Source organism: Ensifer sp. NM-2 (assembly GCF_003024455.1).
GTDB lineage: Bacteria > Pseudomonadota > Alphaproteobacteria > Rhizobiales > Rhizobiaceae > Ensifer > Ensifer canadensis.
Map to the genome: position 1 here is coordinate 288,155 of NZ_PVZR01000006.1, position 109,188 is coordinate 397,342.

The following is a 109,188-nucleotide window of genomic DNA, read 5'->3' on the forward strand; positions in this document are numbered from 1 at the left end:
AGCTGACGCGTCGTCTTTCGCGGTCCATGGAGTGCGGGCCGACAAGCTCCCGTTGCCTGTATTGGCCCGAAATAGGCTCTCAAAAACAGTGAGCGTCAAACATTTTGTGCGATATTTGACATTTGTTCGTATATCGCACAGATTAATTGCCGGTAGAACGAGGATGAGCCATGAGAGAAACCGATTTCGTCAGCGGTTTTGCCCGCGGGCTGACCGTCATCGAGGCTTTTGGTGAGACACAGCAGAAGCTGACGATCACCGAGGCGGCGAAGATTACCGGTCTGGACCGGGCGACCGTGCGCCGCTCGCTGCTGACGCTCTCGGAGCTCGGCTACGCCGACTATGACGGGAAGTTCTTTTCTCTGACCCCGAAAATCCTGCGGCTCGGCCACGCCTACCTCTCGGCGACACCTCTGCCGACGATCGTCCAGCCCTATCTCGACCAGCTCTCGGAGCGGGCAGGTCAAAGCGCTTCCGCCTCGGTTCTCGACGGCACTGAGATTGTCTATATCGCGCGCGCCTCGCAAAGGCGGGTGATGTCGATCAGCCTGATGCCGGGCTCCAGGCTTCCTGCCTATTGCGCATCAATGGGGCGCGTGTGGCTCGCCGCCTTGCCGGAACAGCAGGCGAGGGACGTGCTCGCCCGCTCGGATCTCAAGGCAAACACACCTCATACGAGAACCGACATGGAAGAGCTGATGGCCGAAATCGGCCGCGTGCGTCACCAAGGCTATGCGATCATCGACCAGGAGCTGGAAATCGGCCTTTGCTCCATCGCCGTTCCACTTCAAAACGATCGCAACCAGATCGTGGCGGCACTCAACATCGGCGCGCCGGCCGCACATGTGCCGGCTGCTGAAATGGTCGAACGTTATCTGCCGCTCCTGAGGGAGACGCAGGCTGCCTTGCGGATCGTGCTGCGCTAGAGACAGCTCCCGTCTCTGATGCTTGACGGAAACCGCGACGGGTCTTCTAATCCGCGCGGACCGGAGGAGCACCCGATGACCGACGAAGAACCCCCAACGGAAACCAAGCTGACGACGACGAAGCGGCGTTGGGCGGCGGCCGGCAAGTTCCTCACCGGGCGCGCAGCCCGGCCTGAGGACGAACGATTGCCGCCGGGCCAGCACCTTGTTCGGGATTGGCCGGTGCTGGACCTCGGGCAGCAGCCCGCGATCGGCGTGGAGCGCTGGCGGCTGGATGTGACCGGCCTCGTCGAACAGCGCCTGTCGCTGGATTGGATAGCGTTCAAGGCATTGCCGCAGAGCGACAGCCTCTCCGACATCCATTGCGTCACCACCTGGTCGCGCTACGACAATCGCTGGCAAGGGGTCTTGACGCACGACCTGCTCGACCTGGTCATGCCGAAGCCTGAAGCGTCTCATGTGATGCTGACGAGCTACGATGGTTATACGACCAATCTGCCGCTCGCCGATTTTGCCTCGGAACACGCGATCCTTGCGACCGATTGGGAGGGCAAGCCGATCAGCCGCACCCATGGCGGGCCGATGCGGCTTGTCGTGCCGCATCTCTATTTCTGGAAGAGCGCAAAGTGGCTGACGCGCATCGATTTTCGAGCCGGCGACGAGGCCGGTTTCTGGGAGCGCAATGGCTACCACATGCGTGGCGACCCTTGGCTTGAGCAGCGTTATTCCGCTGACTGACGGCCGGGCGTGGCTTTGGATATTGCCGGGAAAATGTACTCTGCGTTGCCCGCCGCGATCTGCCGGCGGGCAACGCAGCTGATGCTATTTCATCAGGTCCATATGCTGTTCGGCCCGCGCCTTGATCAAAGGGTCGAGGTCCGACTTGTAAGGCCCGTATTTCGTAAACATTTCGTGGGCTTCGAGCGGCGGAATGCCGGATGCGCGGATGAAATCCTCCAGATCGTACCGGACCTCGCCGTTGGCGACGCCCTCTGTAAACTGAAGTCCCGTCTCGGATGTGGACATTTGAATCTCCGTTATCCCGAGCCCGCAACGACGGTGTTGGTTCCCGTGGCAGCAGGCGTTGATAGGTGGCTTCGGTTGTTCACGAAATGGCGCCAGATGCAGAACGCGGCGCGGTGGTTTTGAACGCGTCATTGTGGCTTTTCAGAACGCGGGGGCATGCTCACAGCACATTTGCGCGGGATTCACGCCGCAGAGGCGCCGAATGCATGTATGGGCTTCAACAGGCTTAAGGGCCAACAACGCCGCCCTCCATGCGCCGGGCAGGTGGCGGACCGCTCCCCTTGGCCATTTAGCTCCGGCCGGTGAAAGATACACTATCAAGCCGCCGGGCCAAACACAGGAATGGTCCTTGCGAGGCCTTGTTGCAAAAAGTGACCTTGGCTCCGGCGCCGGGCGAAGCCGCCATGCGAGCAAACGGATTGCGGCGATCAGGCTTCGGTGGGCGAGCCAGCAGCTTGAAAGCGGGCCTCGAACTCCCGCCGCAGGTTTTTCCGCACCTCCGCCGCGCGCTGGCGTCGCTTTCGGATGCTGGTCACGGGATTGTAAGTCGGAACCGCGGTCGGACGCCCCTCGGCATCGACGGCCACCATAGTGAAATAGCAGGAGTTCGTGTGCCTGCGCTCGCCGGTGCGGATGTTTTCGGCTTCGACGCGGATCCCGACTTCCATCGAGGTCCGCCCGGCCTGATTGATCGAGGCGCGAAAGGTCACGAGTTCGCCGACATGGATCGGCTGCCGGAAGACGACCTGGTCCACTGACAAGGTCACCGCATATTCCTGCGAATAGCGCGAGGCGCAGGAAAACGCGACGCGGTCGAGAAGATTGAGCAGGGCGCCGCCATGGACCTTGCCGCTGAAGTTGGCCATGTCGGGCGTCATCAAGACGACCATTTCAAGCTCGCTGGTGTCATGCCCGGCTTCCACGGCCACTCCTTCTAAGATGATCGCAGCCCTTCTGGACCGACACGCGGCCGACGATGCCAGTATTCCAAGCCATGGTCCAGCGGTCTGAGACCTCCGGCTCGGTGGGCGACCGTGGGACTGGCCAGGGTGCGGGAACGTCGTCGCAGATCGATTGGCACCTCATGACATGATCGACCGTGTGCATACTCGGTAGCGTCCCGTTGAACCGAATCGTCTCGACATATGGCGCATTATTTCTTGAGTAGATCGGAGCGTTACTCTGCTTTGTAATCGATGCCCAGTTCACGGAACAAGGCGGCCGTAGCAGCTCTATCTCCTCGGGACATGTACTCCATTCCGGCCCGGATCGCATAGCGCCAGGCCTCTCCCCTTTCCCAGGCTTCCTTGAGAGCATCCGACAGGTCACCGAGACGGTTGGAAGCATCGAGCGCGTCGAAGAGCAATACCGCTTGCCTCAAGTCCTTGTCGCGCTTTGCAGCCCCAATCGTATCGACTACGCGGCGGGAGGCCACGATCAGCTTGTGAACAGCATAGCGCTCCGGAGCCGGGACAATCACGGAGATTCCGCTTTTGTGTAGCAGGACGGCTCGCACGGGCTCATAGATGAGGAAATCCAAAAACCACAGCGGATCGGCGCTTGCCCCACCCAGGGCGGGCATGTCGGCCGGTTGATCTTGATAGTCATCACTACCCCTATTTCCGATCAAGAATTCCACATTGTAGCCCGCCCGGTTCTTGAATGCCGTTGATCGGGTTGACCCTGAGCGATGCGGGATCGGCCGGAAGGTCGGATCGACGCCTTGTAGGATTTCAAGAATAGGTGGAAGCGAGTGCCCTACTTCGGAGCTGATCGCGTAGTCCTGGGCGAAATCAGCATCACCCGTCGTCATCGAGGCGGCAGGAAGACGGACGCCAAGATGGCCCGCATAGGTCGAGAACGCTACCGTTCCTACCAAGCAGGCCCGCAAGCGGAAAATGCCAGCCTGGGCCAGCGCCTCGACGACATCGCCGGAAAACGGTTCGGGAGCTGGTAATCCAGCCTCGCGAACAAGGGTGGTGACCAGCTTACGGCGGGCCTTGGCGTCATCCTTGATCGCGCGGAAGTCCTTTACCCGCCTGTTGATTTCGGGATCATCGGCCGGTCCAACATACCGGCGTTTCTGTCGGTGGCCCTCGCCTTCGTCGGGCTGGTCGAAATACCAGTATTTGCGGGCTTTGACCGTGACCGGCACGAAGCGGCCTTCGACCGGGAAATCGGCCGAGAAGCTGGCGTCGAGCAGACGTTGACCGAGTTCGGCGGTCATCGTGCGATACATCAGGTCGATCTGCCGCATATCTGCTCCCGTTATACTGAATTGCGAAAATTAGTATAACGGTCGGAAACTCCGATGGGTTGGCGTTATACTGAATTTGTAAATTTAGTATAACGGCACTAACCTTCTTTTCAAGAACAATCGACGACGGCGGCCCAAGGGGTGGGTAAGGTCGGAAGCGTTGACATCAAGATCGGGCTTCGGGTCGCCTGGAGCAAGAGGATCCAGCGGCCTGATCACTGATGTTGAAAATTGCCTGGAAGCGTTGATCCGTGCTTCCGGTTTGCCGATGTCCATTTGTGCCCACAGGCGAGGGCAGAAGTCGCGACACCGAAATTAGCCACGAGTGCACGCGCATTGAGGTATTGAAGCTTGTTCTCGTCCAGTCCGTTCAACGTGGCTGCGGTGGCACGACGTGGCGGCGGTTGATGGTCGCCGGACGGCCCTTGATGGACAGGGCCGTATCGCGCTTCTCGCGTTCAGCCACGACCTTGCCCTTCGCCACGACACAGAGCCGCTCGGCGCGCAGGCGCACCGCCTCGGTGGGGTTGCCCGCATCGAGCACAACGAGGATTGCCGATTTGCCGACGGCTAGGCCGAGATGATCGAGATCCCATGATCTCGGCATTGACCTTGGTGACCATGTCGAAACAGGTGCACATGTCCGCGGGCGAGGACATCTGGGCGACGTGCAATCGCATGAAGGCGACGTCGAGCATGTCGGCTGTGCCGAGGCGCGCCACCCCTGCAGCATGATGTTGATCAGCGGATTGGGGATCGCCGAGACACCGGCTTCCGCAATCAGCGGCAGCAGTTTCGAGACGTAGTAGCTGTCCATCGAATGCATCGAGGTAAGGTGCGAGCCAGCCGCCCGGCCTTGCAGGGCAGCTTTGCTTCTTTCAGAGCGTCCTCAGCACGTCGCCGAGTGCGTCAACCAGCATGTCGGCGTTCTCGCGGGAGAAGACGAGGGGAGGACGGATCTTCAGAACGTTAGCATTGGGACCTGAGGCGCTGATCAGGATGCGCCGCTCGCGCAGGCCGTTGACGATGCGTGTCGACAGGGCCGCGTCAGGACGCTTTGTGGCCGAGTCCACGATGATCTCGACGCCGATGAAGAGCCCAGACCCGCGCACGTCGCCGATCGCCGGATGGGTAGCTGAGAGGCTCTTCACCCTGTCCATAAGGTGGCGACCAACCACCAGCGCATTCTGTTGGAGGCCTTCAATGCGGATCGTGTCCAGCACGGCCTTGCCGGCGGCGGCAGCGACTGGATTACCGCCGAACGTGTTGAAATAGCGCGCCCGAGGACCGAACTCGGCAATGACCTCCGGGCGCAGAACGATGCCGGCCATCGGGTAGCCGTTGCCCATCGGCTTGCCGATCGTCACCATATCGGGCGCGACGCCGTGGCGTTCGAAGCCCCACATGGCCTCGCCGGTGCGGCCGAAGCCGGGCTGTACTTCATCCGCCACGAAGAGACCGCCGGCCTCATGGATGGCGTCGACCGCCGGCTTCAGAAAACCTTTCGGTCCCTCGAAAATACCGTCGCTGGAAAAGATCGTGTCGGTGATCAGCATGGCCGGCTTGATGCCGTGGCGCTTCAAGTCAGCAATCGCCGCACGCACGTCGCGGCCGAACTTTTGCACCATTTCTTCGGCGGAATGACGGTAGCTGTCCGGAGCAGGCACGGTGCGTACATGCGGCCCCAGCGTCACGGCTTCGCCGAGGGATGGCGAGAATTCCGCGACGGCGCTCGTGAGACCGTGATAGGCAAGCTCCGTTGCGATGATGCCTGTGCCGCCGGTGACGAAGCGGGCGATGCGCACCGCAAGGTCATTCGCCTCGCTGCCGGTACAGGTGAACATGACCTGGCTGAGCGCCTCGGGGAAGGTGGCCGTCAGCGCCTCTGCATAGTCGACGATGCCTTCGTGCAGGTAGCGCGTGTGGGTGTTCAGCACGGCGGTTTGCCTGGTGATCGCCTCCACCACGCGCGGGTGGCAATGGCCGAGCGAGGCGACGTTGTTGTAGGCATCGAGATATCGTTCGCCGGCCGCGTCATAGAGAAAGACGCCTTCGCCGCGCACGAGATGCAGCGGTTTTTCATAGAAGAGGCGGTAGGCGGGACCGAGCACCTTTTCCCGGCGCGCGATCAGCGCCCGTTCGGCTTCGTTGAGCCGTTCGAAATCTTCGCGCGAGAAGGCATTTACCATCGACATGATCAGGCCTCGGAAAGGTTGGGCACGAGCCTTTTCAGCCCGGCCGGCGTCAGATCGGATATGTTTTGAAGCCCCCGCCAGGCGGTGGCGTGGTTGCGCAAAATGTAGTCGCGGTTTTCCGGGAAGCGTGCGGAGCGCCATTCGGCGATGATGAGAGACATCGCCAGCCGCGACCGGGTCAACACTGGTAGAAGTTCAATTTCGGCAGGCTCCAACGCACGTGCCGAAAGGAACCCCTCCAGGAAGGAACTGGTGCGCGCCGCCCAGTTTTCCGTCGCCAGATGATAGGAAAGCGCGACGGCAAGATCGTTGATGAGTGGCGCATGGACCATGTCGCCGAAATCGATGATGCCGACGACTGCGGTGGGTGCGGCCGGATCGAGCAAAACATTGTGCGGGTTGAAGTCGTTGTGGATGATCTGCCGCCGCTTGAGACTGGTGATGGCGGGAAGCGCCCGCTCGAACTCCGCCAGCACGGCCTCCGCCTGCGCCCGGCGTTCGGGCGCGACATGGTCGACGACGGCAGTGAGATCGAGAGTGTGCGAAATGTCCCACATCAGCTTTCCCACCGGCGGGCGTCCGTCATAGTCCTCAAGGCCAAGCCCGAGTTCCGCAAGCGCCCGGCCGACGTTGCGGCTCTGCGCCTCGGAGGCGGGTGTGCGGTACTGCAATTCGCCGCGCAGGAAAGTGAGCAGGCGCATGATGCGCGGGCCATCGGCGGTGGAAAGCGTGTGGCTAGGCTCTCCGCTTTTCGTGAGTATGAGCCGCGGCACCGGCACGGCGGGGGCGGCAGCCTCCAGATGCAGGAGCGCACCGTCCTGGAATTCCAGCGCGGCCGGATCCTCGGCGGGATTGGCAATCTTGAGGATGAAGTCCGTTCCGTCCGAGCGGGTGAAAAGAAAGGTCTCGTCCCTTTCGCTGGAAAACCGCCTGATCGTGCCGCCCATGCCATAGACCTGCGTCACCGCGGCCTCGGCATCGGCAAGCGATGTCGCACTCCACGTCGCCGACATGGAATCGGCCTTCTTGGCGGTGGGCGATGGCTCCGTCATGCTTGCTCCGTTGGTGCAGTTGCCCGCATTTCCTTCGATTGTCCCTGCCGTCTGCTGACCACGGTGCCGACTAAATTGCCGCCGCAAGCCGTTTGGCGGAAGATGTCCGCGACATGTCATACTTGAAACACGCCGAAAAAGATGCATCAAGTATCTTGTTATTCGATTTTGCGGACCAGTTCCATGCCTCAATTTACGTCACTGGATCATGAGAACCTCAACAGCGCCGTTTATGGTGCGTTGTGCGATGCCCTGATCCAGGGACGGTTCCAGCCCGGCGACCGGCTGAAGATCCGTGATCTGGCGGAACAATTCGGCACGAGCGTCACACCGATCCGCGACGCCATCCTTCGGCTTGCCAATGACGAGGCGATCACCTTCCGCTCGCCACGCGACATCCGCATCCCGGGTTTGAGCGAAAACCGCTACCGCGAGATCCGCGCAATCCGTGTCCGGCTGGAGGGATTGGCGGCGGAAACCGCCGCCCAGGTGGCGACGAGCACGGATATCGAGGCATTGGAACGCATCTTGCGCGAAAATGAACAGGCAATCGAGGCCGGCGACCGGCTGAAGGGCACGCAACTCAACCAAGCCTTCCACTTCCTGTTGCCGCAGATCGCTGGGCTGCCGGTGCTGAACGGCATCCTGCGGCGGCTCTGGCTGCAGATGGGGCCGCACATTTCCGATGCCTATATAGAGGGTGGACGTGCGATGATCGACCATCACTACCCGGTCGTCGAAGCCCTGAAACGGCACGATTCCGCCGCCGCCTCGATGGCGATCGTCGACGATATCCTGCTCGGCGGCAAGCCGATCCTCGAGCGCATCGAACGGGGAACGGAGCGGGAGGCGCGCCGGGCCTGACATCACTTGGAAGAGGAGGCTTGCAATTCATGGGCGGCCCATTACGATGTATCAAGCATCAACAGAGAACGCTCCCATGACCGAAGAATGCCGCTACATGTTGCTGACGGGTGCGAGCCGCGGGATCGGTCATGCGACGGTCAAGCTCTTCCAGTCGAAGGGCTGGCGCATTCTCACCGTTTCGCGTCAATCCTTTTCCGAGGAATGCGCCTGGCCCTCCGCCCGCGAAAGCCATATCCAGGCCGACCTCGCGGATCTCACGCAGATCGACCGCCTGGCAGCGACGGTGCGCGAGCGCCTGCCGAACGGCCGGCTGCACGCGCTCGTCAATAATGCCGGCATTTCGCCGAAGGGGCCGGGCAAGAGCCGCCTCGGTGTGCTGGATACGGATGCCGATGTCTGGACGCAGGTGCTCAACGTCAATCTTATCTCGACCGCTTTGATCGCCCGCGCACTCATGCCGGAACTGGAAGCAGCGAAGGGCTCGATCGTCAATGTTACGTCGATCGCCGGCTCGCGCGTCCACCCCTTCGCAGGCGTTGCCTATGCGGCGTCCAAGGCGGCGCTTGCCTCGCTGACCCGTGAAATGGCGCACGAATTCGGCCAACGCGGGGTCAGGGCGAATGCCATCGCCCCGGGCGAGATCGAAACGTCGATCCTGTCGCCCGGAACGGATGAACTGGTGGCGGCGGAAGTGCCGATGCGAAGACTGGGCGAACCGCGCGAGGTCGCGGAGACCATCTATTTCCTCTGCACCGAGCCATCGTCCTACATCAACGGCGCGGAAATTCACATCAACGGAGGTCAACACGTCTGACGATGGTCGACTGGGGGAAATCCCCGCTGACCGACAAGGACCGGAGTGCATCATACGGTCGGACAAACGCCCGGGGAGAAAGGGCGCGACGACCGGAAAGGCTGTAATCATCGCAATACGCCAAAGGGACGGGTCAGCAGTCCGCATGAGATCGTCAACGGGGGCCGGAGGCTGACGGCGGTTCCTTCACAAACGAAGAAAAGGGGAGTGCAATGAAGACTATCTTTCAAGCGGGTGTTCTGGCGTCCGCCGTCGTCGTGCTGTCCGCAAGCCTTGCCGCACCGGCATTCGCACGGGACCTGACCGTCGTCTCCTGGGGCGGCAACTATCAGGACGCGCAGCGCAACATCTATTTCAAGCCCTTCGCCGAAAAGACCGGCAAGCCGGTGCTCGACGAAGCCTGGGACGGCGGCATCGGCGTCATCCAGTCGAAGGTCAAGGCCGGCGCGCCGAACTGGGATGCCGTGCAGGTGGAAGCCGAAGAGTTGGCGCTCGGCTGTGCCGACGGGCTCTATGAAAAGATCGACTGGGACAAGATGGGCGGCAAGGACAAGTTCCTCGATTCTGCGGTCGATGACTGTGGTGTCGGCGCCATCGTCTGGTCGACGGCGATCGCCTATGACGGTGATAAGCTGAAGGAAGGCCCGGCCTCATGGGCGGACTTCTGGAATGTCGAAAAATTCCCCGGCAAGCGCTCGCTGCGAAAAGGCCCGAAATATACGCTCGAATTCGCGCTGCTCGCCGATGGCGTCTCTAAGGACGAGCTGTACGACGTGCTTGGGACCGACGAAGGGGTCGAGCGCGCATTTAAGAAGCTCGACGAGTTGAAACCGCACATCGTTTGGTGGGAATCGGGCGCCCAGCCGCTGCAGTTCCTCGCCTCTGGCGAAGTGGCGATGACGTCGGCCTATAACGGTCGCATCACCGGCATCAACCGCACGGAAGGCAAGAACTTCAAGGTCGTCTGGCCGGGCAGCATCTACGCCGTCGATAGCTGGGTGGTGCTGAAGGATGCGGAAAACAAGGACGCCGCGCAGGACTTCATCGCCTTCGCAAGCCTGCCCGAACATCAGGCGAAGCTGCCGGAATTCGTCGCCTACGGCCTGCCGAACAAGGAAGCTGCAGCCAAGGTTCCGGCAGAATTCGCCAAAGACCTGCCGACCGATCCGGCGAACATGACGGAGTCGATCTCGCTGAATGTGGACTTCTGGATCGACAATGCCGAAACGCTGACGCAGCGCTTTAACGCCTGGCTGGCTCAGTAAGAACATCCGCCGCGAAGGGCGCTCCGACGGGCGCCCTTCCTGCCTGGCCGGGTGCGTTCTCACGGGTTTTCCGGATGGCGCATCCTTCGCCTCTAGCGATGGAGCCTTCCGTGGCCGAGTTCATTCGATTTGACCGCATCACCAAATTCTACGGCCCGCTCTGCGTGGTTGAAAACCTGGCTCTCGGCATTGGCAAGGGCGAGTTCGTAAGCCTGCTCGGCCCCTCCGGCTCCGGCAAGACGACGATACTGATGATGTTGGCGGGTTTCGAGCAGCCGACCTCCGGCAATATCCTGTTGGACGGGACCGCGATCAACGACGTGCCGACCCACAAGCGGGACATGGGGGTCGTCTTCCAGAGTTATGCCTTGTTCCCGCATATGTCGGTCGGCGAGAACGTGGCCTTCCCGTTACAGATGCGTGGGCTGGGCAAGGCGGAGATCGCCGAGCGCGTGGCGCGAGCGCTGGACATGGTGCAGCTGTCGGCCTTCACCGACCGCCGGCCTTCGCAACTCTCCGGTGGGCAGCAACAGCGTGTGGCGCTTTCCCGCGCGCTGGTCTTCGAGCCGCGCGTCGTGCTGATGGACGAGCCGCTAGGCGCGCTCGACAAGCAGTTGCGCGAGCAGATGCAGCTCGACATTCGCGACCTGCACCGCCGCCTTGGCGTGACGATTGTCTTCGTCACACATGACCAGTCGGAGGCGCTGACCATGTCGGACCGCGTCGCCGTCTTCAACAAGGGTAAGATTGAGCAGATCGGCACGCCGCGGCAGGTCTATGACGAACCGGCGACGCGCTTCGTCGCGGAATTTATCGGCGAGACCAATCTGGTCGAGGGTGTCGTCGAGGCGGTGCAGGGGCAGGAGGCGACTGTGCGCCTGCGGTCCGGCGCGCATATCGTTTCGGCCGTTTCCGGCAGCGTCGCCTCCGGCCAGCCCGTCTTTCTCTCTATCCGGCCGGAGCGGGTCGATCTCAGCGAAACGCGCGGCGAAGCGCGCAATTGCCTGGAAACGGAGGTGACCGATTCCGTCTATCAGGGCGATCATCTGCGTGTGCAGTTGCAGAACGCAGCACAACCGCTGATCGCCAAGCTCGGTCGCCGGTCACGCGAATTCCCGCCGGGCACCAAGGTCTATGCGGCCTTTTCAGCCGGCGATTGCCGGGTCATCGCGCCATGAGTGCAGTCTCGTCCCGGACCGGGCGGTCGCTCGTTCTTCTTGCGCCGCTGCTTCTCTTCCTCATCGGCTTCTTCGTCTGGCCGCTGTTCAGCATGATGTCGCAGGCGGTGTCGGATCCAGCCGTGCTGCGCCTGCTTCCGCGAAGCGCCGAAGTACTGACGGATTGGGATCGAAAGTCGCCGCCGACCATGCCCATGCAGATGGCGCTGATGGAGGACCTGAAGGCCGTCGATGACGACCAGGCGCTCGGCGATATGGTCCGCCGCCTCAACAGCGCCCGTTCCGGCTTCCGCACGCTCATGTCCAAGACGATCAGCGCGCTCGACGACACGGCGAACCCGCCCGCCGACCTCGTGTCCATCGACAAGCGTTGGGAGAAACCGGAATTCTGGCTGGCCATCGCCGATGCGCTCTCGCCGCTCACCGATCGCAACCTGCTCGCCGCAGTCGATCTCGGCCGCAATGCCGCCGGCGATATCGAGCACCTGCCAGCCGACCGGTCCGTCAACCGCGTTATCCTCGTGCGCACCTTCTGGATCGCCGCACTTGTCACCTTCGCCTGCGCCGGTATCGGCTTCCCCTATGCGATGATCGCGGCTTCGCTGACTGGCTGGAAGCGCGACCTGATGCTGGCTGCCGTGCTGCTGCCGCTCTGGACTTCGCTTCTGGTACGCACCGCCGCCTGGTTCATCCTGTTGCAGGAAAAAGGGTTGATCAACGACCTCCTGCAAACGCTCGGTCTGATCGATGCGCCGCTGCCGTTGATCTTCAATCGCACCGGCGTCATCATCGCCATGACCCATGTGCTGCTGCCTTTCATGGTGCTGCCAATCTATTCGGTGCTTATTACCATCCCGAAGAATCTGATGCCGGCGGCCGCCTCGCTCGGAGCGCCGCCTTGGCGCGCGTTCCTGCGCGTGCTGCTGCCGCTGAGCCTGCGCGGCGTCGCCTCCGGCAGTCTGCTCGTCTTCATTTCTGCAATCGGCTACTACATCACCCCGGCTCTGATTGGCGGGCCGGGCGACCAGATGATCAGCTCGATCATCGCCTTCTACGCCACAGGTTCTGCGAACTGGGGCATGGCCGGGGCGCTTGGCGTCGTGCTGCTTGTCGCGACGCTGCTCCTCTATAGTGTCTATGCGCGGCTCTCCACTGACGAGCCGGGGAGGCGCTAGGTCATGCCGATGAAGCTCACCAAGTTCGCTTTCGCCTCGCTGACGATCCTCTTCCTCGTCGCGCCGCTCATCGCCATCCTGCCGCTCGCCTTCACCTCGAGCGTCATCCTCACCTACCCGATCCCGTCCTGGTCGCTGCGCTGGTTCGAGGAATTGTTCACGGCAGATGCCTGGCGGCGGGCGATCTTTAACAGCCTGATCATCGGGACGGGCACGACGCTGCTCGCCACCGTGCTTGGCACCGCCGCCTCGCTCGGCCTGCGCAACCGCCTCCTCTTCTTCCGCGGGTCAATACGCACGCTCTTTCTACTGCCCATGGTGGTGCCCGCTGTCGTGCTCGGTGTCGGCATGCAGGTGCTGCTCGCGGGTTTCGGCCTGACGAACAGCTATGCCGGCGTGATCATCGCCCACACTGTCGTCGCCGTGCCCTTCGTCGTGGTCAGCGTCATCGGCGCGCTTGCCGGCATCGACGAACGCGTGGAACTCGCCGCACAAAGCCTCGGCGCTTCGCCCGCAACGGTCTTCCGCCGCGTGACCCTGCCGCTCGCCATGCCCGGCGTGCTCTCCGGCGCGGTGCTGGCCTTCGCCACCTCGCTGGACGAGGTTGTGCTGACGCTCTTTGTCGCCGGTCCCAACCAGCGTACGCTGGCCCGGCAGATGTTTTCGAGTATCCGTGAGAACATCAGCCCGGCGATTGCGGCAGCGGCCTTCCTCTTCATCGTCGCGACAATTCTGATCGGCCTCGCGGTTGTGCTGTCTCGATCTGTGCTGGCGAAGCGGCGTTAGACAAATTTGCGCGTCCGGGATGAAAAGATCGTTGAAGGCTTTGGATACGTAAAGGGATAGATAAGCGCGCTGATGCCGGCCCGAGCAGCCAATCGATCGGGTTTTTGAGGCTGCAGGGAATGCTGCGGACATATTCAGGGCTCGAAATGATCAGCCCGTCACTCGCGGAAATTTTCTCGATGAACCGGATGACGCTCTGGGGTATTCGGGCCCTCCCGTTCTGTTCTCGTCCAGTCCGTTCAGCGTGGCTGCGGTGGCACGATGTGGCGGCGGTTGATGGTCGGCGGACGGCCCTTGATGGACAGCGCCGTATCGCGCTTCTCGCGTTCAGCCACGACCTTGCCCTTCGCCACGACACAGAGCCGCTCGGCGCGCAGGCGCACCGCCTCGATGGGGTTACCCGCGTCGAGCACAACGAGGCTTGCCGATTTGCCGACGGCTAGACCGAGATGATCGAGTCCCATGATCTCGGCATTGACCTTGGTGACCATGTCGAAACAGGTGCGCATGTCCGCGGGCGAGGACATCTGGGCGACGTGCAATCCCATGAAGGCGACATCGAGCATGTCGGCTGTGCCGAGGGAGTACCAGGGATCGAGCACGCAATCCTGACCCCAGCCGGTGCGGATGCCGGCCTTCAGCATTTCGGGCACTCGCGTCAGGCCACGCCGCTTGGGATAGGTGTCGTGCCGTCCCTGCAGCATGATGTTGATGAGTGGATTGGGGATCGCCGAGACCCCGGCTTCCGCAATCAGCGGCAGCAGTTTCGAGACGTAGTAGTTGTCCATCGAATGCATCGAGGTAAGGTGCGAGCCGGCCACCCGGCCTTGCAGGCCGAGCCTCTGGGTCTCATAGGCAAGCTGCTCGATATGGCGCGACAGAGGATCGTCGGTCTCGTCGCAATGCAGGTCGACCATCAGGCCGCGCTCGGCCGCGATCTCGCAAAGTTCGGTAACGGAACGCGTGCCGTCGGACATGGTCCGCTCGAAATGCGGGATGCCGCCGACGATATCGACGCCCATGTCGAGGGCGCGGATGGTGTTCTCGCGCGCATTCGCCAAGCGGTAGAGCCCGTCCTGCGGGAAGGCGACGAGCTGGAGATCGATATAGGGCGCGATCTCCTTCTTGACCTCGAGCAGCGCTTCGACCGCAAGAAGGCGGTCGTCGCAGGTATCGACATGGGTGCGGATGGCGAGGAGGCCCATCGAGACCGCCCAGTCGCAATAGGCCAGCGCGCGTTCCTTGACGGCCTCGTGGGTCAGGAGCGGCTTGAGTTCGCCCCACAGCGCGATGCCTTCGAGCAGCGTGCCTGAGGCATTGATACGCGGCAGGCCGTAGGACAGCGTTGCGTCCATATGGAAATGCGGATCCACAAAGGGCTGGCTGACGAGGTTGCCCGAGGCATCGACGACACGACCGGCCCCGGCATCGATACGGGGCTCGATCGCGGCGATCCTGTCGCCCTTGATGCCGATATCGGCGACGGTTCCATCGGGCAGCGTGCCGCCCTTTACGATCAGGTCGAAACTCATCTTTCGCCTTTCTGGTACGGGATCATCAAAGCTTTGGGATAGGTGGCGCGGCGTGCGACCAGGATCAGCGCCAGGATCGACAGCGCATAGGGCATCATCAGGAAAACCTGATAGGGCACGATACCGCCCGATATCTGCTGCAGGCGAACCTGATAGGCATCGAATGCGGCAAACAGGATGGCGCCGATCAGCGCCTTTCCTGGCCGCCAGGAACCGAAGACGACCAGCGCGATGCAAATCCAGCCGCGCCCATTGATCATCTGGAAGAAGAAGGAATTGAAGGCCGAGATGGTGAGAAAGGCGCCGCCGACCGCCATCAGCGCGCTACCGACGGCGACGGCGCCCATGCGTATGCCAGTGACCGAAATGCCTTGCGCCTCGACCGCCGACGGGTTTTCACCCGCAGCGCGAACGGCAAGGCCAATGGGGGTGCGATAGAGGATCCAGGCGACGGCTGCGACCGACACGAATGCGAGATAGGTCAGCGGCGTCTGGGTAAACAGCGCCTCACCAACGACAGGAATGCCGGACAGGCCCGGGATCGGCAAGGGCTGGAACGGCTCGATCTTGGGCGGCGACGTCACCTCGGGCAGCGCAAGACGATAGGTGAAATAGGTAAGGCTTGTAGCAAGCAGCGTAACGCCGATGCCGACGACGTGTTGCGACAGGCCGAGCGGTACCGTGAGCGTGGCGTGCAGCAAGCCGAACATGGCACCGACCAGGGCAGCGACCAGCACGCCGGCCCAAAGATCGCCGCCAGAATAGACGGTGAACCAGCCGGCGAAGGCGCCTGCCGTCATGATCCCCTCGATCCCGAGGTTGAGGACGCCCGCGCGCTCGCAGATCAACTCGCCCATGGTTGCGAAGATCAGCGGCGATGCTATGCGGATGGCGGCGACCCAGAAGGAGGCGGTGAAGAGGATCTCAATCGCGTCCATGTCACCTCCACCTTATCCGGAATCGCGTCAGAAGGATCGCGACAACCATCGTCAGCAGCGAGGTGGCGACCATGACGTCGGCTATGTAACTCGGCACTTTGGCCGCACGGCTCATGGCATCGGCGCCGACGAAAATGCCGGCGACGAAGATGGCCGATGCGATGACGCCGAGCGGGTTGAGCATGGCCAGCATCGCGACGACGATGCCGGAGTAGCCGTAGCCCGGCGACAGGTCGAGCGTCAGGTTGCCCTTGAGCCCCGAGACTTCTGAAAAGCCGGCAAGTGCGGCCAACCCGCCCGAAAGCAGCGCCGTCTTCATGAGCGTGCGGTTGACCAGAATGCCGACAAAGCGTGCGCCCTCGGCATTGAGGCCGACGGCGCGCATTTCGTAGCCGAGAACCGTCTTTTTCATGACGACCCAGACGAGAACGGCCGAAGCAAGGGCAATGACGAAACCATAGTGCAGGCGCTTGCCCTGGATGAGGCGTGGCAATTGCGCTTCGGCGATCACCTTCTGCGATTGCGGCCAGCCGAGCCCCATCGGATCCTTGAGCACACCTTCAAGCAGCATCGACACGAACAACAGGACGATGAAGTTGAGCAGCAGCGTGGTGACCACCTCATCGACGCCGAAGCGGGTCTTCAGCACGGCCGGGCCAAGCAGAAGCATTGCGCCTGCGGCCATGACGGCGGCCATGATCACCGGGATCAGAATGACCGAAGGTAGCGGCAGCGCGCCGGTTCCCAGCACCACGGTGACGACGCCCCCGATGTAGAGTTGCGCTTCTGCGCCGATGTTCCAGAGCTTGGCCCGGAAGGCGACGGCGATCGCCAAGCCCGTGAAGATCAGCGGCGTCGCGCGGGTCAAGGTTTCCATGAGCGCGAACTGCGAGCCGGCCGCACCCTTGGCCACAAGATAGAAGACGGACAGTGGCGAAGCGCCAGCGGCAAGAACCAGCATCGACGTCAGCAGCAGCGTGGTGGCGATGGCTGCCAGCGGAAACAGCAAGGTGACCGTCAATGACGGTGCGGGCTTCGGCTCAAGCCGCATGATCGCTGGGCTCCCCGCTGTGGCCTGCCATCAGCTCCCCCAGTTCCCGAATGCTGCGTTCACCGCGCGAAGACGGCGTCGATAAGCGCCCCTTGGACATGACGATGATGCGGTCGGACAATGCCAGGATTTCCTCAAGGTCCTCCGAAATCAGCAATATCGCCGCGCCCCTTTCCCGCGCTTCAAGCAACATGCGGTGAACATAGGCGACGGCGCCGACATCGAGGCCGCGGGTCGGCTGGCTTGCAAGGATGACCGCCGGGTCGGGATCAAGGGCCCGGCCGAGGATGAGCTTCTGCATATTGCCGCCCGAGAGCAGGCGTATGCGGGCCTCGGGCGAGGGGCATTTGACGTCGTAGTCGGCAATGAGTTTCTCGGCGAAGCGGCCGGCGGCTTTCCAGTTCAGGAAGCCCATGCGGTTGAACCGCGGGCTCCGGTAGCGTTCGGCGATGACGTTCTCCGCCACACTCATGTCGCCGATGCTGCCGATAGCGTGGCGGTCTTCCGGAATGCGGGCCACGCCATGGGCGAGCGCAGCGCGCGGCGACCAGTCAGCGACTTCCTGCCCGGCGATGGAAATGCTGCCGCCGGTTGGACGCCGGATGCCGGCGATGAGGCCGGCAAGGACAGCCTGACCATTGCCGGCAACGCCGGCAAGGCCGGTGATTTCACCAGCTGTCAGCGTGAGCGACACCTTATCGAGGCCGGCTCCGTTATACGGCGCTGTTGAGACGCCCTCGAGCGCCAGCAGCGGTGCGCCCAGTTTCACCGGGCTGACCTCCGCCGGCTTGACCTCCTGGCCAACCATGAGGGAGGCCAGTTCTTTGCGATCGGTCGAGCCTGTCTCGCGCTCGCCGACGAGCTGGCCGGAGCGCAGAACCAGTACACGATCGCTGACAGCCATCACTTCGTGCAACTTGTGGGAGATGAAGATGATCGACAGGCCCTTGGCGACGAGCAGTTTCAGCGTTCGGAACAATGCGTCGGTCTCGGCGGGGGTCAGAACAGCCGTCGGCTCGTCCAGGATGAGAATGCGGGCTTCGCGATAAAGGGCCTTCAGGATCTCGACGCGCTGGCGTTCGCCGACCGAAAGGGTGGAGACGGTGGCCGCGGGATCGACGGCGAGGCCGAAATCGGTAGACAGTTGCGCGATGCGCCGCCGCGCTGCGGCCCGGTCGAGCCGCATGCGCCAGAGGCCTTGCGTGCCAAGCGCGATGTTTTCCTGCACCGTCATGTTGTCGGCGAGAGTGAAGTGCTGGTGGACCATGCCGATGCCGGCATCGAGGGCTGCGCGCGGATCTCCCGGCGGAAGCGGCTTGCCAAAGGCCTCTACGGTTCCTTCGTCTGCGATGTAGTGGCCGAAGAGAATGTTCATCAGCGTCGTCTTGCCGGCGCCGTTCTCCCCGAGAAGCGCGATGACTTCGCCCCGCTTCAGGTCGAAGGAAATGGCCTCGTTGGCTCGGAGCGGGCCGAAACGCTTGCTGATGCGTGAAAGACGAAGGGCGGGATTGCTTGACACATCGGTGACCGGAAGTGGCGTTGCGGGGGAGGCTTCCTTTCCCGTCCAGGGAGGGAATGGTCGCTGCCGGCGAAGGGTAATCCCTCGTCCGGCATTGCCAACCACCTCTCCCATGAACGGAAGGAGAAGAGGGCTAGCTCGATTTTGGCTCGGCGTCGTTGATCTCGACGGCGAACGAGCCATCCTTGATCATCTTTTCCTTCTCCGCGACCTTGGCCTTGATGTCGTCCGGAACCTTGCTGTCGAAGGTGCCGAGAGGCGCGAGCGAACAGCCGCCATTCTTCATGAAGGAATAGACGCCGTAGTCGTCGGCCTTGAAAGTGCCGGCCTTCACTTCGGCGATAGCCTTGTCGAGTGTCGGTTCGAAATGCCACAGCGCGGAGGCGACAACGGTGTCCGGATAGTCCGCCTGGGTATCGATGACATTGCCAATGGCCAGGACTTTCTTCTCCTTGGCGGCGTCGGACACGCCGAAACGCTCGGCATATAGAAGGTCCGCACCGCCATCGATCTGGGCGAATGCGGTCTCCTTGGCCTTGGGCGGATCGAACCACGAGCCGATGAAGGCGACCTGGAACTTGGTGTCCGGGGCCACTTCATTCACGCCAGCCATGAACGCGTTCATCAGCCGGTTGACCTCCGGGATCGGATAGCCTCCCACCATGCCGATGTTCTTGGACTTGGTCATTGCGCCGGCGACCAGGCCGGACAGATAGGATGCGTCCTGGATATAGTTGTCGAAAACCGAAAAGTTCGGCACGGCGGCATCGGGCTTGAAGCTCGAGCCCATCAGGAAGGCGACGTCAGGATAGTCTTTGGCGACGGCGCGGGCGGCATCCTCGACGCCGAAGACCTCGCCCAGGATCAGCTTGTGGCCGGCCTCGCAATATTCGCGCATGACGCGCTCGTAATCGTTGTTCGCGGTGTTTTCAGAATAGACATATTCGATGTCGCCGCGCTCCTTGGCGGCATTCGCTGCCTTGTGGATACGGCTGACCCATTGCTGCTCGACCGGGACGGTATAGATGGCCGCCACTTTTATCGGGTCCGCAGCGAACGGACGGCTCGGCAGACCCGCCGCGGCCACCACGGCGGATGCGCCAGCAACTTTCATCAGGGTTCTTCTGGAAATGGCGGAATTGAAGGAATTGCTATGCATTAAATTCCCCTCTGGTTGATTGCGCGTTTTGGAACGCGTCTTTTTTACCACTTGGTCAATGTAGGTGAAGTTGGAGGTTGCAGCAATTGGGTGCCGCGGAAAGTTCGCCGCAGGCAAGGGAAGCAAAACGCGGGATCACGAAGGCCGCTCGATCGTGAATTCCGCGCGTGAGCCCATCGCGGCGCTGAGCAAGGGCCTGCCGCTGTTCTCCGAAATCGCCGCGCCGACGCCTTTCATGCTGATGAGCTCCAAGGCCCTTCCAGGGGGACGGTGGCGCAGATCTATCGGGCGGCGTGAACCGGTCGCCGAAGGTCCGGTTGCCGGCAATAAGCTAAGGGCGACGTATGTGGCCGACAGTGACCCCACTCTCTTGGTGCCGATCCCATGCTCGGGAGAGAACGACCTGCCGATCGTGACTATGTCCCTGTACAGCACCTCCTCAATGGCTTTCGCCTTTTCGCACGGAATGTCACGGCTGGCGGCGTTGAGCACGATATGGAGATTTCCGTCAGCAAGATGTCCGAACACGTAGGGATCGAACGTGGCATCCAGTCCCTTGAGATCTGCAAGGCAGCGATTAGGACATCGCGCCGCCTACGAGGCCGGTTCGTCCCCCATAGGTGACGAGCGCAACCCCGTTGGCGAGGCAACATTTGACGACGGCGGCAACCTCCTCGGTGGATCTCGGGAGGACGGCGGCGCCTGCTCCGAGATCTTTAGGTGCGACTCCGTGGTCGATCGTGGAAACGGCCTCTCCGTCCTTGAGGTTTCCTTCACCGACAGTTTTACGGACTTCGCCTTTGAATTCGGGATGCAGGCTAGGCATTCGGGTGGATATCGAGAACGATAATGTACTTTCGGCAAAGTCGTTCAGGCCGTGTCCGCTTTAAACGCGCCACTCTTCTTTGCCGTCCAGGTGGCGATGAAGTCCATCAGGCCAGGGTTGAGGCAGTCATAGGGCTCGATACCAAGGTCTCGCAGGCGGGCACGCACGCCATCCATCTTTGCCGGATCGTATCCGCTTTCGATGATCGAAGACACGAAGGCCGCAAACCCCGGCTTCGCCCAGCCCGTTTCCTGGAACCGCTCAGGATGCAAAAAGGAAAGCCCCTTGAACGGATGGTCGCGTTCGACCGGGCCGTACATGTGCACGCCGCAGTCCTTGCAGGCGTGGCGCAGAATAAGAGCGGCCGGGTCCACGACAGCAAGCTTGTCGCCGTTTTCGAGTATCTCGACATTGTCCGTCGGCGCGACGGCGACGACCGAGAAGACAGCACCATCGGGCTTCCAGCACTTGGTGCAGCCGCAGGCATGGTTATGGGCAATGTCGCCCCTGATTCGAATCTTTACAGGGTTGTTCGCGCAGTTGCACACAAGTGTGCCGCCCGAGAAGGCCGCGTCGGTCGCCTTGAAACCGGAATCGAGGGATGGATGTATTGCAACGCTTGGCATGGGCTTCTTCTCCTTCATGGCCGGCGCGGTATGCCCGGCAGATCACTGGCATCGCCGGCGGACGCTTGGCGATGTGATGAACGGATTGCATTCGTGATGCGGTCTTGAACCCACGCTCAGTATACCACGACGCTGCGGGTGCTTTCGCCGGAATGCATTGCCGGTGCAATCGAACGTATAGTTGGCGTCGCCGATCTGGTCGGCCCCGCGCTTCGTCATGTTGACGAGGTAACGCACGATGTCGTTGCCAACCTGCTTGGGGTTGACGAAGTGGGGTCATACCGAAGCGTTCGCTCTGCCATAATCCACGTTCCATCGAACCCGCGCAGGGCGCGCCAGGAAATCCTGAAGGGCGGAGGCATCGGCTTAGGCGGCCTCAACGCGGTCGCTGGCGAGATCGACCTGCATCTGGTCGAGCGTGTCGTAGGTTTTCAGGACCGCGGACGAGGCGCGCTTTTCCACGAAATGGGCATGGGTCGTGCCGACTCTTAGCCGGCTTGAAAAGCGGTTGACAAAGCGCAACTATGTATACTTTATAAATACAAGAAGTATGCAGCAAGAGGAGGCGCGTGCCATGTCATCGACCGGGGAGCCACGAAACCACCCGCTCTGGGCGGAGAAAATAACAGGATTGTCCCAGGCGCTCCTGCGCGGTGAGAAGTTCCTGGCCGGGATTTTCATAACGGTGCTGCTGGCGCTGATTTTGGTGAATGTCGTCACCCGATTCGCCAAGGTGCCAATCTACTGGATCGACGAGGCCTCGATCTTCTCCATGATCTGGCTTGGCTTTATCGGGGCTTCGGTCATGACGCGGCTGCGGATCGATTTCGCCGTCACGCTTCTGTCGGATCAACTGTCACCCAAATGGGTCGCGCGGCTGCGCGCCTTTTCCACCGCAATATCGCTGACTTTTGCGACCGGCTTCGCGGTGGTGTGCTGGATCTGGCTGGATCCGCTGGGCATCGTTTCCCACGGTTTCGACGCTCAGGCTTTTGCCGCCGAAACGTTCAACTTCCTCTACACCGAGCGAACCCAGACGCTGGAATGGCCGACCTGGATCGTCTACCTGATTCTGCCGATCTTCGCTCTCACGCTCATCGTCCACAATGCTGCAAACCTGCTTGAAGACCTCGGCATCGCGCGCAAGCGCGTACAGGTCTCGCTGACGACTGCAGAAGGAGCCGCCTGATGTTTACCTTCGGCGCATTCGTCGCCCTTATGCTAGTCGGCCTGCCGATCTCCATTGTGCTTTGCCTCACGGCCGCCGCGTATATCTGGCAAAGCGACAATACGGTCCTATTCGTCTCCTTTCCCACCCAAATGTTCATGGGTCTTGACAGCTACGGCTTGATCGCCATTCCGCTGTTCATTCTCATCGGCGAGATCATGAACGGCGGCGGCATCACGCGCCGTATCATCGACATGGCAATGGCATTCGTCGGCGCGCTCAAGGGCGGCCTTGCCTATGTGAACCTGCTCGCCAACATGTTCGTGGCGTCCATTCTCGGCTCGGCCGCGGCCCAGGTTGCGCTGATGTCGCAGATGATCGTCCCGGAAATGGAGAAGAAGGGCTATGACAAGACCTTCGCTGCCGGTCTGACCGCCTATGCCGGCATGCTGGGGCCGATCATTCCCCCTTCCATCATGTTCGTCGTCTACAGCGTCATCGCGCAGGTTCCCGTCGGAACCATGCTGGCCGCCGGTATCATTCCCGGCGTCATTCTTACCATCGCCTTTTGTGTGGTGATCGCGCTTATGGGATACGTCTACAACTACCCGCGCGGCACCAGCCTGCCGATGAGCGAGCGTGTGACCATCACGCTGAAGGCCGCGCCGACACTGATCATCCCGCTGATCATCGTGGGATCGATCGTGACCGGGCTTGCTAATCCGACCGAAGCCGCGGCCATGGGCGTGGTTGCCGCAATCCTCGTCGGGCGTTTCGTGACCGGCGATCTCCGCCTGAAGCAGCTTCCCGAGATGTTCGTCAAGGCAGGGGTCCTGTCGGCCGGCATTCTGTTCCTGATCGCTGCGGCTGCCGTCTTTTCCTGGGTTCTCGTCTACGGAATGGTTCCCCAGCACGTGGCGGAATGGATCCAGACGATCGCGAAAGACCCGGTGACGTTTATGCTGCTGGTCAATGTGATCCTGCTCGTCATCGGCACGGTCATCGATGGCGCGCCGGGGCTAATCATGACCGTTCCGATCCTGCTGCCGATCGCGACGGAAGTCTACGGCATCGATCCGGTGCATTTCGGCGTCGTCGCCGTGATCAACCTGGTCCTCGGCTTTCTGTCCCCGCCGGTCGGCTTGAATTTCTTCATTGCCGCCGCAGTAACGGGGGCGAAGCCCGGCAAGATGTTCATCGTAACGCTGCCGTTTTTCCTGATCTGCTGCGTCATCCTCGTGCTGCTTTCGATCTTCCCGGCACTGTCGACCTACTTCTCCTAACCGATAAACTCACAACAGAGGGAACCTGCCATGAACATTACGCGTCGAACTTTGATGAAGAGCGTCTCGCTGGGAGCCGCGGCGGCTGTCTCCGCACCGTCGATCCTGCGTGCACAGACTGCAAAGATCTATCGTCTCGGCATCACCACGCCACCGGGCCACCCCTGGAACCTTGCGGCTGAAGCCGTCGGCAAGCGTCTTTCCGAAGAAACAAACGGGCGCCTCGCGATCCAGGTCTTCCCGTCGAACCAGCTCGGCAACGAAGGCGCCATGCTGCAGCAGATGCAGTCCGGTGCGTTGGATCTCGGCTGGATCATGACCGCGGAACTCGGCTCGCGCATTCCCCAGATCGCGGCCATCAATGCGCCGTGGCTCGTCAAGAGCACGGAGAAGGTCGCTGCACTCGTTCGTCACCCGGCCGCAATCAAGCTGCTGGACGTACTGCCTGCCCAAACCGGCACGATTGGACTTGGTTACGGCATCACCACCCTGCGCGTCGTCTTCACGGGTCAGGAAACCGGCGGCATTGAAGATATCAAGGGTATGAAGCTGCGTATCAACACGACGCCGGCCTACCGTGACTTCTATCAACTGCTCGGCGCAGCGCCGACGCCAATCCCGACGCCGCAGGTGTTTGACGCTATGTCCAACGGGCAGGTGGACGGACTTGAAGCCGATCTGGATCTCTCCTGGAACCAGCGATATGACAAGGTCGCCAAGACCATGCTGCGCATGAACGCCATCTTCATGCCCTGTGTCGCGCTGGCTTCCGGCCGCATATGGAAGGGCGTTCCCGAAGCGGATCGCGAACTTATCGCCCGCCTGACCCGCGAGGAGCTCGACAAACAGATCGACGCAACCGTCGCAAAGGAAGCCACCCTCCTGCAGAACTTCAAGAATACCGGTATCAAGATCGTCGATATAGACCTGCAGAACACCGCCGAGATCATCGCCGCCTATGACGAGATCTGGCTGCCGAAGGCGCCGGTTCTGAAGGAGCTTCGGGAAGTCGGCGCAAGCCTCTGACGGAAGCAGTTTCACGTAACAATACGGCTTTCCCTCGGGGGAAAGCCGTATTGGCAAAGTCTGACATACCGCCGCCCTTGAGCACGGAACGCCGGAGGCTGAAGGCGGGGATCACACCATTTGCCTGAGACCGTCGGCAACTTGCCGCACCGAACTCATCCATCGAGCATCGCGCTATATTCCGGATGCTTTACCGCGAAGGCGGCCATGAACGGGCATTTGGCGATAATGCGAGCTTGTCTTTGGCGGAGCGTCTCGAAGACCCCACGCGCCAGCCGTGTGCCGATGCCTTGCCCGGAAAGTGCCTGTGGAACCTCCGTGTGGGTGAGAACGACCCGGCCGTCTTCGTTGCGGTAATAGGCAACGGCAAGCTCATCGCCGACAGCAAGCTCGAAGCGTGATGCCGCGACATTGTCGGTGATCGTGCCGTTCATTGTCTCACTCCAATCGTTCTCTTCGGCGGACGGTCGCCTGGGGCGGGTCTCGCTCAATTCAGCGTGCGGCCAAGATGGATCGTCAAACACGACAGGGGAAGGGAATTTTTGCCTTTGCGATCGGCAAAAACTGGCTCCTCGTCGGTCAAATCCTCCACACGCAGGCCGGCGATTTCCGATTGTCTACGTCCACCTGCCTGATCGCGCAGATCAATCAGGCGGTTACTGGCGCAGGTCGCCAGCAACAGGACGAGAGTATCACCCGTAACGGCCTTTTTGCTCTTTCGCTGACGTGGGCGATTGCTGGCTCTCACGGCCAATCTGAGTGCACTTTTAAGCGATGGTGCGTCGAAGTACCCGGTGAGGCCATGCCAGTCCTTCCTTGCCGAGCTCGGCATGCAGTGCTGCGACTGTTTCAGCCAAGAAAGCATTCTGCGCGGGCGGCCCGACGACGCTGACGCGAGGCAAGGCTGTTGCGGAACCGGCCGAGGTATCCGCACTTACGCAAAGGACTGTCGGCATCGACTTGATTAGCGTAAGCTAACGTTAGGGGTACAGTGATGCACCGCGTGGTCACCATAGCTGTTGCCGCGCTTGCGGCTATCTACATCTGCCCCGCGCAGGCGGAGGTAGTGATCGGGGTTTCGGCCGCGATGACCGGACGGCTCGCGTGGATCGGCGAGCAGGGTCAGCGTGGGGCAGAGATGGCCGTAGCCGACATCAATGCGGCGGGCGGCGTCCTTGGCCAGCAGGTGCGCGTCATCAACGTCGACGATTTCTGCGATCCCGAGCAGGCCGTGGCGGCAGCCAAGAAACTGGTGGCTGACGGAGTGGTGTTCGTCGTCGGACATTACTGCTCCGGCGCCTCGATCCCGGCATCAAAGGTCTATGAGGAGGCGGCGGTTCTGCAGATTTCACCAGGATCGACCAATCCGCTGTTGACTGAACAGGGCCGTGACAACGTTTTTCGAGTCATAGGTCGCGACGATAAGCAGGGGATCGTGGCCGGCAACTACCTGGCCGATGAATGGGGCGAAAAGAAAATCGCGATCCTTCACGACGGCACGACCTATGGTATGGGTCTCGCCGGTGAGACAAGAAAGCAGTTGAACAAGCGGGGCGTAACCGAAGCTGTCTACGACGCATACACGCCTGCTAAGAACGACTATTCGGCGGAGATCGCTGCGTTACAGGCCGCTGGTATCGCCGTTTTGTATGTCGGCGGGTATCATGCCGAGGTTGCGTTGATTGTACGCGCTGCACGCGACCGCGCCTACGCGCTTCAGGTCATCTCCGGCGACGCCCTGGCTACCGAAGAGTTTGCGCTGATCGCCGGCCCGGGAGCCGAGGGGACCCTCTTTACGTTCTCCGCGGACCCGCGGCGAAACCCCGAAGCTGCCCCGGTGGTGGAGCGGTTCCGTGCCGAAAACTTCGAGCCTGCAGGTTACACACTGCTGAGCTACGCTGCCGTCCAACTCTGGGCGCAAGCGGTCGATAAGGCAGCCTCGCTCGAACTGCCGGCGGTCATCGCGACACTGCGCGGACAGGAGTTCGACACTGTGCTCGGCCCGGTCGATTTCGACGACAAGGGCGACCTCACGAACCAAAGCTGGGTGTGGTACGTCTGGCGGGGTGGAGAGTATGTGCCGGTTGAATAGCAGCCCGCCACACGCCGCCGCGTCACTTCAGATTAAGTGTCGCCGCGATGCTTGAACGCCTAGGCATACGCGGCCGCCTGTTGCTGGCTTTCTTCGGCATCAGCACCTTCGCGGTGCTCGCGACGGCAGCTGCTCTTTATGCTTTCCTCCAGGTAGGCGAGGTTGTCGACAGCATAACCAAGGATCGGGTGCCGTCGGCGCTGGCGTCCCTCCAACTGTCGCGTCAAGCCGAGCGGGTCGCGGCAACTGCTCCGTCTGTACTGAATTCAACGAGCAAGGTACGGCACAACGAGGTCTCGGCTGCGATCGGGGTCGAGATGGCGCGCCTAGAGGAACTGCTTGCCGCGCTCAAGGGGGGCACGCTTGGCACGGCGGCGGTGGCCGAGATCGAGGCGGCGGTGCTTGGTCTGCGGCGAAACCTCGACGCACTCGACGGCCTTGTCGCCGCCAAGCTCACCATAGTCGCGCGCAAGGAGGAGTTGTTACGTCGCCTATCGGCTACGACAATTGCAGGCCAACGCCTTCTGGCGGCTGGCATCCTGGTGATGAATTCCAAGCTTGCGCAATGGAGAACTGTCGCGGCCGACGCGTCGCTCGCCTCAGACCGACGCGCGGCGGCGACTTCCGACCTGGTCGAGGCGATTAAGGGCTACATCCCCCAGCAGAGGGCACACCAGGAGATATCCGCCGTCAACGACGCGCTGGTTAAGTTGGCGAACGCGCCGACGCCAGGCGATCTTGCATTGATGCTCTTTCCGCTGCGCCGGTCGCTCGCCGTCCTCGAAACGGTTTCAGCCGAGATCGACGAGAAGCTACGGTCCCGCTTCCAACAGCGGGTGGGCGAGTTCAAGGCGCTGATCGATGGTGGCAACAGCATACCGAAGGCTAGACAGGACGAGTTTGCCGTCCTGGCTGAGGGCGAAAAACTTCTGGCCGAAAACAATCGGCTGTCCCGCAGTCTCACCGCTGCTGTCGATCGCCTTGTCGCTGCGGCAAACCGTGAGATCTCCTCGTCCGGTCTCGAGGCCGCGGTCGTCCAGCGCTACGGCACCGGCGTTGTCCTTGGCTCGGCCGTTCTCAGCCTGTTGAGTTCGATTCTGATTGTCTGGCTCTATGTCGACCGCAGTCTTCTCGCCCGTCTGGGAAGCGTGAGCCAGGGCATGCTCGCGATCGCCGACGGCAATCTTTGTGCGCCATTGCCTGCCGCGGGCCACGACGAAATCGGCCGCATGGCTGAGGCGCTCAGGCTGTTCCGGGACACGGCTGTCGAGGTCGAGGAAAAGAATCTGCGCGAGGTTGCTGAAGCACGCCAACGGCTCGTAGATGCCATCGAGAGCATCTCGGAGGGGTTCGCTCTCTATGACGTGGAGGACCGGCTCGTTCTCAGCAACAGCCGCTACCGCGAACTGCTCTACAGCGATGTTGCGATCGAATTGACGCCCGGCACCACATTCGAGCACATCATCCGCCGGTCCGCCGAGCGCGGCTACATCAAGGATGCCGAGGGGCGCCTCGAGGAATGGGTCGCCGAGCGGCTCTCCCGGCACCGCAATCCTGGTGAACCGTGGGTGCAGCGGCGAAGTGACGAGCGATGGATAATGATAGGCGAGCGCCGCATCACAGGCGGCGGCACGGTGGCCGTTTACTCGGACATCTCGGAGTTGAAAAAGCGGGAGGAGAACCTCGCGGAGAAATCCGCAGCCCTCGAGGCGCTATCGAGCAAGCTGGCGAAGTATCTGGCACCACAAGTATACAACTCGATATTCACCGGCCGTCAGGACGTCAGGATCGCCAGCCAGCGGAAGAAGCTGACGATATGCTTCTCGGACATTGCCGGCTTTACCGAGACCACCGACAAGATGGAGTCCGAGGATCTCACCCAGCTCCTCAATCACTACCTGACGGAAATGTCGAAAATTGCTTTGGAACACGGCGCCACCATCGACAAGTATGTCGGCGACGCGATCCTGATGTTTTTCGGGGACCCGGAGACCCGCGGCGTCAAGGAGGACGCGCTCGCCTGTGTTGAGATGGCTCTCGCCATGCAGAAACGGATGAGCGAACTTGCAGAAATCTGGCGCGACATCGGCATTGAAACGCCGCTACGATGCCGCATCGGCATTCATACCGACTACTGCACGGTCGGCAACTTCGGCAGTGAAGATCGGATGGACTACACGATAATCGGCGGCGCCGTGAATCTCGCCTCGCGCCTCGAGCAGGAGGCGCCGGCGGGGGCAGTGCTCATTTCCTATGAGACCTTTGCGCAAGTGAAGGACACAATCGCTTGTGTCGAGCTGGGGCATGTCCAGATCAGGGGTATCGCCTATCCCGTCGCCACATATCGTGTCCTCGATCTGAAGACCAATCTGGTCGCCGCACGCAGCGCCGTTCGAACCGCGCTGCCGCATCTCAGACTAGAAGCGGAACCCGAGTTGATGTCTGCTGGCGAGCGAGATGAAGCCGCGACTGCGCTTCGCGACGTGCTCGATCGACTTTGCCACAAGCCTGGGTAGCGTGGTTCGCGCTCGCACCCGGATCGACGACTACTACTGCGGTCACTTCGTCGACCAGCAGTGATGTATCGTCCCCATCGGGAGCTGAACTGCCCGGGTCTGCTACAGCCTGAGGCCCCCAGCATCGGCGGCTCCAATTCGGGCAGGATCTGCCATGGCCTCAGACGAGGCCTCGGGGATGCGCACAATCTGTGCTGTTCTAGCGATCTAATGATCTATTTTCATTCCCGGCCCATCTGAAACCGTGATGGTGGAACTCCCGTCCAGCGTTTGAACGTGAGCGTGAAGTGCGCGGAATCACCTTTGATGTGGGCAGAGATAACGAATCCGACCACCGCCTCACCGGAGACGAAGCCAATCTATCGCGTTTTTGAGGCCGCCGGGAATGCTGCGGACATATTATGATCCGGATCTCGGCCGGCACAGTCCCTACATTCCTATCAATTGAGATCACATTCCGACGTGGGCGAACATACGACGGTGTTCGGGAATTGAGAATTGTGATCACGCAATATGCAATAGTAGCGAATGCTAATACAGACTCTCAAAATAATGCTCCTGATGTGGTAAAATCGGCTTTGGGAGCAGCGCCGGCTCGAGGAGATGCCGGACGGCGTTTCAAGTTGTCGCGTGTCTGTTCGCATGGGCGTCGAGCTCGCATCTCCGCCGTACCGGATAGGGTAGGGCCCCCTACGAAAAAGCGGCCTTTGGATATCAACTCGGAATGGGAGGTGTACGATGGTTCGCAAACTGTTTCTCGTCTTAGCTGCCGCGGCGTCCGCGCTGGCGATCAACGGGGTCGCATGGGCCGATTTCACAGTCCTCGTGCCATCGAGCAGCGAGGGTGACGGCCTTAGGGCTGCTGCCGACGACTACTCGAAGATGAAGGGCACGAAGGTGGAGATCGTGCAGGCGCCTTATGCCAATGTGTTCGAGCAGGGCGCCAATGCGGGGGCAACCAAATCCGGCGTGTTCGACATCATCTTGATGGATGACCCGTGGATTCCGTTTTTCGCCGAGAACGGACATCTCGAGGATTTGACGCCATACTTCAAGAATGCGGGCATGGAAGGTCCGGACAACGACTTCCTGTCGAAGTCGCTGGCGATCTGTCGCAACCCTTACAATACGGGACCTTATGTGTGCCTGCCCTATGTGGGAAACGCCCAGATGTTCTTCTATGACGCCGCCAAGTACAAGGAAGCTGGCGTAGACGCTCCCAAGACCTGGGATGACGTATTGAAGGCGAGCCAGACCCTAACCAAGAACGGCGGAGGTCGCTATTTCGGTTATGTCTTCCGGGGCGGCCAGGGTAACCCGGTCGTGGCCGACTTCATGCCGATCTTCTGGTCCTACGGCGCCAATATGTTTAACGAGGATCGCACGAAGGTGACGATCGATACGCCGGAGGGCGCGGCCGCGATGAAGATGTTCATGGCGCTCCGCGACGTTTCTCCAAAGGGGATCGAGAGCTACAATGCCAACGAAGTGGGTACGGCGCTTGCTGCTGGTGCCGCCGCCTCGTCTATCAACTGGCCGAACTGGGTTGCGACCTTTGAGGATCCGAGCCAGTCGAAGATGGTTGGCAAGATTTCCTACGCCCCAATTCCGGCGGGGACGAAACCGGGCAGCTCCGAAATTGGCCATTGGACCATGGGCATCATGTCGGCCTCCAAGAATAAACAGGAGGCCTTCGACTTCATGGTCTGGGCGACCTCGGCTGAGCAGATCAAGATTTCCGCCACGCGCGGCAATCCGCCTGTCCGAGCCTCGGTCTTTGGCGATCCGGAACTGACCTCGCAGGAACAGTTCCGACACTATCCGGTGTTGATGGAGGCGATCCAGGCCTCGACGCCTCGTCCACGCCACCCGAAGTGGCCGGAGATCGAGAATGCCTTCGGTATAGAGCTTTCCAAGGCCGTCGCAGGCACGATTACGCCAGAGGAGGCGCTGAAGAGCTCACAGGCAGCAGTCGAAGAGATTACGGGCCTTAAATAGGCGGCGATGCGATCTGCGCGGAGCGGGGTTTTTGGGCCCCGCTCCCATGGTGGTGACGGCAATTACCCGTAGCGCTCGCGGGGTTTGAGGTGCGTATGGACAAGCTGTTCACGGGAGGGAGATGTTGACGCCCGATCAAGGCACATTGACCACGCCGCTTCGCATGGGCGGCGGTCTGGAGCGTTGGGCAGAGCGCCATTTGCGGATCCTCATGCTTGCGCCAACGGTCCTCATATTGCTCGGGCTGACGATCTTTCCCAGCCTCTATATGTTCTATGCCGCGGTTCACAAAATCAGCCCGAACCCCGATCTGCCCTGGGAGTTCGTCGGCCCCGACAATTTTGCTCGACTGCTTTCCGACACGCAATTTCACGTCGCACTCTGGAACACGACTGTCTTTACAGTCGTGGCAGTGACGACCGAATTCCTCCTCGGTCTCGGCCTGGCGCTGCTCCTCGATAAATTCATCCGCCGACTAGCCTTTCTCAAAACCGTCCTGATGATCCCCATGATGCTGCCGCCGGTCGCCGTCGCGATCACCTGGAAGATCATCTACGAGCCACAGTTTGGCGTCCTCAACGAAATCATGTTCCGTCTCGGTCTTCCACTGCAAGCCTGGGCGGGCGACGTGAACCTCGCGATGTTTTCGATCATCGTTGCCGATGTTTGGCAGTGGACGCCCTTCATTTTTCTTCTGATGTTGGCGGGGCTGGCAAGCCTGCCGGTCGAACCCTACGAGGCCGCAGCGCTCGACGGCGCCTCGTCATGGCGGCAGTTCTGGGATCTGACGCTGCCCTTCCTGAAGCCGGTCATCGCCATTGCCTTGCTCCTGCGCGTCATGGATGCGCTGCGCCTTTTCGACCTGGTCTTCATCCTGACGGGGGGAGGTCCGGCAGACCGAACGAAGGTCTTGAGTCTATACATCTATCAGGTCGCCTACCGCTTCGCCGATCCCGGCTACGCTGCGGCGATCTCGCTCTTCGTGCTGTTCGTGACGATCGTGCTGAGCACCTGGTTCATGAAGCGCATGCGGCTGGCGGAGTGAGGCGACGATGGCGACGATAAGAACACGCAGCCGGGTCCGGGAGATGCTTCTCAGACTATCCGCCTATCTGGCGATCCTCATCGCGCTGATCTTGACGCTGTTTCCCGTTTATTGGATCGCGGCGAATTCGTTCAAGTTCGACATCGACATCTTCGCAGTGCCGCCCGAATGGCTGCCGCGCAACCCGACATTGAAGCACTACGACGAAGCGTTCATCCAGCGGCCGTTCCTGCGCTACGCATTGAACAGCTTGCTCGTTGCGGCCGGAACCACGATCATTTCCGTAGGCTTTGGCACGATGGCTGGCTATGCCTTGGCGCGCTTCAGCTATCCGTGGCAGTGGCGAAAGCAGATTTCGTTCTGGATCCTCTCGACGCGCATGATGCCTCCTATCGTCAGCATCATTCCGCTGTACCTGTTTTTCAACTACTTCAACATGCTCAACACGAAGTCGGCGCTCATCGTCGCCTATACCGCCTTCAACCTGCCGTTCGCAACGTGGATGATGAAGAGTTATTTCCAGGACCTGCCGGTCGAACTGGAAGAGGCCGCGATCGTCGACGGGGACACGCGCTGGGGCGCATTCCTGCATGTCGCTTTGCCGCTCGCGCGTCCAGGGCTCGCGGCGACGGCCATCTTCTGCCTGATCATCTCGTGGAACGAGTTCCTGCTTTCCCTGATCATCACGCTCACCGAGCAGTCGCAGACGCTTCCGATCGGCATCGCCGGGCGGGTGACGCAGTACAAGACCTATTGGGGGGAAATCAGCGCCGCCGGGTTCATGGCCTGCGTGCCGATCGTCATCTTCGCTTTCATCGTTCAGAAGCATCTTGTCCGGGGGCTGTCTCTCGGGGCCGTCAAGGGGTGAGACCATGGCGTCCGTCACGTTCACCAATGTCTCCAAGAAGTTCGGCGAATTCATCGCGGTCGCCGACTTCAATCTAGAGGTCCGGGACAAGGAGTTTCTCGTCCTGCTCGGCCCCTCCGGTTGCGGCAAGACGACGACGATGCGCATGGTTGCCGGTCTCGAGGAGGCGACATCGGGCGATATCTACATCGATGCGGAACGCATCAATGGCGTCCTGCCAAAATATCGCGACGTCGCGATGGTCTTCCAGTCATATGCCTTGTATCCGCACCTCAGTGTCGAGGACAATATCGGCTATCCACTGAAGATCCGCAAAGTGCCCCCAGCCGAATACAAGCGACGAATAGCCGAGGTCGCGCGGCGCGTTGAACTCGACACGATGTTGTCGCGTCTGCCGAAGGAACTCTCCGGCGGTCAGCGCCAGCGCGTGGCACTCGCCCGCGCCATCGTTCGCACGCCACGTGTTTTTCTGATGGACGAGCCGCTTTCCAATCTCGACGCCAAGCTTCGCACGCAAATGCGCGCCGAGCTGAAGCATCTCCAGCATGAACTGCAGGTCACGACGATCTATGTCACCCACGATCAGATAGAGGCGATGACACTCGCCCACCGCGTGGCCGTGATGAACAAGGGCGTCATCGAGCAGCTCGGAACGCCGAGGGAAATCTACAACGATCCGCGCACCCTCTTCGTTGCCGGATTTATCGGCTCGCCGCCGATGAATCTGATCCCCGGGGAGGTGACAAACGGCGTGTTCGTTAGGGCCGGCCTAAGGGTGGCGGGTCTTGGGCGGGCAAACATCTCTTCCGCCGTTCTCGGTGTGCGTCCAGAGGACGTCCATGCGGCCGGAGCCGAGGATGCCGACGTCAATCTGGTTGCGCCGATCTATTCGGTGGAGCTCACGGGCGAGAACACGCTTGTAAGCCTGCAGTTAGGCGGCCAACTGATGACTTTGCGCGCCGACAAGAACTTCGCTGGCCAGATTGATCAGCGGATCGGCGTGAAGGTTGCGACCGATCGCGTCTTTCTGTTCGATGGAGGGACACAACACCGTGTCGACTTCTGACATCTGGACAGCGGCGATTGCAATCACAGTGGCATTCGCTGCAGCCGCCGCCGATGCCGGACCCATCGACGGCAATCCGCTGATCGAGATCCCTGCCGGCGCGTTCGTCTTCGGTCGTGACGACGGCCCCGAAAATGAACACCCGCGCCGCGTTCTGTGGGAGCGGGCCTTCGCCATCAACCGTACCGAGATCACGAACCGACAATACGGACGCTTCATCGATCAGACCGGTCACCGCCCCGCCTTCTACGCAAATCACCCGGCTCTGGGATTGGACGACCGGCCGGTCGTCGGGGTGAGTTGGGGAGACGCCGATGCTTTTTGTCGTCACTACGGGTTGGCGCTGCCGTCGGAGCAACAATACGAGAGAGCGGCACGCGGAACGACGGGCAGCGCATTTCCGTGGGGCTCGGCCCCTGGGGACTTGGTGCGGGCAAATTCCGGCGCGGATATCTGCTGCTCCGGCGACGCGCGCGACGGTTATCCGATGACCGCGCCAGCAGAGTCCTTCGCCGATGGCGCAAGCAGCGAGGGCGTCCTCAATCTTGTCGGCAACGTCTGGGAGTGGACCAGTGATGTTTACGCGCCCTATGACGGTGGGGCTGCGGCAAACGTTACGGGGCTATACCGCGTGCTTCGCGGTGGCTCCTGGAACAGCGATGCACGCCACCTTACGACGACCTATCGCCTCGCCTATAATCCGGAATTTCGTTTCTCAGCCAATGGTGGCTTCCGATGCATTCGCTCCGCGGCTTGACAATCATTGCTGGTCTTCTGTTCCTGGCAGTCGGCGCCGGTGCAGAGCCGGCAGTCGCACCCGGTTACCGGCTAGAGACCGTTAACGTGCCGGGTGCCGCGTTCGCCGGTATGTCCCGCGACGGCGAGGCTCTGCTCGTCACCGATCTGGCTAGTGGCCGGCTTTATCGCGGCGACTTGGATGGTAAGCTCGTCACATTCGGTCCGGTCTTTTCGCATGGCCTCGATGTGATCGGCGACCCGACCGGTCCCTACCGTGTCGTGCGTGCCGGTGACGTCCTTGTCGTCGCCCAAGGGTGGACGCCGGCCAACTCCGACGCAGGCCCGTATGATCACGCCCTCGTTGCGATCGATGGGGCTGGCGCGGTCCGCGTCATCAGCAGCGATTTCTGGAATCCGTTCGACTTCATCTTGGCGAACGGCGTTTACTACGTGATCGATGCCGCGCGAAACAGCGTCGAACGGGTGCAAACGGACGGGCAGAAGAACACGATCATGACGTTCCGCCGTATGGCCGAGGCGGCGACGGCACTGCAGGATCTTTCGCCGACAGAGTTCGCGACCGGGAACAGCTATGAAGTCGATGCTGTGCCGACCGGCATCGGGCTGCGCGACCGGCGCCTTTATGTCGCGCTGTTCGGCGGATTTCCTTTCCCTGCCGGTGCTGGAAAGATCGTGTCGATCCCCGAAACCGGTGGCGCGTCAAATCCGCGACTTGACGTCGAAGGCCTGAATGCGCCTGTTGCTATCGCCTTCGACAGTGATGGAGAGATGCTTGTTCTCGAACACGGTATCTACGATCAGCCGGAAGGTTTCCGGAAGGGCAGCGGTCGTTTGCTCAGACTCGACACAATGACGGGCAGCCGAAAGATCATTCTCGACGCTTTGACACGACCGGTGTCCGTCCTCGTCTGGGACGAGCGGCGGCTCGTCGTTTCCGATCTGGGCGGCAACCTCCATTTTCTGACACGTGAATAGGCGCACTGACTACCAGTGTGACGACCTATCGAGGCGAAGACGGTGTCGGGTCGCACTTCAAATGGGCAACGAGTGCTTCACCGCTGACAACTGCGCGAATGCCGCCGCAACCGTAGTAACCGCATATGATGATGTGTTTAACGCCAAGCTGATTGACAGCATATTCCACGACGGACAGCATGGGTCAGTCGGATCGATCAAGTTGGGAGGTTGCGGTGCAAGAACACCTCGCCAGACTCGAGGCCGGCGATGACGTTGGCCGGCACGCTGCTATCGGAACACCCGATCCATAGATACTCTGGCCGCGACACCGACGGTAGCGGAGCGTCAGGATATCGGCATCAAAGCGGCGGTTGTGGAACACGCCGAGAATCAACCCTCTCCGTTCGCTGTGCTTCGAGTTGCCGACGGGGCGCGCAGGAGCGGGGGCAACTCTGCGAAGCATGCCATCCTCTCGTCGTCCTGGTGCTAGTCCTACTGGGCACGTGAATTGATCGATGCACCCTGATCGTTTACAAAGATTGTCAATCCTTGTAGGCTTGGGCGGTGAAAGGATGCCCACATGCATGTCTCTTTGACCGAAAAGCTCGATGAATATGTCCGCGATAAGGTGGCGTCGGGCCTCTACAACAATGCCTCGGAGGTGATCCGCGAGGCGCTGCGTCTCAAGATTGCGGGTGAAGAATCGGATGCGTCGAAGCTGCAGCAACTGCGCGAGGCGCTGGATCCTGCCTGGCGTCAGGCCGACGCGGGCGCTTGTGTCCCCTTTGATCTGACCGCGATTCTCGATGAACTCGACCAGGAAACGGCGCGTGCCTGATTTGGCGATCACGCCGCTTGCTCGTGAGGATGTGAAGGAAATCGGCCGCTACACCCAGCGAACTTGGGGAGTGGCGCAGCGCGATGTGTATCTGCGTGGGTTCGCCGCTCTGTTTGAGCGTCTGCGCACCGGCGCGATCGTCGGCCGGCTGCGCTCCGAGGTTCGCGATGGCTTGCTGTGCTACCCTTACAATAGGCACTTGGTGTTCTTTCGAAGGGACAGGCATGGTGACGTGGTAATCCTACGCGTCCTGCATGAGCGCATGGATTTTGAGCGGCATCTATAGCCCTCTCCAAGGCGACAGCAGGTCGTGTCGTTGCCAGTTAAAAGCGAGAATGCGGCTGAACCTCGGTCTGATTGGGGCTGTCGGCGGAATGGGTCATTTCCTGCCTGCGATATTGATCCGTGTAAGAAATTAGTGCGGGAAAGGGCAGACGAAAGGCGTTGATGCCAACCGGCAGCGATCGCGTGAAACGTCCAATGGTTGCCGCCTTCACGATTGTCATACGAAGGACGAGCGCGGCAACCGCCGTTGATGCCGGGGAACCTTACCTGGCCTTTGTCGTTCAGTTCTCAATAGGCTCAACTGAACTCTATTGAGGAGGCGGACATGCAAAAGTCCATTCATAACCTTTTAGCGGCAGGCCTGCTCGCGGTCGGCGCTCTCACAGCCGTTTCATCCACGTCGTCGGCGCAGTCCCTCGACCTCTACATCGGCCCGGACGGACGTCCTGAGCTGCGCGATAGAGATCTAGACCGTCGATACTACGAGGACGAGTACGAGCGGCCTGGCTGTAGCGAGCGGCAAGCGCTTCGTCGTGCATCGAGACTTGGACTACGTGATCCGGAAATTCAGGCCGTGACACGCAGACAAATCGTCATCGATGGCGAACGGCGCGGGCGGTTCGTGACAGTCGCATTTGCCAATCGGCCCGGCTGTCCGCGCCTCGGCTAAGCGCGCTGCGTCATTGAACAGGCTGGACCGCCGCAAGTGCCTATCATCGGCCAGTCAGCCAGTTCGTCGCAGGCTACATCGCCTGGACTGATGGCATCATGCCCCCGAGCGCAGTCATGTCGTTCAAGCAAAAGGCTTGGTTGGGCCGGTGGCGGGTTGCGTGAACCAGCGCGGTCCAGTGTCAGACATGAATATGTGGTCTTCGAGCCGGATACCGAACTGACCTGGTACGACGATCATCGGTTCGTTGGAGAAGCACATGCCGGCACGAAGGCGCGCGCCGTTACCGCGCACGATGTATGGTTCCTCGTGGATCTCGAGGCCCAGACCATGACCGGCCCGATGGGGTAGGCCCGGTAATCTATAATCCGGACCAAGGCCCTCGCGCACGAGCACTGCTCGGGCCGCGTCATCCAGCAAGCGAGCTTCCACGCCGATCTGCGCAGCTTCGAAGACCGCCTGTTGTGCCTCGCGCTCGATCGACCAGACACGCGCAAACTCTGCATCCGCCTCGTCCAGCATGTAGGTGCGGGTGAGGTCCGAGTGATAGCCGTCGATGCGTGTGCCCGTATCGACGAGGATCGCCTGTCCCTTCTCAAGCACCTGGTCGCCATCTGCCCCGTGAGGCAGGGATGTGGCGGTTCCGAATGATACGATACAAAAGGTCGAGCCACCGGAGGCGCCGAGCGCGCGATGCTGTTCATCGATATAGCGCACGACATCGGAGGCCCGTATACCCGGCTCCATCATGACGTGTGTGCGTTTGTGAACCTCGAGGGTGAGGTCCATCGCGTACTGGATCAACTCGATTTCGGCTGCTGACTTGCACAGTCTGAGATCACGGATCAAACGAGCACCATCGCCGATGCGATCAACGCCGAGTTTCCTGACGAGCTCATGATAGGCAAACAGCGGCAACGCATCGTCGAGTGCGAGCTTGCCAGTGGCCGCAAGCAGTGAAGCAATGAGCCGAGCTGGGCTTTCCTCTTCCTCCCAAGTGGCGATTTCGCCAGGCAAGTGCGGCAGTGTTTCCACGCGACTGCGCTCGAAACCCGGAACGATGTACGTAAGTGTCGTGGGTGTCACCAGCGCGCCGAGGAGACGTTCGCTTTGATGCCAGACAAGGCCAGTGAAATAGCGAAGGCTTTCTGTCGCTCCGATCAGAACGGCTGAGAAACCGGCAGCCTCCATGTTTTCGCGCAATCTTCCCAGTCGCGCATGTCTTTCCGTAGCGGAGATCGAGGCAGGGCGGGATGGCAAAGGCATGTCGGCTCCTGTGTCAGAATCTTTGAGGCGTTGCCAATGTACGAGGCTAAAACCCATCTGTCGATTTTATATATTTTATATGTAGGCAATTTGTCGACAAAGATATTTGCGCGACACCCACCAAACTAAACGAAGGGAGCAGTGCAGCCGATGTTCTAATGTATCGATCGGATCCATTCCTGGCCGCAGCTCTCGATTTCATCGACCGGCAGAACAGTACCCAGAAACCGTGGTTCTGCTATTTCAACTCCATCCGCATGCACGGCAACACCCACCTGAAACCCCTGGCAAACTTCGTGCAGGCAATGATGCTGGCTTTCGGGTCAAATCCGCTCACATCAGGATTTTTGTCAATCAGCCGAGCGTCTGCATGGGCGTGGTAAACGATCCTCGGAATAGAATGTGAGGGTCTATTGCGCCAGATGGCCACACGGGCATCAGACCGTCTCGAGCCGGCCGAACCGAACCGGGATGAATTGCCGCGTCTCGAGTCGTCCCGCCGAATCCTTGTCAATGACAGTCAAAAACTGTTGTTCAGAGCCCATAGGAAGAACCAAACGGCCCATTGGCTTGAGCTGCTCGAGCAAAGCCGGCGGCGCCTCCTCGGCCGCCGCCGTAACCAGGATCTTGTCGAATGGCGCGCGGTCGGGCCAACCGCCAGACCCATCGCCGACACGAATGCCGACATTTGATATGCCGAGGCTCCGGAGGAGAGCCTCGGCATGGCTTGCAAATTCCTCGATGATTTCGACGCTCCAAACTTGCCCGGCGAGCTCCGCGAGGATTGCGGCTTGGTAGCCCAAGCCCGTGCCGATCTCGAGCACTGCCTCATGCGGTTGGGGATCAAGGAGATCGATCATGAGAGCGACCATGAAGGGCTGCGACACGGTTTTATCGAAGCCGATCGGCAGCGGCATGTCCTGATAGGCAAAGGGCGCAGCCGGGGCGGGCACGAAGAGATGCCGGGGCACCCGCAGCATCGCTGCCATCACCCGTTCATCGAACGCCGCCTTGCCCAGTTCTTCGCTTTCAAGGTCGGCATAGATCGCAATCACCTCGACCATGTGCCTGCGCAGAACCGCAAGGTGCTTTTCGTTCATTGGCCTCATGAGCGCGGGCCCTCCTCAGCCAAGTGGGTGCCAGCTAGGTTTCTCACATTAAACGGCCATGGGTATGCGATCGCAAGATCAAAAGGCCAACAATGGCCCCAGCGATCCGGCGCCTCACAGGCAAAGGCTTCAGAAGAGTGGAACTGCGGACCCAGCAGTGATGTCGTCCATTGTCTCACGCGGTCCCTTCTCTTGCGTGGACTGTCGCGCGTGGCGCAGTCTCGCTCAATTCAATGGAATTCCCATCCACCATAAAGGGCTCACCGAAGCCAGGTACAGGATGGCATCTGCAAGCAGCCTCTGACCGGGCTTCAAAGTGGCAGCGACCGTTTCATTCCGGCAAGGCCATTGCCGCACGTCTTCCTGCATCATCATTTCACACCTTCCCGTGGGTTCGCGCTCCAGCCCGCTGGCGGCGGCGGCGCGCATCTGACTGGCGGGATATGCGAAGCCCGGCTACATTAATCAAATGAATCAGGACCATGTCGGATATGCGTGACGTTCATAATCTCGATCTCAATCTCGTGCGGATCTTCAATGCGGTGCTGGACGAGCGCGGCGTCACCCGGGCAGCCGAACGCCTGCATCTGACGCAATCGGCTGTCAGCCATGCCTTGGCGCGACTGCGCGAGATCATCGGCGACGAACTGTTCATCCGCGGCTCCGACGGCATGCATCCGACGCCTCGGGCGGCCGAATTGGCGCAATCGTTCAAGCCGGCTCTCGTCCAGATCGAGGCTGCGGTGTCCGAGCCGGTTTTCAATCCGGCAACGTCCGAGATCGAGTTTTCGATCTCGACCTCGGACTACATCACCGCAACGATTGTCCCGGATTTGATGTCGCGCATGCGCAAGGCGGCGCCGAACGCCCGCTGCCGCGTGCGCGCACTCAGTGAAATGAACATCACCGAGGAACTCGATCGCGGGACAATCCATGTCGCCATCGGCGTTTTCGGCAAGACGCCCTCGCGCTTCGTCAGCGAACCGCTGTTTTCGGACCAAAGCGTCTGGCTGATGTGCCGGGATCATCCCGCCGCCTCGGGCGCCTTCGGCCTGCGCGAACTTTCGCTCTATCCGCAGATCGACATTCTGATCTCTGATCAGATCCAGGCGGGTGCCGGCGCGACAATCGATCAGGGCGGGCTGGAGCGCGCCTATATCACCAGCAATCCGCGGCATATCGAGGCCTTGCTCGGTGCCGAAGGCCTGGTGCGCAAGGTCGGAGCCACCGTTTCTCACATTTTGGCCGTGCCCTCGCTGGTCGCCGCGACCGACATGATCGCCTTCATGCCGCTGCAATTTGCCAGGCGCGCGGCCAAGGTATTGGGTCTGACCTGGAGGGAGCCGCCCTACCAGGCGCCGGCGTTTCAAATCTCCATGCTGTCACATCGCACCATGGGCGCACATCCGTCGGTGCAATGGCTGCGCAACGAGCTGATCGAAAGCGCCAGCGCTATGGCGTGGAAGAATGACGCCGGCTATCTTTGATCTGCATGAATGACATTCATTTTTCAAATGCCAATTGATCATTTCATTCATTGCCGCTCAGGGCTCATATTGTCGAAATCTTGATCTGGTCCAATGGACCCAAAGGATTTACGGCAATGAACGCAGTCGTCACGGAACTTCCCATTCAGGACAAGCGAACGGCTCCGACGCAGACCCCAGCAACCGGCCGGTCGCAGAGCGACGAGCCGAGGCAGACGAAAAAGCCGCGCCGCAAGCGGAGCTATATTGCCCTTACGCGCTCCGCGGTCATCGTCATGGGCATAGGCCTTGCCACGGTCATACCGCTCGGCTGGGGGCAGTGGGTGGCCGGCTTCACCGACCAATCGACCGACAACGCCTATCTGCGCGCCGACACGACGCCGGTGAGCACACAGATCGGCGGACATGTCCGCGCCGTTCTCGTCAAGGATTTCGAGCGCGTGCACGCCGGCGATATTCTGGCCGAGATCGATCCTTCCGAATATCAGGCCAAGGTCAGCCGTGCGCGGGCTGCTGTATCGGCGGCCGAAGCGGCGATCCGCAACGTCGATAGCCGCGTGCAGTTGCAGCACCGCATCATCGCGCAGGCGCAAGCGAGTATTCAGGCGACGGCCGCAGACCGCGATCGCGCGGCCGCCGAGCATGGTCGGCAGAAGACACTCGCCCGCGACGGCTGGTCGACCGGCCAGAGGCTGGAAGAGGCGCTTGCCGCCATCCGCCGCTTCGAAGCCCAGATGATCGAAAAGCAGGCTGAAGTCGATGCCGAACGGCAACAGTTGGATGTGCTTGGCACGCAGCGTGACCAGGCATCGGCCGAGCTTGCAAGCCGGCGCGCCGAGCTTGAGCTCGCCGAAATCGAACTTGGCTACACCAAGGTCATCGCGCCGACGGACGGCGTCGTCAATGTGAGCAGTGTGCGTGCCGGCCAGTATGTGTCGGCGGGGACACGCGTGATCTCCGTCGTTCCGCTGCCGAACGTCTACGTCGTGGCGAACTACAAGGAAACGCAACTCGGCAAAGTCCGGGTCGGCCAGGCCGTCACGATCGCCGTCGACATGTTTCCGGGTGAACGCCTTGCCGGCCGCATAGAACAGATCTCGCCGGCAAGCGGTTCGGAATTTGCCCTGTTGCCGGCCGACAACGCCACCGGCAACTTTACCAAGGTCGCCCAGCGCATCGCGGTGAAGATAGCGTTGACCGATGTGCCCGAGGGGCTGCGCCAGCAGTTGCGGCCCGGCATGTCGGTCGTGTCGACCATTCACACCGATACGCCCGCGAAGCTCTGAGGACGGGGAGGGCTGACGATGACATCCGTTGCGATCGCAAAGCCTGGCGTACCGTTGCCGGGCCTGAAAACCATCGTGGCGATCGGAGCCGTGCTTCTGGGCACCTTTACCTCGATCCTCAATTCGCGCCTGACAGAAATCGGGCTGGCGGATATCAGAGGCGCACTCGGTCTCGGCTTCGACGAAGCGTCTTGGATCACGACGGCCTATATCGTCGCCGAGGTCACCGCGATCCCGGCCGCAGTCTGGCTGCGCGGCATTCTCTCGCCGACGCGCGGGGTCATCATCGGCGCGGGGTTGTTTTCGATCTTTTCGCTCGCCGTTCCGCTCAGCCCGAACCTGCAGGTGCTTTTGACATTGCAGGCGCTGAGGGGACTGAGCGCCGGCATCCTCATTCCGATGGCTTATGCCGTCATCATGCGCCACTTGCCGCAGCAGCAGCGCCTGTATGGTCTGTCGCTCTATGCGTTGATTTCGACTGTCACACCCAGCCTTTCGGTCTCGCTCGAGGCCTGGGTGATCGATCGCCTGTCCTGGCAGTTCCTCTTCTGGCTCAATGCCGTCCCCGGCGCGCTGACAGTCTTTGCCGCCGGTTATGGCCTGGCGCACGAGCCGATCAAATATATGCGTTTCCGCAAGGTGGACGGTTTTGGGCTCCTGGCACTTTCGCTTGGCCTGGCGGCAGCGGTAACGGCGCTCGACCAGGGTAACAGGCTGGATTGGCTACACTCGGGCCTGATCGTCGGGTTGCTTCTGGCCGGCGTGTTCCTGATCGGCGCCTACTTCATCCACGCCGTGCTGCATCCGAAGCCTGTCGTCAGTCCGAAGCTGCTTTGGCGGCGCAATGTCGGGCTCGGATTGCTGATGATGTTTGCCGTCAGGCTCGCCATCATGTCATCCGCCTTCCTGATCCCGCAATATCTGATCCGCGTTCAGGGCTACCGGGCGCTCGAAAGCGGCGGGCTGTTTCTCAATGCGGTTATCCCGCAATTGCTGCTGACGCCCGTCGTCGCCTGGCTCTGCTACAGGGTCGACCCGCGCAATCTCTTGGCCGTAGGCGGGATCCTGACCGGCGGCGGCATCCTGATGGCGGTCAATCTCTCCAGTGTCTGGGCGGCCGGCGATTTCCTGTTGCCGGTGATGCTGCAGGCGCTCGGGGCGCCGCTGTTGGCGGTGCCGACCATGGTGCTGATCACCGAAGACATCCAGTTTCAGGAAATACCCTGGATCGCTTCGCTCGTGCATATCGTCAGGACCGTCGGGTCGGCCGTCGGCATGGCGCTTGTTGCGACGGTCGTACGCGTGCAGGAGCAGATTCATTCCAACCTGATCGGCCTTCATGTGCACAGCGGCAACCCCGAAGCGCTCATTCGTATAGAGACGCTCGCGAGCACGCTCCGGCCACGGGCGTCGGGCGAACAGGATGCGATAGGGCAGGCGACTGCAATGGTGGCCAGGGTGGTTCAACGGGAAGCCTATACAATGAGCTACGCCAACGCGTTCTTCCTGCTCGGCATCATCATGCTGCTGGCGACGGTGACGTCGCTCGCCATGCGTCGGCCATCGCTGCCGGGGCGGTTCCTGTAGCGGAAAAGCCACGTCTCCTTCGGCGTGTGGGGCGCGTCTGCTCTCTACCCGCGAAGCTTTCGCTCTGGCCCTGCGGCACAACCGCCAATATCGCTTCGTTTTGCCAACCATCGACCCAAAAAGGGGGGCTTGGGCGAAGCAGATGGCTCTTGCATTTTTCTCACGTTCAACCTCAACTGGCGGCCGTGGGCGGATGCTGCGTTGCGAAACGCTGCTGCATGACGATGGAGGGGGCCATCGGAACGCGCGCGCTTGAGTAATTATCGATTTCAGAGCTCCGCTTGTCGCCGCCCCTCGGCGATCATCGGACGTGTCCGTCGTTGTCACGCCATGGTTTCCTGGGGCGGCAACGACACATTGCGAAGCCTACCCCATTCCTTATTCACATATTGGTCGCCATGAACGAACAGTTTCAACCGTCCGACCTTTCCGACACAGCGCCGCCCTACGAGTTGATAGAAATTGCCGAGTGTTTCCAGCCAATCGTGGGACAGCCTTCGTATGACTGGGCCTATCTGGCGGCCACTCACCTCATCGGCTCGCCTGCCAACGTCGCGATTTCGGCAATCCTGGAGGAAACCGGCAGGCTCGCCGGCGCCGATCGCGCCTGGATGTTCGAATACGACGACGATCTACTGCGGTTCCGCAATACCCAGGAATGGGCCCGCGAGGGCGTGTCGTCGCACGTAGAAGATCTGCAGCAGACGCCGGTGACGATGATCGGCTGGCTGCATCAGTGGCTGGTCGCCGGCAAGGCGGTCATGATCAATGACGTCGCCAACCTTCCGCGTCCCGCGCGCGTCCTTCAGGCGGAAATGCTGCGTCAGAACGACAAGAGCGTCCTGTGCGTGCCGGTCTTTCATGACGGCACCTTGCGCGCCTGTATCGGCTTTGATGCGACGCGCGCGAAACGCCGGTGGCCGGTGCCCGAGATCCACCAACTTGCCCGCTGTGCAAAACTGATCGGCATCGCTCGCTATGGGCGAGCCCCGACGGACGGTCAACGCGACGGAAGCACCGTCAGCGCACTCAACGGCACCGAGCCCCTCGTGCATCTGCATATGCCGGGGCGCACGCGCGGCGTTCCGCTGGCAGCGATCGTCGGATTGCGTTCCGCCAAAGACTACACGCAGATCTGGTTGAGAGACGAAGCGGCGGTGCTCGATCTACGGCCGCTTTCGTTCTGGATCGGCCTGCTTCCGAAGTCGAAATTCCTGCGTATCCACCGTACGACGGTGATAAACATAGCGCATGTGACCGAGCTGGATCGTCATGCGGGCCCGACCAGGCAGGCTTGGGCAGTGCGCCTGCGCAGGTTCGATGCGCCATGGGCCGTATCACGGCCTTACAGGCAGGAATTGCGCAGCCGGCTGGGGATCTGAGATTGTCCACAGTCGCAGACCTCCCGCTTTGTCGTTTCGTCGAACCCGTAGGTTGTTTCGTCGATTGGCCGTTGCCGCTTTAGGGTTGCCGTGCAAGCCAGCATCCTGGGATATTTGGGATGATGGCGAGGGGCAAGCCTTTGAAGAAGATCAATTGTACGAACAAGGGCTTGGCTGGCTGGCTTGAGGGTGAGGAGAGCCGGGGTAATCGGCCGTTGGCGAGACGTCGCCCGGTGGGCGGCAGGCAACGCCTCTTGCTGAGCAGCACAGCGCTATGGCTGTTTGCCGCTTCTGGTCTCGCCCTTGGCATGGTCGCGATCACGCCTTCGTCTGCTGAGGCGGCAGGAAAGGGCGGCGCCGGCGGCAGCACAGGCGGTGCCGGTGGTGGCGTGGACGGAAACCTGCAGGGCACACCTGGCGCCGATGCGACCTATTCCGGAAATGGCGGCGGCGGTGGCGGGCCGGGTGCCGCCGGCGGCGCGGGAAGTCAGCTCGGTACCGGGGTTGCCGGAATTGGTGGCGCAGGCGGTACCGTTGGCAGCCCGAATGGAACGTCAGGCGGTAATGGCAGCGGCAGCAGCGGCAATTATGGTGGCGGCGGCGGCGGCGGTGGTGGCGCGCACGGCAGCGTTGGAGTTGCCGCTGGCCGCGGTGGCGATGGTGGTTCTTCGCCAAGTGGCGACGGCGGTGGCGGCGGTGCTGGTGGTTATGGCCGGATTGTCGCCTCTGGCAGCACCGATAGCATTACCGGAGCGACAGTCTCAGGCGGGCAGGGCGGACATGGCGGTGCCGGCGGGGGAGCGTCGGGAGGCGTTGGGATTGGTGGCAGCGGTGGTGACGGCGGTGATGGCGCCGCGCTGATCGGTGGCGGCACATTGACGGTGAACACGCAGCTTACCGGCGGCAACGGCGGCAACGGCGGCGCCGGCGGCGACGTTACCGAAAAGCGCAATGGTGATGGCGGCATCGGCATTAGCGCGTTGAACGGCGGCACGCTGATCATCAATGGCAGCGTGACGGGCGGCGTGGCAGGAAGCGGCGGGACGGGCGGCGCGCATGGAGCCAGCATTTTTGGCCGAAACCTGGATGTAACCCTGGGCGCCTCCGGGTCGATCATCGGCGGCAATGGCGGCAGCGCCAATGCCATGACCTTCGATGGTGGTGCGAACACGTTCCGGTTTCTCGCGGCGACGCCGGGTCTTGCGGGCAACATCGCGATCAACAATTCCGCCAGCCTGACGATCGACCAGACCGGTAGTGGCAGGATCAGCAATACGATTACCGGCAATGGCTCCCTCATCAAATCCGGCAACGGCACGCTGACGCTGACGGGGATGAACACCTATACGGGTGCGACGAGCATTGCGGCTGGCGGCACGCTTGCGCTGTCCGGCCAGGGTCGGATCAGCGCCTCGAGCGGCTTGACCGCCAATGGCATCTTCGACGTCTCGGCGGCTTCATCGGCACAAATCAACTCGCTTGCCGGCAGCGGGCAGGTGGTGCTCGGTGGCAAGACATTGATGATCAACAACGCCGCGGGCACTTTCTCCGGCGCGATCAACGGCACCGGAGGCATCTCGGTCAATGGTGGCACGCAGGTGCTGACCGGCACCAACGGCTTCACCGGCGGTGCCGGTATCGCTCAGGGCGCGACGCTGCAGATCGGCAATGGCAGCACCGGTGGTTCGCTCGCATCTGATGTGACCAACTACGGTGCACTGACCTTCAATCGCTCCGACAATGTCACCTATGCCGGCTCGATCAGCGGCCCCGGCTCGTTCTCGCAGATCGGCAGCGGCACGCTGACCTTGACGGCGACCAGCAGCAGCCGCGGTCCGGTAACGATCGGTACGGGCAGCACGCTGCAGCTTGGCAATGGCGGCACGACCGGCTGGATCGGCGGAACCAACAACTTCGTCGGCTCGATCACCAACAATGGTGCTCTGGTCTACAACCACTCCAACAATGTCAGCTATGCCGGCAAGATCAGCGGTACCGGCACACTCTCGCAGGCCGGAACAGGCAGGCTCACACTGACGGGCGACAGCTCGTTGTTCGGCGGCGCAATGTCGGTTACGTCGGGTACGACTTATGTCAACGGCCAGCTTGGCGGCAACGTCAATGTCGGCACCGGCGGTACGCTCGGCGGATCGGGCAGGATCGCAGGCGACGTGACGGTCGATGGCACGCTTGCGGCCGGAAACAGCCCGGGCACACTGACGATCGGTGGTGACCTGATACTGAACGGTGGCTCCACATCGGTATTCGAGCTGAACACGCCCGGTATCGCCGGCGGCGTGGGTGCTGGCGGAAACGACCTGGTGAAGATCGGTGGCAACTTGACGCTCGGTGGCGCGCTGAACGCCCAGGTGGCATCCGCCGGATATTACCGGCTGTTCGAATATGACGGTTCGCTGGCGGGTAGTTTTGCCGCGACCGCGGCGACATCGACGGCGCCGGGCTTCAGCGTTGCCAGCCATCAGGTCCAGACGGGCATCGCCAAGCAGGTCAACCTGTCGGTGCTCGGCAGCGGCCAGACCCTGCATTTCTGGGATGGAGCAGATACGGCCGGCAATGGCGCGGTCAATGGCGGCACCGGCACTTGGACGTCGGCCGGCACCAACTGGACGGGCGATCCGTTGCACGCCGGCATCAATGGCAGCTTTGGCGGATCCGTCGGCGTCTTTGCCGGCGCGACCGGTGGTGTGGTCAATGTCGTTGGCACGCAGAGCTTCGACACGCTGCAGTTCTCCACGACGACCGATGGCAGCGGCTACACCATCAATGGCGGCGTGCTCGCCTTCAATCCGGCAAGCGGCATGGCGGCAACGATCAATGTCGGCAGCGGCGTCGCAACGACGATTGGCACGGTGCTGCAGAACGGTGCAACCGGCAGCGGGCTCAACAAGGTCGGCAACGGTACGCTGACGCTGACGGGAATGAACACCTATACGGGCGCGACGAGCATTGCGACCGGCGGCACGCTTGCGCTGTCCGGCCAGGGTCGGATCAACACCTCGAGCGGCTTGACCGCCAACGGCGTCTTCGACGTCTCGGCGGCTTCATCGGCACAAATCAAGTCGCTTGCCGGCAGCGGGCAGGTGGTGCTCGGTGGCAAGACATTGATGATCAACGCCGCCGCGGGCACGTTCTCGGGCGCGATCAACGGCACCGGCGGCATCTCGGTCAATGGTGGCACGCAGGTACTGACCGGCACCAACGGCTTTACCGGCGGTGCCGGTATCGCTCAGGGTGCGACGCTGCAGATCGGCGACGGCGGCACCGGCGGATCCCTTGCATCTGATGTGACCAACTACGGTGCGCTGACCTTCAATCGCTCCGACAATGTCACCTATGCCGGCTCGATCAGCGGCCCCGGCTCGTTCTCGCAGATCGGCAGCGGCACGCTGACCTTGACGGCGACCAGCAGCAGCCGCGGTCCGGTAACGATCGGTACGGGCAGCACGCTGCAGCTTGGCAATGGCGGCACGACCGGCTGGATCGGCGGCACCGGCAACTTCGCCGGCTCGATCACCAACAATGGTACCATGATCTTCAACCGCTCGAACGACGTCAGCTTTGCCGGCACTTTTTCCGGCAGCGGTGCGCTGAGCCAGATTGGTACCGGCAAACTTACGCTGACGGGCGTCAACACATTTACCGGTGACACGGCCATCACGTCGGGTTCGCTGGTCGTCAACGGCTCGCTTGCAACCTCCCGCCTGACGACCATCTACCGCGGCTCTCGCCTCGGCGGCACCGGCACGCTTGGAAACACGACCATCCAGAGCGGCGGCGTGCATGCGCCCGGCAATTCGATCGGCACACAAACCATTGCCGGCAACTATACCAACAACGGCGTCCTACAGATCGAAGGCACGCCTGCGAGCACCGACAAGCTTATCGTTTCGGGCGCAGTTGATATTTCCGGTGCGACGCTTGATCTTCTGCTCTCTCCCAACACGGCGGCGAGCTGGAGCCCGGTCAACGGCCCGTTCATCCTGATCGACAAGCAGAGTTCAGGTGCCATCACCGGCACCTTTGCCTCGATCGTCGACAATCTGGTCTTCCTCGATCCGACCGTCGACTATAGCGGCGGCGACGGTAACGACCTGTCGCTTAAGCTGACCCGCAACGACATCAGCTTTGCCAGCGTCGCCCGCACGCGCAACCAGATTGCCGCTAGCACCGGTGTTGATGGACTGGGGGTTGCGAGCCCCATCGTCAATGCACTCTCGCTTGCAGCAACGCCTGAGGCCGCGCGCACGGCCTTCGACCTGCTTTCCGGCGAAGTGCATGCCTCCTTCCAGTCGATCCTGATCGAGGACAGCCGGTTCCTGCGCGACGCGGCAAACGATCGTTTGCGCTCGGTGCTTGGCGCCGTGGGTGCCAAGCAGACTTCCGGCAACAGCACGGCGGCTGAGACGGGCGAGCTCGCCATCTGGTCGCAGGGTTTCGGCTCCTGGGGCCGTTGGGATGGCGACGGCAATGCGGCAAAGGCGGATCGCTCCATCGGCGGCTTCTTCGTCGGTGCCGATACGCAGGTGGACGAATGGACCGTCGGCGCGCTTGCGGGCTATTCGCGCTCTTCGATGGACATCGACGCACGGTTTTCTTCGGCGACATCCGACAACTATCATCTCGGGCTCTATGCCGGTGGACAATGGGGCGACGCTTCGCTGCGAACAGGCGCCGCCTATAGCTGGCATGACATTGAGACGAGCCGCTCGGTTTCGTTCCCAGGGTTCTCCGATCGTCTTGACGCCGACTATGATGCCGGCACCGGCCAGGTCTTTGGCGAGTTCGCCTATGCCGTCAGGACCAGCACGGTCGAGTTTGAGCCGTTTGCCAATCTCGCCTATGTGCAGCTCAACCGCGATGGTTTTGCGGAACACGGCGGCGCAGCTGCGCTCGTGGGCAGCGACGCGTCGCAGGACACGACATTCACGACCCTCGGTCTGCGCGCAGCATCCAGTTTCGACCTCGGCGGTGTACTGGCGACGGCGCGCGGCACGATCGGTTGGAAACACGCCTTCGGCGATACGCTGCCGCTGTCGTCGAACGGGTTCTCGTCTGCGAGCACCTTTACCATCGCCGGTGTTCCGATCGCCGAGGATGCGGCGGTGCTCGAAGCCGGTCTCGACTTTGCTCTTACGCCGGATGCTAATCTCGGGCTGATTTACGCCGGACAGTTCGCCAGCGGCGTCAGCGATCAGACGTTCAAGGCAAATCTGAGCCTCAAGTTCTGAGGGATCCGATTCGACGCAGACAGCCGCTTGCCTAGGTCCTGTGTGATTTTGGCCGGCGGCTGTTTCGTTTCGGAAACGGAGGCGAAAAGCAGGTGGCGCAATAGGCAGCGCCATCACCAGCGGCGCGCGGCCGGCTCGGCAATTGATTGCCATCAGAGTGCCTATGCTCCGAGCTTCGAGCGCTCGGCAAGCCGCCAGGCCCTCGGTGTCATGCCGGTCTGGCGCAGGAAGAAGCGAGAGAAATAGGCGGGATCGGCGAAGCCGAGCCGGAAGCTGATCTCCTGCACGCTGCCGCGGGTGAAGACCAGCTCGCGCCGTGCTTCATCCGTCAGCTTGCGCGCGATGATCTCGTGGGCGCTTTGGCCGGTGATGCTGCGGGCGATACGGTTGAGATGCGTCGGCGATAGGCCGATCTCGCGTGCGTAGAACGCTGCAGGCTTGTGCGCGCGATGATGTTGCTGGACGAGGCTGAGGAAAAGTTCGACGCGTTGCTCGTTTTCCGTGTCGGCGGCGTCGTCCTCGACGGGTTGCGCTTCATCGAGGCGGGCGCCCAGTGTCAACGCCGACGTCAGATAGGCGTCGAGCAGATCGGTGCGGTGGCTCCGGCTGGCTTCCCATTCCGCACCCAGCCGCGCAAGGGTCAATGCCACATAGCGGCCGTCGTCGCTGCCGTCGAGGCGGGTGAGACGTGGCGTCGCCATCCAGGCGCCGAGCCGGCTGCGCTCGCCGGGCGATACCCTGAGATGCGTGGCGAGGACCGTGAACACGAACCCGTCGACATCTCGGGAAAAGCGGAAGCCATGGCTGATCGCCGGCGGCACGGTGATCATCACCGGCGGGCGAATGGGGTGCGCCGTGTCGCCGAACACTGCGTCTCCCGATCCGCCGGCAATGTACAAGATCTGAAAGAAACTCTCATGACGATGCAGCCCGATCTCCCAATGATGCAGGCTGCTGCGCGACGGGATCGTCTCACAATGCAGCCAGAAATCCGGTCGTTCCAGCGATGGTTCGCCGTAAAGCTGGTAGGTTGGAACCGTTCTTTTCATCGCCCGCAGCCGTTGGTGATGTTCGATTAGTGCAATTTCCTGACCGAAATGTCCATTGAGCCTGATGGCTCTCCCGAGCAGAGTCTTGTCAAAAGCCAATTTCGGGAGGAAAGCATGCGCACACAGGTCGTCATCATCGGGTCAGGTCCATCGGGCCTTCTCCTCGGGCAATTGCTGACCGGTGCCGGCATCGACAATGTCATCCTCGATCGCGTGAGCAAGGACTACATTCTTGGCCGGGTGCGGGCCGGCGTGCTGGAGGAGGGAACGGTCAACCTGATGGACCGTGCGAAGGCCGGCAAGCGCATGCATGCCGAAGGCCTGCCGCATGACGGCTTTTCGCTCGCCTTCGATGGCCGGGATCATCGCATCGACCTCTACGACCTGACCGGCGGCAAGCGCGTGATGGTCTATGGCCAGACGGAACTGACGCGCGACCTGATGGAAGAGCGCGCGCTCACCGGCGCACCGTCGATCTACGCTGCGGCAAATGTCGAACCGCATGATTTCGATGGCCACAATCCATACGTCACCTATGAACTGGACGGCATAAGTCATCGTATCGATTGCGATTTCATCGCCGGTTGCGACGGCTTTCACGGGATCAGCCGCAAGTCGGTTCCTGAAAAGGCGATCCGCACCTTCGAAAAAGTCTACCCCTTCGGCTGGCTCGGCATTCTTGCCGATGTCCCGCCGGTCAGCCATGAACTGATCTACGCCAACCATCCGCGTGGGTTTGCCCTTTGCTCGATGCGCTCGCAGACCCGCAGCCGCTACTACCTGCAGTGCGCGCTCGACGAGAAGATCGAGGCTTGGACGGATCAGCGCTTCTGGGACGAACTCAGGCGGCGATTGCCGGCGCACCATGCCGAAGCGTTGGTCACCGGCGCGTCGTTTGAAAAATCGATCGCGCCGCTCCGCTCCTTCGTCGCCGAGCCGATGCGTTTCGGGCGGCTGTTCCTGGTTGGCGACGCCGCGCATATTGTGCCGCCGACCGGTGCCAAAGGTTTGAACCTTGCGGCAAGCGACGTGCACTACCTCTTCGAAGGGCTGCTGGAACATTACCAGGACCGCTCGAATGCCGGGGTCGAGGCCTATTCGACGCATGCCCTAGCGAGAGTGTGGAAGGCGGTGCGCTTTTCCTGGTGGATGACCACGATGCTTCACCGTTTTCCGGATACCGGCGATTTCGACCAGAAGATCCAGGAGGCGGAGCTCGATTATCTCACCCATTCGCGCGCCGCCTCGACAGCGCTTGCCGAAAATTATGTCGGGCTGCCGTTCTAAGCCAGGTTGTTCGCCGCGAGATCGCTGCGCAGCATGCCGTAAATGGCGGTGTCCCACCTGATATCGCCAACCCTGGCCGACGACCGCCGAACGCCTTCCTCGATAAAACCGAGCTTCAGATAGGTGCGGATTGCGGCCGTGTTGAACGTATAGACGTTGAGTTCCAGCCGCTCGAAGCGGGCGTCTGCGAAGAAACGCGCGATGACCCGCTGGAGGAAGGGGTGGGCGAGACCTTGCCCGCGAAACCGCGGATTGATCGCTACGCGGCTGAGCCGACCGACGCCATTTTCCCAGTCGAGCGCGACCTGGGCGTGACCGGCGAGATTGCCGTCGACAATGCCGGCAAACATCCAGCGCGTCGGTGCATCCCCGGATGCAGAAGCCTGCATCTCCTCGAGTTGCGTCTCATCAAGCGGAAAGCGGAGCCCAGGCCCGCCCCATTGAATGAGCGCTTCGGCAGTCGGGAACCAGTCCAGCATGTCGGCAATGTGGTGTCCGGCGAAGATTTCGAGCTGCATTGGATCGATCGCATGGTGGTTTCGGTGAACGGATGAGGGCCGCAATCTCGGCTGACGAGGAGGTTTTGTAAAGGTGGCTCGGTGTCCGTTACCGGACGACCGTCAGGCTTTCGGCGCGATAGCCGCTGCCGCCTCGCGGATGGTCTGCATCAGGATGGAAAGCGGCAGCGACGGAATGGAGTCCGCGCGCATCGTCAGGCCAACCGGGCCCTTGGTCTCGCTGGTGTCGATCGGCAGGACCGCAAGTGTGCCATCCTCGATGTCGCTGGCAACGACACCCGCCGAAATGATCCAGATCGCGTCGCTGGCGCGCACGAAGGCGCGGCCGAAGGCGTCGGAGACCGTTTCGATCTGGTTCGGCAGGCCAGGTATGCCGTTGGCAATCAGGAAGTGTTCGACGAAGGGGCGGATGATGGAGGCACGCGTCGGCATCAGCACCGGGTAGTCGCCGAGATGGGCGAAGGCCGATTGCGCGCCGGAAAGTAAGGGATGACCGGCTCGAGCGGCAAAAACCACCTGTTCGGAATAGAGGTGCTCGAAGGAAAAGCCGGTCATCTTTTCCGGCGCCGCCAGCCGGCCGACGACGAGGTCGAGATCGCCGACCCGCAACTGTTCGAGAAGCACGGCATTCTCGCCGGTGACGATCTTGATCCGTGCGCCGGTATCCTCCTTCAGGAACAGCGACATTGCCCGCGGCATGATCCGCGTCGAGACCGTCGGCAATGCTCCGATGCGCACCGGCAAGCCATCACCGGAGCGCTCCTGCGAGACCGAATCGAGCCCCTGGCGCAGTGCCGTTAGCGCCGCACCGGCATGGCGAAGAAAGACCTCGCCATAGCGGGTGATCTTGATGCCGCGTCCCTCGCGCTCGAAAACGGCAACGCCCAGAACCTCCTCCAGCTCGCGGATCGTCTTGGTAACAGCCGGCTGGCTGACATGCAGGAGTTCGGCCGCCTTCATGACGCTCTTCTGCCGTGCGACCTCGACAAAAGTCTGCAGATGACGAAACTTGACCCGAGCGTTGACCATGGAATTCATAACTCGTGAGTTAATGGAATGCCGTGAAATATCATTTTACCTAACCAGATTAAACAGACAATTTGGTTGCAGAGGAGAAGCGCCGTGCAGTTTGCCCGCATCAACGACATCACAATCCACTATCAGGTCATCGGCGCCACGGCCGAGCGGCCGGTGCTGGTCTTTGCCAATTCGTTGGGCACCGACTTTCGCATCTGGCGTGACGTCATCGTCCGCCTTGCCGGCGACTTTGCGATCGTTCTCTACGACAAGCGCGGCCACGGTCTCTCCGATATCGGTCCGCTCCCTTACGCGATCGAAGACCACGCCAATGACCTTGCCGGCCTACTCGACATGCTCGCGGTCAAACAGGCAATCGTCTGCGGCCTCTCGGTCGGCGGATTGATCGCCCAGTCGCTCTATCAACGGCGGCCGGATCTCGTGCGGGCCCTCGTTCTCTGCGATACCGCGCACAAGATCGGCACGCCGGAACTGTGGGCGCAGCGCATCGCGGCCATCGAAGCCCATGGCATTGAGGCGATCGCCGACGGCATCCTTGAACGCTGGTTCACGCCTGAGTTCCGACGCCCTGAAAATGCAGCGTTGATAGGCTACCGCAACATGCTGATCCGCCAGTCGGTAACGGGCTATGCCGCCACCTGCGGTGCGATCCGCGATGCCGATTATACCGAAGCGGCTGGGCGCATCGCCGTGCCCGTCCTTTGCGTCGTCGGCGACCAGGACGGATCGACGCCGCCGGATGTGGTGCTTGGCACCGCTCGCCTTATTCCCGGCGCCCGCTACGAGGTCATCCGCGATGCCGGGCATATCCCTTGCGTTGAAAAGCCGGAGGCACTGACTGCGGTATTGCGCGCCTTTTTTGAGATTGTAACGCATGGAGACAACAGCCATGAGTGATGCCTTCGCGCCCTCCGACCGCTATCGCCAGGGCATGGCGACGCGGCGGGCCGTCCTTGGCGACAACCACGTGGACCGTGCGCAATCGGCCTCGACCGATTTCGACCGGCCGTTCCAGGAACTGATCACCGAGGCGGCCTGGGGACACGTCTGGTCGCGACCGACCTGGACGAAACGCGAGCGTTCGATCGTAACCATCGCGCTTCTGGCGGCACTTGGCCAGGACGAAGAGGTTGCCATGCACGTGCGTGCGACCGCCAATACCGGCGCCAGCCGTGACGATGTCTGCGAGGCGCTGTTGCATGTGGCGATCTATGCCGGCGTTCCGGCGGCCAACCACGCAATCAAGATCGTCAAACAGGTCTTTGCGGAAATGGACGCCGGCAAGGCGGCCTGACGGGAGCAACGAGATGTCCGATGGAGCCAACCGGAAGCCGGAGACCGGCGCCTTTTTTCCCCGCGACAGGAACTGGCATGCGCCGGCGCTGACGCCAGGCTACAAGACCTCGGTGCTGCGCTCGCCGCAGAAGGCGCTTTTGTCGCTCGACGGCACCATTTCCGAAATCACCGGCCCGGTCTTCGGTCATTCGATTCTGGGCGAACTCGACAACGATCTCATCCACAACTTCGCCAAGCCGGGCGAAAGCGCGATCGGCGAGCGCATCATCGTTCATGGGCGCGTACTTGACGAACGCGGCCGGCCTGTTCCCGGCACTCTTCTTGAATTCTGGCAGGCCAATGCCGGCGGGCGCTATCGTCACAAGAAAGAAAGCTATCTCGCAGCGCTCGATCCGAATTTTGGCGGCTGCGGTCGCACGATCACCGACGAAGACGGCTTTTACTCCTTCCGTACGATCAAGCCCGGACCCTATCCCTGGCCGAATGGTGTCAACGACTGGCGCCCTGCCCATATCCATTTCTCGGTTTTCGGCCACGGCTTTGCGCAGCGATTGATCACCCAGATGTATTTCGAGGGCGATCCGATGATCTGGAAGTGTCCGATCGTCAACACGATCGCCGATCGCCGTGCGATCGAGCAACTGATCGCGCCGCTCGATTGGGCAAACACCATTCCGATGGATGCGCGGGCATACAAGTTCGATATCGTCTTGCGCGGTCGCCGCTCGACACTGTTTGAAAACCGCATGGAGGGCAATTGATGGTCCAGGCGCTCGGCTATCTCAAGGAAACCGCGTCGCAGACCGCCGGTCCCTACGTGCATATCGGCCTCACGCCGAATTTCTGTGGCATTGGCGGCGTCTATGACGCCGACCTCGGCACGACAATGGTGAGCGAACACACGCTCGGCGAACGCATCACCGTCAGCGGCCGGGTGCTTGATGGTACGGGGACGCTGCTTCGGGATGCGCTGGTGGAAATCTGGCAGGCGGATGCGGCGGGGCTCCACAATTCGCCCTCGGAAATGCGCGGCGCCGCCGATCCGAGCTTCTCCGGCTGGGGGCGGTGTCCGACCGGTGCAGAAGACGGCGTCTTCCGTTTCGAAACGATCAAGCCGGGGCGCGTGCCGTTCAAGGACGGCCGGCCGATGGCGCCGCACATCACATTCTGGATCGTCGCGCGCGGTATCAATATCGGCCTGCACACACGGATGTATTTCCCCGATGAAGCCGAGGCGAACGCCGCCGATCCCTTGCTTTTGCGCGTCGAGCATCGCCATCGTGTCGCGACGCTTGTCGCGACCGGCAGCGCCCCTAGTTATGTCTTCGACATTCACCTGCAGGGTGAGAAGGAAACGGTCTTCCTCGACATCTGAAACCGGAATGTCACGCGCGAGGCCGATCCGTTGCATCTTGCTGCATGGACGGCGCAAGGCAGACCGTGGCATTCCGTTCAAGCGCGAGCGGGCATCGCGACATCAATCGGGGGGACCATGACCTATTCCGCTTTCGATCATCCCTATCTCTCCGGCCTTCTGGGCGACGAGGCGGTGGCTGCCGAGTTTTCGACCGCCGCCGACATTCATGCGATGCTCTCCTTCGAGGCGGCACTGGCGCGCGCGGAAGCGATCCACGGGGTCATCCCGGAAAGTGCTGCCGACCGCATCACCGAGGCCTGTCGCGGGTTTTCTCCCGATGTCGCAGCGCTCAGGCGGGCCATGGCTGTCGACGGCGTCGTCGTTCCTGAACTTGTTCGACAGTTGCGTGCGGCCGTCGGCGGTGAGGCTGCAGCGCATGTGCATTTTGGTGCGACCAGCCAGGATGTCATCGATACGAGCTTGATGCTGCGCATGAAGGCTGTTGCCGAACTCTTCGGCACTCGTCTTGGTGATGTCGTTTCGGTGCTTGAGGAATGCGACGATCGATGGGGCGAGCGGATGCTGATGGGCCGCACGCGCATGCAGGCGGCTATACCAATCACGGTATCCGATCGCTTGCGCACCTGGATCGAACCGTTGCTCGATCACAAGGATCGGCTGCAGGCGATGGATCGCGACCTCTTTGCGGTCCAGTTCGGCGGTGCGGCAGGCACGCTCGACAAGCTGAAAGACAGGGCCGGCGATGTTCGCGCCACGCTGGCCGAGGAACTGGCGCTTGCCGACTTTCCGCAGTGGCACAGCCAGCGTTCCGAAGTTGCCGACTTTGCCAACGCACTGTCGCTCGTCACCGGCAGCCTCGGCAAATTCGGGCAGGACGTCGCGCTGATGGCGCAGCAGGGCGATGAAATCGAACTTGCCGGTGGCGGTGGATCTTCGGCGATGCCGCACAAGCAGAACCCGGTTGCCGCCGAGGTTCTGGTGGCGCTTGCTCGGTTCAATGCGACGCAGCTTTCCGGCATCCATCATGCGCTGGTGCACGAGCAGGAGCGCTCCGGTGCTGCCTGGACGCTCGAATGGCTGATCATGCCGCAGATGGCGGGGGCAACCGCAGCGGCGTTGCGTCTAGCAGCCGAGCTTGCCGGCAATATCAGGCGGCTTGGCTCCGCCTGACGCTTAAGCGCATCGCAATCCCTAGAAGTCGCGACTGCGCTTCAGGTTCTTGTTTTGCGCATGTCGGTATCGCCACTTTTGCGCGACATGCTTTCAGCCGTTAGGGCGAGCCTTTGTTCGCGGCCGCACACTGCTTGTCCAGCCGCTTGAGGAAGACGTTGATCTCGCGCGCCACCTGCAGGTCGCCCTTTTTCTCGGCCACGGATCGCCCCTCAGTCCAGATGCGCCGCGCCTCTTCGATGCGGTTCAGTTTCAGCATCGCCGCGCCGATGAGCTTCCAGGCGGCCGAATAGCTGGGATCGAATTCAATTGCACGCCTGAGGTGGACAAGGGCGGTCTCGGCATCCGTCTCCTGCAGACAGATGCTGCCGAGGGTGAAGCGCAAGAGCGCGTCATCACGCCCGTCGTCCAGAAGTTTTTCAAGCACCTGTCGCATGGTCGCTCCCAAATGGGTGTCCGTTCGCGCCGTTCAGATTGTTGGGCACGAGGTGGCCGATGGCAATGGGCGTCCGCCGGACGTGGCGGCAAAGGGCGCAGGTCTCTCCAGTGCCTGGTATTGCCGCTCGCTCCAGAGCAGCGGGTCGGCGTAGGCGGCGGTTTCCGTGGCGATGATCGTTCCGACAAAGAGCCGGTGGTCGCCGACGAGGATGGAAGCGCTGAGCACGCAGTCGAGCCCGGCGGCGGCACCGAGAAGACGCGGACGGCCGGAGGGCCAATCCGCCCAGATGCCGACGAGATAGCGACTGGCTGCCGCGACCCGGCCGGCGAAGGCATCGGCAACCAGCTCCTGCCCCTGTGCGAGCATCGCCAGCGCAAACCCATCCTGCTTCGAGATGGTGTCCGCAAGCGCGCTACCCGCCTTGATCGAGACGACGATGGACGGAGGGCTCGCGGAAAGCGAGAAGACGGCGGTCGCTGTCCGGCCCAGGCACTCGGAGCCGCTGCCGGAACTGACGACGCAGACTGTGGACGCCAGCCGCGCCATCGTGTCGGCAAACTGAGGTCTGGTGACGGCACGTTCGGCGTGAGCGTCGATATCGACAGAGACGGTCTGGGTCATGGGCGCAATCCGGCTGAGGCATGGGCGTGGCGCCGCCGGCGCGGCGCCACGGTAGGCGTGATCAGGCGGACTTAAGCTCAGCCTCGGCAAACTCGTAGTTCGCCAGCCGGTCGAGGAAATTGCTGACATAGTCGGGGCGGCGATTGCGGTAATCGATGTAGTAGCTGTGTTCCCACACATCGAGACCGAGCAGGGCCTTGCCCTCATTTGTGGCGATCGGGTTTGAGCCGTTGGCGGTCTTCGTCACCTTGAGCTTGCCGCTGGCGTCGAGCACGAGCCAGGCCCAACCGGAACCGAACTGGCTGGTGGCCGCAGTCTTGAACGCGTCCTTGAAGGCGGCGACGCTGCCGAAGTCCTCCACGATCTTCTTCTCAAGACTGTCCGGAATGCGCCCGCCCTTGGGGGAGAGATTGTTCCAGAACAGAATGTGGTTCCAATGCTGTCCGGCATTGTTGAAGACCGGCGCCAGTTCGGCCCCACCGTTGGCATGGCGAATGATGTCTTCCAGCGAAAGGCCGGCGAGAGCCTGATCTTTTTCAACGAAGCCGTTGAGAGCGGTGACATAGGCCTGGTGGTGCTTGCCGTGGTGGAATTCCAGCGTCTCGGCGCTCATGCCGGCTTCGGCCAAAGCGCCGATGGAAAAGGGGAGGGAGGGGAGTTCGAAAGCCATGGTTGAAATCCTCTTCGGCCGGATGGAACGCAGCGAATGTCTTGTGCGAGATCCATCCGGCGTGTATTTAACAAGACAATTCTTTGTAAATCTCCGGGCAATAATATGTCAAGCGATCACTTGTTAAATCCGGATCAAAGCCAGGGACGTTCGCCGGCCGAACGCATCCTGCTGGCGCTGAAGCTGCATGGGCCGCAGACGGCGGCGGCACTCGGCAAGCGCCTGTCGATATCAGGTGAGGCGGCGCGCCAGCAACTCGTGCGCCTGGCCGAGGAGGGGCTGGTAAATTCCTGGTCGGAGGCGCGGGGCGTCGGCCGACCCTCGCAGTTCTGGGGGCTGACCGCCTCGGGCCATGCGGAATTTCCCGATACCCATGCGGAGTTGACTGTCCAGCTGCTGCGCACAATCCGTCAGACGCTCGGCGACGCGGCGGTCGATCGGGTCATCGCGGCGCGCGAGGAGGAGACGCGAACCGGCTATCGCGCAGCGCTCGACGGCGCCATTAGCCTGCGTGATCGGGTGGAGAAGCTCGTGCGCCTGCGAACCGCCGAAGGCTACATGGCCGGCTACGAGGAGACGGGCGACGGCACTTTTCTCTTCGTCGAGAACCATTGTCCGATCTGCGCCGCCGCTGCCAGTTGCCAGGGCTTTTGCCGTGCAGAGATCAATATCTTCCGCGACATTCTCGGTCGCGACGTCGCGGTCGAGCGCACCGAACATATTCTCGCCGGCGCACGCCGTTGCGCCTATGTCATTGCCCCGGCTCAATCGCGGGCGGTGCACGGTGAGCGTTCCGGCGCCTGATTTTCAGATGCTGTACGGAAATGCTTGTGGCGCCGCGCGACAAACACGGCGTCCAAGGGATGCCGTACCGCTCGAAACACGCTGCCGGTTCAGACAGTAGCGCATTTGGCCGGACGCAACGCGCATCCGGCCTGGCGGACGCGAGGTCTCAGCGTGAGCCCATGCGAAGCGCACCGTCGAGGCGGATGACTTCGCCGTTCAGCATCCGGTTTTCACAGATATGCTGGACAAGGGCCGCAAATTCCTCCGGCTTGCCGAGGCGCTGGGGGAAGGGAACGCTCTTGCCGAGCGAGTCCTGTACTTCCTGCGGCATACCGGCCATCATCGGTGTTTCGAAGATGCCCGGCGCGATCGCCACGACACGGATGCCGTGCCGTGCCAGTTCGCGGGCAATCGGCAGCGTCATGGCGACGACACCGCCCTTCGAGGCGGAATACGCAGCTTGGCCGACCTGCCCGTCGAAGGCAGCGACAGAGGCGGTGTTGATAATGACGCCACGCTCGCCGTCTTCGCCGGGTGTTTCCTTTTCCATCGCCGCCGCCGCGAGGCGGACCATGTTGAATGTGCCGATCAGATTGATGCCGACCGCACGCGCAAAGCTGTCGAGCCGATGAGGGCCGTCGCGCCCAAGTACCTTTTCGCCCGGCGCGATGCCGGCGCAATTCACCAGCCCATTGAGATGGCCGAAGGTATCGACGGCGGTGGCGACTGCAGTTGCGCCATCGGTCTCGCTGGTGACATCCGTCTTGACGAAAAGAGCATTGCTCCCAAGCGCCTCGGTCATCGCCCGCCCGGCGTCTTCGTTGATATCCGCAAGGACGACACGAGCGCCCTTGCCGTGCAGCAGGCGGGCAACGCCGGCGCCAAGACCCGATCCGCCACCGGTCACAATGAAGACTTTTCCGTCGATCAGCATTCCAGAACTCCTCCAATACCGAACTCCGCCACCCTTTGGCACTTGTCGCCAACGACGGGGGCCGGAGCTCACCGCCATCAGGCGGTGATGGCGAGACGTTAGCCTCTTTGAAACGCGGCGGAAATCGGCCGAAGTGATTTTTCATTTTGCGCAGAGGATAAAATTGCTCGTCTTTCGTTCCGACCGATTGGAATGGCGCCGCCGCCGCCGCAAGCAAGGCTCACCGCTAAGGGCTGGTCAAAACCGCAGCAATGGCTTAGAAGCGGCCCGCATCCGGTCGCAGCCCACCCGGTCAAAACAAGGGACCCATTATTATGAGAACTATCGTCATCTGCTCCGGCGGATTGGACTCCGTTTCGCTCGCGCACAGGATCGCGGCCGAGCACGAACTCGTCGGCATTCTTTCCTTCGATTACGGCCAGCGCCATCGCAAGGAACTCGACTTCGCCGCGGCCTGTGCCCACCGGCTTGGCGTTCCACACCAGATCATCGACATCACCGGCGTTGGCCGGCATTTGACCGGATCGGCGCTGACCGATGACGTCGACGTGCCCGATGGCCATTATGCCGAAGAGACGATGAAGGCTACGGTGGTGCCGAACCGCAACGCCATCATGCTGGCGATCGCCTTCGGCCTCGCCTCGGCGCAAAAGGCCGACGCCGTCGCCGTTGCCGTCCATGGCGGGGACCATTTCATCTACCCAGATTGCCGGCCGGGCTTCATCGATGCGTTCCAGAAAATGCAGGACGAGGCGTTGGAGGGCTATGGCACCGTTCAGCTCCTTGCACCCTATGTCAATGTCCCGAAGGCCGCCATCGTTACGGACGGCGCCAAGCACGGCACGCCTTTTGGCGAGACGTGGTCCTGCTATAAGGGCGGCGCACGCCATTGCGGTCGCTGCGGTACCTGCGTCGAGCGCCGCGAGGCCTTCCATCTCGCCGGCGTCGAGGACCCGACCGAGTATGCCGATCCGGATTTCTGGCGCGCTGCCACCAGCCGCTTCTCGGCAGAGGAGGTTCGCTGATGTACCGTATCACCAAGGAATTCCACTTCTCCGCCTCGCATCAGTTGAGCCATCTGCCCGCCGATCACCAGTGCGCGCGGCTGCATGGTCATAACTACATCGTTGAGGTTGAGCTTGCCGCCGCGGATCTCGACGACAACGGCTTCGTGCGGGATTATCACGACCTCGCCCCGCTCAAGCACTACATCGACGGCAGCTTCGACCATCGCCATCTCAATGACGTGCTTGGTCATGAACGGGTGACGTCGGAGTGCCTGGCGAGGCATTTCTACGACTGGTGCAAGGAGCGACTGCCGGAAACGTCGGCAGTTCGCGTCAGCGAGACGCCGAAGACCTGGGCGGAATATCGGCCATGACGGGCGCTGCGATCCGCGTCAGCGAGATCTTCGGGCCGACCATCCAGGGTGAAGGCGTGTTGATCGGCCAGCCGACGGTGTTCGTGCGCACAGGCGGCTGCGACTACCGCTGTTCCTGGTGCGATACGCTGCACGCCGTTGACAGCGAGCATCGCGAACAGTGGCAACCGATGTCGGTCGAGGAGATCTGGATGGAGGTGAGACGGCTATCGGGCGGCGTGCCGCTGACAGTCTCGCTTTCCGGTGGAAACCCCGCCATCCAGCCGCTCGGGCCCCTGATCGATCGCGGCCATGGCGAGGGCTATCGCTTTGCGCTTGAGACGCAAGGCAGCGTCGCCAGGGACTGGTTCGCCGACCTGGACGTCCTCGTCGTCAGCCCGAAGCCGCCGTCGAGCGGCATGGAAACTGATTTCGCAAAGCTCGACGAGTGTCTTGCGATGGCGGCCGGGATGACGGTGCTCAAGATCGTCGTTTTCGATGATCGCGACTACGCCTATGCCAAGGATATGGCCGGGAGATACCCGGCTCTGCCGGTCTATCTGCAGCCGGGAAACCACACCCCACCACCGCCGGACGACGAAAGCGCGACGGTGGACATCGATGGCGTCATGAACCGCATGCTCTGGCTGGTCGACAAAGTGACCGGCGACAAATGGTTCGATGCGCGGGTACTGCCGCAGTTGCACGTCTTGCTATGGGGCAATCGACGGGGCGTTTAAGACAGGGAAAGCGCTGTCCAAAGTGTGGGTTGGGAGGACGCGACGTCTTGGCGCAATGCCGCGATCCAGGAGCATCCGTCGGTGTCACGGTCGCATCAGTAACATCGAGATGCCTTGTCCAACGCCAATACACATGGTGGCGACAGCCCGCCTTGCTCCTCGAAGTTCAAGTTCCAGTGCTGCGGTCAGCGCAAGGCGCGCACCGGACATGCCGAGAGGATGTCCCAAGGCAATGGCGCCGCCGTTGGGATTTACGTGGGCGGCATCATCCGCAAGGCCTAGCTGCCGCATGCAGGCGAGAGCCTGGGCTGCGAAGGCTTCATTGAGCTCGAGGATATCGATATCGCCGATGCTAACACCGAGACGGTCCAGGAGCTTTCTGGTGGAAAAGACGGGGCCCATACCCATGACGCGTGGAGGAACCCCCGCCGTTGCCATCCCCTCGACGCGAGCAAGTGGCGTGAGGCCGTAGCGTTCGACCGCGCAGCCTGAGGCAAGCAGAAGTGCGGCCGCGCCGTCGTTGACACCGGATGCATTGCCGGCTGTCACGGTGCCATTGGTGCGGAACGGCGTCGGCAGGCTGGCGAGCTTCTCGAACGTTGTCTCGCGCGGATGCTCATCCTCTAAGACGTGCGTCGTCTCGCCCTTGCGCCCTTTGATCGGATAGGGGGCGATTTCGCGCGCGAAGCGGCCATTCTTTTGCGCAGCCGCAGCGCGGGCCTGGCTGCGGAGTGCAAAGCCGTCCTGGTCCGCGCGCGAGATATCAAACTCGGCTGCAACGTTTTCGGCGGTCTCCGGCATCGACTCGATGCCGTACCGTTCTTGCATGACCGGATTGACGAACCGCCAGCCGATCGTTGTGTCGTGTACTTCGGTGCTGCGTTGGAAGGCGTTTTGGGCCTTCGGCATGACGAAAGGCGCGCGCGACATGCTTTCGACGCCACCGGCAATCACGACTTCCGCCTCGCCGAGCCGGATCGCGCGTGCGGCGTAACCGACGGCATCCAGCCCCGAGCCGCAAAGCCGGTTGATCGTCGTGCCAGGAACCGCGTCCGGCAATCCGGCAAGCAAGGCGGCCATGCGGGCCACGTTGCGGTTGTCTTCGCCCGCCTGGTTGGCACAACCGAAGACGACCTCATCGATCGCTTCGGCCGGTACGGACGCGAGGCGCGCCAGCGCCTCGCGGATTACGTGCGCGGCGAGGTCGTCGGCACGGGCGACCGACAAAGCGCCGCCGTATCGGCCGATGGGCGTGCGGACGCCATCAATGATATAGGCCTCGCTCATGATTTCAGGTCCTTGCCTTGCTGCGCGGTAAACATCGGCCCGCCCTTGTGGGCCGGAAAGCCGTAACCGTTGATCATCACCAGATCGATGTCGCCGGGGCGCGCGGCGATGCCTTCGGCCAGCAGCGCCGTTCCTTCATCGACCATCGCCTTCAAAAGCCGGCCCATGATCTCTTCGGCAGTGATGGCTCGCGGCGTGATGTTCTTGGCGGCGCGCGCCGCCTTGATCATCGCCGTCACTTCCGGATCGACGGTGCGCTCGCCGTTGGGGTAGGCGTACCAGCCGCGGCCACTCTTGCGGCCAAGACGGCCCGCCTCGCAAAGCCTATCGGCGATCTCGACATAACGTGCGGCAGGATCCCGCGTCGCGGCCTGCCGCTTCCGGCGCGCCCAGGCGATCTCCAATCCGGCCATGTCATTGACGGCGAAGATGCCCATCGGAAAACCGTAAGCTTCCAAGGCGGCGTCGATCTCGTCGGGCACGGCGCCATCCTCGAGCATGAACTCTGCCTCGCGACGATAGGCGGAAAAGATACGGTTGCCGATGAAGCCCTCGGTAACGCCGCAGACGACGGGTAACTTGCCCAGGCGTTTGACGAAGGCGAGTGCACTCGCCAGCACATCGGGCGCGGTCTTGGCGCAATCGACGACTTCGACAAGCCGCATGACATTGGCGGGCGAGAAGAAGTGCAATCCGACCACCCGCGACGGATCGGTCGTCGCCGCGGCGATTGCGTCGGGATCGAGGTAGCTGGTGTTGGTCGCCAAAATGGTGCCTGGCGCAAGGATGCCGTCGAGCCGGCGAAACAAGTCCATCTTGACCTGGAGGTCGTCGAACACCGCTTCGATGACGAGATCAGCGGTGACGAGGTCTGCCGCTTCAGCGGTGGTCTGTAATCGGGCGATGCAGTCGTCGCGTCCATCCGCGTCCATCCGTCCGGAGCGGACGGTTTTGTCGAGTGTCTCGGCAATGCGGGTGCGCGCGTCGGCTGCTGCTTCCTTTGTCTGCTCCAAAGCGATGACGCGACAGCCGCTGGTCAGGGCCGAGACCGCAATGCCTGCCCCCATCAGCCCCGCGCCGACCACCGCAATTGTCTCGATTCTGCGTGGCGAGACTGTCTCTAAGCCTTCGACCTTGCCGGCGGCGCGTTCGGCAAAGAATACGTGCCGCAGGGCAGCGGACTCGACGGAGTCGCGTAAACGCAGGAATGTGCCGCGTTCTTCCGCCAATCCCTGTTTCAGATCGACTTGACCGGCCGCCTTGACGAGACGTACCGCCTCGACCGGAGCGGATTGGCCGCGGGCTCGCGCCAGGACCTTCGCCTCCGCCGCGCTGACGGCTGCTGCGTCCACCGTCGGGACCGCCATCAAGCCGGTGCGACGGAGCGGCTTTGCACCCAGTTCGCGCAGGAGCGTAAGGGCGGCGGCTACAGGGTCCGCGGCGGTGCCATCGGCAAGGCCGAGTGCGACAGCTTCGCTCACGTTGACGGTGCGCCCCGTTCCGATGAGATCGATGGCCGCGATCGTGCCGATCAGCCGTGGCAGGCGTTGTGTCCCGCCAGCACCCGGAACGATGCCGAGCTTCACTTCGGGCAGTCCGAACGCGGCCTTTTCGCCGGCTATGCGGCCGTGGCAGGCGAGCGCCACCTCGCAGCCTCCGCCAAGGGCGGAGCCATTCACCGAGCAGACGACCGGCTTTTCGAAAGTCTCGATGCGATCGATCACCTCGGGAAGCATCGGCTCCATGGGAGGTTTGCCAAACTCCTTGATATCAGCACCGCCGATAAACGTGCTGCCCGCACCGGTGATCACGAGACCGGTAATCGTCGGAAGGTCAGTAGCATGATCCAAAGCAGCCATCAGGCCGGACCTGACATGCGCCGACAGCGCGTTGACGGGCGGGTTGTCGATGGTGACGACGAGAGCACCGTCTTCCCGACGGGCGGAAACGCTCTGCGAAAATCTGATCTCTGGCATGTCGGCAATCCTCAATCGGGGATGACGGCTGTGGCCTGGATTTCGATCTTGGCCCGGTCTTCGACCAGCGCGACCACCTGCATTGCCGCCATTGCAGGGAAGTTCCTGCCGATGATGTCGCGGTAGGCTTGGCCGATACCGCGGAGGTTACCGATATATTCCTGCTTGTCGGTGAAGTACCAGGTCATCGTCGTGATGTGGTGCGGCTCCGCCCCCCCGGCGGCGAGCACCGCGACCACATTTTTCAGAGTCTGGCGGACCTGCTCGACGAAATCATCGGTTTCGAACTCGGAGCGCTCGTTCCAGCCGATCTGACCGCCGACGAAGAGAGTGCGGCCCTTCGCAGCGACGCCGTTGGCATAGCCGATGGGCTTTGCCCAACCTTCAGGTTGCAGGATGGTGTGCATTGGTTGTCTCCAGATGTTGCGTCAGTGCGGCTCGGATATCGTCCGGCCATGCCAGGGAAGCGTGGTTGGCGAGCGAGGTGGTGACGCCACCGTTATCGTGCCGTGCCCTTCATCAGCTCGCGGCCGATGATGAGCTTTTGAACTTCGGTCGCGCCTTCGTAGATGCGCAGTGCACGGATCTCACGATAGAGCCGCTCTGTGATCTCGCCGACGCGTACCCCCCGACCGCCGAAGAGCTGCAGCGCCTGGTCGATGACCCACTGCGCATTCTCCGTCGCCGTCATCTTGGCCATTGCCGCCTCGCGAGTCGTCGGCCGCTTTTGCACGTCGCGTTGCCACGCCGTGCGGCAAGTCAGAAGGGCTGCGGAGTCGATCGCCGTTGCCATGTCACCGAGTGTGCTTTGCGCGGTCGGCAGGTCGGCAAGCGTTGCGCCAAACATCTTGCGGTTCTTCGCATGTGCCACCGCCTCGTCGAGCGCGCGACGGGCAAAGCCGATCGCGGCGGCAGCGACGGATGGGCGGAAGATGTCGAGCGTGCGCATGGCGATCTTGAAGCCTTCGCCCGGGCTGCCGAGAAGCTGTGACGACGGAATACGGCAATTGTCGAAACGAAGCCGGGCGAGCGGATGCGGCGCAATCGTCTCGATGCGCTCGGCGATCGTGAAGCCCGGCGTGTCGGCAAAGACCACGAAGGCGGATATGCCACGCGTGCCGGGCGCCTCGCCGGTGCGGGCAAAGACAGTGTAGACGTCGGCAATGCCTCCGTTCGAGATCCAGGTCTTCTCGCCGTCGAGCACGAAATGGTCGCCGTCGCGGCGCGCCGCACAGGCCATCGCCGCAACATCCGAGCCCGCATCGGGTTCGGAAAGCGCAAAGGCGGAGATGCACTCGCCGCGGGCGACCTTGGGTAGGATGGCCTGCTTCAGCGCCTCGGAGCCGGAAAGGCTGATCGCGCCAGTCCCCAGCCCCTGCATGGCGAAGGCGAAGTCGGCAAGCCCGTCGGTATAGGCGAGCGTTTCGCGGATGAGGCAAAGCGATCGGCTGTCGATGTCTTCGCTCGTACCGCCGAACGCCTTCGGCACGCAATGGCGAAGTACGCCTGCAGCGCCGAGCGCTGCGACCAGATGTTTGCAGGCGGCATCCACATCCCGGTGATCGACTTCGCCAAGACCGCCGACGGCAACGAAGCCGTCCAATTCGGCGGCAAGCGCGCGATGCCTATCCTCGTAGAATGGCCAGTCGAGATGGTCGCGGGTTGGTGGGCGCAAAGCCGTCTCATGGGAACTCATGCTCAATTCCCTTTGAATTCCGGCTTCGCCTTGGCGGCAAAGGCCTCGAAGGCGCGGCGGAAGTCGCCGGTCGCCATACAGATCGCTTGGGCCTGCGCTTCCGCTTCGATCAGCTGATCGATGCCCATCGCCCATTCCTGGTCGAGCATCTTCTTCGTCATAGCATGGGCGAACCACGGGCCGTCGGCGATGCTGCGTGCGAATTTCTGCGCCTCGGCAAGCAGCGACGGACGCTCGTGGAGGGCGTTGTAGAAGCCCCAGGCGTGGCCCTCGGTCGCGGTCATGACCCGGCCGGTGAAGAGCAGTTCGGCGGCACGGCCCTGGCCGATAATGCGGGGAAGGATGCCGCAGGCGCCCATGTCGGCGCCGGCCAGCCCGACGCGGGTGAAGAGAAACGCCGTCTTCGCCTCCGGCGTTGCCACGCGGAAGTCGGAAGCCATCGCCAGGATCGCGCCGGCACCGGCGCAGATGCCGTCGACGGCTGATATGACGGGCTGCGGGCAGGCGCGGATCTGGCGCACCAGTTCGCCGGTCATGCGGGTGAAATCAAGCAGATCCGGCATCGACATGCGCGTCAGCGGCTCGATGATCTCGAAGACGTCGCCGCCGGAGGAGAAGTTGTCGCTGGCGCCGGTCAGCACCACGGCGCGCACATCGCTGGCGCGACCAAGCGCCCGGAAGAGATCGCAAAGCTCCTCGTAACTTTCGAAGGTCAGTGGGTTCTTCTTTTCCGGACGGTCGAGCGTGATCGTGGCGACCCGGCCGTCGGCGTCCGTTTCGAACAGGAAGTGCTTGGCCTTATGGTCTTTGAAGGCGCGCTTCTTGGCCTGCATCGGGTTTGTCATGTCTATCCTCCGAGAACTTCGCCGCCCGCCACTGGGATGGCCTGGCCGGTGATCGCGGTTGCCTTCTCCGACACGAGCCAGGAGACCGTGTGTGCGACCTCGTCGGGCGTCACCAGGCGCCCTTGCGGATTGGAACGGGCAAGGCTGGCGCGCGCTTCCTCGCGCGAACGGCCAGTCTTCTCGCTGATCGTGTCGAGCGCACCGTCGATGAGTGGCGTGTCGGTGAACCCCGGGCAGACGGCATTGACGGTCACGTCGGTGCGGGCAAGTTCGAGCGCCAGCGCCCGCGTCAGGCCGATGACGCCGTGTTTCGAGGCGCAATAGGCTGAAACATAGGCGTAACCGGTGAGGCCCGCGGTGCTTGCGACATTGACGATCCGGCCGTTGCCGGCCCGGTGCACGGAGGCAAGGGCTGCCTGCGTCACAAGAAACACCCCGGTCAGGTTGACCGTGAGCACTCGTTGCCAGAGTGAAAGATCGGTTTTCTCGAACGGCGCCGAAGGAGCCTCGCCGGCGCAGTTGACGAGAACCGCAATCTCTCCGCTCTTCGCAATCGCAGCCGAAATGCCTTGCTCGACCGCTGTCGGGTCAGTCACATCGAACTCATGGTGGACGTGGGCTTCGCCGCCTGATGAGTGGATTTCCTCTTTCACGGCTTCGAGCGGCGCGGCGCGGCGCCCCACAAGGCTGACGATATGGCCATCGGCTGCGAGTGCAAGCGCGATCGCCTTGCCGATGCCGCTTCCGGCGCCCGTGACGAGGGCGTGTCTGCGGTTCATGGCTTGCCTACCGTCGTTGCGGCGCGCGCCAGATTGTTCACATATTGCGCGCGGGCGGAGTGGTATTGCTTTGGCCAGGGCTGCCCGTCATAGCCGATCTTCGCCGCCTCGTGCATGACGAAGGACGGGTCGGCCAGATGCGGACGCGCAATTGCGCAGAGGTCGGCACGGCCGGCCGCAATGATGGAATTGGCGTGGTCGGCTTCGGAAATCGCTCCGACGGCGATGGTCGGAACCTGGATCTCGTTGCGGATCTTGTCGGAAAATGGTGTCTGGAACAGCCGGCCGTAAACCGGTTTTTCTTCCTTCACCACCTGACCGGAGGAGCAGTCGATCATATCGGCGCCGGCTTCCTTGAACAGGCGGGCGAAAATCGCCGCATCGTCAGGAGTGTTGCCGCCTTCGTGCCAGTCGTGCGTCGAAAGGCGCACCGACATCGGTCGGTCCTCGGGCCACGCCTTGCGGATCGCGTGGAACACTTCGAGCGGAAAGCGGGCGCGGGACGCATGGTCGCCGCCATAGTCGTCCGTGCGGAGGTTGGTGAGCGGCGACAGGAAGCTCGACAGCAGGTAGCCGTGCGCCACGTGCAGTTCGAGGATGTCGAAACCGAGGTCACGGGCGCGTCCGGTCGCCTGCACGAAGTCGGCGACGACGAGGTCCATGTCGGCTCGGGTCATTTCGCGCGGCGTATCCGAATGCGCGAGGTAAGGCAGGGCCGACGCGGAAATGAGCGGCCAGGCGCCCTCGTTCAAGGGCTGGTCGATCCCCTCCCAGGCCAATTTGGTCGCACCTTTTCTTCCGGCATGCCCAAGCTGGATGCCGATCTTGGCAGGCGTCTGCTGGTGCACGAAATCGACGATGCGCTTGAAGGCCAACGTCTGTTCGGCGTTCCAGAGTCCCAAGCATCCGGGCGTGATGCGGGCGTCAGGCGACACGCACGTCATTTCAGGAAAAACGAGGGCTGCGCCGCCCATGGCGCGCGCACCGAGATGCACCAGGTGAAAGTCGTTGGGCACGCCGTCGGTCGCCGAATACATCGCCATTGGCGAAACGACGATGCGATTCCTGAGCGTCAGGCCGCGAAGCTTGAAAGGCGTGAACATCGGCGGCGGAACCGTGCCATTCGACGCCGGCTCGGCGCCGGCACGTTCGGCGAACCAGCGTTCGAAACCTTCGAGCCAGTCCTTGTCGCGAAGGCGAAGATTCTCGTGGCTGATACGCTGTGAGCGGGTCAGCATCGAATACATGAATTGCTCCGGCTCCAGCGTATCGGCATAGCGCGTGCCGGCGACTTCGAACCACTCCATCGCATTGCGCGCCGCATTTTGGATGCGGGCGACGTCAACCCGGCGCACCTCCTCGTAAGCCGCGAGCACGTCCGGGATGGTGGCTTCGTTGTGGCCGAGGATATCGAATTGTCGGGTAAGTTCGATGGCGTCGTCGATCGCAAGCTTGGTGCCCGAGCCGATGGCGAAATGCGCCGTGTGGGCGCTGTCCCCCATCAGGACGACGTGGCTATTGCCGTTGAAGTGGCTCCACTTCTCGCAAATCAGCCGGCCGAAGTTCAGCCAGGCAGAGCCGCGCAAGTGCCGCGCATTGGTCATCAGCCTATGGCCGTCGAGCGTCTCGGCAAAGAGTTTTTCGCAGAACTCAATCGACTGCTGCTGGTCCATATGGTCGAGACCATGGGCCTGAAAGACGTCATCCGTGGTTTCGACGATGAAGGTCGAGGTGTTCTCATCGAAGCGGTAGATATGCGCCTGGAACCAGCCGTGTTCGGTGCGTTGGAAGTCGAAGGTGAAGGCGTCGAAGCGCTTGTCCGTGCCGAGCCAGACATAACGGTTTGGCCGAACGACCATGTCGGGTTGGAATACGTCGGCGTATCTATTCCGGATCCTCGAGTTGACGCCGTCGGAGGCGATGATGAGGTCCGCATCGGCGAATTCCTCGTCGCTTTCGACGTCGTGCTCGAACGCGAGTTCGACACCGAGTTCGAGGCAGCGATCCTGGAGGATATTGAGCATCTTCTTGCGGCCGATGCCGACGAAGCCGTGGCCCGTCGTCCTGATCTTACGGCCCTTGAAAACCAGTTCGATGTCGTCCCAGTGGTTGAAAGCGACCTCGATCGCCTCGGCAGTCTCCGGATCCCATTGGCGCATCGACTGCATCGTCGCATCCGAGAAGACCACCCCCCACCCGAAGGTGTCGAAGGCGCGGTTCCGCTCGACGACCGTTATGCGGTGTTCCGGGTGCTGGCGCTTCATCAGCAGCGCAAAATAGAGGCCGGCTGGCCCGCCACCGATACAGACGATCCGCATGTCGTTCTCCTCCCGAGCTCCGGCTGCGTGTGTCACCGTCCAGATGGCGTCGACCGTCATCCCGGACTGCGAGGAGCAGGGTGGACTCGTTCCAGAGAAATTTCAAGCTTAAAATTGTTTCGACAAATGTGACGACGCTACATGCGTCCGGAGTGCGGTGCGCGAGTGGCGAACCGTTTCGGAGCATCTCGGGAGACGGCGGAAAGAAAGGCGCAGTGCCTTAAGTGTTCCGGGCCAACGCAGCAACGATGGATCGCTTGAGCTTGGCAAGCTCGTCCATCAACACACCGCCCTCCTTCGCTGAAAGTCCAGCGAACAGGTCGGAGATCCAGTCGGAATGCCTTGCCGCCATCTTCTCGAATTCGGCGCGGCCGAAGGGCGTCAGCGCGATGATCTGTACACGTCGATCCGTCGGCAGTGTCGTACGGCTGATGTGACCGCTCTCGGTCAGCCGTTCCACAAGAACCGTTATGTTGCCGGGTGAGACCATCATGCGCTTAGAGACTTCCCCCAGCACCATGCCATCAGGCGCTCGCTCGAGCTGGGCCATCAGGTCGAAACGTGGCAGGGTGGAGTCGAATTCTTCCCGGAGCCGCCGGCGGACTTCGCTCTCGACCAGTGTCGAGCACGTCAGCAGACGCAGCCAGAGCCTGAGCTCGACACGGTGATCGCCGGGAGCCTCGAGGGCCTTGGTCTCGCCATCCACCCATTCCGGCGAGATGTCGAACTTGTCTTCACCCATCATACCAAACGTCCACTTTCGCAAAGCTGCAGGCGTATACTGCCGCCTTGCCCTTATTAGAGATGTTTCCGGCTCTTGGACAGGCTGCGTTGGGCCGTCATTTGGACGCAACCCCCGGCAACGACGGGTGCCCGGAAGATTGAGAACGGCCACCGTCCTCGGATTGGACATAGACATTGACGGTAAAGCCGATGTGGTCGGCCATCAGCGTCCTGGCGCGCTCGAAATCTCGATCAAGTGCCGCCTCCATCAGCTCAGTGTGATGCTCGATCGCCATCGCGTCTTGCAAGGCGGCGACCGCTTCCTCGTATCCCTTGCTCATCCCTGCGGCAGCCCTCAATGTCGGGGCCAGGCTGAGGAAACGGTGGTGGCGACGAAGCTGATCGGAAATCGTTGACTGGAAGCGGGTCAACCAGTTCGATCGTGCCGCACCGATCAGTGCTGCGTGGAAGGCGGCGTGCTTTTCGTCCCACTCGTCGATCTCGCTTTCGGAGAAATGCTCGACCGAGACTTTGCAGCGGGACAGCCGGTAATGCGCGGTGACGACGGCCGATTCCCATGCGCTGTCGCCGTTCTCGATCGACTCGAGAAGCAACGGCATTTCGACGGCCAGGCGCGCGCGTGTGAGATCGTCCAGTTCCTCGCGTGAAACCGGAGCAACGGCAAAGCCGCGGTTGCTGATCGCCGTGACCAGGCCTTCCGCCTCCAGACGCGACAGTGCTTCGCGCAGAGGTGTCCAGCCGATTCCGTAGCTTTCGCGCAGCACACTCAGCTTCATCGGCGCGCCAGGCTTGAGACGCGTCGCCAGGATATCGCGTCGCAGCAGCCGGTAGGCCAATTCGGTTTTGGTCGACTGTTCGTGGTCTTGCATCAAGTTCCCTTAACGCCCGCATCGGATCGATACAAATATATATAGTTCTGCGACTCTGATGAAAATATATATATTTATTTGACAAGAAGTCTGACCGTCTCCATCATCCACCCACGCCGCCGAGGAGGGCGGTAACGCTCGTCAAATTCTGGGAGGGATGTATGAGCAAGAGGACTTGGCTTTCGGGATTGGTTGTCGCCGGCGCGCTGGCGTGGGGAGCGGGAACGGCCGCTGCTGATCCGATCCGTATTGGCATCGCCAATTTCGGCGAACATCCGCAATTGAGTGCGTCGATCGCCGGCTTCAAGAAGGCACTGGCTGAAAACGGCTTCGTCGAGGGCACCGATGTCGTTTACACTGAAAGCCACACCAACTTCGACGCCTCGCTTGTTCCGCAGATGATTGCCAAACTGCAGGCCGAGCAGCCGAAACTGATCTACACGATCACAACGCCGGTCTCGCAGATCGCCAAAAAGGCGCTCGCCGGATCCGGTATTCCGGTTGTCTTTTCCGCCGTCACCGATCCGGTGGCCGCGAAGCTGGTTCCGTCCTGGGGGGCGGGTGACGACGGCATGACTGGCGCGACGGACCTTCAGGACGTGGCTGCCGTGATGGCCTTTACCCGCAAGCTCCTTCCGGAGGCCAAGCGCTTCGGCGTGCCGTACAACCCTGGCGAGGCGAACGACACGGCTCTGCTCGACAAGATCAAGGCGGCTGCACCGGCCGCCGGCTTTGAGGTCGTGGCCGTTGGCGTCGACAACGTCAACGACATCCAGCAGCGCATTGCCTCCTTCGCCGGCAAGGCCGACGTGATCTATACGCCCGCATCCAACCTGCTCCAGCCGGCAATCGGCGCCGTCTCGGCGGCTGCACGCCAGGCGCAGATCCCGATCGTCAACTCCGACGATGGTGCTGTGCGCGACGGCGTCGTGCCGGCAAGCTTTGCCGTCAACTACGAGCAGGTCGGCATGAATGCCGGCAAGATTGCCGCGGAGATCCTTGGGGGCAAGGACCCGAAGACGATCGCGCCGTCGCGTCCGAGCTATGAGGACCATGCACCGCTGATCTCGAAGAAAGCGGCGGCGGCCTTCGGCATCGCAATACCGGCATCGCTCGCCGATTGCGGCTGCCTGGTCGACTGATTTTGGGCGAATTAAGTGACGGCGTCGGGAGCGCCGTCACTTCATGGGTTATGAGGGGGAGCCAATGCTGGAAATCAGATCGGCCCGCAAGGTCTTCTACAAGGGGCAGGCAGACGAAAAGGTCGCACTCGACGGCCTCAGCCTCAGCCTTGCAACAGGCGAGTTCGGCGTCGTCATCGGCTCGAACGGCGCCGGCAAGAGCAGCATGCTCAACGCCATCTCCGGGGCGCTCGCGCTCGATAGCGGCCAGATCGTCATCAATGGGGACGACGTGACGGCGACGCCCGTGCACAAACGCGCCATGCGGCTTGCGCGCGTGTTCCAGGACCCGATGCGCGGTACCGCCGCCAGCATGACGGTGGCCGAAAACATGCTGCTCGCCGAGCTTCGAAGCAACAAGCGCACCCTGCGCCGCGGGCTGAACGCGGCAAGGCTCACCGCCTACAAGGAGCGCCTGTCGCTTCTGGGCCTCGGCCTCGAAAAGCGTCTCGACACGCGCGTGGAGCTACTGTCGGGTGGCCAACGGCAATCCTTGTCGTTGATCATGGCGGTCGGCGGTTCGCCGGAGCTGCTGCTGCTCGACGAACACACCGCGGCGCTCGACCCGCGCACTGCCGACATCGTCATGCAAGCAACGATCCGCGCCGTCGAAGCCTTGAAGCTGACGACGCTGATGGTGACGCACAACATGCAGCATGCCGTGGATTTCGGCCACAAGGTCGTCATGCTCGATGCCGGGCGCGTCCGCCTCGAAATCGATGGCAAGGACAAGGCCCAGACGACGGTGCCGGACCTGATCGGCCATTTCTCCGTCAAAACCGACCGCATGTTCCTGGCGAGCTGACGATCATGGATATTATTCAAAACACAATCGCGAGTTTCGTCTCGCTCGTTCCCGTCACGCTGGCCCAGAGCCTGATCCTTGCCTTCGTCGTGCTGGGGATCATGATCCCGTTTCGCATGCTGAGCTTCCCGGATCTGACCAGCGAGGGCGCGTTCCCGCTTGGCGGTTGCGTCTGCGGTGTACTGATGGCGGCCGGCATGTCGCCGCTCGCCGCGATCGCCATCGCACTCCTCGCCGGTTTTGTCGCCGGCTGCTGCACGGCGTTCATCCATCTGAGATTCCGCATTCACACGTTGCTTGCCGGCATCCTAATGATGACGATGCTCTATTCGATCAATCTGCGCATCATGGGCCGGTCGAACCTATCGGTTTTCGGGGCGCCGACGATGTTCGACTGGGTGCCAGGGCTGCAGCCGGGTTTCCCGGCAAGCAAGATCGTTGTCGCCGGCCTCATCGCACTCATCGTCTTCTTCCTGCTCTATCATTTCTTCAGGACCGAGAAGGGAACGGCGATCCGGGCCGTCGGTGCCAATCCCGACATGGCGGAAGCGCAGGGCATCAACGTCTGGCTGGCGACGATCGGCGGCGTCGGGCTTGCCGGCGCGTTTTCGGCGGCAGGCGGAGCGCTGATGGTGCAGTCGCAGGGCTTTGCCGACGTCAACATGGGCCTCGGCATCCTTATCAATGGGCTCGCGGCGCTGATGATCGGCGAGGCGATCGTCGGAAAGCAAAGCGTGTTGCGCCAACTCGCCGCCCCGTTTGTCGGCGCGGTCGTCTACTATCAGCTCGTCTCCTTCTGCCTGGCCGCCGGCATGCCGCCACCGGATCTGAAACTTGCGACTGGCCTCTTCGTTCTCGCCATGCTGGCTCTTCCGAGCCTCAAGCGAAGCCGCGGGCCGGCACCAGCCCGCGAAACCGTTCGTGAATAACCAAGGACCATCTTCATGAGTGCAGTTCCTGATTTTGCAGCGATCGAGGCGATGGATGCGGCCGACGTGCTACGTCCGATGCGCGATCGTTTCATCCTGCCACCGGGCCTCATCTATCTCGACGGCAACTCGCTCGGCGTTGCTTCGACCGCTGCCTTCGACGAGCTTCGCATGGCGGCGACGGAGGAATGGGGCCAGGATCTCATCCGAAGCTGGAACACGGCCGGATGGTTCGAGATGCCGCTTGCGCTCGGGGACCGGGTTGGCCGACTGATTGGCGCGGCGGCCGGCCAGACGGTCGTTTGCGACACCACATCGATCAACATCTACAAGGCCCTGCATGCGGCGATGGCGCTGCGGCCGGAGCGCTCGGTGATCGTCAGCGAAGGCAGCAGTTTCCCGACCGACCTCTACATGGCCGAGGGCGTGGTCTCGACGCGTCCGGGTGCGGCGCTGCGTCTCGAAGGGGTCGACGCGCCCGAGATCGAAGACCTGATCAACAGTGACGTTGCCGTGGTTCTGGTCAACCACGTGAACTACAAGTCCGGCGAACTGCGCGACATGGCGGCGCTGACGCGCAAGGCGCATGAGCATGGCGCGCTGATCATCTGGGATCTCTGCCATACGGCAGGCGCGCTGCCGATCGATCTTGACGGCGCTGATGTCGATTTTGCCGTCGGCTGCACCTACAAGTACCTGAACGGCGGTCCCGGAGCACCAGCATTCATCTATGCCGCGACGCGTCACCATGGCGATATCCGCCAGCCGCTCAGTGGCTGGTGGGGGCATGCGCGCCCCTTTGCCTTCGAGAAGCACTACGCGGCCGGCGAGGGGATCCGCCGCTTCCTTTGCGGAACGCAACCGATCCTGTCGCTTCGGGCGCTCAAGGGCGCACTCGACGTCTGGGATGAGGTCGACATGACCAAGTTGCGTGAGAAGAGCATCCGGCTCACCGACCTCTTCATCACGCTGGTTGAGGCGAAATGCGGCGCCTACGGCCTCGAGCTCGAGAGCCCACGTGACGGCGCGAGGCGCGGAAGCCAGGTTTCGTTCAGCCATCCCAACAGCTACGAGATTATGCAGGCGCTTATCGCCCGCGACGTCATCGGCGACTTCCGCGCGCCGTCGACGATTCGTTTCGGTTTCACCCCGCTCTATGTAAGCTACGCCGACGTTTGGCAGGCGGTCGAAATTCTGGAAGAGATCCTGCGCACCGGTACATGGCAGGATGCGCGCTTTGCCGTTCGTGCGGCCGTGACCTGATCTGATAGCATCGACAAGCTGCGGGCGGCATACCGCCCGCAGCGTCACACTGAGACGCCGATAAAGATCGCGCCGCCCAGGGGGACTTTCGCAATGACCGCTGCACCACACCGGCCGACATTGGACGAAATCGCCGAGGCGCGTGGCCGCATCGCTCCCCACGTCGCGCGCACGCCGCTGGTCAGGCTCGACCTCGGACTTTCGGACCGGCAAATCTTCCTGAAACTGGAGACGCTTTCTCCGATTGGCGCCTTCAAGCTCCGCCCAGCGCTGAATGCAGTGCTGTCGCGCGACCCTGCTGCTCTGCGGGGCGGCGTCGCGGTCACGAGTTCCGGCAATATGGCCTACGGCATGGCCTGGGCCGCGCGCCTCATCGGTGTTCCGATGGTCGCCTATATGTACCGCGGAGCGCCACAGACCAAGATCGAGGGCGTGCGCGACCTTGGCGGGGAGGTGCGCTTCGTGAGCGCGGAGACCTGGTGGGACTACATTGTCAGCGCGGACAGGCCGGATGCGCCGGAACTGCTGATCAATCCGGTGACCGATCAGGCGGTGCTTTCCGGCAACGGCTCGATCGGCATGGAAATCGTCGAGGACCTGCCCGATGTCGACGTGGTGCTGACCCCCTATGGCGGCGGCAGCATGACCACCGGGGTCGCCAGTGCCATCAAGACCGGTTCCCGGCCGGCACGCGTCTTTGCGGTCGAAGACGACAGCGCCGCCCCGGTTTGCGCCGCACTTGAGGCGGGGCGGATTGTGATGATCGAAACCCGCCCGTCCTTCATCAAGAGCATCGGCGCTCCGTCGCTGGTCCCGCAGCTTTGGCCGGTCGCACGCGAACTGATCGACGGGGCCATTGCCGTCAGTCCCGCTGAGGTGACAGACGCGATGCGGCTTTTGTTCAGGAAGGCCAAGATCGTGGCAGAAGGTGCGGGCGCCGCCTCACTTGCCGCCGCGATCGCCCGACCGGACCTTAAGGGAAACATCGTCTGCGTGATTTCCGGCGGCAATATCGACGCTGTGGCCTATTCCGTCGTGCTTGGTGGCGGCATTCCCGCCGCCTGACTGAAAGCTTAGACGCCGAGATAGCGATCCTGAAGCGCCGGCGTCAGCGCTGCCGGCGATCCCGTGAACACCGTCGCGCCCTTCTCCAGCACGAAGCAGCGGTCGGCGAGGGGTAGCAATTCCGAAAGCGTCTTGTCGACGACGAGGATCGATTGGCCGGCCGTCTTCAGCGTACGGATCGCCGACCAGATGTCCTGCCGGATCACTGGCGCCAGGCCCTCGGTCGCCTCGTCCAGAATGAGCAGGCTGGGATTGGTCATCAGCGCCCGGCCGATGGCAAGCATCTGCTGCTCGCCACCGGAAAGCGTATTGGCATATTGGTCGCGCCGTTCGCCGAGGCGGGGAAAGAGCGCGACCACCTTCTCCAAGGTCCACTCGCTGCCGCGAGCGGTGGCAACGAGGTTTTCCATGACGGTGAGGTTCGGGAAGCAGCGCCGTCCTTCGGGCACGAGGCCAAGGCCGAGTCTGGCGATCCGGTGCGGCCGCATGCCGAAGATCGCCTTGCCCGCGAAGCTGATCACACCTGAGCGCGGGCGCACAAGGCCGAGGATGGAGTTGATCGTCGTCGTCTTGCCCATGCCGTTGCGGCCCATGAGCGCAACCACTTCGCCCTCCCGCACATCGAGATTGACGCCGAAGAGCGCCTGGGAAGCGCCATAGAAGGTTTCGAGACCTTTCAGTTCCAGCAGGCTCACGCGGCTTCTCCCAGGTAGGCGCGGCGCACTTCCGGGTCGCTGCGTATTTCCTCGACCGTGCCCGTCGCGATGATGCGGCCATAGACAAGCACGGATATCCGATCCGCCAGTGCAAAGACCGCGTCCATGTCGTGCTCCACAAGCAGCATCGGTGCCTGCTGGCGCAACCCATCGAGGAAAGACGTCAGCCGTTTGGAGCCCTCCGGCCCCATGCCGGCCATCGGCTCGTCGAAGAGGAAGGCCTTCGGCGAAAGCGCCAGCGCAATGGCGATTTCAAGCTGCCGGCGTTCTCCGTGCGAGAGTTCGGCTGCGGGTACATGGGCGCGCGCGGCGAGGTCGACGCGCTCCAGCATCGCCATTGCCGGTTCGGTCAGGTCCTTGTCATCGACCACCTGGCGAAAGAAACGAAAGCTGCTGCCACGGCTTGCCTGCACCGCTAGCATGACGTTGCGAAGGGCCGAGAACTCCTGCGCCAGCGAGGAGATCTGGAAGCTGCGCGCAAGTCCAAGCCTCGCACGGGCGGCCATGTCGTGCCCGCTGATGTCCTGACCGAGAAAGCGGATCGTCCCGCTGTCGGCCTTGAGCGAGCCGGCGATCTGGTGGATCAGCGTGCTTTTTCCGGCGCCGTTCGGACCGATCAGCGCATGGATTTGTCCCGGGTGAAGCTTAAGGCTCACCCCGTCGGTGGCCTTGAGCGCGCCGAAGGATTTTCTGAGGTCGCGGATTTCAAGAATTGGCTCAGACATGGCGCGGCTTTCCCGAGAGCAGGCCCAGCAGCCCGCCGCGTGCAAAAAGCACGATGCCGAGCAGGATGAGGCCGAGGAAGAACTGCCAGCGCTCGGTGATGCCGCCGAGCACATATTCGAAGAACACGAAGATCATGGCGCCGGCGACGGGCCCGAACAGCCGGCCCTTGCCGCCGAGAATGATGAGAACGATCAGTTCGCCCGACATGTGCCACGACAGCATCGAAGGGCCGACGAAGCGATTGAGATCGGCATAGAGCGCACCGGCAAATCCGGTGATCATCGCGGAGACCGCGAAGGCGACGAGCCGGATGTTGAAGGGCGCGATGCCGACGGCGGCAAGGCGGGTGCCGTTCTGTCGCGCTGCCTGCAGGGCGCTGCCGAAGCGTGAACCCTCGACGATGCGGAACAGGAGAAGCGTTGCCATCAGCGCGGCGTAGCAGACCAGGAAATAGGGCAGGGGCTTGGCGGTATTGACGCCGGGAAAGGCGTTGCGCACCGACATCGACAGGCCGTCTTCGCCGCCATAGGCCGGCCAGGAGATTGCGAAATAGTAGATCATCTGCGCGAAGGCGAGGGTGATCATGATGAAATAGACGCCTGTCGTGCGCAGGCTGATCGCACCGATGGGCAACGCAACGAGCCCTGCGACCACCACCGCCGTTATCCAGATGAGTGGCATCGACGTGGTTGCCGGAATGTCGGCGAACAGCGGTTCGCCATTGAAGGCGTGCGTCGCAAGGATACCGGCGACATAGCCGCCGAGGCCGAAGAAGGCTGCATGGCCGAAGGAAAGCAGCCCGCCGAGCCCGAGCGCCAGGTTGAGGCCGACGGCGGCAAGTGCCAGCACGGCGACGCGGGTTGCAAGCGTCACATAGAAGGGCTCGCCCATGCCGACGGCGACAAGCGGTGCGCCGAGTAGGAGGAGCGCCAGAAGCAGATTGACTGTCGTTTCGCGGTTCATCGGGACCTCACGACCGCGCGGCAAACAGGCCGCTCGGCCTGAAGGCGAGGATGAGGGCCATGACGACATAGATCAGCATCGAGGCCAGCGCCGCCCCGATCGTGGTTGCCTGCGATGCGGGCATGGTCAATGCCAGCAGCGAGGGCAGCAGGAAGCGGCCCATGGTATCGACGACCCCGACGATCACAGCGCCAACGAGCGCACCCTTGATGGAGCCGATGCCGCCGATGACGATGACGACGAAGGCGAGGATAAGCACCGGTTCGCCCATTCCGACCTGCACCGACTGCAGCGCCCCGACCAAGGCGCCGGCAAGGCCTGCAAGGGCTGCGCCGAGCGCAAAGACGACTGTGTAAAGCGTGCCTATATCGACGCCGAGCGCTGCGATCATCTCGCGGTCCGACTCGCCCGCCCGGATGCGCATGCCGAGCCGGGTCCTGGAGATCAGCAGATAAAGGCTGACGGCAACCGCGATGCCGACGCCGATGATCGCCAGGCGATAGAGCTGATACTGACCGCCGCCAGGGAGCGGCACAGCGCCCTGAAGCAGGGGCGGTATATCGAGATAGAGCGGGAACGAGCCGAAAATCCAGCGCGCACCTTCGGACAGGATCAGGATCAGCGCGAAGGTGGCAAGCACCTGATCGAGATGATCACGGTCGTAGAGCCTGCGGATGACGGCGACCTCGATGATCGCACCGACGCCGGCGGCGGCCGTGAGGCTGGCGATCAGCCCCAGCCAGAAGGAGCCGGTCGCGGCTGCGACGGTGGCGCAGGCGAAGGCGCCGATCATGTAGAGCGAGCCATGGGCGAGATTGATCAGACCCATGACGCCGAAAATCAGCGTCAGGCCGGCGGCCATCAGAAACAGCATCACGCCGAGCTGGAGCCCGTTGAGCAGTTGTTCGATCAGGAGTGCGGTGAACAAGAGACCGGTCCAAGCTTGGTGTGAGGGGCGCATGGATCATCGACCGGATGTCAGCACGAAAGCCGAGCACCCGGGCGACGACGGGTGCAAGTCTTACATCCCGCACTTCTCGGCGTAGGCATCCTTGTGATGCTCGAAGGCAGTCGCGATGATCTTGTTGGTCAGGACGCCGTCATCTTCCTTCACCACCTCGCGAACGTAGATGTTCTGGATCGGGTGGTTGTTGTTGTTGAAGGCGAACTCGCCGCGCACGGACTTGAAATCCGCTGCCTTGAGCGCCGCACGGAAGGCGTCCTTGTCCTTGACGCTCGCCTTTGAAAGCGCTGCGAGGATCAGGTTCGCCGTATCCCAGCTCTGCGCCGCGTAGATCGAGGGCAGGCGCTTGTACTCGGCCTTGAAGGCTTCGACGAATTTCTTGTTGGCTTCGTTGTCGAGATCCTTGGACCAGGTCGCCGAGTTCTTGACGCCAAGGGCCGCGTCGCCGATCGCCGGCAGAACGTCCTGGCTAAAGGAGAACCCGGGCCCCATAACCGGGATGCCGACGCCCGACTGGGCATATTGCTTCATGAAAGCGATGCCCATGCCGCCGGGCAGGAAGAAATAGACGCTATCGGCACCGGAGGCGCGGATCTGGGCGATCTCTGCGGCATAGTCCGTCTGGCCGACCTGGGTATAGATCTCGCCGGCAAGGTCGCCCTTGTAGTAGCGCTTGAAGCCGGTCAGCGCGTCCTTCCCGGCCGGATAGTTGGGCGCCAGGACAAAGGCGTTCTTGTAGTCTTTGTTGGCGTATTGTCCCATCGCCTCATGGAAGTTGTCGTTCTGATAGGCGACGTTGAAATAGTTCGGGTTGCAGTTCGCACCGGCAAGCGCCGAAGGGCCGGCATTGGGCGAGAGATAGATCACGTCCTGTGCTACCGCGTTCGGAACGACGGCCATGGCGAGGTTCGACCAGATGATCCCTGTCATCAGGTCGACCTTGTCGCCCTGGATCATCTTTTCGGCGATCTGCACCGCAAGTTCCGGCTTCTGGGCATCGTCTTCGATCACCAGCTCGACGTCCTTGTTGCCCGATTGCTTGATCGCAAGCGTGAATGCGTCGCGCATGTCGATGCCGAGACCGGCGCCGCCGCCCGAAAGCGTGGTGATGACGCCGATTTTCACCGGCTCGGCGTAGGCAAGGCTCGACGTCGCAAGCACGAGGCCAAAAACGCTCGCTGCCAGAATGCGGTTCATGCTGTTCTCCTCCTAGTAGGTTCCCTTTTGAGTTGTGTTCTATCAGAGACCTGTGCGCACATGCCAGAGCTCTGGGAAGAGTTCCACCTCGAGCATCTTCTTGAGGTAGGACGCGCCGGATGTTCCCCCGGTTCCGCGTTTCATGCCGATGATGCGCTCCACCGTCGTGACGTGGTTGAAGCGCCATCGACGGAAGTAATCCTCGAAATCGACCAGCTTCTCGGCGAGCTCATAGAGCATCCAGTAGCGCTCGGGATCGCGGTAGACCGTCTGCCAGGCCGCAAAGACCTTGTCGCTTTCCGTGCGCGTTTCGCGCCAATCCGTCCTGTCTGCTTCCTCGCCGACATCGAACCCTTTGCGAGACAGGAGCCGGATCGCCTCGTCATAGAGCGACGGTGCGGCTAAGATCGCTTCCAGCTTTTTAAGGATCTCGGGACGATGCGTGTGTGGTCCGAGCATGGCGACGTTGCGATTGCCGGCGAGGAACTCGATCGCCCGGTATTGCCACGACTGGAAGCCGGATGACTGCCCCAGAGACTCGCGGAACTGCGTGTATTCGCTGGGCGTCATCGTGCGAAGCACGTCCCAGGCGCTGTTCAACTGTTCGAAGATGCGCGCCACGCGCGTCAGCATCTTGAAGGCGGGTTCCAGCCGGTCTTCACGGATCGACCGGACAGCCGCGTTGATCTCGTGCAGCGCGAGTTTCATCCAGAGTTCAGACGTCTGATGCTGAATGATGAACAGCATCTCGTCATGAGCCTTTGAGAGCGGCTCCTGTGCGTCCAGCACTTTCTCCAGCATGAGGTAGTCGCTGTAGGACATGCGCCCCTTAAACGACATCTGGGCGCCTTCCTTGGAAGGATCGTATGGTTCGCTCATTTCAGTTCTCCAACCGCAATCGGAACCGCTGGATCTTGCCCGTGGCTGTCTTCGGCAGGCTGTCCAGGAATTTTACCGACCGTGGATATTTGTAGGGCGCGATCGTCGCCTTCACGTGATCCTGCAAGCGCTTGATCGTCGCCTCGTCTGCCGACACGCCGGCCGACAGCACGACATAGGCCTCGACGATCTCGCCGCGCTCGGCGTCGGGTGCACCGACGACGGCACACTCAACGACTTCCGGATGCGAGATCAAGGCCGCTTCGACTTCTGGGCCGGCGATGTTGTAGCCCGCGGTTATGATCATGTCGTCGGATCGGGCGGCGAAATGGAAGAAGTCGTCCTCATCCTGATAGAAGGCGTCACCCGTGAGATTCCAGCCATCGCGGACATAGTCACGCTGGCGCGGATCGGCCATGTAGCGGCAGCCGGTCGGGCCGCGCACTGCAAGCTTGCCGATCGTGCCGCGAGGAACTTCCTGCATCTCGTCGTTGACGATCCGTGCTTCGTAGCCACCGACGGGCTTCCCGGTCGAGGCGGCCTTGCGGTCCTCGAACCGGTTGGAAATGAAGATGTGCAGCATCTCTGTCGCGCCGATCCCATCGAGGATCGGCTTGCCAGTCTTGTTCGTCCATTCCTCGAAGACGGGGCCCGGCAGTGTCTCGCCGGCCGAAATTGCAACCCGCAGGGACGAAAGGTCCGCGCCGTTGTCCATCGCCTTCATCATCGCCCGATAGGCGGTAGGGGCGGTGAACGAGATCGTTGCTTTGTATTTCTCGATAATCTCCACCATGTTCGCGGGCGTCGCGTGCTCAAGAAGCGTTGCTGCCGCCCCGAAGCGTAAGGGAAAGATCGCAAGGCCACCGAGGCCGAAGGTGAATGCAAGTGGAGGCGAGCCGACAAAGATATCGTCGGGTGTGACCCCTAGGACTTCACTGGCGTAGCCGTCTGCGATCATCATCAGATCGCGATGGAAGTGCATGGTTGCCTTCGGGATCCCGGTCGTGCCCGAGGTGAAACCGAGAAGCGCCACGTCGTCCCGACCGGTGTGCACCGCCTCGAAGAGGACGGATTTGTCGAGTGCAATCCGGTCAAGTTCAGCGTCGTGGTTTGCGGTCCCGTCGAAGCTGACGACCTGTTTCAGGTAGCGGCTATCCTTGGCGCAGGCGACCATCTCGTCCATCAGACGTGTGTCACAGAGCGCCAGGCTGATCTCGGCCTTGTCGATGATCTTAGTCAGCTCTCCGGCTCTGAGCATCGGCATCGTATTGACGACGACGGCGCCGGCCTTGGTGGCTGCCAACCAACAGGCGACCATGGCGGGGTTGTTGGCCGAGCGTATGAGCACGCGATTGCCGGGCCTGACGCCGTAATTCTCGACAAGCGCATGGGCCAGCCTGTTCGTCCAGTCGGAAAGTTCCTTGTACGTTCGCCGACGACCGTTGCCGATCAGGGCGGTGTGGTCGCCAAAGCCCTTGGCGACCATGGCGTCGGTCAGTTCGACAGCGGCGTTAAGGTGGTCCGGATAGTTGAAGCCTTCGAGAAGGAAGTCTGGCCATTCTTCCGGCGGAGGCAGATGGTCACGGGTAAACGTATCGACGTGTGAAGTCGGTCCAAGCATGTGGCGGCTAATCCCCTGTTCCGTTCCTGCCTGTTGCTCAGGCATTTTTAAAGCCGGCTATAATTCTTGCGTTCGTGCGGAGCCCGGCCGTGCAAACCGGTTGCGGGCGTCGCCGGATCGTTGCCGATGAAGCGCGTCGTCGCTGAGACGACTCCAATGATCGTGATAGGCACAGCGAGACCTCCACTTCTCGGCTGAACATGGGGCAGCATCGCACCGCTCAAAAACTATTTCAAGCCTAAAGTTTTTTGGGATGATGGCATTGTGTTTACCGGTCTGGCAGGCGATTGCTACGCCTGAGGAGAAAACTAGGAGGATTAAATCGATGCTGGAACGCCGCATTACCGATTGGGACGACGCCTATGCGAATGGCTCGAATATCGCTCGTGGCAACCTATGGCCGGAAGCGTGGGTCAAGCCAGCCGAAGCCTTTCGCAGTGCCCTTCGGGCAGCGGGGCGTGCAAAACTCGACCTCCGCTATGGCGAGCGGACGAGAAACCGCATGGACCTGTTTTTCCCTGATGGCTCAGCCAAGGGCCTTGTCGTCTTCGTGCATGGTGGATACTGGCTGCAACTCGATAAAAGCTTTTGGTCGCATTTGGCCGCCGGCGCTGTTGCCAGCGGCTACGCCGTCGCCATCCCCTCGTACACGCTTTGCCCCGAAATTCGCATCGCTGGGATCGTCGAAGAGGTAGCTGCGGCCATCGGCGAGGCCTCGAAGCTGGTCGATGGGCCGCTGAATTTGACCGGGCATTCGGCCGGAGGGCATCTCGTCAGCCGGATGATCACGACGACCGCGCCGCTGGCGCCGCATGTACAGCAGCGGATTCGAAACGTCGTCTCGATCTCGGGCGTTCATGACCTGCGTCCGATCATGGCAACCACGATGAACGAGAGGCTTGCGATCGACGAGAGCGAGGCGCTTTCGGAAAGCCCGGCTCTGCTGCGCCCCATGGCAAATGCCCGCATCACCTGCTGGGTCGGGGGCGGCGAACGGGCCGAGTTCTTGCGCCAGAGCGCTCTGCTGGCCAATATCTGGACCGGACTGGGTGCAACAACGGCCGCGACCGCGGAACCGGACAAACATCATTTCAACGTTATCGACGGCCTCGCCGACGTCGGACACGCCCTCACGCGGGTGCTGCTTTCGGAGTGAGCGGAGCAGTATCGCTTTCTGATCACTGCCAAGTCAGAAACTGCGCCCCGGAAAGCGCCGGCGTGCCGGAATGAGTTCCGCCGTGCGTCGGTCTGTATCGGTTCGTAATAGCGATCAAACGGGCCGTCTGACGAACGCGCTTCTAGGGATGGTGCAGTTGTCCCGCCGCACATGTGCGGCCGGACAACCAATCAACATGGATGGTAACGCGCTATCCGGAACTTCGTCAGGCAGCTGATCGAAGGCCCACCACGGTAGCCAAACGCCTTGCCCGTTCCAGGCTCGCAGGTTGCTGATCAGCAAAACGCTCGGCGTTTATTTCCATGATTAATGCCGTGTCTGGAAGGAAGATCAGTTCGGCGAAGATGTCATCCCAAGGAATATCGCCCCAACCAATTGGCAGATGCAAATCTCCGATGCCTAGTGCCGTCGCCTCAGCTGGATGATAGAAGCGGTTCATGGAGTAGGGCAGCCCAAAACTGTCGTGAACATGCAGGTGGCCTGCCACCGGTGCCATTGCCCGCAATTGCTCGCGAAAATCCAGCCCGCGATGCGTGGCCTCGATGTAGGCATGCGAGAAGTCGATAAGCGCAACGACGTTGTCGGAGCCGATCGAACGGACTGTTTCGGCGACCTGGCTCGGTGTTTGCCGATACTGTCCCGTTTCCGTCGTGAAAATGTTTTCAAGCGCGATGCGCACCCCATATCCTTTTGCGATATCCGACATCTCTGCGAGTGCGTCGCGTTCCATCTTGTCGAGATCAGCGGCGCTCTCTCCGGCGGCAAGCTGCGCCGCGCCGGAGTGATGGACAAGGATTCCCGCGCCGAGCCGATCGCACAGCTCGAGCATCGCTCTCACGACCTTCTTCTGCAAATCGTGATGCTGGCGATCCATGAAGTTGGATACGATCTGACCGTGCAGCGAAAGCTTCTTGAAACGGTACTTGCGCGTGATGTCGGCGACGCGCTGGAGCCGATCCTCGATGAGGCGACCTCGGCTGATGATCTCCTCGCCATAGATCCCGATCTCGCAGGCATCCGCGCCCGTATCGGCGATTTCGCGCAAAGAAGCGTCAAGGCTCGACAGATCTCCCTTGCCCGTCCGGTTGCAAAAGCCAATAGCGGATATGAACTCGTTCATTTCCATCTCCTTCGATGTTGCGATGATCAGACTGCTTCGAGCACCTGCCGCGCATTGCGGCCACTGCGAGGCTCGACTTCAAGCTCGATACGCCGACCAGTCTCTCGGTCGAACACATGCAAATGTGCAAGCGGCAGTTCCAGCGCGATCCGGTCGCCAGGCCTTACGTACGTCTCTTCATCGACACAGGCTGCAAAGGGCTGGCCACCCAATTCCGAGTGGATGACGCGGCCAGCTCCGAGCTCTTCTACAAAGTCCACTTTCATCGAGATGCCTCTTGCCCCAGTGGCAACAACACACTGTTCCGGACGAATGCCCACGGTCACACGTCTTTCACCCAAGCGTGTGGCAAGAGCCCTGTCGATCGGCATCTTCGTGCCGCTGAACGCAAGGCAGGCGTCATCGACGTTGATGTGAGCGTCAAACAGGTTCATCGCCGGCGAACCGATGAAGGAGGCGACGAAAATGCTTGCTGGGCGGTGGTAGATGTCAAGCGGCTGGCCCACCTGTTCGACGACGCCCTTGTTCATGACGACCAGCTTGTCTGCGAGAGTCATCGCTTCTACCTGATCATGCGTGACGAAAACGGACGTTGCCGACAGGCGCTGATGGAGCTTGCGGATCTCGGCGCGCATGGTGACACGAAGCTTGGCATCGAGATTCGACAACGGTTCGTCGAAAAGGAATACGTTCGGTTCGCGGATGATCGCGCGCGCCATGGCAACCCGTTGCCGCTGGCCACCGGAGAGGGCCGCCGGTTTGCGATCGAGATAGTCGGCGAGCCCGACGATCTTGGCTGTCTCCTCGATGCGGCGAAGGCGCTCTGCCTTTGGTACGCCAGCGACTTTCAGGGCATAGCCGATGTTTCCCGCGACCGTCATGTGCGGATAGAGGGCGTAATTCTGAAACACCATGGCGCAACCGCGTTCGCGCGGTTCAAGCCTGTTAACGACCCGTCCGTTGATGGCGATCTCACCCGCGGTGATTTCCTCCAGTCCCGCGATCATCCTGAGAAGTGTGGATTTGCCACAGCCTGATGGGCCGAGGATCACCACGAATTCTCCCGACGCAAAAACAAGGTCGATGCCATGCAAGGTGGGGGTCTTGCCGTAAGATTTACGCACGGCGCGAATTGCGATGTCAGCCATGAACGAGGACCTCTTTTATTCTGCAGATGGGGGAAGCGGTTTCATTTTTCGGTGGCCACCAGGCCCCGTACGAACCAGCGCTGCAAGACGGCAACGACGACCAATGGGGGCAGCATGATGATCAGCGATCCGGCGAGCGTCACGTTCCAATCCGGCGTGCCGTTGTCGGCCGGTAGGAGTGCGACCAGCGACATCATCGTGGTCTTATAGGCAGGGTCCGTCACCATCAGGAGCGGCCAGAGATACTGGTTCCAGCCGTAGACGAACATGATCGTGGTCAGAGCGAGCATGTTGGTGCGCGAGAGCGGCAAGAGCATATCGATAAAAAAACGGACCGGGCCCGACCCGTCCATTCGCGCGGCCTCGGCCAGTTCATCGGGCAGAGTTAGGTAGAATTGGCGGTAAAGGAATGTTCCGGTGGCCGTTGCGATTAGCGGCAGCGTGAGACCGGCGTAGGAGTTGAGAAGGTTCCAGTCGAGGGACACCTCGAAACCAGTCGCAGCGGAGATGAGAAGCCGTACGGGCTGAAACAAATCGGCAGCGACTGCGTAGGTGGGCACGACACGCACCTCAAGCGGCAGCATCAACGTGATGAACACCATCCAGAAAAAGAAGCCCTTCAGCGGGGTTCGGAAGAATACGATGGCAAAGGCAGTCAACGCTGACAGTGCGACCTTCCCGACAGTCACGAGGCTGGCCATCACGAAGCTGTTCAACATCGCCGTCCCGAGGTTCGCCCGCGTCCAGGCGGCGCTCATATTCTCAAACAGGCGATCCTGCGGCAGGAAACTGAAGGGTATGGTGTTGACCTGCTGAAACGTTTGGCTCGCGCCCGACACGATGACGATGAAGGGACCTATCAGCAGGAGGAAGCCGAAGATCATCACGCCATAGGTGAGGGCGTTTGCGAAAGGGGTCCGCTGAATCATGACTGCCTCACTTATAATGGACCTGGCGCTCGATGAAGCGGAACTGGATAAAGGTGAAGATCATGATGAGGCCGATGAGCACGAGGCTCTGGGCCGACGCGCCGGAGTAGTTCAGTCCACGGAACGCCTCCTCGACGATGCGGTAGACCATCACATCCGTGCCGTGGTTCGGGCCGCCATCCGTCGTACGCGCGACGATGCCGTAAGTGTCCGCACCGACGAAACCTTCGGTCATCATGATCACGAGCAGGAAGAAAAGCGTGGGCGCAAGCATCGGTATCTGGATGTCGACCGCGCGGCGTATCGGGCCGCAGCCGTCCATCGCTGCAGCCTCGATGAGCGACCGCGGGACAGACTGCAGACCTGCGAGAAGGAAGATGAAAGTGTAGCCCGCCCATTTCCAGGCAAACACGACGATGACGAGGATAAGGGCATGGCTGCCATACTTGGCTGGGTTCCAGAAGTCCGGAAAGGCGGCGTTGACCGATGCCATCAGCCCGCGCTCTGGCGACAGGATGAAACGGAAGGCCATGCCGGCAGCAGGTCCCGCAATCGCGTAAGGCAGGATGTAGAGGAACCTGAAGGGCGCGGAACCCGGTAGCTGGCGGTCAACCGCCAGGGCAAGAACAAGGCCGATAAAGATCGTAGCCAAGGTGCCGCAAAGGGCGAACGCCAGGCTGACTCCAACGGAATTCCAGTAGAGCGGGTCGGCGAACACTTCCTTGAAATTGGCAAGTCCGACGAATTCCGCAGTTCCACCGAAGGGCGGTTCGAGCGTGAATGCCCAGCGCAACACCGCGACCGCCGGCCAGTAGAAAAAGAACAGGATCAGGATGATCTGCGGCAGGGCGAATAGGCTGGGCAGCCACCAGCTACGAAAGGCCGCGCGCTTGTCCATGTGTGCAAATTCCGTGCGTAAGAACAGGTATGGGAGCCTGCCATCGCTGGCTCCCGACGGATCAGATTTTAGTTCAGCGTCTGACCGGCGTAGGTTTTCTCGAAGCGACGCAGCACTGCGTTGCCACGTTCGACCGTCTTGTCGAGCTCGGCCTGCACGTCTGCATTCTGCATGAAGATCGCCTCGAGGGCCGTTGCGAATTCCTTGCGGATCTGAGTGAAACCGCCCAGGCGAATGCCACGGGTATTTTCCGACGTCGGCGTGAACGAGAGGCTCTGGATGGCAAATTCACGCCCCTTGTAGGGCGCCTTGTCGTAGAAGCCGTTGGACTTCATCGCGTCGAAACCGGTCTTCGTTACCGGAATGTATCCCGTCACCGTCGACCACCACTCGGCCATTTCCGGTGTCGCGATGTAGTTGAGGAATGCTGCTGCACCCTTGTATTCCGCTTCCGGACGGCCAGCCAGCACCCAAAGGGATGCGCCGCCGACCAGCGAATTCTGACGCTCTGTGCCTTTCCATACCGGCAACATGGCGACATCCCACTTCACGCCCTCGGGAAGGGACTTGCCGATGGTGCCATGGTCGGCGATCGAGGTCTGTATCATCTGGCAGGTCTGGGACGTGAAGGCAGGGACGGTATCCATGCCAAGCTGCTTGGTCTTGACGACGAAGAGCTTCTCGTCTGCCATTTTCTTGAAGAACTTCACGTGATCGACGAACTTGGTCTTGTTGACGACGAGTTCGGCATCCAGCCCCTGGTAACCATTCGCCTTGGTGGCGATCGGCTGGTTATGAATGGCCGAAAACTGCTCCATGAGCGGCCATGTGTCGAAGTTGAAAGCGAGCGGGCATTCGAAGCCGGCGGCCTTCAGCTTGCGGGCCGCTTCCTCGACCTGTTCCCAGGTGTCGGGCTTGAAGTCCACGCCGGCCTTCTGGAACGCATCGACGTTGTAATAGAACATTGCAGTCGAGGAATTGAAGGGGAAGGAATTCAGTTCGCCCCCAGCGGTCGCATAATAGTTGGCGATGCCGCCGAAATAATTGTTCCAATCGATCGTATAGCCGTTGTCGGCCATCAGCTTCTTGGCCGGCACGAACGCGCCGGACAGCATCATGTCCAGGGTGCCGGCATCGTAGATCTGCGTGATCGCGGGCTGTTTTTTGGCGCGGTATGCCGCAATAGTGTTTTGCAGGGTCGTGTCGTATCCGTTTTGCGAGGTGCAGACGATTTCGAATTCGGGCTGGCTATCGTTGAACTTCTTGCACGCTTCCTGAACCCGCTCTCCAAGATCACCCGAAAGACCGTACCAGAATTCGAATTTCGTCGTTTCAGCTGCTGCTGGTGAAGGGCCAAACGCGGCGGTTGCCATCAGGCTGATAAGTGCGAACGTGGTGGCGGAGTCTCTCATTGCAAAACGCTCCTTGCAGAATGGCGGTCACCAAAATCGGCGACACGAATGAGCCGGGGCGCTTGCTAACAGTTGAGTGTGACATTCCGTGCCAAATCGAATGATGAAACGATGAAAGTTCGATTACGGTATTATGAACGGCCGAGCGCTCATTGGCGTTAGGCTTCTTCCCAGGTGGTCGGAACGACTGCCGCCAAACCAAAGTTTGTGCGAACGAATGAAGTGTTCAATTTTTTTTATTGAACCGATCTGCGAACGCGAACAAGTTGATCGCTGCGCCAGATGGTGCGCTATCGACCATCGCTCTCCTCGTGGAGCTGGAAGTCACTGCTGCTATTGCCGAATCGCGTAGAAGCTGCTGTCGCTTCGCCGCAGCACGAATTTCCTGCGTGAATTCATGCGTGGAAGTGCGCTCCCTGAGAAGTATTCCGCACCGAAGATCGCGAATTCAAAGGTCGGTCACGCGGCGAGATTCTGCCGGTGCCGGGAGGAATCGGTAGGCACCTTGGGTTAAACGCTAAATCGCTGTCTTCGCCGGGCAGCGCTTTGTTCAACACGCTTTGGACCCAGGTCTCCGGTGCTAGTGCCTAGTTAATAAACGCTCACCGAAAACCAAGACAAAACATAACTGTTGAATTATGATTTCCACCCCATATTTCATTTTTGCATCACCGTTTCGCATGGCAAACTGACAGACATCAAAATCGGATTGCTTTGTGATGACGGTGCCGCAGCGGGAGTGGACGGTGCCACAGGGAGGAAATATGAAACGGACAATTCTGGCCGCGCTTGCGGCCTTGGCCTTGAGTGGTGCTGCCTATGCGGACACGATCAAGATCGGCGTCGTTGGACCCTTTTCCGGTCCCTTCGCGCTGCAGGGCAAGAACTTCAAGGCTGGCATCGACGCCTATATGGCATTGAACGGCAGCAAGGTCGGCGACGATGATATCGAGATCATCTATCGCGACGTGCCGCAGGCCGATCCGGCGCAGTCCAAGGCGCTTGCCCAGGAACTGGTTGTCAAGGAAGGCGTGCAGTATCTGGCCGGCTTCTATTTCACCCCCGATGCAATGGCCGTCACGCCGCTTCTGGAGCAGGCCAACGTGCCGCTGGTGATCATGAACGCGGCGACGTCGGCGATCGTGACCAAAAGCCCGCTGGTGGTGCGTACCTCGTTTACCACCTGGCAGACCTCGACGCCGATCGCCAAGGTGGCGAAGGATGCGGGCGTTTCCAAGGTCATCTCGGTGGTCAGCGACTACGGCCCGGGCGTCGATGCTGAACATGCCTTCAAGGCCGGTTTTGAGGCGGCCGGTGGACAGGTCGTCGAAGCCATTCGCATGCCGCTTGCCACCAACGACTTCTCGCCGATCATGCAGCGCATCAAGGACTCTGGTGCCGAAGGCGTCTTCGCCTTCCTGCCGTCGGGCCCGACCACGCTTGGTTTCGTCAAAGCCTATAACGAAAACGGCCTGAAGAGCGGCGGCATCAAGTTCTTTGCTCCAGGCGATCTGACGCAGGAATCCGATCTGCCGGCGCTTGGCGAAGCAGCGCTCGGCATCCAGACGACGTTCCACTACGCCGTCTCGCACGACAGTCCGGAAAACAAGACTTTTGTCGAAGCGGCCGCAAAGGCCATCGGCAATCCGGCCGAACTCTCCTTCCCCTCGGTCGGCGCCTATGATGGCATGCATGTGATCTACAAGATGATCGAGGCGACCGGCGGCGAGCAGGACGCGCAGAAGGCCGTCGATGCAGTCAAGGGTCTTTCCTGGACGAGCCCGAGGGGCCCGGTTTCCATCGATCCGGAATCGCGCCACATCACGCAGAACATCTACCTGCGCGAAGTAACCAAGGCTGATGACGGCACCTACTACAACAAGGAAGTTCAGACCTTCGAGAAGCAGGGCGATCCCGGTCTGGCGGCGCTGAAATAGGCTTTTGGGCAATTTGGGTTCCCGTTGAGCCCCGCCCACATTGGCCGCAAAACACCGGCGTCACGGCAAATAGAGCGATCCGGGCGCCCCAAAGCATTTCCAGGAAAAGTGCGAAGCGGTTTTCCGTGAAGGGAATGCAAAAGATAGGGATGCATTTCCAGGAAAAGTGCGAAGCGGTTTTCCGTCAGGGAATGCCGAAGATAGGGACGCATTTCCTGGAAAGGCGCGATGCGTTTTTCCATCCGGGAATACCTGAAATGGAAAGTTGGAGCGTTTCGGTGCCTCCGTTGAAGGCGGAAACGAACCATGCGTGTGCAGCTGTTTGACGGGGATGGGTTCGTCTCGTCCCGCCGCTCAGCCGTCAGTGATAACGAAAGGCATCGGATAGCCCCATGCAAACAGTCCTCAGCATCGCGATCGATGCCCTTGCCTATGGCATGGTGCTCTTCGTCATCTCCATCGGGCTTTCCGTCACCATGGGGCTGATGCGCGTCGTCAACCTTGCGCATGGCGCATTTGCCATGATCGGCGGTTACATCGCCTCCTATGCGGCGCGCGACCTCGGCCTTGCCTATGGATTTGCCATCGTGCTTGCCGTGTTCGGCACGATCGTGATCGCCATCCCGATCGAGCGTCTGCTCTATCGTCGCATCTATGGGGCGCCGGAACTGACCCAGGTGCTGATGACGATCGGCATCACCTTCTGCATCATCGGCATCGCCAACTATGTCTTCGGGCCGACGCTGAAGACCGTGCCGCTGCCGGGGCAACTGCAGGGCTCTGTCGATCTCGGTTTCCGCGCGATCGCCACGCATCGGCTCTTTGCGATCCTTTGCGGCCTCGCCGTAGCCATCGCCCTCTGGTACGCGATTGAAAGGACGGCGTTCGGCGTCAAGTTGCGGGCCTCGGTCGACAATGCCGCCATGGCCGCTGCACTCGGCGTGCGCACCGAGATCGTCTATGCCGTGAGTTTCGCGGTTGCCGTTGGCCTTGCCGCCTTCGGTGGAGTGGTCGGTGCCGAACTTCTGCCGGTCGAACCCTATTATGCGCTGCGCTACATGGTGACGTTCCTGGTCGTCGTGTCGGTCGGCGGTGCGGGCTCGATCCCCGGCGCACTTGTCGCCTGCCTGCTGCTCGGCGGCATCGACACGACCGGCCGCTACCTGATGCCCGAGTTCGGCGAATTCTTCTTCTATCTGGCCGTCATCGCAATCATCTGCGTCTTCCCGCGCGGACTTGCCGGGAGAGCCAAGGGATGACCATGACCACCACCAACGACCTGATTGCACAGACGGCGGGCAAGCGCCGCTTCGGCGGCGGCGACCTGATCGGTCTCGGCGTCATTCTGGCGCTCGCTATCGTCGGCTACTTCCTGTTTCCCAACAACCTGGCGCTGTTGACGCGCATCATCGCAATTGCGCTTTTGGTGCTCTCGCTTGACCTCGTCACCGGCTATTGCGGGGTGGCGACGCTCGGGCACGCGGCGCTGTTCGGCGCCGGTGCCTATGCCGCGGGGATTGTCTCAGCGCATTACGGCATCAACGATCCCTTCGCGATGCTCGCCTTCGGCATCGCCGCCGGCGCCGTTGCCGGCCTCCTTTGCGGCGTGGTGATCCTGCGCGCGCACGGCCTGCCGCAATTGGTGCTGTCGATCGCCCTCATCCACCTCTTCCATGAGTTCGCCAACAAGGCGTCGTCCTGGACCGGCGGCAGTGATGGCCTGTCCGGCATCGCGCCGAGCGCTTTGCTCGGTCTTTACGAGTTTGACCTGTGGGGACGCACGGCTTACGTCTTCGGCGTCGTGCTGCTGGTGCTTGTCTTCGCCGTCCTGCGGCTGATCGTGCGCTCGCCGTTCGGCATGCTGTGCCGGGCGATCAAGGAGGATCCCATCCGCATCCGCTCGATGGGGGCGTCGCCCAAGGGCGCGTTGATGAAGATGTATGTCATTTCCGGGGCCGTCGCCGGTGTCGGCGGTGCGCTCAACGCCATCTCGACGCAGGTGGTCGGTCTCGACAGCCTCTCCTTCACCATGTCGGCCGAAAGCCTGGTGATGCTTGTTCTCGGAGGCACCGGTTCGCTGTTCGGCGCGCTCACGGGCACCATTGTCTTCATGTTCTTCGAAGACGTCGTTTCCGCCGCCAATCCGTTCCACTGGCTGACGATGGTCGGCGCTCTGCTGATTGCTGTCGTCCTCTTCGCGCCGAAGGGGCTTTACGGGACGGCAGCCGCCTTCGTTGGCCGCCGCCGGGAGGCAAGATGATGCAGCCCATCTTTGAAGTTCGCAACCTCAAGCGCGCCTTCGGCGGCCTGGCAGTCACCAATGACGTAAGCCTCAGTATGGCACCGGGCGACCGTGTGGCGCTGATCGGCCCGAACGGCGCCGGCAAGACGACATTCGTCAATCTGGTGACAGGCAATCTCGCCCCTGATTCCGGCGAGGTTCGCCTTGGCGGCGAGACGGTCACCCGTATCGATGCCATCGGACGGGTGCAGAGAGGGCTGGTGCGCTCCTTCCAGGTCACCCGCCTGTTTCTCGATATGACGCCGGCCGAGCACGTTGCGCTCGCCGTTTTGCAGCGTGACGGCCGCTCCGGTCGTCTGTTCGGCAATTTTCTCTCGATGCCTGATGTGATGGATGAAGTCGGGCAACTGCTTGGCAAGCTCGGGCTTCGCGAACTGATGCATCGCAAGGTCAGTGAGATCGCCTATGGCCAGCAGCGCCTGCTTGAAATCGCCGTGGCGCTTGCCTTGAAGCCGAAGGTGCTGCTGCTCGACGAGCCGGCCGCCGGCGTGCCGCAGAGCGATACCGGTCGCATCGAGCAGGCGCTCGCCGATCTACCGGCGGATCTCGCCGTGCTGATGATCGAGCATGACATGGATCTGGTCTTCCGCTTTGCCAAGCGCGTCGTTGTCCTCGCGGCTGGCGCCATTATCTTTGACGGTTTGCCGTCTGATGTCACCCAGGATCCGCGGGTGCGAGAAGCCTATCTGGGGAGCTATGCCAATGCCAGCCACGCCGCTTGAGGTGGAAAACCTGTCCGCCGGTTATGGGCCGACGCGGGTGCTCGAAGGTATTTCGTTCTCGGTTCCAGCGGGCGCGCGCCTGGCCGTTCTCGGCCGCAACGGCATGGGCAAGACCACGCTGCTGGCGACGCTTACCGGCCAGACGAAACGCTATGACGGTCGTATTCGCATAGGCGATGCTGATGTGACATCCCTGCCAAGCGCTTCACGCGCTCGCAAGGGCCTGGGCTTCGTGCCACAGGCGCGCTGCGTGTTTCCGACCCTGACCGTCGAGGAAAACCTGTTCGTCGGTCTCAAGGACCGGCCGAAGACCGCACTGCAGGAGGCTTACGACATGTTTCCGCGGCTTCACGAGCGGCGGCGCAACCTCGGCAGCCAGCTTTCCGGCGGCGAGCAGCAGATGCTTTCGACGGCGCGCTCGATCCTCGGTCGTCCGTCGGTCCTGCTGCTGGATGAGCCGCTCGAGGGGCTTGCCCCGGTGATCTGCGAGGAACTGATGAAGGCCTTTGCCGAGCTCGCCAAGACCGGCGACATGACCATCGTGCTGGTCGAACAGCGCATCCAGAGCGCGCTCGATTTTGCCGATCAGGTCATCGTGCTGGAGCGCGGACGCGTTGCCTGGGCCGGCACGCCGCAGGCGCTTTCAAGCGACCACGACGCGGTCGAGCGGCTGCTCGGCGTTGGCGGGCTTCATTGAACCGGTAGTCCCCACGCCGCCGATCGTGTGTTGGCTTCACGTTTTCCTCGACCGTGACAGATCGAGTTTGCTTCTTTTTATCGAAGGTCACGGCGCGCGCCATCAGCTTGCCGTCATACTTGGCTTCAAGGAATGCGCGATGCCGTGTTAGCGCCGCGAACGGATGTCCGAGTCGCTATTATCAATGTCATCCGACACACGCGGGCCGGTACATGTTGAGAACTACACCGCCCGCCAGTTAGCTGCTCTCGGAGCGGTTCTGGCGATGGACACCATGATGTTGCGTTGAAGCTCGGTCAAAGCCGTCAGTGACCACCATCAAGTATGGACAACATCTCCCTTCCCATCGCAAAGGCTCTGGCATCGCCTCTTTCGATGAGCGCATTCGCTACGACCCGTGACCGACTTGGGACATCATCGAGCTTCTTGACGTCGATATTGTCGAATATTCGCAAGCCATAACGCTCGGCCGCCAGCGTGAGATATTCCGCTAAACGATCCTTACGTTTTCTGCGATCTTCGCGCATGCCTGCGGCGGCGCTGACAATATCATTGCGTCGATCGCGCGGAACCAGCACTTCCGCTCGAACGAGGTCAGCTGCGCCACTACGCTCAGGGTGCCTTTTCATCCTGTCTCGAGACGCCATCGCCGATCCCCTTCCTCGCCAAAATATGCGTATCCCGGATACGCATCAAGTTGGATCACGGACATGTCATCTCGGCGCCGCCATACATGGGGCGACGGACAGGGCGGGGCCGCTCAATATATATGGGGTCGATCCTGAGAATAGGACCCAGGGCAAGAAAGAGCCCGTTAGCTTAGAACGCGACTGCGACGCTTCTTCAAACCGAAGCGCGAACGCGCTCCCAGGCGTTCATCAGGTGACGGCCGAGCACTTCGGACAGCTTGGCCTTGTCGCGGGCTTCGAGCGCAACGATCATCTCGTCATGCTCGGCAACCGCGGCCGCCCATTTTTCCGGGCCTTCGTGGCCGATGAAGCGGATGCGCTTCAGCCGTGTCTGCAAGACGCTGTGCATGTCGGCGAGCGCCGCATTTTCGGCGAGCTGGACGATTGCCGAGTGAATCTGCTGGTTGAGCTTGTAGTATTGCAGCCGGTCGCCGACCTTGTAGCGGCGGACCATCTCGTCGTGTAGGGCGCGAACTTCGGCAATGCCGGCGTCGCTTGCCGCTTCACAGGCGAGCTTGCCGGCAAGTTCCTCCAGCGTCTGCAACACCGTCAGCATGTCGTGCACGTCCTTGGCGCTGAAGCGCTTCACGACGGCGCCGCGACTGGGCACGAGCTCCACGAGCCCTTCACTCGCCAGATACTTGATGGCTTCGCGCAAGGGCGTGCGGGACACGCCGAGCTGCTCGCCGAGTTGGCCTTCATGCAGCCGTGTGCCGGGCGACAGGTCGCCTTCGATGATCATGTCGCGCAGGTGGCTGACAAGAGTGTCATGCAGAGCGGTTCGCCTGATCGGGCCGGGGCCGCCGTCGGCGCGTCTCTCCAGTGGTGTGATTTCGTTCATCATTTTGCTTCTGCGTTTGGTGGCCGCGTGTCGGCCATCCGTTCCCCGTGCGTGCCGATTGAATCAGCACTGTCTGATTGAAGCATGGAGACAGGGCTCGTCATCGTCAACAGAAAATGCTGCATACAGAATACAAAAGACTTGATGCAGAATTTTGAATAACGTATGACAGCCTGCGAGAAGCATGAAGTGGAGGACATCTCACATGACGACCAATGGTGCTGCCGGTAACGGCGCGCGTCCTGTCATCGCGCTTGCCATGGGCGATCCCGCCGGCATCAGCCCCGAGCTGACCGCGCGGCTGCTGGCCCTTCCCGATATTCGCGAGGCCGCGCACATCATCACGATCGGCGATCGCCGCATTCTCGACGAAGGCGCCAAGGCTGCCGGTCTGACGCTCGATCTCGAGCCCTCTTCGCTTGAGGATCTCGACAAGGCCGGGACCGCCCGTCACGTATTCGTCGACCTCGGTCATCTCGATCCGGCAGACGTCGATCGCGGCGAGGCGACGCTCGCCGGCGGCACGTTTGCAACGCGCAATTTCCGCACCGCGCTGGAGCTTGCTCATGCCGGCAAGGCCGAGGCCGTGTGCTTCACGCCCTTCAACAAGAAGGCCATGCGCTTTGCCTATCCCGGCTATGACGACGAGATTCGTTTCGTTGCCGACGTGCTCGGCTTCACCGGCAAGGTTCGCGAATTCAACGTCCTCGAGAAGGTCTGGAATGCGCGTGTCACCTCGCACATTCCGTTGAAGGATGTGGCTGACAATCTCTCGGTCGAAGGCATTCTGGCCGAGGTCGAACTGACACAGGCCTGCCTCAAGGAAGCCGGCTACGAAGAGGCGAAGATCGCGATTGCAGGCCTCAACCCGCATGCCGGCGACGGCGGCAGCTTCGGCATGGAAGAGATCGACATCATCGAGCCGGCGGTCGAGAAGGCCAAGGTGCTCGGCTACAACGTCGACGGCCCGTTCCCGGCCGACACCGTTTTCGTGCGCGCACTCAAGGAAGGCTTCAATGCCGTCCTGACCATGTACCACGATCAGGGTCAGATCGCGATGAAGCTCATGGGCTTCGACAAGGGCGTGACGATGATGGGCGGCCTGCCGTTCCCGCTCTGCACCCCCGCACACGGCACGGCCTATGACATTGCCGGCAAGGGTATTGCCGATGTCGGCGCAAGCCGCGAGGCGCTTCTGCTCGCCGTTCGCATGGCGAAAAAAAAGGCTGCCCTTTCGGCCGCCGCCTGATTTCGCGCGCTTTCAAGCACTACCGGCGCAGGAGGAGGTCTTGCGCCGCATCTCACTCAACGGGAGGATTAGACATGAAAAAATCCGTTTCTATCGCATGCATCATGGCAGCCGCATTCGGCGTTGCCGCTCCGGCGTCGGCCTTCGAGCCCGACCGTCCGGTTGAATTCGTCGTCACGGCTGGCCCGGGCGGCGGCACGGACATCTTCGCGCGCACGATCCAGGCGATCATCGGCAAGTACGAACTGATGAAGGCGCCTGTTGTCGTCACCAACAAGGGCAGCGCCGGCGGCGCCGAAGGTTTCGTCTACACCGCGACCAACAAGGGCGACGCCTACAAGCTGGCATTCGGCACCAACAATGCCTACCTGCTGCCGGTCCGCGCCAAGGTGCCTTACAAGGCCGAGGACCTGACGCCGGTTGCAGCGCTTGCTTCCGACGAATTCATCCTCTGGGTCAACGGCAAGGCGTCTTACGCGACGGCTGCCGACTTCGCCGCCAAGGCCAAGGAAGGTGGACTGAAGATCGGCGGAAGCCAGTCGAAGGACGTCGACCAGATCCTCACCTCGATGATCAACGAGGCGACCGGCGCGACCATCAACTACATCCCATTCAAGAGCGGTGGCGAAGCGGCCGTTCAGCTCGCTGGCGAACACCTCGACGCCAACGTCAACAACCCGAGTGAAAACCTCGGCCAGTGGCAGGCCGGCATGGTCAAGCCGCTTTGCGTCTTCAAGAGCGTCAAGCTGACGAACGACGCCAAGGTTGCCGGCGACAAGGGCTGGAGCGACATCCCGACCTGCAAGGAGACGGGCATCGCCATCGACAACTACTCCATGCCGCGCACCGTCTGGCTGCCGGCTGGCGTTGAGCCGGATGCCGTCAAGTTCTATGCGGACCTGATGCGCAAGGTTTCCGAAACGCCGGAGTGGGCGAAGTATCTTGCCGATACCTCGCAGTCTCCCGCTTACATCGCTGGCGACGACTTCAAGGTCGCCATCGAGATGGACGGCGCCGCAGTCGGCGAAGTTCTGAAGCGCGAAGGCTGGCTCGCCAACTAAAACAGGCGATATATCGGGACGGGCGCCTCGACAGCGCCGCGCGTCAAGTATGACGCGCTAAGGGGAGCGCCCGTCAACCGGTTTGAAAGGTCACGATCATGAGTGAGAACAGTGCGAATGGGCTTTCCCGCTTCGCGGTGGAGCTTGGCGTTGCCGCGTTGACTGGTATCTTTGGCGCAGCCGTCTGCTATGGCGCCTCCGATGTCGGCGCCGGATGGAGCGATTTCGGCCCAGAGGCTGGTTATTTTCCCTTCTACATCGGCGTTCTGATCATTCTGGGAAGCATTGCGAATGCGATCGGTGCATTCGTGAAGCATCGTGGCACGGGTGATATCTTCATCGACGGCGCCCGCGCCCGCGTCGTTGCCTCATTCCTCTTGCCTCTTGTCGCCTTTGCCGGCGTCTCCGCTTGGCTCGGGCTCTATGTCGGGACGGCGCTTTATATCGCCGGCGCGATGCTCTTCCAGGGGCGTTACAAGTGGTGGATCGCACTGCCGGCGGGCGTGGCCGTTTCGCTCTTCTTCTTCATCGTATTCGAGATCGGCTTCAAGGTTCCGCTTTTGAAGGGGCCGGTTGAGGCATGGTTCGGGATCTACTGATCCTGACCGCTTAAAGTTTCCCCGGGAGGAATGACATGGAAAATATCGGTCTTCTGATCGATGGCTTCGGCCACATCCTCAGCTGGAATCACATCCTGCTGATGATGGTCGGCGTCACGCTCGGCATTCTCGTCGGTGTTCTGCCCGGCCTCGGCGCGCCAAACGGCGTATCGCTGCTGTTGCCGCTGACCTTCTCCATGGATCCGATCTCCGCCATCATCCTGCTCTCCTGCATGTATTGGGGAGCGCTGTTCGGCGGCTCGACGACATCCATCCTGTTCAATATTCCGGGCGAGCCCTCGTCGGTCGCAACCACCTTCGACGGCTATCCGATGGCCAAGGCAGGGCAGGCGAGCCGCGCCTTGACGCTGGCCTTCGTCTCGGCCGGCATCGGTGCGCTTGCCGGCGTCGTGATGATCACGCTCCTGTCGGGCTGGGTCGCGAACTTCGCGCTGCGCTTCTCGTCACCGGAATACTTCGCGGTCTACTTCCTTGCCTTTGCAAGCTTCATCTCGATGGGTGCGCAATCGCCGTTCAAGACGCTCGTCTCAATGATGATCGGTTTCGCGCTTGCATCGGTCGGCATGGACACAATCTCCGGCGATCTGCGCCTGACCTTCGACATCCCGACCCTGATCAAAGGCGTCAGCTTCCTGATCGCCGTCATGGGCCTCTTCGGCATCGGCGAACTGTTGCTGACAACGGAAGAAGGGCTGCGCTTCGAAGGCATCAAGGCGCGCGTCAGGCTCGCCGAAATCGGCCGCACCCTCGTCGAGATCCCGCGCTACTGGCTGACGATCGCGCGCTCGACCATCATCGGTATCTGGATGGGCATCACGCCTGCCGGCCCGACCGCAGCCTCCTTCATGAGCTATGGCGTCGCCCGTCGTTCGGCACGCGACAAGTCGAAGTTCGGCAAGGGCGACCCGCGCGGCATCGTAGCACCCGAGACTGCCGACCATTCGGCCGGCACTTCGGCACTGTTGCCGATGCTGGCGCTCGGCGTTCCCGGTTCGGCCACGGCTGCCGTCATGATGGGCGGCCTGATGATCTGGGGCCTGACGCCCGGTCCGATGCTGTTTACTGACCGGCCCGATTTCGTTTGGGGTCTGATTGCCTCGATGTATCTCGGCAACGTCGTCGCCGTCATCCTGGTGCTCGCCACCGTGCCGCTCTACGCCTCGATCCTGCGCGTACCGTTCTCGATCATTGGCCCGATCATCGTCGCGGTCATCTTCTCCGGCGCCTATCAGGTGGCCAATTCCGTCTCCGATATCTTCATGGTCATCGGCTTCGGCGTGCTGGGCTACGTCTTCAAGAAGCTCGATTATCCGCTGGCGCCCCTGGTTCTCGCCATGGTGCTCGGCGACAAGGCCGAGGATGCCTTCCGCCAGTCCATGCTTCTGTCGAGCGGATCGCTGAATATCTTCTGGTCAAATGCGCTGGTTTCGTCGTTGATGGGCCTTGGCCTGGCAATGCTGCTGTCGCCTGTCGTCTTCGGACTGATCGGCCTGGTTCGCAAGCGCAAGGGCGATGATGCAACATCGCCGGGCGACGGTAGCGCGGCGGCTTGACGGAGCCGCCGCACCAAACTTCAAAAAATTGGGGAAACGCCATGGCAAACGCGCCGCGCAAATGGATCCGTGACACCTGGCCTATCGCGGCCGCCATGATCCAGTATCCGAACATCCTGGCGGATGGCCGCTCGGTTCAGGACCAGTCGGTCGAGGAATGGGCACTGACACTCGATGACGTCGTCGATGCCGGCTTCACTGAGCTCGACCCGACCGACAGCTGGATCCGTCTTGCCGATTTGTCACCGGCACGGCTTGGGAGCTTCGTCGCATTGACGCGTGATCTCGGCTTGACCATGCCGGGGATCTCGACTGCGCGTCGCAGCGTCATCGATCCTGTTCATGGTGACGAGTATCTCGCCTATGGTCATCGGGTCATCGATACCGCAGCCGCGATCGGGGCAGGTTCGGTCTCCTTCGGATTCTTCGGTCCGTTGACCGATGCGCAGAAGAAGGCGCTGTGGTTCTGGACAGTCGATGGCGTCAAAAACCCTGATGACGCAGCCATCTGGCAGAAGGGTGTCTCGCGCATCCGCGAGCTCGGCCGCCATGCCGAAGAACTCGGCATCGAGCTGGCGCTCGAGATGTATGAAGACACGTACATAGGTTCCGCCGATAGCGCGGTGCGCTTCGTCACCGACGTCGGTCTTGCGAATGTCGGCATCAACGCCGACCTCGGCAACCTGATCCGCCTGCATCGTCCGGTCGAGCACTGGCAGGAAATGATGGCGAAGGTTGCACCCTTTGCCAAATACTGGCACGTCAAGAACTACAACCGCACCGAGGACGAAACTTCGGGGCTGATCGTCACCCATCCAGCCCCGCTGGAGTTCGGCGTGATCAACTACCGTTCCGCCATTCGCATGGCGCTTTCGCACGGGTTCCAGAGCCCGTTCCTCTGCGAGCATTACGGTGGCGATGGCCTTTCCGTCAGCGCAACCAATCGGGACTATCTGAGGCGCATTCTGCCTCGCGACTAAGGAACAAGTAGCGATGACCACGATCTTTGACGCACCGGAAGATTTCGCCGTAACCGCGCTCGCCGGCTTCAGCTCCATCTATGCCCGCAATGTCCGCCTGGTGAAGGGCGGCGTCGTGCGCTCGACCAAGGTGCCGAAGGGCAAGGTCGCCGTCGTTATCGGTGGTGGCTCCGGCCATTATCCGGCCTTTGCAGGTTATGTCGGCCCGGGCATGGCTGATGCTGCCGTCGCCGGCGACGTCTTTGCCTCGCCGTCGACCGCTGCCGTTGCGCGTGTCTGCCGTCATGCCGACCAGGGCGGCGGCGTTCTCCTCGGTTTCGGAAACTATGCCGGGGACGTCCTGAATTTCGGCGTTGCCGCCGAACGCCTTCGGGCCGAAGGCATCGACGTGCGCATCGTGCCGGTGACCGACGATGTCGCGAGTGCCACGGCTGATACGGCGCCTAAGCGCCGCGGCATCGCCGGCGATCTCGTGGTCTTCAAGATTGCAGGCGCTGCTGCCGAAGCCGGTCTGTCGCTGGACGAGGTCGAGCGCGTCAGCCGCCTTGCCAATGATCGCACCGTCTCCTTCGGGGTCGCTTTCGGCGGCTGCACCCTGCCGGGCGCGACCCATCCGCTCTTCACGGTTCCGAAGGGCGAAATGGCGCTCGGTCTTGGCATTCACGGCGAGCCGGGCATCAGCGAGGAAAAGGTCGTAACGGCAACCGAGCTTGCGAAATTGCTTGTCGGCAAACTGCTGGCCGAGCGTCCGGCCGGGACGGCAAAGGTTGCGCCGGTGCTGAACGGTCTGGGCTCAACCAAGTACGAAGAGCTTTTCGTTCTTTGGGTCGCTGTCGAACAGGAATTGAAGGCGGCGGGCCTCGAAATCGTCGATCCGGAATGCGGCGAGTTCGTCACCAGCCTGGACATGCAGGGCTGCTCGCTGTCACTGCTCTGGCTCGACGAAGAGCTTGAATCCTACTGGCGTGCGCCATGCGATGCACCGGTGCTGCGCAAGGGCGCGATCATCAACGCGGAGCCGGCGACCGATACGATTTCCGATGAGGATGGTCCCGCGACCTTCGCGCCTGCGTCGCAGGCCTCCAAGGAAAGCGGTAAGTGCATTGCCCGGTTGATCGGCAAGGTTGCCGATGCCCTGAAGCAAGCTGAAGACGAACTCGGCCGTATCGACGCCTTTGCCGGCGACGGCGACCATGGCCAGGGCATGCGCCGCGGCTCTGCGGCGGCCCAGGAGGCCGCGAACTCTGCGGTAGCGGCTGGGGCAGGCGCTGCCAGTGTGCTGGCAACGGCGGGCGATGCCTGGGCCGATCGCGCGGGCGGCACGTCGGGCGCAATCTGGGGCCTGCTTCTTCGCTCCTGGAGCAACGCATTTTCCGACGACGACAAGCCTGCGGATGCGGCCATCATAGAAGGTGCGCGGCTCGCGCTCGACGGCGTCACCCGTCTCGGACGCGCCCGCGTCGGCGACAAGACCTTGGTCGACGCCCTCGTGCCGTTCGTCGACACGTTGGAGCGGGAATTTGAAAACCTGAAGTCGTTGAACAAGGCTTGGGAGGCGGCGGCCAAGGCTGCTAGCGATGCGGCTGACGCCACGTCCAGCCTGACGCCGAAACTCGGCCGCGCGCGGCCGCTTGCGGAAAAGAGCATCGGCCATCCGGATGCAGGCGCGGTGTCGCTGGCGCTGACAGCTCGCGTTGCCGCCGACTTTCTGAAGGAAGACGTCGACGCCTGATAACGCCGTCCGGTCCACTCCTCGCAAAAAAGGGCGCGGGTCCTCCCAACCGCGCCCCGTTTGTTGTCTTGGTCTTGCGCCTGGCCCAAACCGGTCGTTCGCCGTCAGCGGACCTTAGAATACAGCAACGCGTCTCTTGCTTCATTCGAGACGTTTGGATGAAGAAGATAGCGGCGCAGAACAGCTTCACGGGCCATGCCAGCCTTCTCCATCACGCGCGACGACGCGATGTTGACGACGTCACAAGTCGCCTCTGTTCGAAATATAGTTGGGTGCGCGAGAGCATGTTCCAACAACCAGCTAACAACCTCTGTGGCAACCCCCTGTCCCCAGTGGTCCCGGCGAACGATCCAGCCGTATGATACCCGCCCGGAAGCTACGCGCGGCTCCACCGTTCCAATGATCTGCTCTGGCGCTGTACGCAGGGCAATCAGAGATGGAAAACTTGTCCCGGCATCCCACTCTCGCTCCGCTTGCTCCAGAAAAGCGGTAGTCTGCGAAATGTCGGAGTGGGGCCTCCAGACCAGGTAGCGAGTAATGTCCACGTCAGTGGCCCAGCCTTCGAAAACCGACGCCGCATCAGATGCCTGGGCCTTTCGGACGAAGAAGCGTTCGGTGTTGAACGTCTCGGGTAGTCGATATTTCTCAGTCATAAAAATATCCATAGATTCAGAATCGTAGTTCTAAGATGGCCACAGACGTGGGGCTTCTTGAGGCTAAAACCAGATCGAGACTTTGGCAATCAATGACCGGTGTTGTGATGGGTTTCGGATGCTGGCGCTCCACGCGTTGGCCTGGCTCGGGCCGGCGTCCGAAAGCCTCCAGTGAAAGAACCCGCGGGATGGAAAGCGCGGTTGCCGGTCTATGGGGATTTGTCGTTTTC

101 protein-coding genes and 6 pseudogenes are annotated in these 109,188 nt (G+C 61.7%); 54 read left to right on the top strand and 53 right to left on the bottom strand.

Annotated elements, in window-relative coordinates; genetic code table 11:
- Positions 1–170 precede the first annotated feature (170 nt).
- Positions 171–926: an IclR family transcriptional regulator gene (locus C6558_RS15025; RefSeq protein ID WP_107027487.1), complete on the top strand. Its 756-nt coding sequence runs from the start codon at positions 171–173 to the stop codon at positions 924–926.
- 75 nt (positions 927–1,001) lie between these two features.
- The gene (locus C6558_RS15030) at positions 1,002–1,664 is read left to right on the top strand and encodes a sulfite oxidase-like oxidoreductase (protein WP_057219044.1); all 663 of its coding nucleotides are present in this window, start codon (positions 1,002–1,004) and stop codon (positions 1,662–1,664) included.
- 84 nt (positions 1,665–1,748) lie between these two features.
- On the opposite strand, the gene C6558_RS15035 is transcribed toward C6558_RS15030, so the two are convergent.
- The 6 genes and pseudogenes from C6558_RS15035 to C6558_RS15060 form a co-directional block, all read right to left on the bottom strand.
- Complete coding sequence (locus C6558_RS15035; RefSeq protein WP_025429185.1) at positions 1,749–1,952, bottom strand: hypothetical protein; 204 nt, start codon at positions 1,950–1,952, stop codon at positions 1,749–1,751.
- Between the two features lie 428 nt (positions 1,953–2,380).
- Entirely contained in the window at positions 2,381–2,842 is a 462-nt protein-coding gene (locus C6558_RS15040; protein WP_038578389.1) for an acyl-CoA thioesterase, read from the bottom strand.
- Between the two features lie 287 nt (positions 2,843–3,129).
- The gene (locus tag C6558_RS15045) at positions 3,130–4,209 is read right to left on the bottom strand and encodes a GSU2403 family nucleotidyltransferase fold protein (protein ID WP_107027488.1); all 1,080 of its coding nucleotides are present in this window, start codon (positions 4,207–4,209) and stop codon (positions 3,130–3,132) included.
- Between the two features lie 370 nt (positions 4,210–4,579).
- Positions 4,580–5,089: pseudogene (locus tag C6558_RS15050) on the bottom strand (amidohydrolase family protein); the annotation flags it as partial.
- Positions 5,088–6,404 (bottom strand): aspartate aminotransferase family protein, encoded by a 1,317-nt coding sequence (locus C6558_RS15055; RefSeq protein WP_107027489.1) that lies wholly within the window; start codon positions 6,402–6,404, stop codon positions 5,088–5,090. The gene C6558_RS15055 and the pseudogene C6558_RS15050, both read right to left, overlap by 2 nt.
- Positions 6,405–6,406: 2 nt before the next feature.
- Positions 6,407–7,456: a phosphotransferase enzyme family protein gene (locus C6558_RS15060; RefSeq protein ID WP_107027490.1), complete on the bottom strand. Its 1,050-nt coding sequence runs from the start codon at positions 7,454–7,456 to the stop codon at positions 6,407–6,409.
- A 183-nt stretch (positions 7,457–7,639) separates the two neighbouring features.
- Here C6558_RS15060 and C6558_RS15065 point away from each other — a divergent pair, with 183 nt between their 5' ends.
- The 6 genes from C6558_RS15065 to C6558_RS15090 all read left to right on the top strand — a co-directional run bounded on the left by C6558_RS15065 (position 7,640) and on the right by C6558_RS15090 (position 13,541).
- Positions 7,640–8,320 (top strand): GntR family transcriptional regulator, encoded by a 681-nt coding sequence (locus C6558_RS15065; protein ID WP_025429179.1) that lies wholly within the window; start codon positions 7,640–7,642, stop codon positions 8,318–8,320.
- A 76-nt stretch (positions 8,321–8,396) separates the two neighbouring features.
- Positions 8,397–9,137: an SDR family NAD(P)-dependent oxidoreductase gene (locus tag C6558_RS15070; protein ID WP_025429178.1), complete on the top strand. Its 741-nt coding sequence runs from the start codon at positions 8,397–8,399 to the stop codon at positions 9,135–9,137.
- Between the two features lie 212 nt (positions 9,138–9,349).
- Positions 9,350–10,402: an ABC transporter substrate-binding protein gene (locus C6558_RS15075; protein WP_025429177.1), complete on the top strand. Its 1,053-nt coding sequence runs from the start codon at positions 9,350–9,352 to the stop codon at positions 10,400–10,402.
- 98 nt (positions 10,403–10,500) lie between these two features.
- Positions 10,501–11,580 carry an ABC transporter ATP-binding protein gene (locus C6558_RS15080; RefSeq protein ID WP_051509248.1) on the top strand — a complete coding sequence of 360 codons (1,080 nt, stop codon included), beginning with the start codon at positions 10,501–10,503 and terminating at the stop codon, positions 11,578–11,580.
- On the top strand, positions 11,577–12,755 hold the full coding sequence (locus tag C6558_RS15085) for an ABC transporter permease (RefSeq protein WP_025429175.1): 1,179 nt from the start codon (positions 11,577–11,579) through the stop codon (positions 12,753–12,755). Before C6558_RS15080 ends, C6558_RS15085 begins: the two co-directional genes overlap by 4 nt.
- 3 nt (positions 12,756–12,758) lie before the next feature.
- Positions 12,759–13,541: an ABC transporter permease gene (locus C6558_RS15090; protein WP_025429174.1), complete on the top strand. Its 783-nt coding sequence runs from the start codon at positions 12,759–12,761 to the stop codon at positions 13,539–13,541.
- A gap of 82 nt (positions 13,542–13,623) precedes the next feature.
- On the opposite strand, the pseudogene C6558_RS40795 reads toward C6558_RS15090, so the two are convergent.
- The 11 genes and pseudogenes from C6558_RS40795 to C6558_RS15150 form a co-directional block, all read right to left on the bottom strand.
- A pseudogene (locus C6558_RS40795) lies at positions 13,624–13,743 on the bottom strand (NADPH-dependent FMN reductase); the annotation flags it as partial.
- A gap of 37 nt (positions 13,744–13,780) precedes the next feature.
- A complete protein-coding gene (locus C6558_RS15100; protein WP_107027493.1) occupies positions 13,781–15,073 on the bottom strand; it encodes an amidohydrolase family protein in 1,293 nt (430 codons plus the stop codon).
- Positions 15,070–16,011 carry an ABC transporter permease gene (locus tag C6558_RS15105; RefSeq protein ID WP_107027494.1) on the bottom strand — a complete coding sequence of 314 codons (942 nt, stop codon included), beginning with the start codon at positions 16,009–16,011 and terminating at the stop codon, positions 15,070–15,072. Before C6558_RS15105 ends, C6558_RS15100 begins: the two co-directional genes overlap by 4 nt.
- Position 16,012: 1 nt before the next feature.
- A complete protein-coding gene (locus tag C6558_RS15110; protein WP_025429171.1) occupies positions 16,013–17,062 on the bottom strand; it encodes an ABC transporter permease in 1,050 nt (349 codons plus the stop codon).
- Positions 17,052–18,581, bottom strand: a complete 1,530-nt coding sequence (locus C6558_RS15115) for an ABC transporter ATP-binding protein (RefSeq protein ID WP_025429170.1) — start codon at positions 18,579–18,581, stop codon at positions 17,052–17,054. The genes C6558_RS15110 and C6558_RS15115 overlap by 11 nt, the downstream gene beginning before the upstream one ends.
- A gap of 133 nt (positions 18,582–18,714) precedes the next feature.
- Complete coding sequence (locus C6558_RS15120) at positions 18,715–19,740, bottom strand: BMP family protein (RefSeq protein WP_107027495.1); 1,026 nt, start codon at positions 19,738–19,740, stop codon at positions 18,715–18,717.
- Positions 19,741–20,115: 375 nt separating this feature from the next.
- Positions 20,116–20,268, bottom strand: a pseudogene (locus tag C6558_RS41410) (FAD-linked oxidase C-terminal domain-containing protein); the annotation flags it as partial.
- A 49-nt stretch (positions 20,269–20,317) separates the two neighbouring features.
- Positions 20,318–20,566: an FAD-binding protein gene (locus C6558_RS15135; protein ID WP_025429167.1), complete on the bottom strand. Its 249-nt coding sequence runs from the start codon at positions 20,564–20,566 to the stop codon at positions 20,318–20,320.
- Positions 20,567–20,610: 44 nt separating this feature from the next.
- Positions 20,611–21,192, bottom strand: a complete 582-nt coding sequence (gene gfa, locus C6558_RS15140; RefSeq protein ID WP_025429166.1) for an S-(hydroxymethyl)glutathione synthase — start codon at positions 21,190–21,192, stop codon at positions 20,611–20,613.
- A gap of 156 nt (positions 21,193–21,348) precedes the next feature.
- Positions 21,349–21,484, bottom strand: a pseudogene (locus tag C6558_RS15145) (S-(hydroxymethyl)glutathione dehydrogenase); the annotation flags it as partial.
- 74 nt (positions 21,485–21,558) lie between these two features.
- The gene (locus tag C6558_RS15150; protein WP_199197035.1) at positions 21,559–21,714 is read right to left on the bottom strand and encodes a hypothetical protein; all 156 of its coding nucleotides are present in this window, start codon (positions 21,712–21,714) and stop codon (positions 21,559–21,561) included.
- Between the two features lie 52 nt (positions 21,715–21,766).
- Here C6558_RS15150 and C6558_RS15155 point away from each other — a divergent pair, with 52 nt between their 5' ends.
- Genes C6558_RS15155 through C6558_RS15165 form a run of 3 tightly spaced genes read left to right on the top strand, consistent with a single transcriptional unit; the run spans position 21,767 to position 24,669 of the window.
- The gene (locus tag C6558_RS15155) at positions 21,767–22,381 is read left to right on the top strand and encodes a TRAP transporter small permease (RefSeq protein ID WP_107027496.1); all 615 of its coding nucleotides are present in this window, start codon (positions 21,767–21,769) and stop codon (positions 22,379–22,381) included.
- Positions 22,381–23,643: a TRAP transporter large permease gene (locus C6558_RS15160; protein ID WP_025429163.1), complete on the top strand. Its 1,263-nt coding sequence runs from the start codon at positions 22,381–22,383 to the stop codon at positions 23,641–23,643. The genes C6558_RS15155 and C6558_RS15160 overlap by 1 nt, the downstream gene beginning before the upstream one ends.
- 30 nt (positions 23,644–23,673) lie before the next feature.
- Positions 23,674–24,669 (top strand): TRAP transporter substrate-binding protein, encoded by a 996-nt coding sequence (locus C6558_RS15165; RefSeq protein ID WP_057220361.1) that lies wholly within the window; start codon positions 23,674–23,676, stop codon positions 24,667–24,669.
- Positions 24,670–24,824: 155 nt separating this feature from the next.
- Here C6558_RS15165 and C6558_RS15170 read toward each other — a convergent pair whose 3' ends face one another.
- Positions 24,825–25,103 carry a GNAT family N-acetyltransferase gene (locus tag C6558_RS15170; RefSeq protein ID WP_057204785.1) on the bottom strand — a complete coding sequence of 93 codons (279 nt, stop codon included), beginning with the start codon at positions 25,101–25,103 and terminating at the stop codon, positions 24,825–24,827.
- 62 nt (positions 25,104–25,165) lie between these two features.
- Positions 25,166–25,540: pseudogene (locus tag C6558_RS15175) on the bottom strand (integrase); the annotation flags it as partial.
- 123 nt (positions 25,541–25,663) lie between these two features.
- Between C6558_RS15175 and C6558_RS15180 the strand changes: the two are divergent.
- The 8 genes from C6558_RS15180 (at position 25,664) to C6558_RS15215 (ending at position 35,988) form a co-directional block, all read left to right on the top strand.
- Positions 25,664–26,761 carry a branched-chain amino acid ABC transporter substrate-binding protein gene (locus tag C6558_RS15180; RefSeq protein WP_025429159.1) on the top strand — a complete coding sequence of 366 codons (1,098 nt, stop codon included), beginning with the start codon at positions 25,664–25,666 and terminating at the stop codon, positions 26,759–26,761.
- A 47-nt stretch (positions 26,762–26,808) separates the two neighbouring features.
- On the top strand, positions 26,809–29,277 hold the full coding sequence (locus C6558_RS15185; RefSeq protein ID WP_107027497.1) for an adenylate/guanylate cyclase domain-containing protein: 2,469 nt from the start codon (positions 26,809–26,811) through the stop codon (positions 29,275–29,277).
- A 738-nt stretch (positions 29,278–30,015) separates the two neighbouring features.
- On the top strand, positions 30,016–31,275 hold the full coding sequence (locus tag C6558_RS15190) for an ABC transporter substrate-binding protein (protein ID WP_107027498.1): 1,260 nt from the start codon (positions 30,016–30,018) through the stop codon (positions 31,273–31,275).
- A gap of 121 nt (positions 31,276–31,396) precedes the next feature.
- Entirely contained in the window at positions 31,397–32,320 is a 924-nt protein-coding gene (locus C6558_RS15195) for a carbohydrate ABC transporter permease (RefSeq protein ID WP_107027499.1), read from the top strand.
- Between the two features lie 7 nt (positions 32,321–32,327).
- The gene (locus tag C6558_RS15200) at positions 32,328–33,188 is read left to right on the top strand and encodes a carbohydrate ABC transporter permease (RefSeq protein WP_107027500.1); all 861 of its coding nucleotides are present in this window, start codon (positions 32,328–32,330) and stop codon (positions 33,186–33,188) included.
- A gap of 4 nt (positions 33,189–33,192) precedes the next feature.
- Positions 33,193–34,254: an ABC transporter ATP-binding protein gene (locus tag C6558_RS15205; protein WP_107027501.1), complete on the top strand. Its 1,062-nt coding sequence runs from the start codon at positions 33,193–33,195 to the stop codon at positions 34,252–34,254.
- On the top strand, positions 34,241–35,011 hold the full coding sequence (locus tag C6558_RS15210) for a formylglycine-generating enzyme family protein (RefSeq protein WP_371412270.1): 771 nt from the start codon (positions 34,241–34,243) through the stop codon (positions 35,009–35,011). Before C6558_RS15205 ends, C6558_RS15210 begins: the two co-directional genes overlap by 14 nt.
- Complete coding sequence (locus tag C6558_RS15215) at positions 34,990–35,988, top strand: ScyD/ScyE family protein (RefSeq protein ID WP_107027502.1); 999 nt, start codon at positions 34,990–34,992, stop codon at positions 35,986–35,988. The genes C6558_RS15210 and C6558_RS15215 overlap by 22 nt, the downstream gene beginning before the upstream one ends.
- A 79-nt stretch (positions 35,989–36,067) precedes the next feature.
- On the opposite strand, the pseudogene C6558_RS15220 reads toward C6558_RS15215, so the two are convergent.
- Positions 36,068–36,308: pseudogene (locus tag C6558_RS15220) on the bottom strand (carbonic anhydrase); the annotation flags it as partial.
- A 254-nt stretch (positions 36,309–36,562) separates the two neighbouring features.
- Here C6558_RS15220 and C6558_RS15225 point away from each other — a divergent pair.
- The 3 genes from C6558_RS15225 to C6558_RS15240 all read left to right on the top strand — a co-directional run bounded on the left by C6558_RS15225 (position 36,563) and on the right by C6558_RS15240 (position 37,763).
- On the top strand, positions 36,563–36,808 hold the full coding sequence (locus C6558_RS15225; RefSeq protein WP_199197037.1) for a type II toxin-antitoxin system ParD family antitoxin: 246 nt from the start codon (positions 36,563–36,565) through the stop codon (positions 36,806–36,808).
- Positions 36,801–37,094: a type II toxin-antitoxin system RelE/ParE family toxin gene (locus C6558_RS15230; protein ID WP_025429150.1), complete on the top strand. Its 294-nt coding sequence runs from the start codon at positions 36,801–36,803 to the stop codon at positions 37,092–37,094. The genes C6558_RS15225 and C6558_RS15230 overlap by 8 nt, the downstream gene beginning before the upstream one ends.
- 324 nt (positions 37,095–37,418) lie before the next feature.
- Positions 37,419–37,763: a hypothetical protein gene (locus C6558_RS15240; protein WP_038577932.1), complete on the top strand. Its 345-nt coding sequence runs from the start codon at positions 37,419–37,421 to the stop codon at positions 37,761–37,763.
- Between the two features lie 123 nt (positions 37,764–37,886).
- On the opposite strand, the gene C6558_RS15245 is transcribed toward C6558_RS15240, so the two are convergent.
- Together C6558_RS15245 and C6558_RS15255 are read right to left on the bottom strand one after the other, a co-directional pair.
- The gene (locus C6558_RS15245) at positions 37,887–39,029 is read right to left on the bottom strand and encodes a Xaa-Pro peptidase family protein (RefSeq protein ID WP_107027504.1); all 1,143 of its coding nucleotides are present in this window, start codon (positions 39,027–39,029) and stop codon (positions 37,887–37,889) included.
- A 437-nt stretch (positions 39,030–39,466) separates the two neighbouring features.
- Positions 39,467–40,138 carry a protein-L-isoaspartate(D-aspartate) O-methyltransferase gene (locus C6558_RS15255; RefSeq protein WP_107027506.1) on the bottom strand — a complete coding sequence of 224 codons (672 nt, stop codon included), beginning with the start codon at positions 40,136–40,138 and terminating at the stop codon, positions 39,467–39,469.
- A 491-nt stretch (positions 40,139–40,629) separates the two neighbouring features.
- Between C6558_RS15255 and C6558_RS15260 the strand changes: the two genes are divergently transcribed.
- From C6558_RS15260 to C6558_RS15280, 5 genes are all read left to right on the top strand, one after another.
- Positions 40,630–41,625, top strand: coding sequence for a LysR family transcriptional regulator (locus C6558_RS15260; protein WP_158268940.1), 996 nt, complete (start codon positions 40,630–40,632; stop codon positions 41,623–41,625).
- 116 nt (positions 41,626–41,741) lie between these two features.
- Positions 41,742–42,911, top strand: a complete 1,170-nt coding sequence (locus C6558_RS15265; protein WP_245449178.1) for an HlyD family secretion protein — start codon at positions 41,742–41,744, stop codon at positions 42,909–42,911.
- Between the two features lie 18 nt (positions 42,912–42,929).
- The gene (locus tag C6558_RS15270) at positions 42,930–44,498 is read left to right on the top strand and encodes a DHA2 family efflux MFS transporter permease subunit (protein ID WP_107027508.1); all 1,569 of its coding nucleotides are present in this window, start codon (positions 42,930–42,932) and stop codon (positions 44,496–44,498) included.
- Between the two features lie 485 nt (positions 44,499–44,983).
- Positions 44,984–45,880 (top strand): LytTR family transcriptional regulator DNA-binding domain-containing protein, encoded by an 897-nt coding sequence (locus C6558_RS15275; protein ID WP_158268941.1) that lies wholly within the window; start codon positions 44,984–44,986, stop codon positions 45,878–45,880.
- Positions 45,881–46,134: 254 nt separating this feature from the next.
- Entirely contained in the window at positions 46,135–51,129 is a 4,995-nt protein-coding gene (locus tag C6558_RS15280) for an autotransporter domain-containing protein (RefSeq protein WP_146160896.1), read from the top strand.
- A 161-nt stretch (positions 51,130–51,290) separates the two neighbouring features.
- Here the strand turns inward: C6558_RS15280 and C6558_RS15285 are convergent, their stop codons facing one another.
- The gene (locus C6558_RS15285; RefSeq protein ID WP_107027511.1) at positions 51,291–52,178 is read right to left on the bottom strand and encodes a helix-turn-helix domain-containing protein; all 888 of its coding nucleotides are present in this window, start codon (positions 52,176–52,178) and stop codon (positions 51,291–51,293) included.
- Positions 52,179–52,292: 114 nt separating this feature from the next.
- Here C6558_RS15285 and pobA point away from each other — a divergent pair, with 114 nt between their 5' ends.
- A complete protein-coding gene (gene pobA, locus C6558_RS15290) occupies positions 52,293–53,465 on the top strand; it encodes a 4-hydroxybenzoate 3-monooxygenase (RefSeq protein ID WP_107027512.1) in 1,173 nt (390 codons plus the stop codon).
- Here the strand turns inward: pobA and C6558_RS15295 are convergent.
- A complete protein-coding gene (locus C6558_RS15295; RefSeq protein WP_107027513.1) occupies positions 53,462–53,983 on the bottom strand; it encodes a GNAT family N-acetyltransferase in 522 nt (173 codons plus the stop codon). The genes pobA and C6558_RS15295 overlap by 4 nt on opposite strands.
- Before the next feature lie 102 nt (positions 53,984–54,085).
- Positions 54,086–55,012 carry a pca operon transcription factor PcaQ gene (pcaQ, locus tag C6558_RS15300; RefSeq protein ID WP_107027556.1) on the bottom strand — a complete coding sequence of 309 codons (927 nt, stop codon included), beginning with the start codon at positions 55,010–55,012 and terminating at the stop codon, positions 54,086–54,088.
- 93 nt (positions 55,013–55,105) lie between these two features.
- On the opposite strand from pcaQ, the gene pcaD reads away from it, so the two are divergent.
- From pcaD to C6558_RS15325, 5 genes are all read left to right on the top strand, one after another.
- On the top strand, positions 55,106–55,918 hold the full coding sequence (pcaD, locus tag C6558_RS15305; RefSeq protein ID WP_107027514.1) for a 3-oxoadipate enol-lactonase: 813 nt from the start codon (positions 55,106–55,108) through the stop codon (positions 55,916–55,918).
- Complete coding sequence (gene pcaC, locus C6558_RS15310) at positions 55,911–56,315, top strand: 4-carboxymuconolactone decarboxylase (RefSeq protein ID WP_025429133.1); 405 nt, start codon at positions 55,911–55,913, stop codon at positions 56,313–56,315. Before pcaD ends, pcaC begins: the two co-directional genes overlap by 8 nt.
- A 13-nt stretch (positions 56,316–56,328) precedes the next feature.
- Positions 56,329–57,078, top strand: a complete 750-nt coding sequence (pcaH, locus tag C6558_RS15315; protein WP_107027515.1) for a protocatechuate 3,4-dioxygenase subunit beta — start codon at positions 56,329–56,331, stop codon at positions 57,076–57,078.
- Positions 57,078–57,692 carry a protocatechuate 3,4-dioxygenase subunit alpha gene (pcaG, locus tag C6558_RS15320; RefSeq protein WP_107027516.1) on the top strand — a complete coding sequence of 205 codons (615 nt, stop codon included), beginning with the start codon at positions 57,078–57,080 and terminating at the stop codon, positions 57,690–57,692. Before pcaH ends, pcaG begins: the two co-directional genes overlap by 1 nt.
- A 117-nt stretch (positions 57,693–57,809) precedes the next feature.
- A complete protein-coding gene (locus tag C6558_RS15325; RefSeq protein ID WP_107027517.1) occupies positions 57,810–58,865 on the top strand; it encodes a 3-carboxy-cis,cis-muconate cycloisomerase in 1,056 nt (351 codons plus the stop codon).
- Positions 58,866–58,965: 100 nt separating this feature from the next.
- Here the strand turns inward: C6558_RS15325 and C6558_RS15330 are convergent, their stop codons facing one another.
- The 3 genes from C6558_RS15330 to C6558_RS15340 form a co-directional block, all read right to left on the bottom strand.
- Entirely contained in the window at positions 58,966–59,250 is a 285-nt protein-coding gene (locus C6558_RS15330; protein ID WP_210205721.1) for a tetratricopeptide repeat protein, read from the bottom strand.
- A gap of 84 nt (positions 59,251–59,334) precedes the next feature.
- The gene (locus tag C6558_RS15335; RefSeq protein ID WP_057204730.1) at positions 59,335–59,925 is read right to left on the bottom strand and encodes a flavin reductase family protein; all 591 of its coding nucleotides are present in this window, start codon (positions 59,923–59,925) and stop codon (positions 59,335–59,337) included.
- Positions 59,926–59,986: 61 nt separating this feature from the next.
- Complete coding sequence (locus tag C6558_RS15340; protein WP_107027518.1) at positions 59,987–60,595, bottom strand: superoxide dismutase; 609 nt, start codon at positions 60,593–60,595, stop codon at positions 59,987–59,989.
- A gap of 105 nt (positions 60,596–60,700) precedes the next feature.
- Between C6558_RS15340 and C6558_RS15345 the strand changes: the two genes are divergently transcribed.
- Positions 60,701–61,399 carry a metalloregulator ArsR/SmtB family transcription factor gene (locus C6558_RS15345; protein ID WP_025429126.1) on the top strand — a complete coding sequence of 233 codons (699 nt, stop codon included), beginning with the start codon at positions 60,701–60,703 and terminating at the stop codon, positions 61,397–61,399.
- A gap of 148 nt (positions 61,400–61,547) precedes the next feature.
- Here the strand turns inward: C6558_RS15345 and C6558_RS15350 are convergent, their stop codons facing one another.
- Positions 61,548–62,315, bottom strand: coding sequence for a 3-hydroxyacyl-CoA dehydrogenase (locus C6558_RS15350; protein WP_057204724.1), 768 nt, complete (start codon positions 62,313–62,315; stop codon positions 61,548–61,550).
- Between the two features lie 314 nt (positions 62,316–62,629).
- Here C6558_RS15350 and queC point away from each other — a divergent pair, with 314 nt between their 5' ends.
- The 3 genes from queC to queE are packed head-to-tail and all read left to right on the top strand — an operon-like array spanning position 62,630 to position 64,415.
- The gene (gene queC / locus C6558_RS15355) at positions 62,630–63,340 is read left to right on the top strand and encodes a 7-cyano-7-deazaguanine synthase QueC (RefSeq protein WP_107027519.1); all 711 of its coding nucleotides are present in this window, start codon (positions 62,630–62,632) and stop codon (positions 63,338–63,340) included.
- Entirely contained in the window at positions 63,340–63,696 is a 357-nt protein-coding gene (gene queD / locus C6558_RS15360) for a 6-carboxytetrahydropterin synthase QueD (protein WP_107027520.1), read from the top strand. Before queC ends, queD begins: the two co-directional genes overlap by 1 nt.
- Positions 63,693–64,415, top strand: coding sequence for a 7-carboxy-7-deazaguanine synthase QueE (gene queE / locus C6558_RS15365; RefSeq protein WP_107027521.1), 723 nt, complete (start codon positions 63,693–63,695; stop codon positions 64,413–64,415). Before queD ends, queE begins: the two co-directional genes overlap by 4 nt.
- An 84-nt stretch (positions 64,416–64,499) precedes the next feature.
- Here the strand turns inward: queE and pcaF are convergent, their stop codons facing one another.
- From pcaF to C6558_RS15415, 9 genes are all read right to left on the bottom strand, one after another.
- A complete protein-coding gene (gene pcaF / locus C6558_RS15370) occupies positions 64,500–65,702 on the bottom strand; it encodes a 3-oxoadipyl-CoA thiolase (RefSeq protein WP_107027522.1) in 1,203 nt (400 codons plus the stop codon).
- The gene (locus C6558_RS15375; protein ID WP_107027523.1) at positions 65,699–67,678 is read right to left on the bottom strand and encodes a 3-hydroxyacyl-CoA dehydrogenase NAD-binding domain-containing protein; all 1,980 of its coding nucleotides are present in this window, start codon (positions 67,676–67,678) and stop codon (positions 65,699–65,701) included. Before C6558_RS15375 ends, pcaF begins: the two co-directional genes overlap by 4 nt.
- Positions 67,679–67,689: 11 nt before the next feature.
- The gene (locus tag C6558_RS15380; protein WP_025429118.1) at positions 67,690–68,085 is read right to left on the bottom strand and encodes a RidA family protein; all 396 of its coding nucleotides are present in this window, start codon (positions 68,083–68,085) and stop codon (positions 67,690–67,692) included.
- Positions 68,086–68,177: 92 nt separating this feature from the next.
- A complete protein-coding gene (locus tag C6558_RS15390) occupies positions 68,178–69,374 on the bottom strand; it encodes an acyl-CoA dehydrogenase family protein (protein ID WP_107027524.1) in 1,197 nt (398 codons plus the stop codon).
- Positions 69,375–69,376: 2 nt separating this feature from the next.
- Complete coding sequence (locus tag C6558_RS15395) at positions 69,377–70,219, bottom strand: enoyl-CoA hydratase family protein (RefSeq protein ID WP_107027525.1); 843 nt, start codon at positions 70,217–70,219, stop codon at positions 69,377–69,379.
- A gap of 2 nt (positions 70,220–70,221) precedes the next feature.
- Positions 70,222–70,998, bottom strand: coding sequence for an SDR family NAD(P)-dependent oxidoreductase (locus C6558_RS15400; protein ID WP_107027526.1), 777 nt, complete (start codon positions 70,996–70,998; stop codon positions 70,222–70,224).
- Entirely contained in the window at positions 70,995–73,316 is a 2,322-nt protein-coding gene (locus C6558_RS15405) for a bifunctional salicylyl-CoA 5-hydroxylase/oxidoreductase (protein ID WP_107027527.1), read from the bottom strand. The genes C6558_RS15400 and C6558_RS15405 overlap by 4 nt, the downstream gene beginning before the upstream one ends.
- Positions 73,317–73,536: 220 nt before the next feature.
- Positions 73,537–74,061: a MarR family winged helix-turn-helix transcriptional regulator gene (locus C6558_RS15410; RefSeq protein WP_225906420.1), complete on the bottom strand. Its 525-nt coding sequence runs from the start codon at positions 74,059–74,061 to the stop codon at positions 73,537–73,539.
- A gap of 94 nt (positions 74,062–74,155) precedes the next feature.
- Positions 74,156–74,929, bottom strand: a complete 774-nt coding sequence (locus tag C6558_RS15415; RefSeq protein WP_025429113.1) for a GntR family transcriptional regulator — start codon at positions 74,927–74,929, stop codon at positions 74,156–74,158.
- 161 nt (positions 74,930–75,090) lie between these two features.
- Here C6558_RS15415 and C6558_RS15420 point away from each other — a divergent pair, with 161 nt between their 5' ends.
- The 5 genes from C6558_RS15420 (at position 75,091) to C6558_RS15440 (ending at position 80,172) form a co-directional block, all read left to right on the top strand.
- The gene (locus C6558_RS15420) at positions 75,091–76,071 is read left to right on the top strand and encodes an ABC transporter substrate-binding protein (RefSeq protein WP_025429112.1); all 981 of its coding nucleotides are present in this window, start codon (positions 75,091–75,093) and stop codon (positions 76,069–76,071) included.
- A 64-nt stretch (positions 76,072–76,135) separates the two neighbouring features.
- Entirely contained in the window at positions 76,136–76,915 is a 780-nt protein-coding gene (locus C6558_RS15425; protein ID WP_025429111.1) for an ABC transporter ATP-binding protein, read from the top strand.
- A 5-nt stretch (positions 76,916–76,920) separates the two neighbouring features.
- Positions 76,921–77,844, top strand: a complete 924-nt coding sequence (locus C6558_RS15430) for an ABC transporter permease (protein ID WP_025429110.1) — start codon at positions 76,921–76,923, stop codon at positions 77,842–77,844.
- Between the two features lie 15 nt (positions 77,845–77,859).
- Positions 77,860–79,107, top strand: a complete 1,248-nt coding sequence (kynU, locus tag C6558_RS15435; RefSeq protein ID WP_057204702.1) for a kynureninase — start codon at positions 77,860–77,862, stop codon at positions 79,105–79,107.
- A 93-nt stretch (positions 79,108–79,200) separates the two neighbouring features.
- The gene (locus C6558_RS15440) at positions 79,201–80,172 is read left to right on the top strand and encodes a threonine/serine dehydratase (protein WP_057204700.1); all 972 of its coding nucleotides are present in this window, start codon (positions 79,201–79,203) and stop codon (positions 80,170–80,172) included.
- 8 nt (positions 80,173–80,180) lie between these two features.
- On the opposite strand, the gene C6558_RS15445 is transcribed toward C6558_RS15440, so the two are convergent.
- The 7 genes from C6558_RS15445 to C6558_RS15475 form a co-directional block, all read right to left on the bottom strand.
- Positions 80,181–80,867 carry an ABC transporter ATP-binding protein gene (locus tag C6558_RS15445; protein WP_057204698.1) on the bottom strand — a complete coding sequence of 229 codons (687 nt, stop codon included), beginning with the start codon at positions 80,865–80,867 and terminating at the stop codon, positions 80,181–80,183.
- A complete protein-coding gene (locus C6558_RS15450; protein ID WP_107027528.1) occupies positions 80,864–81,613 on the bottom strand; it encodes an ABC transporter ATP-binding protein in 750 nt (249 codons plus the stop codon). The genes C6558_RS15445 and C6558_RS15450 overlap by 4 nt, the downstream gene beginning before the upstream one ends.
- Positions 81,606–82,577 (bottom strand): branched-chain amino acid ABC transporter permease, encoded by a 972-nt coding sequence (locus tag C6558_RS15455; RefSeq protein ID WP_025429105.1) that lies wholly within the window; start codon positions 82,575–82,577, stop codon positions 81,606–81,608. Before C6558_RS15455 ends, C6558_RS15450 begins: the two co-directional genes overlap by 8 nt.
- Positions 82,578–82,584: 7 nt before the next feature.
- On the bottom strand, positions 82,585–83,505 hold the full coding sequence (locus tag C6558_RS15460) for a branched-chain amino acid ABC transporter permease (protein ID WP_107027529.1): 921 nt from the start codon (positions 83,503–83,505) through the stop codon (positions 82,585–82,587).
- A gap of 93 nt (positions 83,506–83,598) precedes the next feature.
- Entirely contained in the window at positions 83,599–84,738 is a 1,140-nt protein-coding gene (locus C6558_RS15465) for an ABC transporter substrate-binding protein (protein WP_025429103.1), read from the bottom strand.
- 42 nt (positions 84,739–84,780) lie between these two features.
- On the bottom strand, positions 84,781–85,617 hold the full coding sequence (gene kynA / locus C6558_RS15470; protein WP_057204692.1) for a tryptophan 2,3-dioxygenase: 837 nt from the start codon (positions 85,615–85,617) through the stop codon (positions 84,781–84,783).
- A 1-nt stretch (position 85,618) separates the two neighbouring features.
- Entirely contained in the window at positions 85,619–87,238 is a 1,620-nt protein-coding gene (locus tag C6558_RS15475) for a benzoate-CoA ligase family protein (protein ID WP_057218934.1), read from the bottom strand.
- Positions 87,239–87,563: 325 nt separating this feature from the next.
- On the opposite strand from C6558_RS15475, the gene C6558_RS15480 reads away from it, so the two are divergent.
- Positions 87,564–88,394, top strand: a complete 831-nt coding sequence (locus C6558_RS15480; protein WP_107027530.1) for an alpha/beta hydrolase — start codon at positions 87,564–87,566, stop codon at positions 88,392–88,394.
- Positions 88,395–88,620: 226 nt separating this feature from the next.
- On the opposite strand, the gene C6558_RS15485 is transcribed toward C6558_RS15480, so the two are convergent.
- From C6558_RS15485 to C6558_RS15505, 5 genes are all read right to left on the bottom strand, one after another.
- On the bottom strand, positions 88,621–89,535 hold the full coding sequence (locus C6558_RS15485; RefSeq protein ID WP_057204686.1) for a sugar phosphate isomerase/epimerase: 915 nt from the start codon (positions 89,533–89,535) through the stop codon (positions 88,621–88,623).
- Positions 89,536–89,561: 26 nt separating this feature from the next.
- Positions 89,562–90,683, bottom strand: a complete 1,122-nt coding sequence (locus C6558_RS15490; RefSeq protein WP_107027531.1) for a sn-glycerol-3-phosphate import ATP-binding protein UgpC — start codon at positions 90,681–90,683, stop codon at positions 89,562–89,564.
- Positions 90,684–90,724: 41 nt separating this feature from the next.
- On the bottom strand, positions 90,725–91,612 hold the full coding sequence (locus tag C6558_RS15495) for an ABC transporter permease subunit (protein WP_107027532.1): 888 nt from the start codon (positions 91,610–91,612) through the stop codon (positions 90,725–90,727).
- A 7-nt stretch (positions 91,613–91,619) separates the two neighbouring features.
- Positions 91,620–92,510 carry a carbohydrate ABC transporter permease gene (locus C6558_RS15500; protein ID WP_107027533.1) on the bottom strand — a complete coding sequence of 297 codons (891 nt, stop codon included), beginning with the start codon at positions 92,508–92,510 and terminating at the stop codon, positions 91,620–91,622.
- 68 nt (positions 92,511–92,578) lie between these two features.
- Complete coding sequence (locus tag C6558_RS15505) at positions 92,579–93,922, bottom strand: extracellular solute-binding protein (protein WP_025429095.1); 1,344 nt, start codon at positions 93,920–93,922, stop codon at positions 92,579–92,581.
- Between the two features lie 764 nt (positions 93,923–94,686).
- Here C6558_RS15505 and C6558_RS15510 point away from each other — a divergent pair.
- From C6558_RS15510 to C6558_RS15535, 5 genes are all read left to right on the top strand, one after another.
- Positions 94,687–95,859 (top strand): ABC transporter substrate-binding protein, encoded by a 1,173-nt coding sequence (locus C6558_RS15510; RefSeq protein WP_057204677.1) that lies wholly within the window; start codon positions 94,687–94,689, stop codon positions 95,857–95,859.
- A gap of 392 nt (positions 95,860–96,251) precedes the next feature.
- Positions 96,252–97,118 (top strand): branched-chain amino acid ABC transporter permease, encoded by an 867-nt coding sequence (locus C6558_RS15520; RefSeq protein ID WP_025429092.1) that lies wholly within the window; start codon positions 96,252–96,254, stop codon positions 97,116–97,118.
- Between the two features lie 2 nt (positions 97,119–97,120).
- Positions 97,121–98,119, top strand: a complete 999-nt coding sequence (locus tag C6558_RS15525; RefSeq protein ID WP_057204813.1) for a branched-chain amino acid ABC transporter permease — start codon at positions 97,121–97,123, stop codon at positions 98,117–98,119.
- Entirely contained in the window at positions 98,119–98,883 is a 765-nt protein-coding gene (locus tag C6558_RS15530) for an ABC transporter ATP-binding protein (protein ID WP_107027557.1), read from the top strand. Before C6558_RS15525 ends, C6558_RS15530 begins: the two co-directional genes overlap by 1 nt.
- Positions 98,864–99,580, top strand: coding sequence for an ABC transporter ATP-binding protein (locus tag C6558_RS15535; protein ID WP_107027536.1), 717 nt, complete (start codon positions 98,864–98,866; stop codon positions 99,578–99,580). The genes C6558_RS15530 and C6558_RS15535 overlap by 20 nt, the downstream gene beginning before the upstream one ends.
- A 305-nt stretch (positions 99,581–99,885) precedes the next feature.
- Here the strand turns inward: C6558_RS15535 and C6558_RS15540 are convergent, their stop codons facing one another.
- Both C6558_RS15540 and C6558_RS15545 read right to left on the bottom strand, forming a co-directional pair.
- Positions 99,886–100,227, bottom strand: a complete 342-nt coding sequence (locus C6558_RS15540; protein ID WP_107027537.1) for a hypothetical protein — start codon at positions 100,225–100,227, stop codon at positions 99,886–99,888.
- 196 nt (positions 100,228–100,423) lie between these two features.
- A complete protein-coding gene (locus C6558_RS15545) occupies positions 100,424–101,110 on the bottom strand; it encodes a GntR family transcriptional regulator (RefSeq protein ID WP_107027558.1) in 687 nt (228 codons plus the stop codon).
- A gap of 205 nt (positions 101,111–101,315) precedes the next feature.
- Here C6558_RS15545 and C6558_RS15550 point away from each other — a divergent pair, with 205 nt between their 5' ends.
- The 6 genes from C6558_RS15550 to C6558_RS15575 all read left to right on the top strand — a co-directional run bounded on the left by C6558_RS15550 (position 101,316) and on the right by C6558_RS15575 (position 108,305).
- The gene (locus C6558_RS15550) at positions 101,316–102,359 is read left to right on the top strand and encodes a 4-hydroxythreonine-4-phosphate dehydrogenase PdxA (RefSeq protein WP_107027538.1); all 1,044 of its coding nucleotides are present in this window, start codon (positions 101,316–101,318) and stop codon (positions 102,357–102,359) included.
- A 74-nt stretch (positions 102,360–102,433) separates the two neighbouring features.
- On the top strand, positions 102,434–103,420 hold the full coding sequence (locus tag C6558_RS15555) for a tripartite tricarboxylate transporter substrate binding protein (RefSeq protein ID WP_107027539.1): 987 nt from the start codon (positions 102,434–102,436) through the stop codon (positions 103,418–103,420).
- A 98-nt stretch (positions 103,421–103,518) separates the two neighbouring features.
- Entirely contained in the window at positions 103,519–104,019 is a 501-nt protein-coding gene (locus C6558_RS15560) for a tripartite tricarboxylate transporter TctB family protein (protein WP_057223065.1), read from the top strand.
- A gap of 35 nt (positions 104,020–104,054) precedes the next feature.
- On the top strand, positions 104,055–105,593 hold the full coding sequence (locus C6558_RS15565; protein ID WP_107027540.1) for a tripartite tricarboxylate transporter permease: 1,539 nt from the start codon (positions 104,055–104,057) through the stop codon (positions 105,591–105,593).
- 41 nt (positions 105,594–105,634) lie between these two features.
- Entirely contained in the window at positions 105,635–106,573 is a 939-nt protein-coding gene (locus C6558_RS15570) for a sugar phosphate isomerase/epimerase (RefSeq protein ID WP_107027541.1), read from the top strand.
- A 13-nt stretch (positions 106,574–106,586) separates the two neighbouring features.
- Positions 106,587–108,305 (top strand): dihydroxyacetone kinase family protein, encoded by a 1,719-nt coding sequence (locus tag C6558_RS15575; RefSeq protein ID WP_107027542.1) that lies wholly within the window; start codon positions 106,587–106,589, stop codon positions 108,303–108,305.
- A gap of 104 nt (positions 108,306–108,409) precedes the next feature.
- On the opposite strand, the gene C6558_RS15580 is transcribed toward C6558_RS15575, so the two are convergent.
- Positions 108,410–108,958 carry a GNAT family N-acetyltransferase gene (locus C6558_RS15580; RefSeq protein ID WP_107027543.1) on the bottom strand — a complete coding sequence of 183 codons (549 nt, stop codon included), beginning with the start codon at positions 108,956–108,958 and terminating at the stop codon, positions 108,410–108,412.
- Positions 108,959–109,188 lie beyond the last annotated feature (230 nt).

Bases quoted from the DNA above. Each gene is read 5' to 3' on its own strand.
- C6558_RS15025 (WP_107027487.1), top strand. From the start codon at position 171: ATGAGAGAAACCGATTTCGTCAGCGGTTTTGCCCGCGGGCTGACCGTC.
- C6558_RS15030 (WP_057219044.1), top strand. From the start codon at position 1,002: ATGACCGACGAAGAACCCCCAACGGAAACCAAGCTGACGACGACGAAG.
- C6558_RS15035 (WP_025429185.1), bottom strand. From the start codon at position 1,952: ATGTCCACATCCGAGACGGGACTTCAGTTTACAGAGGGCGTCGCCAAC.
- C6558_RS15040 (WP_038578389.1), bottom strand. From the start codon at position 2,842: ATGGTCGTCTTGATGACGCCCGACATGGCCAACTTCAGCGGCAAGGTC.
- C6558_RS15045 (WP_107027488.1), bottom strand. From the start codon at position 4,209: ATGCGGCAGATCGACCTGATGTATCGCACGATGACCGCCGAACTCGGT.
- C6558_RS15055 (WP_107027489.1), bottom strand. From the start codon at position 6,404: ATGTCGATGGTAAATGCCTTCTCGCGCGAAGATTTCGAACGGCTCAAC.
- C6558_RS15060 (WP_107027490.1), bottom strand. From the start codon at position 7,456: ATGACGGAGCCATCGCCCACCGCCAAGAAGGCCGATTCCATGTCGGCG.
- C6558_RS15065 (WP_025429179.1), top strand. From the start codon at position 7,640: ATGCCTCAATTTACGTCACTGGATCATGAGAACCTCAACAGCGCCGTT.
- C6558_RS15070 (WP_025429178.1), top strand. From the start codon at position 8,397: ATGACCGAAGAATGCCGCTACATGTTGCTGACGGGTGCGAGCCGCGGG.
- C6558_RS15075 (WP_025429177.1), top strand. From the start codon at position 9,350: ATGAAGACTATCTTTCAAGCGGGTGTTCTGGCGTCCGCCGTCGTCGTG.
- C6558_RS15080 (WP_051509248.1), top strand. From the start codon at position 10,501: ATGGAGCCTTCCGTGGCCGAGTTCATTCGATTTGACCGCATCACCAAA.
- C6558_RS15085 (WP_025429175.1), top strand. From the start codon at position 11,577: ATGAGTGCAGTCTCGTCCCGGACCGGGCGGTCGCTCGTTCTTCTTGCG.
- C6558_RS15090 (WP_025429174.1), top strand. From the start codon at position 12,759: ATGCCGATGAAGCTCACCAAGTTCGCTTTCGCCTCGCTGACGATCCTC.
- C6558_RS15100 (WP_107027493.1), bottom strand. From the start codon at position 15,073: ATGAGTTTCGACCTGATCGTAAAGGGCGGCACGCTGCCCGATGGAACC.
- C6558_RS15105 (WP_107027494.1), bottom strand. From the start codon at position 16,011: ATGGACGCGATTGAGATCCTCTTCACCGCCTCCTTCTGGGTCGCCGCC.
- C6558_RS15110 (WP_025429171.1), bottom strand. From the start codon at position 17,062: ATGCGGCTTGAGCCGAAGCCCGCACCGTCATTGACGGTCACCTTGCTG.
- C6558_RS15120 (WP_107027495.1), bottom strand. From the start codon at position 19,740: ATGCATAGCAATTCCTTCAATTCCGCCATTTCCAGAAGAACCCTGATG.
- C6558_RS15135 (WP_025429167.1), bottom strand. From the start codon at position 20,566: ATGCCTAGCCTGCATCCCGAATTCAAAGGCGAAGTCCGTAAAACTGTC.
- gfa (WP_025429166.1), bottom strand. From the start codon at position 21,192: ATGCCAAGCGTTGCAATACATCCATCCCTCGATTCCGGTTTCAAGGCG.
- C6558_RS15155 (WP_107027496.1), top strand. From the start codon at position 21,767: ATGTCATCGACCGGGGAGCCACGAAACCACCCGCTCTGGGCGGAGAAA.
- C6558_RS15160 (WP_025429163.1), top strand. From the start codon at position 22,381: ATGTTTACCTTCGGCGCATTCGTCGCCCTTATGCTAGTCGGCCTGCCG.
- C6558_RS15165 (WP_057220361.1), top strand. From the start codon at position 23,674: ATGAACATTACGCGTCGAACTTTGATGAAGAGCGTCTCGCTGGGAGCC.
- C6558_RS15170 (WP_057204785.1), bottom strand. From the start codon at position 25,103: ATGAACGGCACGATCACCGACAATGTCGCGGCATCACGCTTCGAGCTT.
- C6558_RS15180 (WP_025429159.1), top strand. From the start codon at position 25,664: ATGCACCGCGTGGTCACCATAGCTGTTGCCGCGCTTGCGGCTATCTAC.
- C6558_RS15185 (WP_107027497.1), top strand. From the start codon at position 26,809: ATGCTTGAACGCCTAGGCATACGCGGCCGCCTGTTGCTGGCTTTCTTC.
- C6558_RS15190 (WP_107027498.1), top strand. From the start codon at position 30,016: ATGGTTCGCAAACTGTTTCTCGTCTTAGCTGCCGCGGCGTCCGCGCTG.
- C6558_RS15195 (WP_107027499.1), top strand. From the start codon at position 31,397: ATGTTGACGCCCGATCAAGGCACATTGACCACGCCGCTTCGCATGGGC.
- C6558_RS15200 (WP_107027500.1), top strand. From the start codon at position 32,328: ATGGCGACGATAAGAACACGCAGCCGGGTCCGGGAGATGCTTCTCAGA.
- C6558_RS15205 (WP_107027501.1), top strand. From the start codon at position 33,193: ATGGCGTCCGTCACGTTCACCAATGTCTCCAAGAAGTTCGGCGAATTC.
- C6558_RS15215 (WP_107027502.1), top strand. From the start codon at position 34,990: ATGCATTCGCTCCGCGGCTTGACAATCATTGCTGGTCTTCTGTTCCTG.
- C6558_RS15240 (WP_038577932.1), top strand. From the start codon at position 37,419: ATGCAAAAGTCCATTCATAACCTTTTAGCGGCAGGCCTGCTCGCGGTC.
- C6558_RS15245 (WP_107027504.1), bottom strand. From the start codon at position 39,029: ATGCCTTTGCCATCCCGCCCTGCCTCGATCTCCGCTACGGAAAGACAT.
- C6558_RS15255 (WP_107027506.1), bottom strand. From the start codon at position 40,138: ATGAGGCCAATGAACGAAAAGCACCTTGCGGTTCTGCGCAGGCACATG.
- C6558_RS15260 (WP_158268940.1), top strand. From the start codon at position 40,630: ATGCGTGACGTTCATAATCTCGATCTCAATCTCGTGCGGATCTTCAAT.
- C6558_RS15265 (WP_245449178.1), top strand. From the start codon at position 41,742: ATGAACGCAGTCGTCACGGAACTTCCCATTCAGGACAAGCGAACGGCT.
- C6558_RS15270 (WP_107027508.1), top strand. From the start codon at position 42,930: ATGACATCCGTTGCGATCGCAAAGCCTGGCGTACCGTTGCCGGGCCTG.
- C6558_RS15285 (WP_107027511.1), bottom strand. From the start codon at position 52,178: ATGAAAAGAACGGTTCCAACCTACCAGCTTTACGGCGAACCATCGCTG.
- pobA (WP_107027512.1), top strand. From the start codon at position 52,293: ATGCGCACACAGGTCGTCATCATCGGGTCAGGTCCATCGGGCCTTCTC.
- C6558_RS15295 (WP_107027513.1), bottom strand. From the start codon at position 53,983: ATGCAGCTCGAAATCTTCGCCGGACACCACATTGCCGACATGCTGGAC.
- pcaQ (WP_107027556.1), bottom strand. From the start codon at position 55,012: ATGGTCAACGCTCGGGTCAAGTTTCGTCATCTGCAGACTTTTGTCGAG.
- pcaC (WP_025429133.1), top strand. From the start codon at position 55,911: ATGAGTGATGCCTTCGCGCCCTCCGACCGCTATCGCCAGGGCATGGCG.
- pcaH (WP_107027515.1), top strand. From the start codon at position 56,329: ATGTCCGATGGAGCCAACCGGAAGCCGGAGACCGGCGCCTTTTTTCCC.
- pcaG (WP_107027516.1), top strand. From the start codon at position 57,078: ATGGTCCAGGCGCTCGGCTATCTCAAGGAAACCGCGTCGCAGACCGCC.
- C6558_RS15325 (WP_107027517.1), top strand. From the start codon at position 57,810: ATGACCTATTCCGCTTTCGATCATCCCTATCTCTCCGGCCTTCTGGGC.
- C6558_RS15335 (WP_057204730.1), bottom strand. From the start codon at position 59,925: ATGACCCAGACCGTCTCTGTCGATATCGACGCTCACGCCGAACGTGCC.
- C6558_RS15340 (WP_107027518.1), bottom strand. From the start codon at position 60,595: ATGGCTTTCGAACTCCCCTCCCTCCCCTTTTCCATCGGCGCTTTGGCC.
- C6558_RS15345 (WP_025429126.1), top strand. From the start codon at position 60,701: ATGTCAAGCGATCACTTGTTAAATCCGGATCAAAGCCAGGGACGTTCG.
- C6558_RS15350 (WP_057204724.1), bottom strand. From the start codon at position 62,315: ATGCTGATCGACGGAAAAGTCTTCATTGTGACCGGTGGCGGATCGGGT.
- queC (WP_107027519.1), top strand. From the start codon at position 62,630: ATGAGAACTATCGTCATCTGCTCCGGCGGATTGGACTCCGTTTCGCTC.
- queD (WP_107027520.1), top strand. From the start codon at position 63,340: ATGTACCGTATCACCAAGGAATTCCACTTCTCCGCCTCGCATCAGTTG.
- queE (WP_107027521.1), top strand. From the start codon at position 63,693: ATGACGGGCGCTGCGATCCGCGTCAGCGAGATCTTCGGGCCGACCATC.
- pcaF (WP_107027522.1), bottom strand. From the start codon at position 65,702: ATGAGCGAGGCCTATATCATTGATGGCGTCCGCACGCCCATCGGCCGA.
- C6558_RS15375 (WP_107027523.1), bottom strand. From the start codon at position 67,678: ATGCCAGAGATCAGATTTTCGCAGAGCGTTTCCGCCCGTCGGGAAGAC.
- C6558_RS15380 (WP_025429118.1), bottom strand. From the start codon at position 68,085: ATGCACACCATCCTGCAACCTGAAGGTTGGGCAAAGCCCATCGGCTAT.
- C6558_RS15390 (WP_107027524.1), bottom strand. From the start codon at position 69,374: ATGAGTTCCCATGAGACGGCTTTGCGCCCACCAACCCGCGACCATCTC.
- C6558_RS15395 (WP_107027525.1), bottom strand. From the start codon at position 70,219: ATGACAAACCCGATGCAGGCCAAGAAGCGCGCCTTCAAAGACCATAAG.
- C6558_RS15400 (WP_107027526.1), bottom strand. From the start codon at position 70,998: ATGAACCGCAGACACGCCCTCGTCACGGGCGCCGGAAGCGGCATCGGC.
- C6558_RS15405 (WP_107027527.1), bottom strand. From the start codon at position 73,316: ATGCGGATCGTCTGTATCGGTGGCGGGCCAGCCGGCCTCTATTTTGCG.
- C6558_RS15410 (WP_225906420.1), bottom strand. From the start codon at position 74,061: ATGATGGGTGAAGACAAGTTCGACATCTCGCCGGAATGGGTGGATGGC.
- C6558_RS15415 (WP_025429113.1), bottom strand. From the start codon at position 74,929: ATGCAAGACCACGAACAGTCGACCAAAACCGAATTGGCCTACCGGCTG.
- C6558_RS15420 (WP_025429112.1), top strand. From the start codon at position 75,091: ATGAGCAAGAGGACTTGGCTTTCGGGATTGGTTGTCGCCGGCGCGCTG.
- C6558_RS15425 (WP_025429111.1), top strand. From the start codon at position 76,136: ATGCTGGAAATCAGATCGGCCCGCAAGGTCTTCTACAAGGGGCAGGCA.
- C6558_RS15430 (WP_025429110.1), top strand. From the start codon at position 76,921: ATGGATATTATTCAAAACACAATCGCGAGTTTCGTCTCGCTCGTTCCC.
- kynU (WP_057204702.1), top strand. From the start codon at position 77,860: ATGAGTGCAGTTCCTGATTTTGCAGCGATCGAGGCGATGGATGCGGCC.
- C6558_RS15440 (WP_057204700.1), top strand. From the start codon at position 79,201: ATGACCGCTGCACCACACCGGCCGACATTGGACGAAATCGCCGAGGCG.
- C6558_RS15450 (WP_107027528.1), bottom strand. From the start codon at position 81,613: ATGTCTGAGCCAATTCTTGAAATCCGCGACCTCAGAAAATCCTTCGGC.
- C6558_RS15455 (WP_025429105.1), bottom strand. From the start codon at position 82,577: ATGAACCGCGAAACGACAGTCAATCTGCTTCTGGCGCTCCTCCTACTC.
- C6558_RS15465 (WP_025429103.1), bottom strand. From the start codon at position 84,738: ATGAACCGCATTCTGGCAGCGAGCGTTTTTGGCCTCGTGCTTGCGACG.
- kynA (WP_057204692.1), bottom strand. From the start codon at position 85,617: ATGAGCGAACCATACGATCCTTCCAAGGAAGGCGCCCAGATGTCGTTT.
- C6558_RS15475 (WP_057218934.1), bottom strand. From the start codon at position 87,238: ATGCTTGGACCGACTTCACACGTCGATACGTTTACCCGTGACCATCTG.
- C6558_RS15480 (WP_107027530.1), top strand. From the start codon at position 87,564: ATGCTGGAACGCCGCATTACCGATTGGGACGACGCCTATGCGAATGGC.
- C6558_RS15485 (WP_057204686.1), bottom strand. From the start codon at position 89,535: ATGAACGAGTTCATATCCGCTATTGGCTTTTGCAACCGGACGGGCAAG.
- C6558_RS15490 (WP_107027531.1), bottom strand. From the start codon at position 90,683: ATGGCTGACATCGCAATTCGCGCCGTGCGTAAATCTTACGGCAAGACC.
- C6558_RS15495 (WP_107027532.1), bottom strand. From the start codon at position 91,612: ATGATTCAGCGGACCCCTTTCGCAAACGCCCTCACCTATGGCGTGATG.
- C6558_RS15500 (WP_107027533.1), bottom strand. From the start codon at position 92,510: ATGGACAAGCGCGCGGCCTTTCGTAGCTGGTGGCTGCCCAGCCTATTC.
- C6558_RS15505 (WP_025429095.1), bottom strand. From the start codon at position 93,922: ATGAGAGACTCCGCCACCACGTTCGCACTTATCAGCCTGATGGCAACC.
- C6558_RS15510 (WP_057204677.1), top strand. From the start codon at position 94,687: ATGAAACGGACAATTCTGGCCGCGCTTGCGGCCTTGGCCTTGAGTGGT.
- C6558_RS15520 (WP_025429092.1), top strand. From the start codon at position 96,252: ATGCAAACAGTCCTCAGCATCGCGATCGATGCCCTTGCCTATGGCATG.
- C6558_RS15525 (WP_057204813.1), top strand. From the start codon at position 97,121: ATGACCACCACCAACGACCTGATTGCACAGACGGCGGGCAAGCGCCGC.
- C6558_RS15530 (WP_107027557.1), top strand. From the start codon at position 98,119: ATGCAGCCCATCTTTGAAGTTCGCAACCTCAAGCGCGCCTTCGGCGGC.
- C6558_RS15535 (WP_107027536.1), top strand. From the start codon at position 98,864: ATGCCAGCCACGCCGCTTGAGGTGGAAAACCTGTCCGCCGGTTATGGG.
- C6558_RS15540 (WP_107027537.1), bottom strand. From the start codon at position 100,227: ATGGCGTCTCGAGACAGGATGAAAAGGCACCCTGAGCGTAGTGGCGCA.
- C6558_RS15545 (WP_107027558.1), bottom strand. From the start codon at position 101,110: ATGAACGAAATCACACCACTGGAGAGACGCGCCGACGGCGGCCCCGGC.
- C6558_RS15550 (WP_107027538.1), top strand. From the start codon at position 101,316: ATGACGACCAATGGTGCTGCCGGTAACGGCGCGCGTCCTGTCATCGCG.
- C6558_RS15555 (WP_107027539.1), top strand. From the start codon at position 102,434: ATGAAAAAATCCGTTTCTATCGCATGCATCATGGCAGCCGCATTCGGC.
- C6558_RS15560 (WP_057223065.1), top strand. From the start codon at position 103,519: ATGAGTGAGAACAGTGCGAATGGGCTTTCCCGCTTCGCGGTGGAGCTT.
- C6558_RS15565 (WP_107027540.1), top strand. From the start codon at position 104,055: ATGGAAAATATCGGTCTTCTGATCGATGGCTTCGGCCACATCCTCAGC.
- C6558_RS15570 (WP_107027541.1), top strand. From the start codon at position 105,635: ATGGCAAACGCGCCGCGCAAATGGATCCGTGACACCTGGCCTATCGCG.
- C6558_RS15575 (WP_107027542.1), top strand. From the start codon at position 106,587: ATGACCACGATCTTTGACGCACCGGAAGATTTCGCCGTAACCGCGCTC.
- C6558_RS15580 (WP_107027543.1), bottom strand. From the start codon at position 108,958: ATGACTGAGAAATATCGACTACCCGAGACGTTCAACACCGAACGCTTC.